The organism is Qipengyuania polymorpha, assembly GCF_019711435.1.
GTDB classification, from domain to species: domain Bacteria; phylum Pseudomonadota; class Alphaproteobacteria; order Sphingomonadales; family Sphingomonadaceae; genus Qipengyuania; species Qipengyuania polymorpha.
On sequence record NZ_JAIGNK010000001.1, the window covers coordinates 785,245 to 898,825 of the forward strand.

A 113,581-nucleotide genomic window follows, 5' to 3' on the forward strand; every position below is an offset into this window, starting at 1 on the left:
GGCCTCGAAGGGCTTTTCGATGAAGTCCATCGCCCCGCGGCTCACCGCGCTCACCGCCGTGTCGATATTGCCGTGGCCGGAAAAGATGATGACCGGCAATTCGGGCTCACGCAGCTTGATCGCGTCGAGCACTTCCAGCCCATCCATCTGGCTGCCGTGGAGCCACACGTCGAGCAGTACGAGGCTCGGCCGCTTCTCGTCGACCGCGTCGAGTGCAGAGGCGCTGTCGGCGGCGGTGCGGCATTCATAGCCCTCGTCGCTCAGCACGCCTGCAACCAGTTCGCGGATGTCGCGCTCGTCGTCGACGATGAGGATGTCCAGTGCCATAGTCAGCTTCCCGTTTTCTCTTCGGCAGGGGCGTCGGCGTCATCCTTGCGGACGCCATGGGGGTCGCGGGCAAAGCGCAGGGTGACCCGCGTTCCACCGCCATCGACGGAGGAGAAACTCATCTCCCCGCCGTGTTCTTCGACAATCTTGTTCACGATGGCGAGGCCGAGGCCGGTGCCCTTGGCGCGCGTCGTGACATAGGGCTCGAGGATGCGTTCGCGGTCCTGCGGCAGGCCGATACCGTTATCGGTGACGGCGACCGTGATGGCGTCCTCGTCCTCGGTGACTTCGACGGCGATGCGTCCACGATAATCCTCCGGCGCATGCGGCGTTCGGGCCTCGATGGCCTCGGCAGCATTCTTGAGGATATTGGTAACGGCCTGCCCAAGTTGGTGGCGATCGGCCTGGATCTTGAGCGGTCCCTCGACCTCGGTGGTCAATCCGTAATTGATCTCCGGATTGGCCACTTCCTGGAGGAATAGCGACTGGCGGATGAGGTCCAGCGCATCCTCCGGCCGGAAGACCGGCTTTGGCAGGCGAGCGAAGCTGGAGAATTCGTCGACCATTTTCCTGAGGTCACCGACCTGCCGTACGATGGTGTTGGTCAATTCGTCGAAGAGTTCGCCATCCTGCTCGATTTGTTTGCGATAGCGGCGCTTGAGACGCTCGGTCGCGAGCTGGATGGGCGTGAGCGGGTTCTTGATCTCATGCGCGATGCGACGCGCAACATCAGACCATGCGGCCTGCCGCTGGTCGAGCAGCTGCCGGGTGATGTCCTCGAAGGTAATCACATGCCCGTCGCCTTCGCGCACGAGCTTGACGGCGAGCGTCATCAACTCGCCTTGCCGCGTGTGGCTGACAACGCCGCGATCGAGCCCGGCAATCACCATGGCGGCAATCTGCGGAGCCATTTCGTCGAGAGTTTCGGGCTGCTTCCCACCCTGCCCGCCCTCGAGCAAAGTGTTCTGCGCAGGTGCATTCATCAGCAGGACGCGGCGGTTCCCGTCGATGGTGATGACACCCGCGCTGACCGATTCCAGCACCGCCTCGATGAAGCTGCGGCGGTCCTCCAGCTCTTCATTGGCGGACATCAGTGCATCGGTCTGGCGTTCGAGCTGCGCGGTCATGCGGTTGAAAGCGCGGTTGAGCAGGCCGATCTCGTCGGCACCGGTCCGCCCCTCGACACGCATACCGAAATTGCCCGCCCCCACCTTGCGCGCGGCAGCGACGAGATCGGTGAGTGGTTCGACCTGTCGGTCGGCAAAGCGCAGCGCGAACCAGACCGCTAGGCCAACCAGCGCAAGGCTGACGAAGAACAGCGCGAGGTTGAAGCGCAACTGCAATGCCCGCGCACGTGAGGTCAGTTCATCATAGGCTACCGAAATCGAGCGCGCGCGTTCCCAGCTGCGGAAGCTTACCCCTTCGGTATCGCGAGCCGTGTAGAGATAGATGCCCGCGACACGGTCGATGGGGGCAATGGCCTCGATACGTTCGGGGCTGCCGCGAACCGCGACCTGCTCACCGCGGCGCAGACCGGGCAGGCTCTCCTCGGTGAAGGCGACCGGGTCGCTGTCCTCGGAAACATTGTAGAGCACCGCTGTACGTGCGCTACCGTCGGGCATGGCCTGCAGGATGGCGCTTTCGACGACGTCACGCGGGCCAGCCTGATATTCGTAAGCGAGGAGGAAATCGGGGTCGGTGACGGAAATGCGCTGGATATAGGCATTCATGTCCATCGCCATCGAAATGGTCTCTTCGGCGAGATCGAGCTGGTTGTCCTCGTAATAGCTTTCAGCCAACGCGTTGGCGTTCTCCATCAATCCGCGCGAATTGTCCGAGAACCAGAAGTCGACGCCCGACTGGAACAGGACCGCGGCAAAGGCGGCGACGAGCAGCGTCGGGACAGCCGCGACCATCGAGAAGAAGAACACGAGGCGGACGTGGAGGCGCGCCGTGCTGCCGGCGGCGCGTCTCAGTGCAAGCCTGCGACCTGCCAGAACGAGCAGCGCCATGGCCGGTATGAGTGTGCCGATGAGCAGGACCGCGACCTGGCTGCTGGGAAGCAGCTGGCCATTGGGCGGTGCCGAACTGAAGGTTGCCCAAGTCGTCGCAACCATTGCGAAAAATGCGGCAACCGCTGCGATTTCGATGAGCGAGAAAAGGTTGGCCCTGCGCGACGTCACGACGAACCTGCGCCACAAGCGCGGGGTGCGTCGGGTCTGGGGGGTGGCTTGGGATGCCATCGTTGCGCACTTACATCGCTACTGTTGCAAATATGCAAGTACAAAAACGACGAAATGCGTGTCAGCGTCGCTGGACGTAATGCTCCGGCCGGATATCGAGCTCGCCCAACTTCTTCCGCAGGGTGTTGCGATTGATGCCGAGGAGTTCGGCAGCGCGTAGCTGATTGCCGTTTGTCTCGCGTAGGGCATGCTCGATCAGCGGCTTTTCGAACTCGGCGAGTGCTTCGTGGTAGAGCGAACCATCGGCAGGTCGCTTTAGGTCCAGCCAGGTAGCCAGGGATGCCTCGAAAGCGTTGTCGCTCTCCCCTGCCCCATTGGTGACTGGCTTCGGCAGCAAGTCGTTGACGAGTTCTGCATCGATGACCTCATCGCGCGCCATCAGGGCAAGACGGAAGACGTGGTTGCGCAGTTCGCGCACGTTGCCGCGCCAATCGTGGGCCGAGAGCGCGGCGACGGCTTCTTCGCTCACCGAATGTTGGGGCAGCCCCTCTTCCCTTGCCTGGCCGAGGAAATGGCGGGTCAGCGCTCCGATATCCTCGCGCCGTTCGCGCAAGGGGGGCAAATGGATGGGGACGACGTTCAGGCGATAGAACAGGTCTTCGCGGAAACGCCCATCGGCAATCATCGGAGTAAGATCGCGATTCGTCGCCGCGACGATGCGTACGTCCACTCCGATTTCCTGCCGCCCACCAACGCGCCGGATGCGCCCCGACTGTAGGGCACGGAGCAGGCGAGTCTGCGCCTCGGCGGGCATGTCACCGATTTCGTCGAGAAAGAGCGTGCCGCCATTGGCCTGTTCGAACTTGCCGATTTGCTGCGAATGTGCGCCGGTGAAGGCACCGCGTTCGTGACCGAACAGCTCGCTTTCGAGCAAATCGTGCGGGATGGCGGCCATGTTGACCGCGACGAAAGGGCCGGTGCGGCGCGAGCCGAGCTGGTGGATGGCCTCGGCCACCAGTTCCTTACCCGTCCCGCTTTCGCCGGTAACGAGCACGGTCAAATCGTTGCGCAGGACCCGCGTGATCATGCGATAGACGTCCTGCATCGCCCGGCTTCGCCCGATGAGCGGCAGGTCGCCCCCCTCGCCCTCGCCTTCAGAAGCGCTGCTGCGCGGGGACTGCGCGACCGCCTGCTTCACTGCCTGCGTCAGTTCGTCGAGATCGAAGGGCTTGGGGAAATATTCGAAGGCTTCACTGTCGCTGGCGCGCACGGCGGTATCGAGCGTGTTCTGCGCCGAAAGCACGATGACCGGCATCGACGGCGCTTTCTCCCGTACTGAAGCGATGCCATCCAGGCCGTCGCCATCTTCCAGCATGATGTCGGTCAGCATGACGTCGAAACTTGCATCGGACAGCAAGGCGTCGCGCTTGGCGATGCTGGCGCAGGCGGTGATGTCGAAGCCTTCGTCGCGCAGGGCCTCGGTGATAACGGTGGCGATGGCACGGTCGTCCTCGACCAGCAGGACCTTGTGGCTCATGACGGCTTCCTGTCTGCGACAGCGAGATTGATGCGGAAATGGGTGAGGCCGGCGCGCTCGTCACGTTCATGCGCGATGCGGCCGCCCATGTCGCGCAGGAGCTTGCGGACGAGGGCGAGTCCGAGGCCCTGCCCGTGCGGCTTGCCCGATACGAAGGGCTCGAATGCATGGTCACGCAGATGCGACGGGAGACCCGGCCCGGGGTCGGTGACAGTAATCTCGATAGGCAGACGGGTCGCTTTGCCGAGGCGGATGGCGGAAAACACCAGGCCACTGACGAAGCGTGTGCGGACGGAAACCCGCGCATCTTCGACATTCGAGCAAGCATCGCAGGCATTGGCGAGAAGGTTGATGAGGACCTGTTCGAGCGCCCCCTGGTCGGCTTCGACAGGCGGCAATGAGGGGTCGAACTCCTCGACCAATTCGCAGCCATCGTCGCGCCCTGCCCTCACTGTCGCCATGGCATTGCGGATGGCCTCGTGGAGATTGCAAGGGCCAGTCTGTACCGAACTGCGACTGCCAAGTTGCTGCATCCGGTCGATAAGTTGGGCGATACGGTCGACTTCGCCCTCGATCATCGTCGCCAGCGGGCGGTCACGTTCGGAGGCACGCCGAGCAATCAGCTGGCTTGCGCCGCGAATGGCCGAGAGCGGGTTCTTGATTTCATGCGCGAGGACCGCCGGGGCACGCAGTTCGACGCGTTCCTCGTCGTCGCCGTCATTGCCTTCCTGGCCCAGCTCGGAAAGCGTCACCACGCGCCAGCCGGGGTGCGAATGCATCGGTGAGCTGGTGATGTTAACCCGCCGTCCGCCCTGCCCCGTCGAAATGGCGATGCCGCGAACGATCATCTGCGCATCGCGCTTGGTCAGGCTTTCGCGCAGCCGCTCGTCGTCGATAACGATGGCCTCGCCAAGTTCCATGGTGGTGAGCTTGCCCGCACTGCGACCGAGCAATTCCTCGGCAGCAGGATTGGCTTCGATGATGCAGTCAGCCTCGTTGACGAGCAGCACGGCGAAAATCAGTCCGGAAATCTGCGCGGCGGCATCGGGCGCGCCCGGACTGGCGCTCATGCGGCGCGCCGGTGCAGGAACGGCTCGTAGAAACGTTCCAATTCATCAAGGACTTCAGTGGTATCGTCGAGGAAGTTCACGCGGTTGCGGAACTCTGCCGAGCCGTGCATTCCCTTGGTGTACCAGCCGAGATGCTTGCGCGCTATCTTGACGCCAACCTGCTCGCCATAAAGCTCGAGCATGTCGCGATAATGCTCGACCACGACCTCGTATTGCTCGTCGAAACTAGGGCTCTCGAGCTTCTCGCCCGTCTTCCACCAGTGCATGACCTGCGCCAGCAGCCACGGTTTGCCATAGGCACCGCGGCCAATCATCAGCCCGTCCGCACCCGATTGCTCGAGCGCCTTGTCCGCGTCGTCGATGGTGCAGATGTCGCCATTGACGATGACGGGGATGTTCACCGCGTCCTTCACCTTGCGGATGAAGGCCCAGTCGGCGCTCCCCTTGTACATCTGGTTGCGCGTGCGGCCGTGGACGGTGACCATCTTCACACCGAGGTCTTCGGCAATACGCGCCAGTTCGGGCGCATTGAGGTCGGCGTGGTCCCAGCCCATGCGCATCTTGACCGTCACCGGAACATCGACCGCCTTGACCGTCGCTTCCATCAGCTTGGTGGCGAGCCCGACTTCCTTCATCAGCGCCGACCCGGCAAGCTGGCCGACGACTTTGCGCACCGGGCAGCCGAAATTGATGTCGATGATGTCGGCGCCATTTCCCTGCTGGAGCTTGGCGGCTTCGGCCATGCTGTGCGGGTCGCAGCCGACCAGCTGCATCGAAACCGGTTCTTCGATAGGGTCCCACGCGGCCTTCTGCACCGATTGGCGCGTCTCGCGGATAGCCGCCTCGCTGGCAATCATCTCGGTGACATTGAGGCCCGAGCCGTATTTGCGCACCAGCTTGCGGAACGGCAGGTCGGTGACGCCCGTCATCGGCGCCAGGATGACCGGCGTGTCGATGGCCACATTACCGATGTGGATGGGCTTCGGCGGGGCCGGAGGAGAAGTGGTCGCGTTCATGACTGGGTGGTGTGCCTAAATATTGGGCAGGCACATAGTGCGTTGCAGCGAAAACCTCAACCCGCTAGCGGGCGGGACATAGCTATGCAGGACGAACGCCCTCTCCCCTCCTTCGCCGCCATCGTGGTTGCCGCGGGCAAGGGCCTGCGCGCGGGACAGCCGGTACCGAAGCAATTCGCGCAATGGCGCGGCAAGCCGGTGGTGCGGCATTCGGTGGAGGCACTGCTCGAAGCCGGCGCGGCGCCCCTAGTGGTGATGATACCAGAGGGTGGTGACGAACTTTTGTCCCGTGCTCTCAGCGGACTTGATGGCTGGCAAGCCGTCACCGGCGGAGCAACGCGACAGCAATCGGTGGCGTTCGGTCTTGAAGCGGTAAAGAGCGCCGAGCGTGTTCTCATCCATGACGCGGCGCGTCCGCATCTACCCAAGCCCGTCATCGAAAAGCTGCTTCAGGCGCTGGACGAGCACCCCGGAGCCATCCCCACCCTCCCCGTCGTCGACAGCCTCGCCATCGATGACGCCGGTGCCATGGCAGGGAGCGGAGAGCGCGAGAAACTGCGCCGCGTGCAGACGCCGCAGGCCTTTCGCTTCGCCGACATCCACGCCGCTCATCGCGCATGGCAAGGCGAGCCCACTGCCGGAGACGATGCGCAGGTCTTGCGCGCTGCAGGAGGCTCGGTGGCACTGGTCGAGGGCGACGAGCGCCTCAGGAAACTCACATTCGCGGAGGATTTCGTGTCCAACCTTCCCCCAGTGCGCATCGGCACCGGTTTCGATGTCCACAAGCTGGCCGCAGGCGAGGAACTATGGCTGGGCGGTATCAAGATCGAGCACGACAAGGGCCTTGCCGGTCACAGCGATGCCGACGTGGCGCTCCATGCCATCGTCGATGCTTTGCTTGGGGCAATCGGTAATGGCGACATCGGCGACCACTTTCCGCCATCCGACCCGCAATGGAAGGGCGCGAGCAGCGACCGGTTCGTGGCGCATGCGGCGAAACTCGTGGACGAAGCAGGCTATCGGACGGGCAATATCGACCTTACCATCATCTGCGAGGCGCCCAAGATTGGTCCCCACCGCGAAGCCATGCGGCAACGGATTGCCGAACTGCTCGGCGTTGACACGGGCGCGATATCGGTGAAGGCGACGACCACGGAAAGGCTCGGCTTCACCGGACGGGGCGAAGGCATAGCCGCACAGGCCGCAGCGACGGTCATTCGGAACGATTGAAGGGGAATCGCAATGAAGAAATTCGGGATCTTGCTGGGTGCTTTGGCCATGGGCAGCAGCGCGATGGCGAGCGCGCAGGAAACGGCGCCTTCGCCCAAGCCTGACCAGGAAGTCATCGTCGGCGGTGTCCGCTACTTCATGCCTATTTTCGTCGAAACGATTACGAAAAAGTGCGCCGGATCGCTTGCTCCCGACGGCTATCTCGTGACCAACATGGAGGCACTGACAGCCAAGTTTGCCGAAGGGGCGGAAGCAAATTGGCCGCATGCGCGGGCCTTGGTTGTCGCAATCGTGAACGATGGCAAGAACGGTCCGCGAGGCAGTAACGAGCTCGACGAGCTGCCCGATGAGTTCATCAAGCCGATGATCGAGATCATGCTTCCCGAAAAGCTCTCCGAGGATATCGAGGAAAAGCACTGCGCCCCTATCGAAGAGGTCATGGAATCGCTCGACCCCTTGCCGGCAGACAATTTTGCGACCTTCGTCGGAACGGTCATCAAGCTGGTGTGGGAAGACAAGGGCCGTGAACGTCGGAATACCGAGGGATGACCACTCCAGGCGAGCTTCTTCCGCATGAAATCGATGACCTTGCGGCCAAGGTCATCGAGGCCAATCGTGCTGCCGGACGCAAGGTGGTGCTCGCCGAAAGCTGCACGGGCGGGCTGGTCTCGGCCGCGCTTACCGAAATTCCCGGATCCTCGGCCGTGTTCGACCGCGGTTTCGTGACCTATTCGAATGAATCGAAGATGGAAGCGCTCGGTGTGCCGCTCGACATCATCGAGACATTTGGCGCGGTTTCGATTGCCTGTGCATGGGCCATGGCGAAGGGAGCGCTGGCCAAGAGCGATGCCGATGTGGCGGTGGCCATCAGCGGCGTGGCAGGCCCTACCGGCGGAACAACGCTGAAGCCCGTCGGCACGGTGGTCTTCGCCCGCGTCGTGCGCGGCCAGGAAGGCGAACCCGAAGGCGAACTCAAGAAATTCGAGCCGACCTCGCGCGCAGACATCCGGCGCGAAGCGACCGTTTGCGCTCTCGAATTGCTGATGCCCTAGAGGTTGGCGGCGGCGTTCTCGCGGCCGTAGAGTTCGTCCGCGCGTTTCTCGAACGCCTCGACCATCTTGCGAAAAGCGCGGTCGAAATACTGGCCTGCAAGCGCCTCGAACACGGCGTTGCGGAAGCTGAATTCGACGCAGAAGTCGATCTCGCACCCGCCGTCGGGAAGGCATTTGAAATACCAATTGTTGTCGAGGTCTTTCAGCGGCCCATCGACATAAAAGACCTCGATATGCTCGGGCCGCTTCTTGATGACGCGCGAGGTGAATTTCTCGCGGATCGCCTTGAAGCCGACCAGCATGTCGGCCTCCATCTCGGTTTCGGTATTGCTGCGGATGCGCGTAGCGACGACCCAGGGCAGGAACTTGGGATAGCTCGCCACATCGGCGACGAGGTCGAACATCTGTTCGCAGCTGTAGGGAAGGCGCCGCGTCTCGCGTATGCCCGGCATCAGCCCTGTGCCCTCGCCCTCGCCTTGGCCAGCTTCTCTTCGCGTGCCGCCTTCATCACTGCGAAATCGTCACCCGCGTGGTAGCTCGAGCGCGTGAGCGGGCTCGATGCGACCTGAAGGAAGCCCTTGGCGCGTGCAATCGAGCCATAGGCAGCGAAGGCCTTTGGCGTAACGAAATCCTCGACCTTGGCGTGCTTCGGTGTGGGCTGGAGGTACTGGCCCATGGTGATGAAATCGACATCGGCGCTGCGCATGTCGTCCATGACCTGGTGCACTTCGAGCCGCTGTTCGCCGAGACCGAGCATGATGCCAGACTTGGTGAAAATCAGCGGGTCGTGTGCCTTCACCTCTTCGAGCAGGCGCAGCGAGGCGTAATAGCGCGCGCCGGGCCGGATTGTCGGATACAGGCGCGGTACGGTCTCGAGATTGTGGTTGTAGACATCGGGGCCCGCCTCGCAGATCTTCTCCACCGCTGCGCGCATCTTGCCGCGGAAGTCGGGAGTGAGGATCTCGATGGTCGTTTCGGGAGTCTCGCGGCGCAGGGCCTTGATGACCTTCACGAACTGGTCCGCGCCGCCATCGGGCAGGTCGTCGCGGTCGACGCTGGTAATGACGATGTGGTTGAGGCCCATCTGGCCAGCCGCGATGGCGACGTTTTCCGGCTCCATCGGATCGACCATGCGCGGCATGCCGGTCTTCACATTGCAGAAGGCGCAGGCACGCGTGCAGACATCGCCGAGAATCATGACCGTGGCGTGCTTCTTGTCCCAGCATTCGCCGATATTCGGGCAGGCCGCCTCCTCGCACACCGTGTTGAGCGAGAGGTCGCGCATCAGCTTGCGCGTCTCGTGATAGCCCTTGCTGACAGGCGCTTTCACGCGAATCCAGTCGGGCTTGCGCTGCTTCTTCGGCGGTTCGCCGTCGGTTTTGGGCGGGGAAGAGAGGTCGTTCATTGCGGGGCCCATCTAGGGAAAGGCGAGTATGTCTGCAATGGTGCAACTTGCTCTTTCGCGAAGCTGCGATTACGCGGCGCGCTATGGAAACGATGGGCATCCAAGCGCTGACCTCTCCGGTCATCTTGTTTTTCGTTCTTGGACTCTTGGCGGCATTCGCAAGGTCCGATCTTGCAATCCCTGAAGCCATTGCGAAGGGCATGTCCCTTTACCTGATGGCGGCAATCGGCCTCAAAGGCGGCATCGAGGTCGCCGAATCCGGCCTCGACGGCACAGTGCTGGCCGCACTTGCGGCCGGCATTGGCGCCGGTTTCGTAATGCCGATCTATGCCTACTGGGTTCTCAAGGGTTTTGGACGCCTCAGCCGAATCAATGCCGGCGCGGTAGCTGCGCACTATGGTTCGGTCAGCGTTGTAACGTTCGTCACCGCTGTCGAGATCTACACTATCCAGGGCACTCCGCCTCAGGGGTACATGGTCGCCGTTATGGCTTCAATGGAAAGCCCCGCGATCCTTGCAGGCCTGCTGCTGGCACGCGGCCTGGGTTTGCAAGGGGGACAGAGCCGAAAGGAACTGGCGCATGAGGTCTTGCTCAACCCCTCGGTTGTCCTGCTGCTGGGTGCATTCGTCATCGGCATGATCGCGGGCCCTGAGGGCTTCGCCGACGTCAAACCGTTCTTTGACGGCCTCTTCAAGGGCATCCTCTGCTTGTTCCTTCTGGATATGGGTCTCATCGCGGCGCGACGTATTCTGGATGCGCGCTCGCTCACTTGGCGACTGGTCGCCATCGCTATTGTGCTGCCGCTGGTGAACGGCGCCATCGGCACCGTGCTCGGTGTTTCGATTGGCCTCGATACCGGCTCCGCAGCGGCGCTCGGTGTGCTGTGTGCGAGCGCAAGTTATATCGCAGTACCGGCGGCCATGCGCCTCGCCCTGCCCGAAGCTGATCCGGGCATTTACCTGACGATGTCGCTGAGCATCACCTTCCCCTTCAACGTGTTGCTGAACATTGGCCTGATCGGAGCCCTTGCTGCGACGCTGACCGGCGCAGGAGCCGTGACCCCATGATCGAAACAGTTATCCGCAAGCGTATCGAAATCCTTGCCGATCAGGCGCAGGTGAAGCGCGTGACGTCCATTATCGACGAAGTCGGCATCACGGGCTGGACTGTACTTCCCGTTTCTTCCGGCCGGGGTCGCGAGGGTCGCTGGCGCGAAGAACGCGTCATGGGAACCGACAAGAACCTCGTGGTGACAATCGCCTCGCAGGAAAATTCGCAAGCATTGGCCCAGGCGCTAGCTCCTATCCTGACATCACACGGACTATTGCTCACAATGTGGGACGTCGAAGTCATCCGTGGAGAGCGTTTCTAATGCCAGAATTTGCCGAATTGCTTCAGGGCTACCGCCGCTTTCGCAAGGAAGGATACCCACGCCAGAAGGCTCGGTATGACGACCTCGTCAGCAAGGGCCAAAGTCCGAAACTCATGATCATCGGCTGTTCCGACAGCAGGGTCGATCCCGCGCAGATTTTCGATGTTGATCCGGGAGAGATCTTCGTGGTCCGCAACGTGGCTGCACTGGTGCCGCCCTTCGAGACTTCGCCGGGACAGCATGGTGTGTCTGCGGCGCTCGAATTCGCTGTCCAGTTTCTCAAGGTGCGCCAGATCGTCGTCATGGGGCACGGGATGTGCGGGGGGTGCAAGGCCGCGCTGACCCAGGACCTGCATGGCAATCCGCTCGGCGAAGGCGGTTTCATCGCGAACTGGGTCCACCTCCTCGACGAGGCCCGCGAACCGATCGCAGAGAAGCACGGTACCGAAAGTCGCGAGGCCGAACGCGCCATGGAAATGGCTGCGGTCGGTGTGAGCATCGAGAATTTGCGGACCTTTCCGTGCGTTCGCGAAAAGGAAGCAAGCGGCGAACTCAAGCTGCGCGGTGCCTTTTTCGCGATCTCGGACGGCGTGCTCCACGTGCGGAACGAAGATACCGGGGAATTCGAACCGGCGGACTGACTTGCGCTCGAGGCCTGCCCGGCCCATGTGAGCGCGCATGGCTGAAAAAGAACTGAAAAACATCGCCCTGCTGATCGACGCGGACAACACGACGCCGCGCGGCATCGACCCCGTCCTGACCGTCATGGCCGAACTGGGCCAGGTCAACATCAAGCGCGCCTACGGCAACTTCACCAAGAAGAACCTGCAGGGCTGGGACAAGTACAGCCACAAGTTCGGCATCCTGCCCTACCAGCAGTTCGACATGACGACCGGCAAGAACGCCACCGACATGGCCATGACGATCGACGCGATCGACCTGCTCTACCAGGGCAAGGTCGATGGTTTCGGGATCATGAGTTCCGACAGCGATTTCACTCCCCTCGCCACCCGGCTGAGGCAGGACGGGCTGATCGTTTACGGTTTCGGCAGCAAGAACAAGACGCCCGATGCCTTCAAGAGCGCGTGCACCCGTTTTATCGACATCGATGCGCTGATTGCCGGCGCGTCGGATGAAGCGACTCCCTCGAAGGCCACCGGCAAGGCGGAGAAGTCGAGCATCGACGAGGAACTGGTCGATTTGCTCGGCACGGCGTGGAAAGCGGCCAACCGCGACGAGGATGGCTATGCGCAGATGGGCGAAGTCGGCAGCCTTGCGGGCAACCGTTCCAGCTTCGACGTGCGTAACTACGGCTTCAAGCGCCTGTCCGACCTGTTCCATTCGCTGGACCAGTTCGATGTCAAACGCCGAGAGAACACGCTTTACGTCAAGCGCCTGCGCTAAAACAAAAACGGCGCGGGTCCCGAAGGAACCGCGCCGTCTTTCTCAGTTACTGGCTAGGCTGGCTTACATGCCGCCCTGCTGCGCTGCGTAGATCGCCCACAGGTTGGCCAGTTCGCGGCGCGTGCCTTCGACCTTCTTGAAGGTTTCGATAGCCTCCGCATACTTGCCCTGGTCGTACTGGGCGATGCCGAGACGCGTCAGGACGACGGGCGTTTCCACACCGCTCATGGTGAGCGCCTTGGTGTAGAATTCCTCTGCTTCGGCCGGCTGGTCGTAGCTCAGGAAAGTGTCGCCCGCGACAACAATGGTCTTGAGTGTCGCGCCTGCTGCACGGGCATCGGCAGCCAGGCTGGCAAGCTCGGCGCGGTCGGCGTTGAGGCGACCAGCCGCGTCCTTGCGCGATTCGACGAGGAAGGGGTCAGTCTTGTCAATATTGCCGAGGGCAAAACCCTCGTCGATCGCCGAGACAACCTCGCCCGGGTAACGGCGGGGGTCGAGCAATTCGACATATTCCGAGAGTACGCGAGTGTCGTTGTAGACCTTCATACGGCGCGAAAGACGCAGGAGGTCAACAGCCTCGGGGTTGGCGTAATCCTTTGCCGTAAGCGTGATGATGACCGCATCGCCCCAGGTCGTGGGGGTCGGATACTGCTCGGCGAGCAGCGCCACGTATTTCGCGGATTCCGCATTCATGTTGTTTTCGTATGCGTGCTGCAGGCCGGTGCGGATAAGCGTCTCGGCAACCGGTTCACCGGCAGAGCGCAGTCCGTCGATCACGCCCGACAGATAGGCGAGGCCTTCGCTCGTCTGTCCGGCATCGAAATACATATCGGCAATCATGCGCTGCATGTCAGCTGCACCGATGGTGCTGACCGAGCCGTCGCTCATGTTTGCTTCGAACGAGTAGTTTGCCGCAATGGCTGCTTCGAGCGCAGCGCGTGCTTCGGCAATGTTATCCTGACCGCGATAGATCTGGAACAGGTTCCAGTTGAGCTGGCCGGCAAGGTCGGGCTCGAGGATGCCGCTGTCGAGCATCATCTTCATGCCCTGCAACTGCATGGCTTCGTCGTCAGCCTTGAGGCCGAGGTTGAGGATCAGGGCACCGGCAGCGCGCTTCTCGTCAGCGCTGCTCGTGGCCGCAACCACGGCCGGGACTAAGCCCCTGGCCGCCTCAATGTCGGGTGCCTCGGCCTTGAGGGCTTCGTTCAGCGGGGTGTAGACCTTTACCCAATCCTTCGAATATTCGGCCTTACGCTCCTCTTCCTTCTTCTTTTTCTGAGCATGTGCGGGCTCGGCGAAAGCGGTCATGCCAAGCGCGCCGGTGGCCGCGAGGACGAGTGCCATCGCGATAGCCGAAGACGGACGCGAAGCCTTGTTGGAACGGGTGAAAATCATGTCTTGTAACTCCCAAGAGTGGATAGGGGGTCGAGCGCTTTGTGGCGCCGTTAAACGGTCATGGACGCGGCCAATGCCGCTTCTGCGCTCTCATTGCAATCTGTGTAGCCAAAACGCGCTGAACGGTGTTTGAATGCGGGTGGCTCCCGCCGTTCATGGTTACCTTGGGCGCAAGGGTCATCCATATGTGGAAAAAGCGCATGAAACGGGGCTTCGGTTCCCGCAATCGGTGGCGCTTCAAGGGCATCTCGCCTAGGGTTTTACGCCTGAATACCTGTCTGACACAGCATATGGATACCATCAGTTTTGGCTGACGACATCGACACGATCGATTCCCCCATTCCGGGCGGCGAAGAACACACCCGCATCGACATCGTCGAGGAAATGAAGACGAGCTATCTCGATTACGCGATGAGCGTGATCGTGAGCCGCGCATTGCCCGATGTGCGCGACGGGCTGAAGCCGGTCCATCGCCGCATCCTCTACGCCAGCAATGAAGGCGGCTTCGTCGCCGGGCGCCCGTTCCGCAAAAGCGCCAAGATCGTCGGCGACGTGATGGGTAACTACCACCCGCATGGTGACGCGGCGATTTACGACGCGCTGGCGCGTATGACCCAGAACTGGTCGCTGCGCGTCCCGCTGATCGACGGCCAGGGTAACTTCGGTTCGATGGACCCCGACCCGCCGGCATCCATGCGTTACACCGAAGCGCGGCTTGCCCGCGTCGCCAATTCGCTGCTCGACGACCTCGACAAGGACACGGTCGATTTCGCCGACAACTACGACGGTTCGCGCCGCGAGCCTACGGTCCTGCCCGCCCGCTTCCCCAACCTCCTCGTCAATGGCGCGGGCGGTATCGCGGTCGGCATGGCGACGAACATCCCGCCGCATAATCTCGGCGAGGTGATCGACGGCTGTTTCGCCTATATGGACAACCCCGCCATCACGAGCGAGGAACTGTTCGAGATCATTCCGGGACCGGACTTCCCGACCGCGCCGCTCATCCTCGGCAAGTCGGGCGCCCGTGCCGCCTACACGACGGGTCGCGGCTCCATCCTCCAGCGCGCGCGCCACACGATCGAAGAGAAGCGCGGCGACCGCAAGTCGATCGTTCTCACTTCCATCCCCTTCCAGGTCGGCAAGAGCGGTCTGGTCGAGAAAATTGCCGAGGCGGCCAAGGACAAGCGCATCGAGGGTATCTCCGATATCCGCGACGAATCCAGCCGCCAGGGCGTGCGCGTGGTCGTTGACCTCAAGCGCGATGCCTCGCCCGAGGTCGTGCTCAACCAGATCTGGCGTTACACGCCTGCGCAGGCGAGCTTCCCGGCGAACATGCTCGCCATCAGCGGCGGCCGCCCCGAAGTCCTGACGCTGCGCGAGTTCATCCAGGCCTTCATCACCTTCCGCGAGGAAGTGATCACCCGCCGCACCAAGTTCGAACTGAACAAGGCGCGCGACCGGGCGCATATCTTGCTCGGCCTCGTGGTCGCCGTCTCCAACCTCGACGAGGTGGTGGCAATGATCCGCGGCGCACCGACGCCTGCCGAAGCGCGCGCACGCCTGCTCGCCAAGGAATGGCCCATCGGCGACATCGCGCAATATATCGCGCTGGTCGAAGCCATCGAGCCGAGCGACGAGCAGGCCGGCGGTACCTACCGCCTGTCCGAGCGTCAGGTGAAAGCCATTCTCGACCTGCGGCTCCACCGCCTGACCGCGCTGGGCCGCGATGAAATCGGTGACGAGCTCAAGGAACTCTCGCTCTCCATCGAGGAATATCTCTCCATCCTCGCCGACCGCGTGAAGCTCTACGGCGTGATGCGCGGCGAGCTTGAGGAAATCAAAGCTGCCTACGCCACGCCGCGCGTCTCAGAAATCGCGCCTGCATGGGACGGTATCGACGACGAAGACCTTATCGAGCGTGAAGAGATGGTCGTGACCGTTACCCACGGCGGCTACATCAAGCGTACCCCGCTCGACGCTTTCCGTGCACAGGCTCGCGGCGGCAAGGGCCGCAGCGGCATGGCGACGAAGGACGAGGATGCCGTCGTCGAAATGTTCGTAACTTCGACGCACAACCCGGTGTTGTTCTTCACGAATACGGGCCGCGTCTACCGTATGAAAGTGTGGAAGCTGCCCGAAGGCGGGCCGCAGACCAAGGGCCGCCCGATGGTCAACCTCCTGCCCTTGGGTGATGACGAGCGGGTTACCAATGTGCTTTCCCTGCCCGAGGACGAGAACGAGTGGGAAAACCTCAACATCGTCTTCGCGACCGAGCAGGGAATGGTCCGCCGCAACTCGATGGATGCCTTCACCAACGTACCCAGCAACGGCAAATACGCCATGGGCTTCGTCGAAGGCAGCGGTGACCGCCTTATCGGTGTCGAACTGCTGACCGAGGACCAGGAAATCTTCCTCGCTTCGGATTCGGGCAAGGCGATCCGCTTCTCCGCTACCGACGCGCGCGAGACCAAGAGCCGTACCGGTATCGGTGTGCGCGGCATGAAGCTGAAGGAAGGCCAGAAGGTCGTCTCGATGGCCGTGCTCGATGCCGGTGAATCCGAAACCGAGGTGCGTGAAGCCTATCTTCGTGCTGCGGAGTGGAAGAACAACGATAATGAGCCAACGCTTCCCGCCGAAAAGGTCGAGGAACTGTCGGAGACCGAAGAGTTCATCCTGACGCTGACCACCAAAGGCTACGGCAAGATTTCGTCCTCCTACGAGTACCGCACCATCGGCCGCGGCGGGATGGGCCTCACCAATATCGGTGAACCTTCCAGCAATCCCGAGCGCAACGGTCCGGTTGTGGCGAGTTTCCCGGTCAAGCACGGTTCGCAGCTCATGCTGGTGACCGATCAGGCCAAGCTCATCCGCCTACCCATCACCTTCCGCCATATGGTGGAAGGCGGCTTCGAGAACCATGAAGGCTTCTCGATTTCGGGCCGCGGTTCGTCGGGCGTGCGCATCTTCAACGTGGCCAAGGGCGAGAACATCGTCGGCGCGGCGCTGATCGACGAAACCGAGGAACCGGAAAACGAAGCCGAAGAGCGGGTTCAGGACGAGATTGCCGCGCGCGGCGGACTCAACAAGACCGAGCCGCACACGACGGCGCATTCGGACAAGAATATCGAAGGCGAACCGGGGGGCTGATAGCCTCCCGGGCGCGGGTTAGACCTTGCCCTTGCGGATTGTCTGGATGACCCCGGTCGCAATCAGGAACTGACCGCCATAATAGAGTGGCCACACCAGCCACTCGGCGATGTCGCGCGGCATCTGCCCGGACTCGCGCGCAAAGATTATGAGGTCGCTGACGACGAAGAGCACCGCGCCGATACCCACACGGTATCGCGGGAAACGGCTCGTCCAGGCAGCCCCCGCCATCGCGCCGACCACGAGTGCGTAAAGCGCGGCGAGGTACCAGTTCTCGAGCGGATAGGTCAGCATTCCGGCAAGCATCGGGGTAGCGAGCAAAAGCGCGAGACCGGCGGCTTTCTGGCTGGCGGTGGCCTGCTCGCGCCGCTGGGTCATGAAGAGCCCAATGGCGATGAGGTGGCCGACGGCAAACAGCGCTCCGCCGAAGAGGAAATTGAACTCCAGCACAACGTCGGCCAGCGCACCGAACGCCATGACCAGCGTGATGAGCACCCCCTCCCTGCCCCGTCCCCGCTGGGCGGCGTAGATGGCGAGGAAAGCAACACCGGCGCCCTTCCATAGCGAGAGGAAGCTGCCACCCACCTTTCCGTCCATCACGAAGAAATAGCTGATGCCGAAAAGCAGGCTGAGCAGCAGGTATGGCCGGTGGTCTATGAGTGCGCGTTTTGGCATCGCGCACCTATTCCCTTGATAGAGGGCGGGTGCAAGCACTAGGTGGCGCGCAACATGACACACGACATCCAGATTATCGGCGGCGGCCTCGCCGGAAGCGAAGCGGCGTGGCAGCTTGCACGGCGCGGCTACAAGGTCCGCCTCTCCGAAATGCGCGGCAGCGGCGAGATGACGCCTGCCCACCAGACCGACGGCCTGGCCGAGCTCGTCTGCTCGAACAGCTTCCGCAGCGATGACAGCGACAAGAACGCAGTCGGCCTGCTGCACCACGAAATGCGCCGCCTCGACAGCATCATCATGCGCGCCGGCGAAGTTGCGCGGGTGCCGGCCGGCAGCGCCATGGCCGTCGACCGCGATGTGTTTTCCGCCGAAGTGCAGCGCACTCTCGAAGAACATCCGAACATCACCGTGGTTCGCGAGCGGGTCGATGCCCTCCCCTCCTCCGGCCCGACCATCGTCGCTACCGGACCGCTGACCGCGCAATCGCTTGCCGAGAGCATCGTGAAATCGACCGGGCAGGACCGCCTCGCCTTTTTCGACGCGATTGCACCCATTGTGCACCGCGACAGCATCGACATGTCGAAGTGCTGGATCCAGAGCCGCTGGAACAAGCGCACCGAGGCCTCGAACGAAGATGGCGATTATATCAATTGCCCGATGACCAAGGAGCAGTACCTCGCCTTCCACCAGGGCCTGATGGACGGCGAGAAGACCGAATTCCGTGAATGGGAAGCTGACACGCCCTATTTCGATGGCTGCATGCCGATCGAGGTGATGGCATCGCGCGGGGTGGAAACCCTGCGCTACGGCCCGATGAAGGGCGTCGGCCTCGACAATCCTTACGACACGAGCGAAGAGCACCCGCAGGGCAAGTGGCCCTATGCGGTGGTGCAGCTGCGGCAGGACAACAAGCTCGGCACATTGTGGAACATGGTCGGGTTCCAGACCAAGCTGAAATATGGCGCGCAAATAGAACTGTTCCGCACCATTCCGGGCCTTGAGAATGCAGAGTTCGCGCGTCTCGGCGGATTGCACCGCAACACCTTTATCAACTCACCTCTCGTCCTCGACCGGCAGCTACGCCTGCGTGGCGGCGAGCATATCCGTTTCGCAGGGCAAATCACTGGATGTGAGGGCTATGTCGAAAGCTCAGCTGTGGGCCTGATGGCAGGCATGATGGCGGCGAGCGAATTGGCGGGACGCGACTGGACGCCACCGCCCCGCACTACCGCCTTTGGAGCGTTGCTATCGCACATTACCGGCGATGCGGAAGCCGACACCTTCCAGCCGATGAATGTGAACTTCGGCCTTTTCCCGCCGCTCCACGATGTGAAGAAAAAGCAGCGCAAGGAGGCCTATACCTCGCGCGCCAAGGCGGAATTCGGCGAGTGGCTGGACACCCTCGAGGCAGTCCCCGCCTGATCAGCAGGCGCAGCGACGTTTCTTGGCAGGTTTGGGCTTGGTAGTGGCGAACTCGCTGGGCGAAAGCTCGCGGTCGCCATTGGCATCGGCGCCTTCGAACTTTTCGACCGTGGTGACCGCCCACTCCTCGAAGGTGAGGAGGTTGTTGCCATCCTTGTCGAGCTTGCGGAAAGCATCCGAGCGGGTCGACAGCATCTCGCTGCGCGTTATTCGCCAGTCGCGGTTGCGGTCGTAGCGGAAGAAGCGCTGTTGTTCCTTGGTCAATTCGCTGGCCTCTGGAGGCGCGGGGCCTTCCATGTCGCCGGGATCGCTGACGGGCAGCGCTTCGGGATCATAGGCGGGAGGCGCGAAGGCCATGGGATCGGGCGGCGGTGCGGCCTCTTCCACCGCGGCGCGCCCTTCCCACCAGAATAGGCCGACGCCCGCCATCATCAGCGTTACAAGCGAACCGGTTATGAAGGCTTTCACTTCGCGAGCTCTCCCCTTGCTCGCCTGCAAACCTAGCCTAAGACCCGAAAATTCCAAGCCTCATTGCTGCGAGCGGGCTTAGGCGGTCGCCAAACAAGGGCGCGCCGCCACGCTTGATGGAGCGGCGGGCCAGACCTCCGATGATCGCAAGCGATCGCAGGTCGCGGGGAAGCTGCGGCAATGGCTCCGTATGCTCGCGCGTTTCGTGTCCCATCATGCCAAGCTCTGCTGCAGCCCAGGCTTCGCCATGGCTGGCCGCGTTCTCGGCGCTGCCCTGATGACCGGCCAATTTCGCGAGGGCAGCAAATGCGCGGGCGCGGCCGTGCCGGAAACCAGTTCGGGCTTCGTCATCGAGAGGGAATTCGAATAGCAGATGTTCCCAGCCATCGATCAGGGCCACACATTCGCTGCGCTCCGAGTGCCAATAGTCGAGGATCGACCTGAGCAGCGGGTCGGGTGGCGGAGCGGATCCGGCGGCGCGCTCGCGAAGGATTTCATCTCGCCACCAGGCCAAGCGTAGCTGTCCGAGCGCCGGTTCCGACACGCTGCGCACGATGCGGGCAAGGTTTTCGTCGAGCCGCAAGAGGGCGTCGAGCGCGCCACGTTGGTCTTCTTTTGCGTAGGAAAGGACGAGCGGGCCCCACTCCGGCAGGTTGTATGGTGCAGTGTCATCCATGGCGTTGGCCTAGGCCCACCCGCTGCCCGCGTGTCAAGGAAACCTGCCGACTTCGGACATGGGAAACGGGAAATTAACCACTCCCGGTACATGAAAAATAAGGAACTGCCCTTCTATCAGGCACGGTCGAAGAGGTTCCTTTCTACGAGGTTCAACGGGGTATATGGGCATCAAGACTTTCCTGCATCGCCTGCGCGACGATACCAGCGGCAACGCCATGCTATTGGTCGCCATGGGCGCACCGGTCCTGTTCGGTTCCGCCGGACTGGGCGTGGACATGGCCCAGTATTACCTCTGGAAACGAGAATTGCAGTACGCCGTGGACCAGTCCGCGCTGGCCGCCGCGTGGGCGCGAGGCAATGGCGATACTTCGACCAACGCAGACGGTGCAGATGCGGCCTTCAAGAAACGTTCGCGTCAGGAGTTTTACTCGAACCTGTCCCGCACCAAGAATTATCTTCTAAGTCATCGGATCAAGCTGATCGAATATGAAGATATCGACGATAATGCGGTAGAGGCCGAAGCATCGGCCACGGCTGAATTGCCGTTTACAAAACTGGTGCTTGGCGATGGCATGACCGTCGCCGTGAAAGCTCAGGCGATTTGGGAAACCACCAAGCAGTTCACGGCGTGCCTTTATTCACTCGATACGGAATCGCCGAAAACCATGTGGTTCAGCGGTACCTACACGGTCGATGCAGCATGCGGCGTCGGCGCGCGTTCGACCGCCGGCAACGCCATCGCGACGGACGGCAACTCGGGGGCGCAAGACATCAACTGGGTTATTGCCGGCGGCGGCATCGAAGATAGCGCCGGTGCATTCGTGAATGCCGAAGTCGTCGAAAACTACGACAACATGGTCGACCCGTGGGAAGACCTGACCCCTCCCGACGACACGACGAGCCGGGACAACCCTGGCACGGTCGATGGTTGCAGCGGGAATGAGCGTTTGGCCAATTGGCAAGCAGACGAGACGATCACGGAAGAGATCACCTATCTGTATTACAAGGGCGCCAACAAAAGCTCCGCGAAAGCCGCTGATCCTATCGAGTATTCGGGCGCGGGGGCCCTGGAAGGTACCACCACCACATACCCGACCATTGTAGACTCCGATTTCAACGAAGAGCCGACTGACAAGACGTCGACCACGGTCGGTAGTCTCAGCCAGGTCGCCGGTTCAGGTCCGGACAAGATCTATGCAGAGCCGACCACGACTACGACCTATGTCTACACTAACAAGGAGTACCTCGATAACGATTTTACGCTCCAGCCAGGCACCTACGAAAATGGCATGAACATCAAGTGCAATGCTGTGATGGAGAGTGGTGTCTATGTCATTTCCGGGGGCACACTCTCGCTGACAGGCGGCAAGACCCTGATTGGTGAAGGCGTGATGTTCGTTCTCGAGAATGGCGTGAGCATCAACTTTGAGGGTGGCGCAAAAGTCTATCTTACGCCGATGACGGCAAACGAGATCCTCGCCTATACGAATATCACCGATGCCGAGCATGCGGCCAAGCTCGAGAACATGTTGATATTCGAGCATCCCGACTCCCCTGGCAGTGCCAACAACAAGATTACCGGTGGTTCGCATTTCGACCTCAACGGCACGATCTATATGCCCAATAGCGATCTCGCACTGGCCGGTAGCATGAACGCTTCGGCAGAGTGCCTGATGGTTGCCACGGGCAAGCTCTCGATCAGCGGTGGCGCAGATCTCGAGACGCTTTGTCCGGCAGGCAAGACCCACGATATCGTCGTCGGTGAAGGCCGCACCCGGGTGAGGTTGGTCCTGTGATCAAGCGCCTTTCCCACCTCGCGAATTTCGCCCGCAACGAGGATGGCTCGTTCATGGTCGAGACCGCCATCGTCCTTCCCGTGCTCGTCATGATGGCGCTCGGGGGATATGAGGCGAGCCAGATCATCTCGCGCGAGAACGAGCTTCAGATTGCGGTTGCCGAAGCGGCCGCAGTCGTGCTGGCATCGATCCCGGAAGATCAGGATGACCTCGATGAAATCGAACTCATCATCGAGGCTTCGACGGGTTTGCCCGAGGGCAAGGTTCGGTTGCTGAAGAAATATCGCTGCGATGCGACTGCGGCGCTGGTCGACAGCACCTCGAGCTGCGCGACGGGAGCGGTGATTTCGGAATTCATCCACCTCAACGTGTGGGATGAGTACACGCCGGTCTGGACCTCTTTCGGTATCGGTGAAAAGGTCACCTACGACATTCGCCGGAGGATCCAGATCTCATGAGCGTGCCCTTCTGCAAGCGTCTGGCAGGGAACGAGCAGGGTTCGACCATTGTCGAATTCGCCATTCTCGCACCCGTCTTCTTCGGGATTTTCTTCGGCCTGATCCAGATCGGGATCAGCATGCAGGCCTACAACTCGATTCGCGGTGTAGCCTCGGATACTGCCCGTTGGGCAGTGGTCGAATACATGAACCAGAGAGAGCCGACCGACTCGGATATTCAGGACAAAGGCATCGCCATCGCCCAGGCTGCGCCTTACATGCTGAACGACAGCATCGATGTCGTCGTCACTCCTGTCGCGACTACCCGTATCCACGGGACTCACGAACGGACGATGACCATTACCTACACGCCGCCCGACGTGCTGCCTTTCTTCGACTTCGTCAGCAAGGAACAGAAGTTCGAGCGCCCGATCTTCATGATCGACGAGTGATTTCGGGCTAGGCGCTGAAAATTACGGGGCTCGCGGGGTGACCGCGGGCCCCGTTTCGTTTCAGTCGCGGTAGCAGACCTTCTTGGCTGCCTTCACGATACGCGGCGTGTCGATGAGCGCCAGCTTTTCGAGGTTCGCCGCATAGGGCAGCGGGACGTCCTCGTCGCATACGCGGGTGACCGGCGCGTCGAGGTGGTCGAAGCCCTCTTCCATGCAGATCGCGACGATTTCCGAAGCGATCGAGCAGGTCGGCCACCCTTCCTCGGCGATGACGAGGCGGTTGGTCTTCTTGAGGCTTTCGAGCACGGTTTCCTTGTCGAGCGGACGCAGCGTGCGCAGGTCGATGACTTCGGCATCGATGCCCTCGCCCGCCAGTTCCTCGGCAGCTTCCAGCGCAAGGCCGACCGCAATCGAGTAGGCGACGATGGTGACATCCGAACCTTCGCGCATGATGCGTGCCTTGCCGATAGGGAGCACGTGGTCGTCGAGTTCGGGCAGTTCGAAGCTGCGGCCGTAGACCAGCTCGTTCTCGAGGAAGACAACCGGGTCTTCGCAGCGGATCGCGGCCTTCATCAGGCCCTTGGCATCGTAAGCGTCATAGGGGGCAATCACGATGAGGCCGGGGACGCTGGCGTACCACGGGCCGTAGTTCTGGCTGTGCTGCGCGCCGACGCGGCTTGCAGCAGCATTCGGACCGCGGAACACGACCGGGCAGCGCATCTGGCCGCCGGACATATAGTTGGTCTTGGCTGCCGAATTGATGATGTGGTCGATTGCCTGCATGGCGAAGTTGAAGGTCATGAACTCGACGATGGGGCGCAGGCCGCCCATTGCCGCGCCCGTACCGATACCGGCGAAACCGTACTCGGTAATCGGCGTATCGATGACGCGCTTGGGACCGAACTCGTCGAGCAGGCCCTGCGTGACCTTGTAGGCGCCCTGGTACTGAGCGACTTCCTCGCCCATCACGAAGACACGCTCGTCGCGGCGCATTTCCTCGGCCATGCCGTCGCGAAGGGCCTCGCGGACGGTGATGGTCTGCATGTTCGTGCCGTGCGGGATTTCGGGATCCTTTACGCCGGACTTCTTGGCGGGCTTGGCGATTTCCGCTTCGCTCCCCTCGCCCGAAGCGTCCGGACGGCCGACGTCCTTGCCCTCGCCCGGAACCGGGTCGGCAGGAGCGGCATCGGCCATGTCGGACGCGTCCTCGCCCTCGCCTGCCAGCATGGCGATGACCGTGCCGACTGCGACGTTCTCGGTGCCTTCCGCGACAAGGATCTTGCCGAGCGTGCCTTCATCGACCGCTTCGAATTCCATCGTCGCCTTGTCGGTCTCGATCTCGGCGATGATGTCGCCGATTTCGATCGTGTCACCTTCCTGCTTGAGCCACTTGGCGAGTGTGCCCTCTTCCATGGTGGGCGACAGGGCGGGCATCTTGAGTTCGATAGCCATTGCTCAATACTCCTCCACCAGAACATCGGTGTAGAGTTCGGATGCCTCAGGCTCGGGCGAGTTTTCGGCGAAGTCCGCCGCTTCGCTCACGACCTTGCGGATGTCCTTGTCGATGGCTTTCAAGTCTTCCTCGCTGTTGCCCTGTTCGATCAGGATCTTCTTCAGGCCCTCGATGGGGTCCTTGTGTTCCTTGACGTCCTGCACTTCCTCGCGGGTGCGGTACTTGGCAGGGTCGGACATGGAGTGGCCGCGGTAGCGATAGGTTTCGCATTCCATCAGCACAGGCCCCCTGCCCTCGCGGACATGCGTGAAGGCGATTTCAGCGGCCTGGCGCACTTCGAGCACGTCCATGCCGTTGACCTTCATGCCCGGGATGCGGAACGCGGTGCCGCGGCGGTAGAATTCGGTCTCCGCGCTGGAGCGGCCGACTGCGGTGCCCATGGCGTACTGGTTGTTCTCGACCACGAAGACGATGGGAAGCTTCCACAGCGAGGCCATATTGAAGGTCTCGTAAACCTGTCCCTGGTTGGCCGCGCCGTCACCGAAATAGGCAAGGCACAGGCCGCCGTCGTCGTTGTACTGGTGGGCTAGCGCCAGTCCGCCGCCAAGCGCGACCTGCGCCCCGACGATGCCGTGACCGCCGTAGAACTTATGCTCGGTCGAGAACATGTGCATCGACCCGCCCTTGCCCTTCGAGATGCCGGCCTCGCGGCCCGTCAGCTCGGCCATGATGACCTTGGGATCGATGCCGTAGGCAAGCATATGCCCATGGTCGCGGTAGCCGGTGATGACGCTGTCGAGCTTCTCGGTAAGCGCGGACTGCAGGCCGACGGCAACTGCTTCCTGTCCGATGTAAAGGTGGCAGAAGCCGCCGATGAGGCCGAGGCCGTACAGCTGGCCGGCGCGCTCTTCGAAGCGGCGGATGAGCAGCATCTGCTCGTAGAAGTGCTTCAGCTGTTCTTCCGAAGCATCATAGCGCTTGGTCTTCTCGAGCTCTTCCTGGAGCGAGTGAAGCGCGAAATCGAGGTTTTCCGCGGGGCTGCGCGGGGTCTTGTTCTTGGGGGCCTTGGCCAAAACGTATCGTCCCTTTTCCGTAACGGGAAGTCTCTCTGACCGCGCCTATAGGCACAGGGTCACGGGCAGCGCAACGGGGCGCGTGCCTTGCATACGAAAACCTTACGGAATTGCGGGAGTTCCGACCGTAGTGTTGGACCTTGGGAAGGTCAGTCGTCGAGTTTGATGACGACTTCGTCAGGGTGTACGACGTTCAACTGGCTGCGCAGCAGTTCGCCCACCATGTCTGGGTCGGCGTGGTCGGGGTGGAGCAAAGCCACCTTGTTTTCGAGTGCGGCCTTTTCCTTCTGCAGCGCTTCGAGCTGGGCCTCGCGCTGGTCGAGCAGGCGCAGGTTCTCGCTCCATGCGAGCAGGCCCGACGGCCCGGCAATGCCCAGCCCGCCGAGGACGAGCAGCACCACGAGCGCCGCATTCTGCGTCGTCCGTTTTTTGCCAAGAGTATCGAGTCTGCCTCGCCGCCTCATGAAACGCACAGAATCACAGTTAACCTTCTGGTGCAAGGGATATTCGCGAGTTGCCGGGGCAATGGAACGTCCCATCGCGCCCAGCCGTTCGATTCTTGACACGCCTAAGGCTCTTGCCTATTTGGTTTCCATTGAAACTATCTACCGGACAGAGGACCACAATGCCCGACCTTTTCGAAAACCCCATCGGCCTCGACGGCTTCGAGTTCGTCGAATTCTGTGCACCCACCAAGGGCGTTATCGAACCGGTTTTCGAAGCCATGGGCTTCACCCAGGTCGCCACGCATCGTTCGAAGGACGTGGACCTGTGGCGCCAGGGCGGGATCAACCTCATCCTCAATTACGAACCGCGCAGCGCCGCATGGTACTTTGCCCGCGAGCATGGCCCCTCGGCCTGCGGCATGGGCTTCCGCGTGCGTGACGCCAAGCACGCTTACGAAGAGCTGCTGAAGCGCGGTGCGGAGCCGGTCACCGTCGACACCGGCCCGATGGAACTGCGCATCCCCGCCATCCGCGGAATCGGCGGCGCAATCGTCTACCTGATCGACCGCTATGCAGAGCAGGGCGAAGACGGACTTTCGATCTACGACATCGATTTCGAATATCTCGAGGGTGTCGAGAAATGGCCTGTCGGCGCGGGCTTCAATGTGATCGACCACCTGACGCACAACGTCTACAACGGTCGTATGAAGTACTGGGCGGATTATTACGAAACGCTCTTCAATTTCCGCGAAATCCGCTTCTTCGACATCAAGGGCGAATATACCGGCTTGACCTCGAAGGCGCTCACGGCACCCGACGGCAAGATCCGCATCCCGCTCAACGAAGAAGGCGAAGGCGGCAAGGGCCAGATCGAAGAGTTCCTCAAGGAGTTCAACGGCGAGGGCATCCAGCACATCGCGCTCATCTGTGACGACCTCGTGCAGTGCTGGGACAATCTCAAGGAGCTGGGCGTCCCCTTCATGACCGCCCCGCCCGAAACCTATTACGAAATGCTCTCCGAGCGCCTGCCCGACCACGGCGAGGACGTCGAACAGCTCAAGATGCGCGGAATCCTGCTCGACGGCACAACCGAAGGCGGCCAGCCCCGCCTGCTGCTGCAGATTTTTGCCGAAGCACAGGTTGGCCCGGTGTTCTTCGAATTCATCCAGCGCAAGGGCGATGAAGGCTTCGGCGAAGGCAACTTCAAGGCCCTCTTCGAAAGCATGGAGCGCGACCAGGTGCGCCGCGGTGTTCTCAAGGTCGAAGATGCCGAGACGATCGAGGCGGAGCCTGCCGAATGAACGAGACCGCAACACATCCCGTGAAGCTGGGCGGCGTCCATCACGCCGCCTATCGCTGCAAGGACGCCAAAGAGACCGTCGAATGGTACGGCAAGGTCCTTGGCATGGAATACACCACTGCCTTCGCTGAAGACCACGTACCCTCGACCGGGGAATACGACCCCTACATGCACGTTTTCCTCGACGCGGGTAACGGCAACATCCTCGCCTTCTTCGAGCTGCCCAACCAGAAGGACATGGGCCGCGACGAGAACACGCCCGCCTGGGTCCAGCATCTTGCCTTCAAGGTCGGCAGCGAGGAAGAACTCGAGGCGGCCAAGGAGCACGTGGAAAGCCTCGGCATCGACGTTCTCGGCCCGACGCACCACGGCATCTTCAAGTCCATCTATTTCTTCGACCCGAACGGCCATCGGGTAGAGCTGGCGACCGATATAGGTACGGACGAGCAATATGCCGAATTGAAGCGCGTTGCTCCGCTGATGCTCGACGAATGGAGCGAGACCAAGAAGGCGCCGCGCCACGCCGACTGGCTCCACGAGATCGCGCGGAAGGAACACGGTCAGGGTTAACCCTCGCTAACCGCGTATTTCCGCCATTTCGGAACCTGCTGCGGTGCACAACGTTGTGCCGCAAAGGGAGTCCGGTTTGAATTACATCGATACCTTGCGCGACCAGCTCAATGAGATGGGCGAAGGCTTTATTGAAAGCCTTCCCAGCCTGGCCATCGCGCTGTTCATTGTCCTTCTGACATGGATAGTCGCGCGCTTTGCCGTGCGCATTTCGGACATGATCGTCGGGCGAACCGACATCCGCTCGAGCCTCAAGAACCTCGTCGACACGATCGTGCGGCTCGCCATCTGGGTGGTGGGCCTGTTCATCGCGGCCGTCGTGGTCATGCCCGACCTCACGCCAGCCAGCCTGCTTGCAGGGCTCGGCATCGGTGCGGTCGCCATCGGGTTTGCCTTCCAGGACATTTTCGAGAACTTCTTCGCCGGCATCCTCATCATGCTGCGCGAGAAGATGCAGATCGGTGATGTGATCGAATGCGAGGGTATCACTGGCAAGGTCGAGCACATCACCCTGCGCGAAACCCATGTCCGCAAGCTGTCGGGTGAATTGACGGTCGTCCCCAACTCCATCCTGTTCAAGAACCCGGTCGAAATCCTCACCGATGTCGAGCAGCGCCGACACGAGGTGGTTGTCGGTGTTTCCTATGATACCAATCTCGACCATGCTGCCACCGTCATCCACCGCGCGGTGGAGAGCGTAGGCGATGTGCTCGCCAGCAAGGGCATCGACGTCTTCGCCAAGGAGTTCAACTCCAGTTCGGTGGATTTCCTCGTGCGCTGGTGGGCGGGTGCCTCCCCTAGGGATGGTTGGGAAAGCAAGGACAAGGTCGTGCGCGCGATCAAGGCAGCGCTCGACGACGCGGGCATCGAAATCCCCTTCCCCTATGTCACGCACACCTTCAAGGAAACCGTGCCCGTCAGCCGGCTCGGAGACAGCAGCAAGCGCACTCCCTAAAACAGTTGCAATCGGAAACGGGAATGCGAAAGGTGCTCCCGCTTGCAACGAGGGAGAGATGGCATGCAAATCCTGCGCACCCCGGCGGACCGCTTCGCGGATATTCCGGACTACCCCTTCGCCGAAAACTGGTTCTTGGTTGACCTCGGCGATGGCCAGATCGCCCGCCAGCATTATGTCGACGAAGGTGACAAGGCTGCCCCGCCCGTCCTCCTGTTCCATGGCGAGCCAAGCTGGTCCTTCCTCTATCGTAAGATGATCCCAATCCTTGTGGACGCGGGCTTTCGCGTCCTTGCACCGGACCTCATCGGTTTCGGCAAGAGCGACAAGCCCGACGACATCTCCTTCTTCACTTACCAGCGCCATGTCGACTGGCTGAAACAATGGCGTAGCGCCATCGAGCCCCGACCAGCGGCCCTGTTCTGCCAGGACTGGGGCGGTTTGCTCGGCCTGCGCATGGTGGCGGACGACCCTGACCTCTTCACCTGCGTCGTCGCCAGCAACACATTCCTGCCCGCAGGTGGCACACCGTCGCAGGCTTTTCTTGCGTGGAGGGAGTTCGCAAAGTCCTCGCCCGACTTCAAGATCGGACCGCTTCTCGACCGCGCGACGCAGACACCGCTGAGCGAGGCAGAGATTTCGGCCTATGATGCGCCCTTCCCTGATGAGCCCTCGAAGGCTGCCGCACGGGCATTTCCTTCATTGGTCCCGGTCGAGGACGGCATGCCCGGCGTAGCCGAGAACAAGGCGGCCTGGCCCTCGCTCGCGGCTTTCGACAAGCCATTCCTGACGCTGTTCGGCGAAGAAGATCCGATCACCACGGGGAGCGAGAAATTTTTGATCGAGCGTATCGAAGGCGCCAAAGGCCTCGACCATCGCACGCTCAGCCCTTGCGGCCACTTCTGCCAGGAGGACCAGCCTGAGGCCCTTGCGCACGGCGTCATCGACATGGCGCGCAAGGCATGCCACCTCGCGTGAACGAAGCCTCGCGGCTCAGCCGTACGCAGGAATATTCGCTCGCCGTCGCTGCCGCGGTGGTGACGGCCAACGCCTATTACATCCACCCGATTATCGGGGATGTCGCGACCCATTTCGGCGTCAGCGAGGCGCGCATCGGTATCGTGCCCGCGCTGAACCAGCTGGCCCTGGCAATCGGCATCCTGCTGCTCCTCCCGCTCGGCGACCGCTATTCGAACAAGCGCCTGACAATCATATTCGTCGCGGGACAAACGGCTTCGCTGGCTGTGATGACATTGGCGGCGAGCTTCGTCGGATTCACTGTCGGCTCCACGCTACTCGGCTTCTTCACCATCGCGCCCTACCTCCTGCCCGCCTACGCATCGAAGCGTGTCGCGCCTGAGAAGTTAGGACAGGTCACGGCCTTGCTCGCGGCGGGCGTCATTCTCGGCATTCTCGTCGCACGGGCCGGCGCAGGCTGGATTGCCGAGCACTATGGCTGGCGGCTCGTCTATTGGATAGCGACCGGCCTGATGCTGGCCGTGACGCTCGCCCTTCCCCGCCTGATGGAGGGGGGTGAGCGCGAGCGCAACGGGACGCGCTACTGGCCACTCGTCTTTTCGGTCTTCGCCCTTGCGCGAGAGCATCGCGAGGTCCTGCTGTCAGGCACGATACAGGCGCTAAACTTCGCGCAGTTCATTGCGCTGTGGCTCGCGCTGGCCCTGTACCTGACGGCGCCGCCGATGAATTACGGCACCGATGTCGTGGGCTATCTCGCCGCCATTGCTGCGGTGAGCATTCTTTCGACCCCGCGCCTTGGGCGCTGGGCGGATGCGGTTGGTGCTCGCAAGGCACGTTTCCTCCTGGCGATCATCCAGCTTGCGGGGCTCGCCCTCTTCTGGCCTCTGGGCGGGACATTGTGGGGTCTGGTAATCCCGCTCGTCATCGTGAACCTCGTGGGTCCGGGTGTCGACGTGACTGGACGCATGACTTTCCTTTCGCTCCAGCCGGACCTCAGGACACGGCTCACAACCGTCTACATAGTGCTGATGTTCATTGGCGGCGGCATCGGTAGCATCGGTTCCACCGCTGTTTACGACCTGTTTGGCTGGGGCGGCATTTGCGCGCTGCTTACGGCGTCTTCTGCCCTGCTGACGGGTTTGGCGTGGTGGGCGACGCGATTTGGCAGGTAAGTTGGTGCGCCCGACAGGATTGCTGCGCTGCTTCGCAGCTACGCCGCCTCCGCTTCGCTCCGGCTCCAAACCGAGGTTGAACCTGAAGCGCCATACCAAACGAGGCGGCCCTTTTCAGGACCGCCTCGTTTGGCGCGCCCGACAGGATTCGAACCTGTGGCCCCCAGATTAGGAATCTGGTGCTCTATCCGACTGAGCTACGGGCGCCCCCGGTGCGACCTATAACGTCGCCGCGCGAAGAAACAATCAGTTGAGTTTGTCGGGCTCGGCGATGGGGAAGAGGATGGGGGCGACGGATATGCCTTCCGACGCGAGGTCCTCGGCTTCCTTCTTGGTCGCCTTGCCGTGAATGGGGGCCTCGTCCTTCTCGCCATAATGCTGCGAGCGGGCCTCGTCGGCGAATTTGTCGCCCACCCATGTGCTGCTCTCGAGCGCCTTTGCCTGCGCCTTGGCGAGCTGCTTCAGGGCTTTTTCGACCTCGGGCGGCATCGGGGCATTAGATAGCTGCGCATCCTTGCTGGCAGCGCGCGGCTCTTTCTTGTTGCCTTTTGCGCCCACTGCCGGGGCCATCGGCGCCTTGCCGACGGTCTTGCTGCCGCATTCGGGGCAATCGACCAGCCCACGCTCTCGCTGGCTATCGTAGTCGGCGGACGAGCCGAACCAGCCCTCGAAACGGTGGCCATTGTCGCAGTGGAGGTCGTAGACAATCATCGCGGCGCTAATTGTCGATTTCGCGGCGGTTGGCAAGGCTCGGAACCTGGGCACGCACCTCTTCGATGCGCGAAAGGTCGATATCGGCGAAACCAAGGCCTGCCTCCTCCCCGCCCATGTCGAGCAGCACTTCGCCCCAGGGGTCGATGACGAGACTGTAGCCGTAGGTAGTCCGCCCGTCCGCATGCTTGCCCACCTGCGCCGCTGCGACAACGAACGCGCTGGCTTCGATGGCCCGCGCGCGCTGCAGGACATGCCAGTGCGCCTTGCCGGTCGGTACAGTGAATGCGGCCGGGATGCTGATGCAATCGCATTGCTGTCTACCGAGCGCGTCGAACAGCGCGGGGAATCGTAGATCGTAGCAAATGGCTAGGCCCAGCCGCCCGACGGGCGTGTGCTCGACTACTACAGGATTGTCGCCAGCGGCATAGGCGTTCGATTCCCGCCAGCTTTCGCCCGTGGCAAGATCCACATCGAACATGTGCATTTTGTCGTAAGTGACCGGCTCAGCCCCGCAAGCCGGGAAATAGTAAGCGCGGTTGGCCAGCTTTTCACCGGCTGGGAAGGGCATCGAGCCGAGCGCAATATCGACACCGGTATTGGCAGCGACCTCGCTCAGACGCTCCGGAAAGTGCGCGTAGCCGCTATGGGCAATCGTCGCCGCCCCACGCTGCCTGTCGCGGTCGAGCAGGAGCGACATTTCCGGCGTGAAGAGGATGCCTGCCCCGCCCTCTCCTGCATCAACCGCAGCGCGTTCGATGGTGCGAAAATTTTCCTCCGGGTCGATGCCCGAGGTCATTTGCAGGACCGCAATGCGCGTCATTCAGCCCTCGAGCAGCGCATCCAGCTTGCCCGCCCGTTCGAGCGCAGCGAGCTCGTCCGAGCCGCCGACGTAGGTTTCGCCGATGAAAATCTGCGGCACTGTGCGGGCCTGCGGGGCGCGCTGGAGCATTTCCTCGCGCTTGGGGCCGCCCATGGTGATGTCGTGTTCGTGATAGTCGGCGCCCTTCTCGTCGAGCAGGCGCTTGGCGCGAAAGCAGTAGCCGCAACCGAATTTGGTGTAGATGTCGATATGCGGTTGGCTCATGGAAAATCCTCTGCTGTTCGGGCTGCATGTGCGGTGCTTGAAAGCGTTTCGCAAGCGCCTATCTTGATCGTGTCGCCGCATGGTGCGGCGGCTTGGGAGCGCCGCTTACGGGCTCCCTCTACATACTCAAATTGCTCACTGGAGGATTTGTTTCGATGAACCGTTTCGACACCACCCCCTATCGCCGTTCCACCGTCGGTTTCGACCGCCTGTTCGACCTGATGGAACGCCAGGCGCGCAATGCCGGCGGCGATAACTACCCCCCCTTCAATATCGAGCGCCGTGACGAGGACGAGTATCGCATTACTCTCGCCGTCGCAGGGTTCCGCTCGGAAGACCTCGACATTACCGCGCAGCAGAACCTGCTGACCATCCAAGGCCGCAAGCGCGACGACCAGCCCGAGGGCGAGATGCTGCATGTCGGCATCGCCAACCGCGGGTTCGAGCGCCGCTTCGACCTGGCTGACTATGTCCGGGTCGAGAATGCCGACCTCAAGGACGGCATGCTCTACATCGACCTCGTGCGCGAAGTGCCCGAGGCGATGAAGCCGAAGAAGATTTCGATCGGCGGGCAGAAGACGCTCGAAATCGTCAAGGATGACGAAGACAGCGCCGCAGCCTGAGGCTGACACAAGGCAACTAAAGGCGGTGCCTCGCGAGGGGCGCCGCCTTTTTCGTGAGCGTTCACAAAATGAAAGGGGGCGACACCTTGGTGCCACCCCCGCGACGACTAGCGCCGCCAAGCCTCGGATTCGGCCGTCCGGGTCGCAGAAGACGACCGGGTTCGAGGCAAGCCCCACCGCTTGCACGAAGCGTTAATCCGTTGGTACTCGGTAGCTTTTGACAACCGAATAAGCCTGTCCTGCAACAATTATGTCAAAAGATAAAGGCAGGCTGAGCGTGGTGAAAGCCACCCGGTGTCGCACATATACAAATCACCTCGCACGACCTGAATGATTACAGGTGTTTACGCGAGATCGGCGGATGGAAAAAAATTTCTAAACGAGACGCGCCTGTTCGAGCGCCGCTCCAATGAAGCCGGCAAACAGGGGGTGCGGGTCGAAAGGCTTGGACTTGAGTTCGGGGTGGAATTGCACGCCGACGAACCAGGGATGGTCGGGCCGTTCGACGATTTCGGGCAGCAGGCCGTCGGGCGACATGCCCGAGAAGATCAGGCCCTGCTTCTCCAGCGGCTCGATGTATTTGCCGTTGACCTCGTAACGGTGCCGATGGCGCTCCGAAATTTCGGTGGCGCCACCGTAGATCGAAGAGACATGGCTGTTGGCCGCCAGCTTTGCGTCATAGGCACCAAGGCGCATCGTGCCACCGAGGTCGCCGCCGGCTTCGCGCTTCTGCAAGCCTTCTTCGGTCATCCATTCGGTGATGATGCCCACCACGGGTTCTTCGGTGCTGCCGAACTCGGTCGAGCTCGCCTGTGCGAACCCGGCATTACGGGCACCTTCCACGCAGGCCATCTGCATGCCGAGGCAAATGCCGAGGAACGGCACCTTGCGTTCGCGGGCGAAGCGGACACTGGCAATCTTGCCCTCGCTTCCGCGTTCGCCGAAGCCGCCTGGGACGAGGATGCCGTGCATCGGTTCGAGCTGTGCGGCAATGTCGCTGTCGCTCTGCTCGAAGACTTCGGCATCGATCCACTTGATGTTGACCTTGACGCGGTGCGCCATGCCGCCGTGGATGAGCGCCTCATTCAACGACTTGTAGGCATCCTGCAGGCCGACATATTTGCCGACCACGCCGATGGTGACTTCGCCTTCCGGGTTCGATTTGCGGTCCACCACATCGTACCAGCGAGAGAGGTCGGGTTCGGGTGCATCGGTGATGCCGAAACCACGGAGAACTTCCGTGTCGAGGCCTTCTGCGTGATACTGCAGCGGGACTGAGTAAATCGACGGCGCGTCGAGTGCGGGAATGACCGCTTCCTTGCGCACGTTGCAGAAGTTCGCGATTTTCTGGCGCTCGCCATCGGGAATGGGATGTTCGGCGCGGCACAGCAGCACGTCGGGCTTGATGCCGAGGCTGGCGAGTTCGCGAACCGAGTGCTGGGTCGGCTTGGTTTTGAGTTCACCTGCGGCCGCGATGTAGGGCACCAGCGTTACGTGGACGCTGAGCGACTGCATCGGCTCGAGCTCGTTACGCAGCTGGCGAATGGCTTCCATGAAGGGAAGGCTCTCGATGTCGCCCACCGTGCCGCCGATTTCGCACAGGATGAAATCGTGATCGTCCTGCCCGGCGAGCGCGAATTCCTTGATCGCATCGGTGACGTGCGGAACCACCTGCACGGTCGCGCCGAGATAGTCGCCGCGGCGTTCCTTGGCGATGATCTGCTGGTAGACGCGGCCGCTCGTGATGTTGTCGCCCTGATGCGCCGAGACGCCGGTGAAGCGCTCGTAATGGCCGAGGTCGAGGTCGGTTTCCGCCCCGTCGTCGGTCACATAGACCTCGCCATGCTGATACGGGCTCATCGTGCCCGGATCGACATTGAGGTAGGGGTCGAACTTACGAATGCGGACCTTGTAGCCACGCGCCTGGAGGAGGGCAGCAAGCGATGCTGCCATGAGACCTTTGCCAAGCGAGGAGACCACGCCGCCGGTGATGAATATATACCGCGCCATGGGAGTCGGGCCTTAAGCGTGCGTGTTGAGTCGGCGCAAGGGAAAAGGCGCGTGGAAACGCGCGCTATCCACCATAGCGCATGCGAATTGCGATGAAGCGAGCCTTATTCCGCGAGCGGAACGTCGGTGGCCGGGGTTTCTGCAGGTGCCGGTGCCGTGCTGCCGAGGGGGCCATCGTTCACCGGTTCGACCGTCCGGTCGAGTGTCGATTCGATTTCGCCGGAACCCACGCCTTCCACCGCCAGTGCGGCCAGCGCAATCGACAGTGCGACAAACGTCACGGCCAGCCACTTCGTCGAGCGGGTGAGGAAATCGGCTGCGCCGCGAGCGCTGAGCATGCCGCTGGGGCTGCCGCCGATTCCCAGGCCACCGCCTTCGCTGCGCTGCATCAGGATGACCGCGATGAGTGCTGCTGCGACAATCGCCTGCACGACGGTGAGGAAGACGAACATGGGTAAACTCTACTCTCAAATCAGGACTTGAGCGCCGCATCTAGTCGCAGCGCCGCAAAACGGCAAGGTGCGCCGGATTTGCTTCAGGCGTCTTCGGTTTCGGAAGCTGCCACCACGATGCCGAGGAAGCTCTCCGCCGACAGGCTGGCACCTCCCACTAGGGCCCCGCCCACTTCCGGGATGGACAGGATTTCCCGCGCGTTGTCGGGCTTTACAGACCCGCCATAGAGGATGCGCACTTCAGCCGAGGTTTCTTCGCCATAGGTTTCGTCGAGCAGCTGGCGAATCGCCTTGTGCATCGCCTCGATGTCCTTGGGTGTGGCGGTCTTGCCCGTGCCGATTGCCCAGACAGGTTCGTAGGCAACGGTCAGCCGCTCGGCGGCATCATCGATCTGCGGCAGGCTTGCTTTCAATTGCTTGAGCACGAACTCTTCCGCTTCGCCGGCTTCGCGCACTTTCAGCGTTTCACCGCAGCACAGGATGATCCGCAGGCCCGCGTCGAGGGCGCTGTCGATCTTGGCATTGATGAGCTTGTTCGTTTCCTTGTGGTCCGCGCGCCGTTCGCTGTGGCCGAGGATCACGAATTTCGCTCCGGCATCGGCGATCATCGACGCCGAGATATCGCCGGTGTGCGCGCCGTCTTCGCCCGGAAATACGTCCTGAGCGCCCACGCCGATTTGCTCCGCCTCGCGGTGAACAGCATGGATAAGGGTGTAAGGCGGCGCCACGGCCACTTCGGCCTTCATATAGCGCTGCGCGGCACGGTCGATGGCGCGCGCTTCGGAGAGCATGGCGCGCGTGCCGTTCATCTTCCAGTTGCCGACAATGTAGGGCCGTTCGGCCATAGAATTACTTCCCGTCATGAATCGTAAATGCAGCGAGGCGCTATATAGGGGCTGATAGCCGCTCCGCTAGCCGTGGTTTGTTTATCCGTCAAAACCGGATGGGACCTGTTGCGGCGAGGTCGCAGGGCGGATAAAGCGCGCTGCTCAAACCGGCGATACGCCGCTTCCCGTCCGGAAGCAGGTCGCGCCCAATGCAGATGAAAAGGCCCTTTCGCAAGCCATGCTCACCTTTTTCCGGAATTTCTTCAAATCCAAAATCGGCCTTGCCATTACCCTGGCGTTCCTTGGCGTCATCGGCTTTGCCTTTGCCAGCATGGACGTGTCGAGCAGCGGCACCTTCGGCGGTGTTGCCGGCGGCGACAGCGTGGCCGTCGTGGGCGACCGGAAGATCGGCACGGCAGAACTGAACCGAGCGGCCAATGTTGCGCTGCGCGAGGCGCGGCAGGAAAATCCGAATGCGACAATGCAGACACTGCTGGCTAACGGCGGTCTCGAGCGCATCCTCGACGACCTCGTCAATCGCTATGCCATCATCGCATGGGCCGAGGAAAACGGCTTTCGCGCCGGCGACAACCTCGTGAACAGCGAAATCCGCCAGATACCCGCAGCACGCGGGGCCAGCGGGGATTTCGACACGGCGACCTACCAGCAGTTCCTGCGCAACAACAGCCTGACAGACGCGCAGGTCCGCCAGCAAATCCGCACTTCGCTGTTCTTCCAGCAGACGGTCCTGCCGCAGGTTTACGGCGCGAAACTGCCCAACTCGCTGGCCGAAACCTATGCCCGCACCTTCAAGGAGCGCCGCACCGGCTCCATTGCTGCCCTGCCCTTCGCAGCCTTTGCGCCGGAAGGTACTCCGACCGACAAGGTGCTGCAGAAATTCTACACCGACAATCGCACCCGCTTCATCCGTCCCGAGCGTCGGACCCTGCGCTATGCGACCTTCGACAGCAGCGCGCTGGGTGACAGCATCGAGCCGACCGCGGAAGAAATCGCGGCAAGCTATGAAGACAATGCCGCCCAGTATGCGGCGAGCGAAACCCGCAGCTTCACGCAGCTGATTGTCCCCACCCGTGAGGGCGCCGAGGCAATTGCGGCACGTGTGCGTGGTGGCGAGAGCTTTGCTCAGGCTGCTTCGAGTGCAGGACTTCGCCCTGCCGAACTCGCCGACCAGTCGCGCTCGGCCGTTCGCAGCTCGGCTTCGGCGGCGGTAGCGGATGCCTATTTCTCGGCCGATGAGGGGGCAGTTACTGCTCCGGCACAGGGCCAGCTTGGCTGGTATGTCGCCCGCGTGACTTCGGTCGAGCGTCGTGCGGCCCGCGACCTCGCTTCCGTGCGTGATGAAATCGCCGACACCCTGCGCGAACAGAAGCGCCAACGCGGCATCGCCGAGCTGGCGGTAAGCATCGAGGACCGCCTCGCCGACGGCGCTTCGCTCTCTTCGGTTGCGCAGGAACTCGACCTCGAACTGCAAGCGTCGCGCCCCATTACGGCCTCGGGCCAGGTTTACGGCACGCCGGAGCCTGCTCCCGAAGCGCTTCGCGGTGTGCTCGAATATGCTTTCCAGATTGATGAAGGCGAAGCGGAAATCGGCGCCCTGCCCGACCAGCGGACCTTCGTGGTGTACGAGGTGACGGATATCACCCCGTCGGCAGCGGCTCCGCTTTCGGAAATCAAGGACCAAGTGACCTCCGCATGGCGCGCCGACCGAGCCAGCAAGGCTGCGGAAGCCGCGGCAGACCGCATCCTCAAGCGCGTCGAGGGTGGCGCGACCCTCGCCAACGCCCTGTCCGCCGAGGCAACGCGCCTTCCCCCCGCGCAGCAGGTTTCGCTCAGCCGCGAAGAGCTGGCGCGCATGCAGAACCAGCGCGTTCCTGCTGCAATCGGCCTGATGTTCGCCATGGCGGAAGGCACGGTCAAAAAGCTTGAAGGCCCGTCGCAGCAGAGCTGGTTCGTGGTCGACCTGGAAGACGTCCAGCTCGAAGAGCTTGCCGAGAATGATCCGCTCATCGCCCAGGCGCAGAATGCCATCGGTCAGGCATGGGGCTCGGAATATGCCGAGCAACTGCTCGCCGCCATGCGCGCCGCTGTGGGTGTCGAACGCAATGCCGATGCCATCGCTGCCGTGCGTCGCCAGCTCCTCGGCGAAACGAACTGAGGCGCGCTTGACTGGCCAGTTCGAAGGCCGCGCACGGGCGCTGGAGGCGCTGGGGCAGGGCCGTCCGGCACTCGTCTGGCGCAAGCTGGTCGCAGACACGGTCACACCGGTCGGCGCGGCGCTGCGACTCATCGAGGAAGGCCGCGGCGATTTCCTGCTGGAGTCGGTCGAGGGCGGAGAGGTCCGCGGACGCTACAGCCTGCTCGGGCTGGACCCCGACCTCGTCTTCCGTGCCGAAGGTGACGAGGCAACGATAAACCGCGACTGGCAGCGCGACCGCGAATCCTTCAAGGCGTGCGAAGCCGGCACACTCGCCGCCATGCGCAACCTGCTTGAGGAGTGCCGTATCGATGTGCCGGAGGGCCTGCCCCCTGCCCTCGCCTGCCTCGTCGGATATTTCGGCTACGAAACCATCGGGCTTGTCGAAAAGCTGCCCCGCCCGGACAAGCAGGCGCTCGACCTGCCGGACATGCTGTTCTCGCGGCCCACGCTGCTGCTCGTGTTCGACAGTCTCAAGGACACGCTTTTCTGCATCGCGCCGCTCTGGCCCGGAGACGCGTTAGCGGAAGACGCGATTGCGCAAGCTGACGAGCGCATTGAAGCGGCGCTCGCGAAGCTCGACAGTGCGCTCCCCCGGACCAGCGCGTCGGCGGGAGATCACGAACTTCCGCAATTGCAGCCGACCATGCCGAGCGAAGATTACGCCGCGATGGTGGCCCGCGCGAAGGAGTACATCACCGCGGGCGACATTTTCCAGGTGGTGCTCTCGCAGCGCTTCACCGCGCCTTTCGAGCTGCCGCCGATCGCGCTCTATCGCGCGCTCCGCCGAGTGAACCCCTCGCCCTTCCTCTATTTTCTCGACCTGCCAGGCTTCGCAGTGGTCGGCTCCAGCCCTGAAATCCTCGTGCGGGTTCGCGACGACCAAGTGACCGTTCGCCCGATTGCCGGCACACGCCCGCGCGGAGCATCTCCGGAAGAGGACCGCGCCGCCGAAGCTTCGCTCCTCGCCGATCCCAAGGAAAAGGCGGAACATCTCATGCTGCTCGACCTCGGGCGCAACGATGTGGGACGGGTCGCCAAAAGCGGCACGGTGGAGGTCACCGACAGCTTCACGGTCGAGCGCTACAGTCACGTCATGCATATCGTCAGCAATGTTGTCGGCCAGCTCGACCCGTCGAAGGACGCCATCGACGCGCTGTTTGCAGGCTTTCCCGCCGGGACCGTCAGTGGCGCGCCCAAGGTTCGTGCCTGCGAAATCATCGCCGAACTCGAACCCGCCACCCGCGGTCCCTACGCCGGCGGTGTCGGCTATTTCGCGCCCGACGGCTCGCTCGACAGCTGTATCGTCCTGCGTACGGCAGTCGTGAAGGACGGAATCATGCATGTGCAGGCCGGTGCGGGCATCGTTGCCGACAGCAACCCCGAATACGAACAACGCGAATGCGAGGCCAAGGCCGGCGCGCTATTCGCAGCAGCACGCGAGGCAGTCAGCCTCGCCCAGACACCCGGTTACGGACAATGAAATACGCATATCTCGCCCTCCCCCTGTTGATGCTGACCGCCTGCGAACCCGCCAAGGAAGGTGAGCCGGTCACACGCACGCGCATCGATGGTCAGGGCATCCCCTCGGCAACACCCACGCCTGTCGAGACCGCCTCTGGCACCACGCAGGTCGAAAGCGCCTGCCGCTCGATAATCTTCGAGGACACGCCGCTCACCCATTGCCTAGCCACCCCGTCGCGCCACCGCGTGTCGATGGACCTCGGCCCCTCGGGTGATGCTCCCTACCGCAGCCTTACGGCCTATTCGAAAGCGCACAGCGCAGGCAGCATCGCCTTCGCCATGAACGCGGGCATGTATGACGACGAGGGAAAGCCCATCGGCTATTTCGTCGAGGACGGTAACCGCTTGCAGACGCTGAGCACTGCAGATGGCGAAGGCAATTTCCATATGAAACCGAACGGCGTCTTCTTCGGCAGCGGCGAGACATGGGAGGTCCGCACCACCGACGACTTCCTCGCCAATGTCCGCGAGCGGCCGCAATTCGGCACGCAGTCGGGCCCGATGCTGGTCGTCGACGGCAAGTTGCATCCCGAAATTTCGCATGACGGCGAATCGCGCCTCATCCGCAATGCCGTCGGTGTCGACGAAAGGGGCCGCGCGCATTTCGTCATTTCGAACGCCGCCATCAGCTTCGGCAAGCTCGCCCGATTCTATCGCGACGAACTCAATGTGAAGAATGCGCTCTATCTCGACGGCAATGTGTCGGCGCTATGGAATCCGGCGACCGACCGGCTCGATACCGGCGCGCCCATCGGCCCCATCGTGGTCGTCGAAAAGAAGGACTGGACCGATGATTGAATACGAGCGCACGCTCTATCCCGAAATCGAACCCTACGAGACCGGCATGCTGGATGTCGGCGAGGGCCATTCGCTCTATTACGAGCGTGTCGGCACGCCGGGCGCGAAGCCAGCGGTCTTCCTCCACGGCGGCCCCGGCGGCGGCATGTCGCCCGCGCATCGCCGCCAGTGGGACCCGGACCTCTACGACGTGCTGCTGTTCGACCAGCGCGGTTGCGGCAAGTCGCTGCCCTTCGCCGAAATCGAGAACAACGATACCTGGCGCATCGTCGAGGACATCGAGAAGCTGCGCGAGATGTGCGGTCACGAGAAGTGGCAGGCGTTCGGCGGAAGCTGGGGAGCTACCCTCGCCCTCGCCTATGCCCAGACGCATCCCGAGCGCGTGAGCGAAATCGTACTGCGCGGCGTGTTCCTCGCGCGCCAAAAGGAAAAGGACTGGCTCTATTCCTACGGCGCGAGCGAAATCATGGCCGAACAGTGGGACGACTTCGCAGGCCTCATTCCCGAGGCCGAGCGCGGCAATCTGGTGCAGGCCTATTACGACCGACTGACCAGCGACGACGAGGAGACCCGCGTTGCCGCTGCGCGCGAATGGTCGCTGTGGGAGGGCAATGTCGCCACCCTGCTGCCCGATGAGGCCTTGCTCGACAGCTTCGGGGATCCGGCCAAGGCCATCCCCTTCGCCCGCATTTGCGCCAAGTTCTTCCTGCAGGACTTCTTCCTCGAGGAAGCGCAGCTTTTGAAGAACGTCGAGCGCATAAAGCACATTCCCGGCATCATCGTGCAGGGCCGCCACGACATCTGCACCCCGCCCACCTCGGCGTGGGAGCTGAAGAAGGCATGGCCCGAGGCCGAGCTCTGGATTGTCCACGATGCCGGCCATTCGGCAGGCGAGCCGGGCATCATCGACGGCCTCGTCCGCGCGACCGACAAGCTTGCCGGCAAGCAAGGCTGAGACAGCGGGCAGCTTTCCTTCCTTGAAAGCGCGCCCCGCCCTCGCCAATCAGGCACTGCAATGACCGCCAACCGCTCCATCCTCGTCATCGACAATTACGACAGCTTCACCTTCAACCTCGTCCATTACCTGATGGAACTGGGGGCCGAGGTCGAGGTGGTGCGCAATGACGCCATCACGGCACAGGAAGCCCTCGCGAAGGACGTGGCGGGTTACCTCATCTCGCCCGGCCCCTGCACGCCCAATGAAGCAGGTGTGAGCCTCGACCTCGTCGCAGCCTGTGCCGACGCAAAGAAGCCGCTGCTCGGGGTCTGCCTCGGTCACCAGTCCATCGGCCAGCATTTTGGCGGCAAGGTGGTTCGCGGCGGGCTGATGCATGGCAAGACCAGCGATCTGACCCATGACGGCAGCGGCGTTTTCGCAGGACTGCCCTCGCCCTATACCGCCACGCGCTATCACTCGCTCGTGGTCGAGGACATTCCGGACTGCCTGCTCGTCAATGCGACGAGCGAGACGCCGGGCCTCGACGGCTCCAGCGTCATGGGCTTCCGCCATCGCGAACTGCCCATTCACGGCGTGCAGTTCCATCCGGAAAGCATCGCCACCGAGCACGGGCACGCCCTGCTCGCCAATTTCCTTGCCATTTGCGGCATCGACGCCAAGGTCCCCGCATGAAACAGCTACCCTCCGCCGACACGCATCTCGACGAAGCCCAGGCGCATGAGGTCTTTGGCTGGATCCTCGATGGCGAAACGAGCGACGAGGAAATCGGCCGCTTCCTCGTGGACATGTCCGCCCGCAGCGAAACCTCGGATGAAATCGCCGGTGCGGCGCGAGCCCTGCGCGAACGGCTTATCCCCATCGATGCGCCCGAAGGCACGGTGGACTGCTGCGGCACGGGCGGCGACGGGCATCACACGCTCAACGTCTCGACGGCAGTCAGCCTGCTCGTGGCCGCTTGCGGCGTACCCGTGGCGAAGCATGGTAACCGTGCCGCCAGTTCGAAATCGGGTGCTGCCGACACGCTGGAGGCGCTCGGTCTCGACATGGAAGCGGCAGGAAGAACTGCCGAGAAAACCTTGAACGAGTTGGGAATTTGCTTCCTCTTCGCCAAAAACCATCACCCCGCGATGGGCCGTATCCAGCCCATTCGCCAGAAGCTGGGTGTGCGGACCATCTTCAACCTGATGGGCCCGCTTTCGAACCCCGCTGGCGTCACCCGCCAGCTCATCGGCATTGCCCGCCCTGCCTACGTCCCGATTTACGCGGCGGCCAAGGCGAAGCTTGGGACCGAGCGCACCTTCATTGCCTCAGGCGACGAGGGGTTGGACGAGCTGAGCCTCGCCGGCGGCAACGAGCTGGCCGACGTCAAGGGCAACAACTTCGAGATGCGGCGCGTTGTCGCCGTGCAGGCGAATCTCCCTCACGCACCGGTCGAGGCCATTCGCGGGGGTGACCCGGAGCATAATGCCAAGGCGCTCGAAGCGCTGTTGATGGGCGCTCCAGGTCCCTATCGCGATGCGGTGCTGTTCAACGCTGCCGCGACCCTCATCGTTGCCGGCAAGACCAGCGACTGGACCGAAGGCGCCGAGATGGCGGCAGAGTCCATCGACTCCGGCCGCGCCAAACAGCTTATGTCCGACTGGATTGCGCTCGCTCAATGAATAAGCTCGAGCAGATTTGCGCTACCAAGCGTGAGGAAGTCGCTGCGCGCAAGGCTGAACACAGCCTCGCCGATCTTGCCGGGCTCGCAAGTGAACAGTCCGCACCGCGCGGCTTCCTTCGTGCATTGGAAGAAAAGCAGCAGAGCGGCTTCGGCCTCATCGCCGAAATCAAGAAGGCCTCGCCGTCGAAAGGCCTCATCCGCGAGGACTTCCATCCTGCCGACCACGCCCGCGCCTATGCGGCAGGTGGCGCCGCCTGCCTTTCGGTGCTGACCGACGCTCCCTACTTCCAGGGCCATGAGGATTACCTCGTCGCTGCCCGTGCGGCCTGCGATCTGCCGGTTCTGCGCAAGGACTTCATTGTCGACCCCTGGCAGGTCGTCGAAGCGCGCGCGATTGGCGCTGATGCCATCCTCATCATTGTCGCAGCGCTGGATGATAGCCAGATGGTGGAAATCGAAGACGCCGCGATCGAGCATGGAATGGACGTGCTGGTCGAAGTGCATGACGCCGAGGAACTCGACCGAGCAGGCGTGTTGAAGTCACGCCTTCTCGGGGTAAACAACCGCAATCTCAAAACCTTCGAGACCAACCTTGCCACGACGGAGCAACTTGCTGCGCGTGCGCCGAAGGATGCCTTGCTGGTCGGTGAGAGCGGCATTTTCACGTATGATGATTGCCAGCGCCTTGCCCGCGTCGGGGTGCGCAGCTTCCTCGTCGGGGAAAGCTTGATGCGTCAGGACGACGTCGAGCAGGCAACGCGGACCTTGCTGCATGGCTAGGCTCACGCATCTCGATGATCAGGGCGCGGCGCGCATGGTCGATGTTGGCGCCAAGGCCGAAACGGCCCGCAGCGCGGTTGCAGAAGGGCGCATCCGGATGAGCGCGGAAGCCCTCGAAGCGTTGATGTCCGGAAGTGGCCCCAAGGGCGACGCGCTCGCGGCGGCGCGCATTGCCGGCATCATGGCCGCCAAACGAACCGGGGAACTGATACCGCTCTGCCACCCCCTCGGACTTGAAAGCGTGACCGTCGAATTCTCCCGCGAATCGCACGCTATCAGCGTCACCGCTAAGGCCTCGCTGACCGGTAAGACAGGTGTCGAAATGGAGGCAATGACGGCCGCAAGCGTCGCGCTTCTGACGCTCTACGATATGGGCAAGGCCATCGACCGCGGCATGGTCATCGAAGGTGTCCGCCTCATTGAAAAGACCGGCGGCAAGTCCGGGATATGGACTGCGCCGGACTGAAACGAGAACGCCTGTTCTCGCGTAACTGCCTCCAGAATGGCGGGAATGCTTGACTTTGCGAATATGGTTGCCTAATTGTTCCACATTCGTTCACGGCTTTGTGAACAGCCATGTGGGAGCATTTGGATGCTGACTGCCAAGCAGCACGAACTTATCCGCTTCATCCAGCAGAAGCTGGAGGAAACCGGCATCTCGCCCTCTTTCGAGGAAATGAAGGAAGCGCTCGATTTGAAGAGCAAGTCGGGCGTGCACCGCCTGATTTCCGCGCTCGAGGAACGCGGCTTCATCCGCCGCCTGCCCAACCGCGCCCGTGCGCTCGAAATCGTCAAGCTGCCCGAAGATACCGTAACCAGCCCATCGCGCGCTGCGCCGGCAAACGATACGGTCGTGTCGATTTCTTCGGCCAGGCCTGCCGCGCCGGAACCTGCCAACGACATCATCGAGGTACCGCTCCACGGCCGCATCGCTGCCGGTGCACCTATCGAGGCAATCGAGGGTCAATCCTCGATGCCGGTGCCTGCTGCCCTGCTCGGCCCCGGCGATCACTACGCGTTGGAAGTGAGCGGCGATTCGATGATTGAAGCTGGTATTTTCGACGGCGACTTTGCGCTGGTGAAGCGTTGCGAAAGCGCCCGCGACGGCGAGATCGTGGTTGCGCTGGTCGATAATGAGGAAGCCACTTTGAAATACTTGCGAAAGGAAGGGCCGATGGTTCGGCTCGACCCGGCCAATGGCTCGTATGAACCGCAGGTCTACGAAGCCCGCCGCGTGCAGGTTCAAGGCAAACTTGCCGGGCTCTTGCGCCGCTATCATTGATAGCGCGCCCAGGTCCTTCAGATAGACTGATGGCTTATTAAAAAGGCGTCCGGCGAGAGTCGGGCGCCTTTCCTTCTTTTTACCTAGCGTTTCTCCGGTGGCTTCCACCACCCGTGCTGCCCCTGTCGTGAGGCGACGGTGTCCGTCCGCTCTTGCGCTAGGTACAACGCTGTCCCGCCCTTCTCGGCAATGAAGCGCCCGTCGGCCTTGAGCCATCTCGGCTTGCAACTGCGCGGAAGCCAGCGGTCGGCGATGACGATATCCGCCTTCTCACATGCCGAGGCCAGCGCGCGTTCGTCGATACGCTGGCGGGTTCGCGCTATGAGCAAGTGCCAGGTCCGTCCTTCACGGTTAATGGGAAGGCTGCAGAAGTCGTCGCTGCATCGTGCGCCCGGCCAGCGGGTCATCGAAAGCGGAGCGGCCTTCGTCCCCGCCAGTTCTCCGATGTTCGCCTGGGCATAGGAACCGTGGCTATCTCGCAGCACGAAGAGCTGGCCATGTTCTCCGACCAATCCGACGTCCCGGCCGTCGCGTGTAACAAGGATGTCAGGTGCGCTCGCCGACACGAGCATGAAGGCGCCGGCCAATGCGGGCAAGAAGCCAAGCAATCTCGCCTTGCCCCTCCACAGTGCAAGCCAAAGCCCGCCAGCAACGAACACCAGGACCGTCGCCAGGCCGATGTGCGGGACAAGCTTCACCGCACCCGGCTGCGCAGCTGTCGTGTGGGCGATCGCCAACAGAAGGTCCAGCGACTGACCTGCCAGCCACCAGAACGGTGCCCCCAGCCCCACGATGTCGAACAACAGCGCGACGGCGATGAGCGGCATGGAAATGAAGGTCACCAGCGGGATGGCGATGACGTTGGCGAAGGCGCCGTAAAGCCCGGCGCGGTGGAAGTGGAACAGCACGATGGGTGTCAGGGCTATCTCGATGACGAGCCCGGTCACGAAGAGCATCAGCACCCGCCGCGCAAACCAGCGGACCTTGCTCTCTTCGCGCGGCGCGAGGAAGTCGCGAACCCGTTTGGCGTTATGCAGCGCCACGATAGCCATGACGGCGGCAAAGCTCATCTGGAAGCTCGGGCCGACCAACGATTCCGGCCACAGGAAAAGGACGACTGCCGCTGCCACCGCCACCATCCGCATGGAGAGCGGTTCTCGCCCCAGCGCCAGCGCAATGAGCACAAGCACCGCTCCCACGCAGCTTCGCACCGTCGGCACCTGCGCGCCCGTCAGGAGTGTATAGCCGATGCCTGCTCCTGCCGCGATGGCCGCGGCAAGGAGCGGCAGACGCACCCGCAAGGTCAGCCACGGCCACAGCGCGAGTATCTTCACGGCGAGAAAATAAGCCGCTGCAATCACGGCACTCACATGCAACCCGCTGATGGAGAGGAGGTGGGTGAGCCCCGCATCGCGCATCGCGACCTCGTCTGCCTCGCTGATAGCGCCGCGGTCACCGCTCGCAAAGGCCGCTGCGATGCTCCCCGCCCCTCCGCCAAGGTTTTCCTGCACATGGCCCGACAGCCAGCGCTGGACGTGGGCAATTCGCCCTTCCCCGCCGGTTGCCTGCTCCAGCACCTCGACCTCGCCGACCAGCGAGCCGGTGGCTGCATAACCGTCGAACCACGCCCGCCGTGCGAAATCATACGCTCCCGGCAGGAGGGGCGGCGATGGCGGCATGAGCCGCGCACGCAGTCGGACCCGCGCACCTTCGCGCAATTCGGCAAAATCCTTCTCGAGCGGAACGTTGACGCGCACTTTCATTGCACGTCCAGCCTCGGCATCCCGGCTCGCGAGGACCAGGCGCACCCTGCCCTCGGCCGGTTGCTCTTCCCGCTCGAGTATCCGCGCGTCGAGTTGCATGAGCGCTGGTCGGTCCAGAGGCTCGGCTCCGACCATCTCCGACCGCGCCCACACTATTGCCATTCCGGCCGCAAACGCCAAACCTAGTGCCGTCACCGCCAGCCTCAGATGCGCCCGCTCGTCCTCGCCCTTCCATAAGGCCTGGACAGCCAAAGTGAGCAATACGGCCAGTCCCGCCGCGCCCAGCCACTGCCATGGCTCGCCGAGTACGAACCAGCTGCCTATTCCGCTCGCGAAGGCGACGACCAGCCACGGCCCCTGGTCGAAACCCGAGGCGGCGAGAAATCCCTCGATTGCGCCAGCGAATCTGGACATTGCGCCGCGCATGCGCCAAGGGCGCTGCACTGCAGCATCGGCGGTATCATCCGCATCGCCGAACGGAACCAGCGGCGTCCCCTGCGTCGCCATGCAAATACCTGAAAGGAAAGAGCAAGGAATGGCAAGCGAAACCGGCAATCAGGTCGTCACGCGGTTCGCCCCCTCGCCCACCGGCTTCCTTCACATCGGCGGCGCGCGCACTGCGCTGTTCAACTGGCTCTACGCCCGGCACCATGGTGGCCGCGCGCTCCTGCGGATCGAGGATACCGACCGCAAGCGCAGCACGCAGGACGCCATCGACAAGATTATCGAAGGCTTGGACTGGCTCGGCCTCGATTTCGACGAGCCGCCCGTGTTCCAGTCCGACCGGGCCGAGCGCCACGCCGAAGTCGCGCACGCCCTGCTCGAGGCGGGCCATGCCTACAAGTGCTACGCCACGCCAGAGGAATTGGAAGAAATGCGCGCCCAGCAGCGCGCCAACAAGCAGCCCATGCGCTACGACCGGCGCTGGCGCGACCGTGACGCAAGCGAAGCCCCCGCAGGCGCGCCCTATGTCATCCGCCTCAAGGTCCCTACCGAAGGCGAGACCGTGATCAATGACGAGGTCCAGGGCAAGGTCACGGTGAAGAACGCCGAGATCGACGATTACGTCCTGCTGCGCGCCGACGGCACACCGACCTACATGCTCGCCGTGGTGGTCGACGACCACGACATGGGCGTCACCCACATCATCCGCGGCGACGACCATCTCAACAACGCCTTCCGCCAGCTCCCCATCATCCGTGCGATGAATGCCATTGAGGGTGGCTGGCCCGACCCGGTTTATGCGCACGTCCCGCTCATCCACGGCGCGGACGGCGCAAAGCTGTCCAAGCGTCACGGCGCAGTCGGCGTCGAAGCCTATCGCGACGAGGAAGGTGTGCTCCCAGAAGCGCTGTTCAATTACCTCCTTCGCTTGGGATGGGGGCATGGCGACCGCGAGGAAATTACCAAGGCCGAGGCCATTGAACTGTTCGACCTCGATGGTGTGGGCAAGAGCCCTTCGCGTTTCGACATCAAGAAGCTGCAGAACCTCAACGGCCACTACATCCGCGAAGCCGATGATGCGCGGCTTGCAACACTGGTGGCGGAGAAACTCGGCGAAAAGGCAGAGCTCAAACTGCTCACCGAAGCCATGCCGGTACTGAAACCTCGCGCCAAGAGTGTCGACGAACTGGCTGAAGGCGCTGCCTTTTTGTTCAAGCAGCGTCCGCTCGAACTGACCGAGAAGGCTGCCGGCCTGCTCGACGATGAAGCACGGGCGCGCCTGGGCGAACTGTCGGCCCGTCTGGCCAAGGAAAATCACTGGACATTGGAGGCTCTCGAAGCCACTACGAAATCGTATGCTGAGGAGCTCGAACTGGGTCTCGGCAAGCTGGCGCAACCCTTGCGGGCGGCGCTGACGGGCACCACCACTTCGCCCGGAATTTTCGATGTACTGGTCCTGCTGGGCAAGGAAGAGTCGCTCGCGCGTATCGACGCGCAGGCATCTGGCGCAGAGTAATCTGGCCCGCAGACCGAATGGAATGAACTGAGGAGATACGCGTGGCCGACAAGCAGGCAACTCTCAATATCGGCGGACAGACGCAGGACTTCCCCGTCCTCGAAGGCAGCGTCGGACCCGACGTGGTCGATATCCGCAAACTTTACGGCACCACCGGCAAGTTCACCTACGACCCCGGCTACAAGTCGACCGCCAGTTGCGAAAGCGCGCTCACCTATATCGACGGTGAAGAAGGCGTCCTGCTGCACCGCGGTTATCCCATCGGCCAGCTGGCAGAGCACTCCAGCTTCATGGAAGTCGCCTACCTGCTGCTGAACGGCGAACTGCCGAACCAGGCCGAACTCGATGATTTCGACAACACCATCACGCGCCACACCATGGTGCATGACCAGCTGCGCCAGTTCTACCAAGGCTTCCGCCGCGACGCGCACCCGATGGCCATCATGTGCGGCGTGGTCGGCGCACTGTCGGCGTTCTACCACGACAGCACCGACATCTCGGACCCCGAGCAGCGCAAGATCGCCAGCCATCGTCTCATCGCCAAGATGCCGACGATTGCCGCAATGGCGTACAAATATGCTGTCGGCCAGCCCTTCATGCAGCCGAAGAACGACCTCAGCTACACGGGCAACTTCCTGCGCATGACCTTCGGGGTTCCGGCAGAGGAATATGAAGTGCACCCGGCCATCGAAAAGGCGATGGACCGCATCTTCATCCTCCATGCCGACCACGAGCAGAATGCTTCGACCTCGACCGTGCGTCTTGCCGGTTCCTCGGGCGCGAACCCGTTTGCCTGCATCGCGGCCGGCATCGCCTGCCTCTGGGGCCCGGCGCATGGCGGTGCCAACGAGGCGGCGCTCAACATGCTGCAGGAAATCGGTTCGCCCGATCGCATCCCGCACTATATCGAGCGCGCCAAGGACAAGAACGACCCGTTCCGCCTGATGGGCTTCGGTCACCGCGTCTACAAGAACTACGACCCGCGCGCGACCGTGATGCAGCAGACGCTGCGCGAAGTCTTCGAAGCATTGAATGTCAGCGATCCGGTCTTCGAGACCGCGCTCCAGCTGGAAGAAATCGCGCTCAACGACGATTACTTCAAGGAAAAGAAGCTCTTCCCGAACGTGGACTTCTATTCGGGCATCATCCTGAACTCGATCGGCTTCCCGACCACCATGTTCACCGCGCTCTTCGCGCTGGCCCGCACCGTGGGCTGGGTGGCTCAGTGGAACGAGATGATTTCGGACCCCGCACAGGTCATCGGCCGTCCGCGCCAGCTCTACACCGGCCCGACCGAGCGCGATTACGTGCCCATCGGCCAGCGCTGATAGTCACTGGAATTTACGGAAGAGGGGCGCTTCGGCGTCCCTTTTTCTTTGCTCTCAACCCTCGTCGTCGGCGGCGGGCACGGAGAGCGTGAAGCGAGCACCCTGTCCGGGCGCGCTTTCTACCGTGAGATCGCCATCCATCGCGCGGGCAATCCGGCGCGAGATGTAGAGGCCGAGGCCCGAGCCGCCGTCCTCGCCGCGCCCAAGCCGCTCGAATTTCTCGAACACTTTCTTTTGCTGTTCTTCGTCGAGTCCGTGCCCCTGGTCGGCCACCGTCACCATGGCGCGCTGCCCGATGGCGTCGAGCCGCACCCATACGCGGCTGTTCTCGGGCGAATAGCGGATGGCGTTGCCAATGAGATTGAGCAGGACCTGCAGGACGCGGCGGAATTCGGCGATGGCCATCTGGACCTCGCCTTCTGCAGGCGCGTCGAGCGTGATCCCGCGTTCCTTCGCCTTCACGCCGAGGATGCCGCAAGCGCGCCTCGCGACGTCCGCGAGGTCGATGCGGTCCGGCGCGGTCGAGAAACCCTCTGCCTCGACCACTTCGAGGTCTGACAAATCATCGATGAGTGCCAGCAGGTGCTGTCCCGCACTCGCGATATCGGCCGCGTAATCGCTGTATTCGTCGCGCAAGGGACCGGCCAGCTTGGTCCGGATGGTCTCGGCATTGGCGATGATGCGATTTACCGGTTGGCGCAGGATCGGCGTCAGGTCGCGGCCCAGTGAAGGCGTGTCGCCCTTCCCGCCCGCCGGAGTTGCACCCAAGGGTCGTTTCGCACCGAGGTGGAGGACGAAGCCGGCGCTCCCCGGTTCGGGTTGACCCAGCGGCTCGAGGAAGGCGGTCCATTCGCGGTCGGACCCGGGGATGCGGCAGGCGGTACCGTCGAGCAATTGCCAATGGACAGGCTGCTCGTGCGCATTGCCCGGCAGCACGACGAAATCGGTCCATGGCCGACCGACGCCTGCACCGGCGGTCTTGGCGAACTCGACGAGGTCCGGCGCGTCGGTTTCGATTGAGAGGATGCGCTGCGAGGGGTCGAGGCGCGCAGTGCACTCGGCGAGATGGCGGTTGATTTCGGAGCGCCGCTGGCTGGCCTGAGACTCGCTCTCGCGCGGGATAGAATCGACCTGCCAACTCGAAATCGCGATATCGCAGCCGCCATCCTTGCCATCATCGGGCGCGATTTCGACCCAGGCGGTGATGCGCTCGGCCCCATCGACAGCTTCGAAGCGGCGGGACAGGCGAAACCCGTATTCACGCGCTTTCGTCACCAACAGGAGCAGCTCCGGGATGGCCAGCGTATTGCCTACCTCTCCGCCACACGCCCGGTTGAGTTCGGCCAGGCGACCATCGGCCGCTACCAGGCGGTCCTCGGCATCGGTCTTTCCGCTGGCGATATATTGCGTGCCCACATTGGCCATGATCAGCGCCCGATCCTGTGCGCGGCATCGAGCAACATGCCGCGCGCCTTGTGCTCGTCGATTTCTTCGAGTCCGGCGACAGGGGCGGCGCCAGGGTGGATACGAAGCAGGATCTCGTCGATGCGGCGCGCCTCCAGCCCGGCGGCACGCAGGCCCAGCGCCAGCCTTACCGTCTGGCGTGCATGGCTCGAGAGGACGGCCATCTCGCGGTCCTGGCCGGAGCGCGCCGCAAGAGCCGTGAAGAACAGGCCAGCGCCTGCTTCCTCAAGCACGAGCGCCGAAGCCCCTTCCGGTCCTCCGACGAGGCGTGCGAAGAGCGAAAGCCTACCATTGCTCTCGTCATAGGACTGGCGAAGTTTCGTTTCAGCCCGCTGGACGGCATCGCTGCGGGTCTCGCCGCAATAGCGCCGCCAGGCCAGGAGCATCTGGTGGAGCAGGTCTCCGGGAAGCTCGCCCAAGGGCAGTTCCATTCTCCGCTGTGCCTGCGCAAAGCGTGCCTGTGCTGCCAGAGCGGCCATGGCGGTCCCCGAGGTCGACGAGTCCGAAGATGCCACCAATCTCTGCATCAGCGGCGAGAGGACCGGATCGAGCCCTATTTGCGATTCGAGCCGCTCGGTCAGTTGCCATTCGATGGCCAGCGCGTGGCAATGCGACAGCAGCGCGCGCGAGGCCTGGAAGTGCTCGGCCAGGGGTTCGCCGTGCCGTTCGGCAAAGGCGTCGCGCCCCTTCTGTCCGGTTGCTTCGGCCTGCGTGCGCAAGACCTGCCGTGCAAGGTCGGCGAGCATACCGCGCACCCGCGCGACGATCTCGTCGCTGAACAGCGAGTGGTCAGGCGCGGACAACAAATGCGCAAGGATAGGCTCGATGCCTGCGAGCATGGCATCGCCCTGCAACAAGGCATGACGCAAATCGCCCCCTGCAGGCTTGTCGAGTTCATCCATGGCAAATGGCCGGTCCATCATGCCCGCATAGGGCCCATGTGGTTAATTCGTCGTTAGCCGTCACGAAACCGCTCGAAAAAGCGCGTTGCGAGTACGAGAAGCGCGATCGCGGCGGCCATCTCGAGCGAATAGCCGAAGAAGGCTGCCGGCGTAAGCAGGAAGCCCAGCAGGATGCGGTCCATGTAGGTTGCGCGCCAAGGCTTGCTTGCATGGCGCGCTCCGAGATGCAGCAGGCCGAACAGGACCAGCGGAACGAAGGGACCGAGGAAGCCCAATTCTGCCGGTGCGGCAATGAGGAGCAGGACCACGAAAATCGGATCGATGGCATAGTCCAGGACCCGCAAAAGCGGGTTTTCCTTCGCATTCGGCCTCCCTAGGCGTGATACGCGCTCCACCACACCTGCCATGTGCGCAAAAAGCGCGGTCAGTGTCGTGAGCCCCAGCCCAAAGGTCGTGTAACCGAAAACACCCGCACCGAGCGCGCCAATCGCCGACAATCCTGCAAGGATGGCAGGCAGGGATTCACCTGCCTTGCCAAGCAGGTCGCGCGCAAGCCTCGCACCTGCCCGCTCGGCCACGGCGAGGCCGGGCGCACGGAAGGCTATCTGGCGGCGCTGCGCGGCGATCCATTCCTTCTCCCGCAAATCCAGCGTCTCGCGGTCGGGGTCGAGATGCCATTTCCCCTCCGTCAAAAAGTCCCGCTCGACACGCGTCACGCCAGTCCCCGACTGGAGCGCAATCCGCATGAGCGCGGAGGGGACATCGACATCCTGCGGCAGGTCCGACAGACGTTCTACGGTTACACCCGGCAGGAGCATCACGCCCGCCCACGCCAGTTCGAGGTCAAGCCGCTCGTAACCCAGCGGAACGGCAAGGTCGGCGGGAAGCGCCAGCACGGTCTTGCGCTCGAGGATGGACTTCACCGCATCGTCATCGGGCAGAACGCCCGGAGCGAAGACGAGCAATTCGTCGTCCGCGGTCACCATCCCCGAAAGCCTGTCAGGGCGGCGGATAGCGCGGAACTTTAGCCCAGCGCGTTCGGCCCTGTGCTGGAGCTGTACGACTTCGCTTTCGACGGCATCGACGAGACAGGCTACGCGCTCCACCCCTAACTTGATCGCGAGATCCAGCTGCCGTTCGACAATCATCGCACCGGCGAAATTCGCGAACGCCGGACGCACGCGTCCCGGGGTCGGATTCCTGTCGAGAGTGGACAGCAAGGCGATGCGCATGCTGGCTCCTGTGGTTGCGATGCGGAGATGGTTTAGGAGCCGGCCCGCTACCCTGCCAAGCGCGCCGGTGCAAATGCCCACGGGAAATCTTTGCGAAGCTTATCCTTAACTGGCGAGGTCCAATCCAACTCCACTCCCATGCAACCTGCAGGTTTCAAAGGTTAACAAGGGTTTCTGGCACTCGCGAATGTGGTATGAGAGACCATGGCAAAGCGCTCCCACATCAAGGTCGTCGATGGCGAAAACACCGCTGTCGACACTCCCGAAACCGACCTCGTCCTCGAACAGGAGGTGGTGGATGAACCCGCTGCCGACGAATATGTCGAGCATGAGGAGTGGTTCGAAGAGGAGCCTAATCAGCCGCGCCGTAACTGGCTTGTACCCTCGCTGGCGCTGCTTGCAATCGCAGGCTGGACCGCATTCTATGGCTGGGCGAACCAGTCTGCCATGCTCGGTGGAGGCACCCCGCAGGAATGGGCGGGATGGATTGTCGAGTGGTCGGTGCCGACGCTTCTCGTGGTCGCGCTCTGGATCCTCGCCACCCGCAATTCGACCCGCGAAGCCCGTCGCTATGGCGAGGTTGCACGCAGCCTGTCCGAGGAATCCGCGCTGCTCGAACGTCGCTTGGTCACCGTGAACCGTGAACTCAGCCTCGCGCGCGAATTCCTCGGCAACCAGTCGCGGGACCTCGAGTATCTTGGACGCAGCGCTTCGGAAAAGATTTCCGAGCATGCCGACCGCCTGCAGGGCTTGATCCGCGACAATGGCGAGCAGGTCGATGCCATCCACGGTACCAGCGGCGCTGCTCTCGAAAACATGGAGAAGCTGCGCGACAACCTCCCCGTCATCGCCAATTCGGCGCGCGATGTGTCGAACCAGATCGGCGGCGTCGGCCGGACCGCGCAGGAACAGCTCGGCGCGCTCGTCGGCGGCTTTGAACGTCTCAACCAGTTCGGCGAGGCCAGCGAACGTCAGGTCGCTTCGCTCCGCAAGCGCGTGGACGAAGCGCTTGCCGCCTTTGCCGAGCAGGCAAACGAGCTCGAGACGGTGACCGCCGAGCGCTTCGCCGCGCTTAGCGAAGGCAGCGATGCCATCCGCAGCGATTTGCAGGCACAGGAGATCGAAGCACTTTCGGCCCTGCGCGCACGCAGCATGGCGCTGCGCAGCGAACTGGCCGAGGCCCATGCCGCTGCAAACGAGGAAGAGGCGCAGGTACTCGCCGCCATGCGCGAACGCTTGCTGGCGCTGCGTGAAGAGGCGACGGAACTGGCCAGCGGCATTCGCGAGGGCGAAGAGGCGGCTATCGGCGCGTGGGGCGGCCAGGTCGATGCGATGAAGGCCCGGCTCGAAGAGGCTGTCGCCGAAATCAAGGAAATCGATGCAGCCGCGCTCGAAGCTGCGAACACCAAGCTGCGTGCCCTGTTCGATGAAGCGCAGAGCGTCGATGCGCGCATCACCGAGCGCAATCGCCTGTTCGAGGAAGAGACACTGCGGCGCAACGAGAGCCTGTCCGCCGCGCAAGACGAGATGGCCGAAGCGCTCACAACCCGAATGGCCGAACTCGACGCTACGATTGCGGAACGGCGCGAAGCACAGCGCGCCCAATTGACCGCAATGGTCGAAGAGGGCGAAGCGCTTGGCGAGCGTGTCGCTGCGCTCGGCGAGACGTTTGGATCCGTGGCAGCGCAGGGATACGAGGCTCGCGAAACGCTTGCCGGCGGTATCGATGCCCTATCCGCCCAGCTCCGTAGCAGCCGCGAGGCGCTGGATGGGACCGATCAGGACATTGCCCGCCTCACCGACGCCAGTGTGCGCTTGCTCGAACTCATCCAGGCCAGCGCCAAGCAGAGCGCGGATACCCTGCCCAAGGCGATGGAAGCTTCGGAAGAGCGCCTTGCCGCAATCGAGCACCGCGCCAGCGAAATCCACACGCTGCTCGACAACGCCCGCCTGACAGGTGAGACCCTGACCGAAGGCATGACGGTCATCGAAGACCGCACCCGTAATGCCATGGAAGGCTTCGATGCCTTCCAGCAGGACTTCGATGGCACCAGCACGCGTCAAATCGAGAGCGTCGAACGCCTTCGTGCGAGCCTCGCCAATCTTGCAGAAGACAGCAACACCTTCGCCGACCAGGTCCAGGGCGAACTGCGCACGGCCATCGCAGCGCTGGAAGAAAAGGCGCGCGGCGCGCTTGCGGCCATCGAGGACGAGCAGGCCGGCCGCATCTCCAGCATCGCCGACAGCATCGGTGCTCGCACCTCGGAGCAAATCGAGCAGGTCCTTGCCGAGCGTACCGAAACCGCGCTGGCGGAACTAGACGAGGCGCGTAATCGCTCCAACCAAGCGACTCGCGACATGACCCAGCATCTGCGCGACCAGCTTGGAAGGTTGAACGAACTGACGGTCAATCTGGAGTCGCGCATTGCCCATGCCCGCGACAAGGCGACCGACAGCGTCGATGGCGATTTCGCCCGCCGCGTGGCGCTCATCACCGAAAGCCTCAACTCGAACGCCATCGACATTGCCAAGGCCCTGTCGAGCGAGGTTACCGATACCGCGTGGGCAAGCTATCTGCGCGGCGACCGCGGTATCTTCACCCGTCGAGCGGTTCGTCTGCTGGACAACTCAGAGGCACGCGAAATCGCCGAATTGTACGATGGCGATGCGGACTTCCGCGAGCACGTCAATCGCTACATCCACGACTTCGAGGCGATGCTGCGCACCATGCTCTCGACCCGCGATGGCAATGCGGTCAGCGTGACGCTGCTGTCGAGCGACATGGGTAAGCTTTACGTGGTGCTCGCACAGGCGCTCGAACGCTTGCGCCAGTAGGTCAGCGAACCGTCGGACCCCAGAAGATGAGGTCGCGGGCCTCGACCCAGCCATAGGCGTAATTCAGCACGTAAACCGTGGTGAAAACGGCTGCGAGGATGGTCGCACGCTTGGCGATAAGCCCGGGCCGGAAATTGGCTGGTGCGCTGTCGGCCTGACCGGGGATTTTTTCGATCCCTGCCTCGTCATGCGTCTGCACCCCGAAAGGGAGCATGATGAAGGCGCTGACCACCCAGAACAGCGCATAGATCGCGACAATCGAAGTCCATTCCATCGGCAGGGTCATGGCGCTCAGTCCAGCCCTCGCGTGGGCAGCAGCACGCGGACCTGCGGGCGCTTGCCCGACCAGCGCTGCGCTGCACGGCGTGCGGCCAGACGCGCGGCTTCATGGACCGTGCTGGAAGACTTGCGCTCGTTGCCCTTGAGCTTCCCGATGGCCTTGCGAATATCCTCGCGCGCCTCTGCGAGGAAATCCTCGTAATCCTCGTCGAGTGGCAGCCCGATGCTGTCGATGAGCGGGTTGAGACGGTCGTCCAGCGCCACGATGACCACGCCTTCGTGCATGATGCGGCGGCGCATGACGATGCTGTCCCCATCCGCGGGCGCGATGATGTCGCCGTCGAGAACGAGCCGCCCTGCCCTCACCTCGGCAATCTTGCCGGGTGCGCCGGGCGCGAGACGGACGATGTCGCCATTTTGCTGAACCACCGCGTCGGGAATGCCATTCGCAAGGCCGAGCCGCGCCTGTTCCTGCATGTGCCGCATCTCCCCATGAACTGGCAGCAGGATGTCGGGCCGCAGCCAGCCATAGAGCGCTTCGAGTTCTGGGCGACCGGGGTGGCCCGATACGTGGATGAGGCTCTGCCGGTCGGTGACCATGGTAACGCCCTTGGCCGCTAGGCGGTTTTGCACCGCTCCGATGGCGAGTTCGTTGCCAGGTATCTGGCGGCTCGAGAACAGCACGACATCGCCCGACACAAGTTCGAGAGGATGGCTGTCTTCCGAAATGCGCGACAAGGCGGCACGCGGTTCGCCCTGCCCGCCGGTGGCGAGGATAAGTACCTCACCGCGCGGCAGGCCCATGGCGGTGTCGAAATCGACCGTTTCGGGGAAGTCTTCGAGATAGCCGTTTTGCTGCGAGACATCGATGATGCGGTCGAGCGAGCGGCCTGCGACGCAGACCTGCCGCCCGGTCTCGCGGGCAACCTCGCCCAGCGTGTGGAGACGCGCGACATTGCTGGCGAAGGTGGTCACCAGAACACGCTTGCCCGGATGGCACTGGACCTCTTCGAGCAGGCCCTTGAACACTGCGCCTTCCGAGCCGCTGGGGGCGGGATTGAAGACATTGGTGCTGTCGCACACCAGCGCCAGCACGCCCTCGTCGCCGATCTCGGTGAGTTCTTCCTCGGTGGTCGGCTCGCCGATGATCGGGTCTTCGTCGAGCTTCCAGTCTCCGGTGTGGAAAATCTTGCCGTGCGGCGTGTCGATGAGCAGGGCGTTGCCCTCCGCAATCGAGTGAGCGAGCGGAAGATAGGTGACCTCGAACGGGCCGACCCGGAAGCTGCCGTGATCTTCCTCGATGATGTTGAGTTCGACCTCGCCCTCGAGGTCCGCCTCTTCCAGCTTGCGTCGGACGAGCTCTGCCGTGAAGGGGGTGGCATAGATGGGCACGCCGAGGTCGGCAGCGAAGTATGGGACCGCGCCGATATGGTCCTCATGCGCGTGGGTAAGGACGATGGCTTCTAGGTCCTTCGCACGCTCCTCGATGAATTCGAGGTCGGCGAAAACGAGGTCAACGCCCGGATACTGCCCGCCCGAAAAGGTCATGCCGAGGTCGACCATTAGCCAGCGCCCCTGACATCCGTAGAGATTAACGTTCATGCCAATCTCGCCCGAGCCGCCAAGCGCCAAGAACAGGAGTTCGTCTTCGGGGGTGTAATTCTTCTTCAAGAGGATGCGCGCTCCGCAAGGATGGCGAGGCCGAGCAGCGTCAAATCGCTGTCGACCTCGTCGAACAGGTCGGTGATTTCATCGAACAGCAGGGCGAGCCCGCCAGTGGCGACGACCTTGGCAGGCCGCCCGATTTCCTTCTTCATCCGCGCCACGAGCCCTTCGATGAGCGAGACGTAGCCCCAGAATACCCCGATGAGCATCTGGTCTTCGGTGTTGCGGCCGATGACGCTGTCACTGTCCGGTTTCTCGATGGCGATGCGCGGCAGTTTGGCAGTGTTGCCCACCAGCGCATCGAGCGAGAGATTGATGCCCGGGGCGATGATGCCGCCCTTGTAAGCACCGTTGAAATCGATCGCATCGATGGTGGTCGCCGTGCCGAAGTCGATGACGATGAGGTCACCTTCGTATTTCGCATGGGCCGCGATCGCGTCAAGCGCCCGGTCGGCCCCCAGCGAGCGGGGTTCGTCGACATCGATGGCTATGCCCCAGTCGGTGTTTCCTGCCCCGGCAATCATCGGCTCGACGTCGAAGTATTTGCGGGCGAGGACGGTCAAATTGTGGATGCTGCGCGGGACGACCGAGCCGATGATAATCTGGTCGATATCCTCGCGCTTGAAGCCTTCGAGCTGGAGCAGCTGGAGGAGCCAGACGGCATATTCGTCACCCGTCCGGCGCGCCTCGGTGGCAATCCGCCAGCGGGCCTTGATTTCGCGTCCTTCGAAGAGCGCGAAGACGACATTGGTATTCCCGACATCGGCTGCCAGCAGCATGGCTCAGCCCTCCTCGTTTGCGAGCATCACGTCGCCTGCATGGATGACACGGCTTTCGCCCGAGGCCAAGCGCAGGCGCAGTGCGCCGTCGTCGGTCAATCCAGCGAATGCAGCCGTGATAGGTTCCTCGCCCGGTGGATGGACGGTCAGCGCCGTGCCCTTGGGATGCGCAACGCTTTCCCAGCGGCGCACAATTGGTTCAACTCCGAAATTGCGCCAGCGTTCGAGTTCGGTGTCGAAACTCGCCGCGAGTGAACGGGCGAAAGTGTCGCGGTCCGGTGCCGGGCCCAGCTGCGAAAGCGCCATGGTCTTGCGGTCGGGCAAGTCGGGAGAGGCGGCAAGGTTTACGCCGATACCGACAATTATGGCCTCGCCTTCTCGTTCAAGCAGAATACCCGCGAGTTTTGCCCCGCCAAGCATAAGGTCGTTAGGCCATTTGAGCGAAAGGTCCGCCGGGTTCGAAATTAGCGGGACGACAGTTTCGTAAAGCGCCAGCGCGGTCAGCAGGGCAAGGCTGGCGGGAGCGGGGTCACGCTCGTGCGGACGAACCACCGTCGAGCCCATGTAATTGCCGTGGCCGTCGAACCAGGTGCGGCCTTGCCGCCCTCGCCCCGAGGTCTGGCGGTCGGCGACGAGCCAGTTCCCCTCGCCCACTGCCTCGCCAGCGCGGATTGCGGCGGCGAGGTCGGCGTTGGTGCTCCCGGTTTCTGGGACCGTTTTTATCAAGCGGCGTAGAACAGCGCCTGCGCTGCAGCATCCGCAAGATTGCCGAGCCACGGCGTCAGCAAATAGCCGAGCGGCGAGATTACGGCGACGCTGAGGGCGAGGACCCCCCAGTGCGATACCGGGGCCTTGGCAGGAGCCGCGCCCTTCGGCTCATCGAAGAACATCACCTTGATGAACTTGATGTAGTAGAAGGCACCGATGACGCTGGCGGCGATACCGATGGCGGCGAGCGCAATCATATCGGCCTGCACTGCTGCCTGGAAGACCACGAACTTGCCCCAGAAGCCGAACAGCGGCGGGATGCCGGCAAGGCTGAACATCAGCGCGAGCAGGCACCATGCCAGCGCCGGGCTGGTGGTTGAAAGGCCGGAGATATCGTCGAATGTCGACAGCGCATTGCCCTCTGCGTCGCGCAGCATCAGCAGGGCGACGAAGCTGCCGATGGTCATGAATACATAAATCGACAGGTACACCATCACGCCCGAGATGCCCTCCGGCGTCGCGGCGGCGAGGCCGATAAGGATGAAGCCGACGTTGTTGATCGAGGAATAGGCGAGCAGCCGCTTAAGGTTCTGTTGGCCGATGGCTCCGAGCGCGCCGACTACGATCGATGCGAGCGCTGCGAAGATGACAATCTGCTGCCACGCCTCGACCTGGCCGCCGAAGGGACCGGTCGCCAGGCGCACTAGCATCGCCACGGCGGCAACCTTGGGGGCGCTGGCGAAGAAAGCGGTGACCGGCGTCGGCGCGCCTTCGTAAACGTCGGGCGTCCACATGTGAAACGGCACGGCGGCGATCTTGAAAGCCACACCGGCAAGCACGAAGACGACGCCGAACATCGCACCGGTCGAGAAATCGGCGGTGAAGGCAGCACGGATGCCGTCATAGCTGGTGGTGCCCGAAAAGCCGTAGACGAGGCTCACACCGTAGAGAATGATGCCCGAGGCCAGCCCGCCGAGGACGAAGTACTTGAGGCCCGCCTCGCTCGATTTCTCGTTCCGCCGCGCGAAGCTTGCGAGGACGTAGGACGACAGGCTCGACATCTCGAGACCGATGTAGAGCGTCATCAAATCGGTGGCCGAAACCATCATGCCCATGCCGACCGCATTGAACAGCATCAGCACCGGATATTCGCCGCGATATTCCGCGTGTCCGTTGAAATAGCGGGGCGCGACAATCAGGCAGGCGATGGTAGCGATGTAGACGAGGCTCTTGGCGAAAACCGCGAAGCCATCGGCAAGGAAGAGCCCGCCGAATGCGACACCGGCCGCGCCGCCGTCGAACAGCGAGACGTTGAAGAAGAGCGCGCCGAAGAGCGCGGCAACCGCGGCAATGGTGATACCTCGCCCGGCCTTTTCGCCCATCCATGCGGTGACGAGCAGGAGCACGAGGCCACTGACCGACAGGCCAATTTCAGCGCCGGTGAGGTAGAGGGAAGTCGCGTAGGACATCAGTGCTCTCCCTCCTCGTGGCCTTCGTACTCGACATAGTTTGCCGCATTCTCGCGCGGCGTCCCTTCGTCGAGCGCGCTGTCATAACGCGGCGCCACGCTGGCGAGGCGGGTTTCAAGGGCGGCAATGTCCTGACGCATGGGGGCTAGGAAGCTTTCCGGATAGACGCCCATCCACAGCACGGCGGCTGCAATCGGGGCAAGCATGGCCCATTCGCGGGCGTTGAGGTCGGTCATGGCAGCGGCATCGGCGTTCTTCTGTTCACCGAATGCCACGCGGCGGAAGAGGTAGAGCATGTAGGCTGCGCCGAGAATGATGCCCGTGGTGCATACCAAGGTCACGAAGGTCGAGACCTCGTAGATGCCCGCCAGCGCAAGGAATTCGCCGACGAAGTTGCTCGTGCCCGGCAGGCCGACGCTCGCCATGGTGAAGAGCAGGAAGAACAGCGCGTATTTCGGCATGTTGATGCTGAGGCCACCGTAGCGCGCGATCTCGCGGGTGTGCAGGCGGTCGTAGATGACGCCGACACACAGGAACAGCGCGCCCGAGACGAGACCGTGGCCGAGCATGACCATCATCGCGCCTTCGAGGCCCTGCACATTGAAAGCGAACAGGCCCACCGTCACGATCGCCATGTGGGCGACCGAGGAATAGGCGATGAGCTTCTTCATGTCCTGCTGCACCAGCGCGACGAGCGAGGTGTAGATGACCGCAACCATCGACAGCGCGAAGACCAGCCATGCAAGGTCAGCACTGGCATCGGGGAACATCGGCAGGCTGAAGCGGATGAAGCCGTAGCCACCGAGCTTCAAGAGGACACCGGCAAGGATGACCGAACCGGCCGTCGGTGCCTGGACGTGGGCATCGGGCAGCCAGGTGTGGACCGGCCACATCGGCATCTTCACCGCGAAGCTGGCGAAGAAGGCAAGCCACAGCCACAGCTGCGCGCCGACCGGGAAGTCGTACTGCATCAGCGTGGGGATGTCGGACGTGCCGGCCTCGTTCACCATCCACAGCATTGCAATCAGCATCAGCACCGAGCCGAGCAGCGTGTAGAGGAAGAACTTATAGCTCGCGTAGATGCGGTTATCGCCGCCCCAAACACCGATGATGAGATACATCGGGATGAGGCCGGCCTCGAAGAAGATGTAGAACAGGAACAGGTCCTGTGCGGCGAACACGCCGATCATCAGCACTTCCATGAGCAGGAAGGCGGCCATGTATTCGCCGACACGCTTGGTGATGGAATCCCAGCTGGCGAGGATGCAGATGGGCATCAGGAAGACGCTGAGCATGATGAGCATCAGCGCGATGCCGTCGATGCCGAGCGCGTACTGAAACCCAGCAAAGAGCTGTGCGCGTTCGGTGAACTGCCACTGGGCGCCGCCGATATCGTAATTGAGCCACAGCAGGATGCCGAGCGCGAGGTCGATGAGCGTCGCGAACAGCGCGACCATGCGCGCGCTCGAGGCGTTCAGGAACAGGCAGGCGATGGCCGCGACGAGCGGCACGGCGAGCATGAGCGAGAGGATGGGGAACTCCATCAGAACAGTACCCAGGTGACAGCGGCGACAAGTCCGAGGAGCATCACCAGCGCATAGCTATACAGATATCCGGTCTGGAACTTCTTGGCGCCGACCGAGCCCTTCTCGATCACCCAGGCCACGCCATTGGGGCCGAAGCGGTCGATGGTGCCAACGTCGCCCAGTTTCCAGAACTGGCGGCCCAGCCAGAAGGCGGGGACCACGAAGAGGTAGTGGTAGAGTTCGTCGAAATACCACTTGTTGTAGAAGAAGCGGTAAACCGGGCCGAGCTGCTCGGCCGCCTTGCCGGGGATGCTCGTGTCCTTGATGTAGGCGAGCCACGCCACGAACAGGCCAATCAGCATGACAATGAAGGCCGCATATTTCACCAGATAGGGAACAGCGTGCATCCGGTGGATCAGGTCTTCATTGTAGAAGATCGACTGACCCCAGAACGCTGCATCGTCGAGGAAGGTCGGCGCAAAGACCTGCCCGGCCAGAACCGCACCCACCGACAACACGCCGAGCGGGATAAGCATCGAAAGCGGGCTTTCATGCGGGTGGTAGCCGCCCGTGGTGTCTTCGCCAGCTTCCTCGGGCGTCTTGTGGACGCTGTGTTGGATGTGCTCGCTCTCGATCCAGCGCGGCTTGCCCCAGAACGTGAGGAACATCAGGCGCCAGCTGTAGAAGCTGGTGAGCAGCGCGGCGAGCGTACCCATCCAGAAGGCGAAATTGCCGAGCTCGGTACCGCGGCCATAGGCCACTTCGAGAATGGCATCCTTCGACCAGAAGCCTGCGAAACCGGCGCCGAGGTGGTAGATACCCACGCCGGTAATCGCCAGCGTGCCGGCCATCATCGCCCAGAAGGTGAACGGGATGTGCTTACGCAAATTGCCGTAATAGCGCATGTCCTGCTCATGGTGCATCGCGTGGATGACCGAGCCTGCACCGAGGAACAGCAGCGCCTTGAAGAAAGCGTGCGTGAACAGGTGGAACATGGCCGCGCCGTACGCACCCACGCCTGCGGCAAAGAACATGTAGCCCAGCTGCGAACAGGTCGAATAGGCGATGACGCGCTTGATATCCCACTGCGTTGTGCCGACGGTGGCGGCGAAGATACAGGTGGCAGCGCCGATGAACGTCACGATGCCGAGCGCGACCGGCGCGGTCTCGAACATGGGCGACAGGCGGCAGACCATGAACACGCCCGCGGTCACCATGGTGGCGGCGTGGATGAGGGCCGAGACCGGGGTCGGGCCTTCCATCGCGTCGGGTAGCCAGGTGTGCAGGCCGAGCTGAGCCGACTTGCCCATGGCGCCGATGAACAGGAGGATACAGAGCACGTCCATCGTGTAGACGCGAAGCCCAAGGAAACCGATAGTCGCCCCGCTCATGCCGGGTGCTGCTTCGAGGATCTCGGGGATCGAAACGGTGCCGAAGACCCAGAAGGTGCCGAAGATGCCAAGCATGAAGCCAAGGTCGCCCACGCGGTTGACCACGAAGGCCTTGATGGCGGCGGCATTGGCGCTCGGCTTCTTGAACCAGAAACCGATGAGGAGGTAGCTGGCGAGGCCCACGCCTTCCCAGCCGAAGAACATCTGCACGAGGTTGTCGGCGGTCACCAGCATCAGCATGGCGAAGGTGAAGAGCGAGAGGTAGGCGAAGAAGCGCGGCTGATCCGGGTCTTCCTCCATATAGCCCCAGCTATAGAGGTGAACGAGCGCGGAGACGGTGGTGATGACCACCAGCATGACCGCGGTCAGCGTGTCGACGCGTAGCGCCCAGTCGAAGGACAAGGCGCCCGACTGGACCCAGGTGAGGACCGGAACGACGCTTGCCTCTGCCGAGCCGTTCACGAAGCTCAGGAATATCGGCCAGCTCAGCGCGCAGCTGATGAACAGCGCGCCGGTCGTGATCGACTTGGCAAAAACGCTGGGCGCGCTCTTGTTGACGAGGCCCGCTACCACTGCCGCAAGCAGCGGCAGGAAGACGATGAAGAGGATCGAGTTCACGTCGCCTTATCCCTTCATCTGGTTGGCGTCGTCGACCGCGATGGTGCCGCGGCCTCGGAAGTAGATCATGAGGATGGCAAGCCCGATGGCCGCCTCTGCCGCCGCAACGGTCAGGATGAACATGGCGAAGACCTGCCCGACGAGGTCGCCGAGGAAGGCGCTGAAGGCGACCATGTTGATGTTCACCGACAGCAGGATGAGCTCGATCGACATCAGGATGACGATGATGTTCTTCCGGTTGAGGAAGATGCCCAGCACGCCCAGCACGAACAGGATCGCGCTGACTATGATATAGTGTTCGACGCCGATCACAGTTCGACCCCCTGCCCTACTGTGGGCTGTTTCATGACAGTTGCCTCGTCCGGGTTGCGGCGGTTCTGCTTGCCGATGTCCTGCTGGCCGCGCTTCGACTTGGGCGGGCGGTGGGTCAGGACGATCGCGCCGATCATGGCCACCAGCAGGATGATGCCGGCCGCCTCGAACAGGAAGAGGTATTTGGAATAGAGCAGCGCGCCGATCGCGCCGGTGTTGCTGCCCACCATGGCGGGCGCATCGCTCGCCATGGGCGTCCCCAGTTCGATGGCGCCCGTGCGGTAGGCACCGATGCCGAGCACCAGCTCTGCCAGCAGGACCAGCGCGATGACGATGCCGAGCGGGAAATTACGGATGAAGCCCGCGCGCAAGGCAGCCACATCGATGTCGAGCATCATGACCACGAACAGGAACAGCACCGCAACCGCGCCGACATAGACGATGACCAGCAGCATCGCGATGAATTCAGCGCCGACGAGGACCATCAGGCCCGCGGCGTTGAAGAAGGCGAGAATGAGCCACAGCACGGAATGCACCGGATTGCGCGCCGTGATCACCATCACGGCCGATGCAATCACGAGCACCGCAAACAGGTAAAAGGCGATAGTCTGGATCATGGTATCCCGATTTCGGTTGCGGCGCGGTTAGCGATAGGGTGCGTCGGCTTCAAGGTTCGCGGCGATCGCCCGCTCCCACTTGTCACCATTGGCGAGCAGCTTGGCCTTGTCGTAAAGCAGCTCCTCACGGGTTTCGGTTGCGTATTCGAAGTTCGGACCCTCGACCACGGCATCCACCGGACAGGCTTCCTGGCAGAAACCGCAGAAGATGCACTTGGTCATATCGATGTCGTAACGCGTGGTGCGGCGGCTGCCGTCCTCGCGCGGTTCGCTCTCGATGGTGATCGCCTGCGCCGGGCAGACGGCCTCGCACAGCTTGCACGCGATGCAGCGCTCCTCGCCATTGGGATAACGGCGAAGCGCATGCTCGCCGCGGAAGCGCGGTGAGAGCGGGTTCTTCTCGAACGGATAGTTGATCGTCACCTTGGGTTTGAAGAAGTATTTCAGCGTGAGGGCATGCGCCTTCACGAACTCCCACAGGGTGAACGACTTGATGAGGTGGGCGACGCTCATGCGGCGGCTCCATAGTGGCCGGTCGCCATCAGGTAACCGGAAATCAGGACAACGAACACCAGGCTCAGCGGCAGGAAGACCTTCCAGCCCAAGCGCATCAACTGGTCGTAGCGATAGCGCGGGACGGTCGCCATGACCCAGCTGAAGAAGAAGAAGAAGATGAAGGTCTTCAGTAGGATCCAGACGATGCCCGGGACGGCATAAAGCGGCTCCCAGTCCACCGGCGGCAGCCAGCCACCCCAGAAGAGGATCGCGTTGAGCATGCACATCAGCAGGATGTTGGCATATTCGCCCAGCCAGAACAGCGCGAAGGCCATCGAGCTGTATTCGGTCTGGTAACCGGCGACGAGCTCGCTTTCCGCTTCGGTCAGGTCGAACGGCACGCGCTGCGTTTCGGCGAGGCTGGAGATAAAGAACATCACCCACATCGGGAAAAGCAGCAGGTTGAAGCCATAGGCGTTCACGATGCCGAAGCCGTGGCCCTTCTGCGACAGCACGATCTCGTTGAGGTTGAACGTGCCCGCATAAAGCACGACGCAGACGAGGATGAAGCCGATCGAGACTTCATAGCTGATCATCTGGGCCGAAGCGCGCATCGCCGAGAAGAAGGGATACTTCGAGTTCGAAGCCCAGCCCGCCATGATGACGCCGTAGACCGAAAGCGAGCTGATCGCGAGGATGTAGAGCAGGCCGACGTTGATGTTCGCCAGAACCGCTTCCGCGCTGAAGGGGATGACTGCCCATGCCGCCAGCGCCACGGTAAAGGTGACGATCGGCGCGAGCAGGAAGATGCCCTTGTTCGAAGCGCTCGGGATGATGGTTTCCTGCAGGAACACCTTCAGGCCGTCGGCAAAGCTCTGCAGCAAGCCGAAGGGGCCGACCACATTGGGTCCGCGGCGCAGGTTGATGGCTGCCCAGACCTTGCGGTCGACATAGATGATCATGGCGACGGCCAGCATCAGCGGCAGCGCGATAAGCAGGATGCCCGCGATGGTCGCAAGGGCCCATGCCCATTCGTAGGACATGCCCAGGGATTGGAAGAATTCGGTCATTCCGCTGCCTCCGCCAGTTCGCCGCCGTGCAGCAGTTCGTCCGAGCAGCGCTGCATCACCGCGCTGGCGCGGGCGATGGGATTGGTGAGGTAGAAGTCCAGAATCGGATAAGCGCTCATCGTGCCTTCCGCCTTGGCCTTTGCGTCTGCCTTGGGCAGCGCGCCATAGTCGGCGAGGCCTTCTTCGCCCAGCGCCGGGACTTCGCTGATCATCGCAGCCTGCAGCTGCGCGAAGCTGTCGAAGCCGACATCGACCTTCAGGGCGTCGGCAAGTGCGCGCAGGATGGTCCAGTCTTCGCGGGCATCACCCGGTGCGAAGACGGCCTTCTCGGCGAACTGCACGCGGCCCTCGGTGTTGACGTAGGTCCCGTCCTTCTCGGCATAGCTGGCCGCGGGCAGGATAATGTCTGCCGCATGCGCACCCTTGTCGCCGTGATGGCCGATGTAGACCTTAAGCGCGTCGGCGAAGGGTTCGAAATCCATTTCGTCCGCGCCGAGGCTGATAACGACCTTGGGGCTCGCCTTGACGATATCCGCCATGCCGCCCTTCTGCGCGAAGCCGAGCATCAGCCCGCCCATGCGCGCAGCCGAGAAATGCAGCACGTTGAAATCCGCACCCCACTCGCTGGCGAGCGCAAGAGCCTTGCCGTGCGCGCCCTTCAGAGCGCCGCCGCCGACGATGACCGCGCTGCGGTCCGCATCCTTGAATGCGCTGGCCACTTCGTCCGGCAAACTGTTTAGAACGCCGAGGTCTTCACCGAGGAATTCTGCCGGATAGGTTGTGTCCCAATGCGGGCCGACGACGAAGACCTTGGCGCCGCGCTTCACCGCCTTGCGGATGCGCACGTTCACCAGCGGGGCTTCCCAGCGGATGTGGCTGCCGACGATAAGAATCGCCTTGGCCTGCTCGATCCCTTCGAAGGTCGAGTTGAAATTGACTGCCGCGAGGTTCGACACGTCATAGTCCATGCCGGTCTGGCGGCCTTCGATCAGGCTCGAACCGCATGCCTTCAGCAGTGTCTTGGCAGCGAACATTGTCTCGCAATCGACCATGTCGCCTGCGATGGCGGCAATGCTCTTGCCGGGCTTCGCCTTGGCGATGGCCTTGAAGGCCTCGTCCCAGGTCGACGGCTTGAGACCGCCCTTCTTACGCATGAAGACCTTGTCGAGGCGGCGCTTCGAAAGTCCGTCGACCATGTAGCGGCCCTTGTCGGACAGCCATTCCTCATTGACCGCATCGTTGACACGCGGAAGCGCGCGCATGACTTCGCGGCCACGGCTGTCGAGCCGGATATTCGCCCCGACCGCGTCCGATACGTCGATGCTGAGCGTCTTCTTGAGCTCCCACGGACGCGCTTCGAAAGCATAGGGGCGCGAGGTCAGCGCACCGACGGGGCAGAGGTCGATCACGTTTGCCGACAGCTCGTGCTCGGCGGCCTGCTCGAGATAAGTCGTGATCTGCATGTCCTCGCCGCGGCCGACCGCGCCGATTTCATCGACGCCCGCGATTTCCTCGCTGAAGCGCACACAGCGGGTGCAGTGGATGCAGCGGGTCATGACCGTCTTGATCAGCGGGCCCATGTATTTCTCGGTCACCGCGCGCTTGTTTTCCTCATAGCGCGTCGCGCCGCGGCCATAGGCGACCGACTGGTCCTGCAAATCGCATTCGCCGCCTTGGTCGCAGATCGGGCAGTCAAGCGGATGGTTGATGAGGAGGAACTCCATCACCCCTTCGCGCGCGGTTTTGACCATCTGGCTGTCGGTGCGGATTTCCTGACCCTCGGTGGCCGGAAGCGCACAGCTGGCCTGCGGCTTGGGCGGCCCGGGCTTCACTTCGACGAGGCACATGCGGCAGTTGCCGGCAATGCTCAGCCGCTCGTGATAGCAGAAGCGCGGGATTTCCTTACCTGCAAGTTCGCAGGCCTGGAGGACGGTCGCGCCCTCCGGAACCTCGATTTCCTGTCCGTCTACTGTGACCTTGGGCATTAGTCAGCTTCCGCTTCGTTGGTTTCGGCCGGTGCGAAGCCATTGTAATAGCTGCGCGACCACATGCCGTCGGCAACCATCTGGCGCACGAGCGAGGTGCTCAGGTTCGGCGCTTCATCGGTTTCGAGGCACGTCAAAAGGGTGGGATAAAGGGCTTCGAGCGCTTCGGATTCCTTGTCCGTGGCGGGCGTGGAATCGAGCAGTTCATGCGACGCGCGGGCGTTGCGATAGGTCAGGCAGTCGGCAAGTTCCGACACGCTCTGCGCACGCATGCCGCCACGCTGCGTGGCGAAACGCTGGTCGATGAGCAGCGGTGCACCCGGCGCGCGAACGGGAACGTCCTTGTTCTCGTAGAGATAGGCTTCCTCGGCAATCAGGTTGCGGAGGGTCGAATAGGACACGCTGACCGCAAGCTTGTATTGCGAACGCTTCATCACGCGGCCGATGCACCGGCCAAAGCCGATGTCGTCGAAGAACTCGCCGCTCTTGAATTGGGTATCTGCGAAAGCAATCTGCTCGAAATCGCTGTTGTCGAGAAGCTCGTTCAGCTCTTCCTTGTTGCCGAAGTAAACGCACTTCGCGAGGCGCTTCTGCATCTGCCGGGTTTCGGCTTCGCCCGCGGTTTCCGGCTCCTGCTTGAAGCGGGTGCCGATCTGGCTTTCGGGGCGCAAGAAGCGCTCCATCCGGCGGTCATGGTCGCTGTCCTGCGCCGCGATGGGCGTAGCGACCATGGATGCCAGCGCGAGGATGACGGGTTTCTTCATTCCGCAGCCTCGGCAAACTTGGCGTTGTGTTCTTCGATCCGGCGCTCGAGCTCGGGGCGGAAGTGACGGATGAGGCCCTGGATCGGCCATGCGGCGGCATCGCCCAGTGCGCAGATTGTGTGGCCTTCGACCTGCTTTGTAACCTGCTGCAGCATGTCGATTTCCTCGATTGCCGCATCGCCGGTGCGCAGGCGCTCCATCATGCGCCACATCCAGCCCGTGCCTTCGCGGCAGGGCGTGCACTGGCCGCAGCTCTCGTGCTTGTAGAAATAGCTGAGACGCGAAATCGCGCGGACGATGTCGGTGGACTTGTCCATCACGATGACACCTGCCGTGCCGAGGCCCGAGCCGAGGTCCTTGAGCCCGTCGAAATCCATCGGCGCGTCCCAGATCTGTTCAGCCGGAACCAGTGGGACCGACGAACCGCCCGGAATAACGGCGAGGAGGTTGTCCTTGCCGCCGATGATGCCGCCGCAATGCTTCTCGATCAATTCGCTGAACGGGATGCTGAGTGCTTCCTCGACCACGCAGGGCTTGTTCACATGGCCGCTGATCTGGAAGAGCTTCGTGCCCTTGTTGTTCTCGCGCCCGAAGCTCGCAAACCACGATGCGCCGCGGCGCAGGATGGTCGGCACGACGGCGATCGATTCCACATTGTTGACCGTGGTCGGGCAGCCATAAAGGCCCGCACCTGCCGGGAACGGCGGCTTGAGGCGGGGCTGTCCCTTTTTGCCTTCAAGGCTCTCGATCATCGCGGTCTCTTCGCCGCAGATGTAGGCGCCTGCACCGCGGTGCAGGAAGACGTCGAAATCATAGCCCGACTTCGAGGCGTTCTTGCCGATCAGGCCCGCGTCATAGGCCTCGTCGATGGCGGCCTGCAGAGTTTCGGCCTCGCGGATATATTCGCCGCGAATGTAGATATAGGCCGCCCTCGCCCGCATGGCGTAACCGGCGACCAGCGCGCCTTCGATCAACTTGTGCGGATCGTGGCGGATGATCTCGCGGTCCTTGCAGGAACCGGGTTCGGACTCGTCGGCGTTGATGACGAGGAAGCTGGGACGGCCGTCCTTCGATTCCTTCGGCATGAACGACCATTTGAGACCGGTCGGGAAGCCCGCGCCGCCGCGGCCGCGAAGGCCCGAAGCCTTGATCTCTTCGATGATATTGTCGTGGCCGCGCGCGATCAGCGACTTGGTGTCGTCCCAGTCGCCGCGCGCTTCGGCTGCCTTCAGGCCCCAGTCCTGGAAGCCATAGAGGTTGGTAAAGATGCGATCCTTGTCGGCGAGCATCAGAAGCCTCCCCCGAACACTACGATGGCGGCGACAATCAGGATTGCCACGAGCGCCACGGTCTTGACGATGCCCTTGAGCACCTTCCACGCGATGACCACGCCGATAATGGCGAGGATGATGGTGAGCCAGTCAGCGCTCATTTCCATTCTCCCCGGTAATCGTGGTTCGCATCGACCATTTCCTTCAGCGTGGTCGGGCCACCTTCGGGCTCGCTGGTCTTCTTGCCTGCGATCTGCGTGCCGGTCTTGGGCTGCTTGCCCGCGGCCAGTTCGTCGAGGATCTCGTCGAGACGTTCGGGCGTGAGGTCTTCGTAATTGTCGTCGTTAATCTGGACCATCGGCGCGGTGGCGCAATTGCCCATGCATTCGACTTCTGTGAGGGTCCAAAGGCCGTCTTCGGAGACATGGCCCTTCTTCATCCCGCGCTTCTTGCAGGTTTCGAACAGCCCGTCCGAGCCGCGCAGCATGCAGGGCGTCGTACCGCAGACCTGCACGTGGTACTTACCCACAGGCACCATGTTGTACATGAAGTAGAAGCTGGCGACTTCGAGCACGCGGATGACCGGCATGTCGAGATAGTCCGCGACGTATTCGATCACCGGCAGCGGCAGCCAGCCCTGCGTATCGGTTTCCTCGCCGACCTGGCGCTGGGCAAGGTCGAGCAGCGGCATCACGGCGGAGCGCTGGCGCCCCTCGGGATAGCGCGCAATCGCCTTGTCCGCGCGTGCACGGTAGCTCTCGTTGAACTCGAAAGCGCCCCAGCGCTCGCGCAGCTCGGGAGTATCGGGTGCGGGGTTACGGTCAGCCATTTTTGCTACCCCCGTTCATTGTGCCTTCTTCGACATGATGACCAGCGCTTGTAGCCTCAACTAGCATGCCATTCTCATACTTGAATGCGATGACAGTTCCGTACCGCCGGTCGGCCGACAGAAATTCAATCTCAACGTTTTGGCTTAAGCAATATGCCGATGCTGGCACCGTGATGCGATACGGATTGTAACGCCAGCCATAAGTCTCGGCCTCAAACCACGAAGCAAACTCAATCGCTCCTTCCGGTCCAGCATGAGTGGAGTAGATATGCGCTTGTCGGACAAGCTTCGCGTCCGGCGCGACAGCCGACTTTAAGAACTCGATATCTTCAGCTTTTGCCGCCTTGATTATCGACACGCTCTGATTTGCGAAATAAGCTTGTACTTGCTCATTTTGAACGTGCCCTTCTGCACCGATTACGCATGGATTGGATATGGCAGTGAGCAAAAAGACAGCAATCACCGGTCACACTCCCCGAACACGACGTCGATGGCGCCGAGGATGGCGGTGGCATCGGGCAGCATATGACCTTTGCACATGAAATCCATTGCTTGAAGGTGGCTGAAGGCCGTCGGGCGGATCTTGCAGCGATAGGGTTTGTTCGAGCCGTCGCTGACGAGATAGACGCCGAATTCGCCCTTGGGGCTTTCGGTGGCGACATAGACTTCACCCGCGGGCACGTGGAAGCCCTCTGTATAGAGCTTGAAGTGGTGGATTAGCGCTTCCATCGACTGCTTCATCTCGGCGCGCTTGGGGGGCGAGACCTTGCGGTCGGTGCTGGCGATGGGGCCGGTCGGCATGTCGCGCAGGCATTGCTTGATGATCTTCGCGCTCTCGTAAACTTCCTTCACGCGCACCACGAAGCGGTCGTAGCAGTCCGAATTGGTGCCGACGGGAATGTCGAACTCCATCCGGTCGTAGACGTCGTAGGGCTGCGACTTGCGCAGGTCCCACGGGATGCCGGCGGCGCGGATCATCGGGCCGGAGAAGCCCCAGGCCACGGCATCGTCCTTGCTGACGACGGCGATATCGACATTGCGCTGCTTGAAGATGCGGTTGTCGAGCACGAGGCTCATCGCATCTCCGAAGAGTTCGGGCAGGCGCGTGTCGAGCCACTCGCCGATATCGACGAGCAGCTTCTCGGGCACGTCCTGATGGACACCCCCCGGGCGCAGGTATGCGTGATGCATGCGCGCGCCGCTCATGCGCTCGAAGAAGTTCATGCAGTCTTCGCGCAGCTCGAACACCCACAGGTTCGGCGTCATCGCGCCGACGTCCATGACGTGCGCGCCGATATTGAGCATGTGGTTGCAGATGCGGGTCAGTTCGGCGAACAGCACGCGGATATACTGCGCGCGTTCGGGCACCTCGACATTGAGCAGCTTCTCGATGGCGAGGATGTAGCTGTATTCCTGCGCCAGCGGGCTGCAGTAGTCGAGCCGGTCGAAATAGGGCAGCGCCTGCAGATAGGTCTTGTGCTCGATCAGCTTTTCGGTGCCGCGGTGCAGCAGGCCGACATGCGGGTCGATCCGTTCGATGATCTCGCCGTCGAGCTCCATCACCATGCGCAGCACGCCGTGTGCAGCCGGGTGCTGGGGCCCGAAGTTGATCGTGTAATTGGTGATCGTCTCGTCGCCGGTGGTCGGCGACTCTTCGATTTGCATTGCACTACTCATGCGCAGATCCAGTTGCCGGAGTAATTTTGCGAATTGCCCGCGCCGTCGGTGACGATGACGTTGGCCGGACGGCTCTGCCCTTCCCCTGCGGCCGGAGCCACCTGGACGGTAAAGCCTTCGCCGGTGAAGGTGGTGCCGGACTTGACCTTGGCGAGCCCGCCCGGTGCGGCATCGGCCATCACCAGCGTATCGCCGAGGCGGACGACCGCCTTGCCGGGCAGCGTCGGCTCTTTCATCGCCGCCGCGATGATCATTTCCTGGTTGCCGACCATGAAGGTGCAGCCACCCTCACGCGGGCCGAGGTTCACGCCGCCGATATCGCCGAGCTGCTGGAGCTGGACGAGATTGGCATCCTGCGGCGGTGCATCCACAGCCTTGTTGGGCGCGTTGGGGTCGGGCTGCGACGGGTCGAGCGCAGTCGCGCCTTCCTGCTGGCCGATGCGGCTAGCGAAATCGTCGGCGCTTTCCTGCTCGCCCGCAGGTTCCTGCGAACATGCAGCCAGTGCCAGAGCGGCAAAAGAGACGAGAGCGATACGCATCACTTGTCGTCCTTCTTCTTGGCAGGCGCCTTGCGCTTGGCCGGAGCCTTCTTGGCGGCAGGCTTCTTCTTGGCGGGAGCCTTTTTCTTCGGCTCGGTGGCCTTGGCCGTGTCGCTCGTCTTGCCCTTGCGCTTTGCACGCGCGGGCTGGTCTTCGGTCGGCTCGGGAGCCGGAGCATCCTCGCCGCCGTCTTCCTCTGCCGGAGCGCCTGCGCTGACCTTTTCGGCAGCCTTCTTGTCGGTCGCCTTGCCGGCGCCCGTGTCGGAGGGCTTCTCGGTGGTCTTGGGTTCGTCGACCGGCGGGGTCGCGGCCTTCTCGTCACCGGGCAGCACGTAATCGGCGCCTTCCCACGGGCTCATGAAATCGAACTGGCGCAAATCCTGCGCGAGTTCGACCGGCTCGTAAACGACGCGCTTCTCGTCCTCCGAGTAACGCAGCTCGACATAGCCGGTGAGCGGGAAGTCCTTGCGGAAAGGATGCCCTTCGAAACCGTAATCGGTGAGGATGCGGCGCAGGTCGGTGTTGCCGTCGAACAGCACGCCGTACATGTCGAACACTTCGCGCTCGAGCCATCCGGCGTTGGGCCACAGCGTGGTGACGGTCGGCACGGGCGTATCCTCGCTCGCCGAGCACTTCACCATAATGCGGCTGTTCTTCGTGAGGCTCAGCAGCATGTAGACGACTTCGAACCGCTCCGCGCGGCTCGGATAGTCGACACCGGCGATCTCCATCAGCTGCTGGTAATCGTGATTGTCGCGCAGCAGCTTCAGTGCATCGGCGATGCTGGCACGGTGGACCGTCAGCAGCAGTTCGCCATGCTCTTCATGCGCTTCGACCAAATGGTCGCCCAGCGCAGCCGAAAGCGTGTCCTTGAGCCCGTCGATGCGCGTGAAGCGGGGCGCGGAATGAAGTGTAGCCATCTCCTAAGCCCTCAACGCTCGATCGTACCGACGCGGCGGATTTTCCGCTGCAGCTGCATCACGCCGTAAAGCAGGGCCTCGGCAGTCGGCGGGCACCCGGGGACATAGATGTCGACCGGCACGATGCGGTCGCATCCGCGCACCACAGAATAGCTGTAGTGGTAATAGCCGCCGCCATTGGCGCAGCTGCCCATCGAGATGACGTATTTCGGCTCCGACATCTGGTCGTAAACCTTGCGCAGGGCAGGCGCCATCTTGTTGCACAGCGTGCCGGCGACGATCATCACGTCGCTCTGGCGCGGGGAGGCGCGCGGGGCAACGCCGAAACGCTCCATGTCGTAGCGCGGCATGTTGACGTGGATCATCTCGACCGCGCAGCAGGCGAGGCCGAAGGTCATCCACCACAGCGAACCGGTACGCGCCCACTGGAACAGGTCCTCGGTCGAAGTGACGAGGAAGCCCTTGTCGTTCACTTCGGTCTGGAGCGCGTTGAAATAATCCGCATCGGGCTGGCGTACCTCGCCCGGCTGAGCAGCAGGCACGGCGTTCGGCGGAGTGATGATGGTCGAGTTGGTCATGTCAGTCCCACTCCAGTGCGCCGACTTTCCAGGCGTAGGCGAAGCCGATGACGAGTTCGACGAGGAAGACCATCATGGTGATCCAGCCGGCCCAGCCGGTGAAATCGAGGCTGACCGCCCAGGGAAACAGGAAGGCTGCTTCGAGGTCGAAGATGAGAAACAGGATCGCGACGAGGTAGAACCGCACGTCGAACTGGCTGCGGGAGTCGTCGAAGGCGGGGAAGCCGCATTCATACTCGCTGTACTTCTCTGTCGTCGGCTGATGCGTCCCGGTCAGGCGCGACACGCCCATGGGCAGGAACACGAAGAGGGCCGACAGGCCCACCGCGATGAACAGGAAGATCAGGATCGGAAGATATTGTTCGAGGTCGACCACGTAGGATTCCGTCTGGCGATTCCGGTTGGAATAAGGGTTTCGCGCCCGCCTCTAGGCCCCTCGCCCGATTGGTGCAAGGGCAAGACGGGCAGAGTTTCCCGTGATTTTCGCAAGTACCATTGAGCGCGTGTTAACACCTTGGCATCATGGCAGGCACGGGTTCAACCAACAGGGACAATACTGACATGCTTAAGCACGCGATTGCGGGCGCCATTCTTTCCGCCTCGATGATGGCGGCGACGCCTCTGGCAGCCAAGAACATCACAGCCGATGTCGAGCAAATTGCGCAATTGCTGCAATCCGAAGGCTACCAGGCCAAGCTGCAGGGCGAAGGCGAGGACCGTCACATAAAAACCGGCATGGCAGGGTACAATTTCCTCATCCTGCCCTTCGATTGCGATGGCAAGGGCGAGAACTGCAAATCGGTCCAGTTTTATGCTGCGTTCACTGCGGAGAACAAACCGACGCTGGAAGAGATGAATACTTATGCCGCCGAAAACCGTTTCGGCCGCATCTATCTCGACAGCGACCGCGACCCGGTGATCGAAATGGACATCGACCTCGAAGCGGGCGGCATGTCCCCGGCCCTTTTCATGGACAACCTAGCCTATTGGGAAGCCGTTATGGTGAGCTTTGCGGACTTCTCGTTCAGCAAGGACGAGGACTGAATTTGCAGCGATGACGGCAGCTGGGCGCGCGACCCAGCTGCCGCACATCGATTTATTTCATCATCGTCTTCACGGCCTTCTCGGTCGCCGCGCCGTAAGGCGGCTTGAACCCGCCGAGCTTGGCAACGTCGATCTTGGGCTGCGTATAGACGCTGCGCGCGTGGCTGAATTCGCGGAAGCCTTCCACGCCGTGATAGCTGCCCATGCCCGAAGGGCCGACCCCGCCGAAGGGCAAGTCTTCCATCGAGACGTGGAAAATCACGTCGTTCACCGTCACGCCGCCGCTGATGGTGCGGTTGAGGACCTTCTCGCGCTCGCCGCTATCCTCGCCGAAGTAATAGAGGCCGAGCGGGCGGTCGTTCTCGTTCACGTAGTCGATGGCATCGTCGATGGCCTTGTAGGTCTTCACCGGCAGGACCGGACCGAAGATTTCCTCCTGCATCGCCTTCATGTCGTCGGTCACGCCCTTGAGGATGGTGAGCGGCATCTTGCGTGCATTGCTGCTGCCGAAGTCCTCATTGCCCGGATTGACCTCGATCACCTCCGCACCCTTGTTCCGTGCATCGGCGACCATTTCCTGTAGCCGGTCGAAATGACGGTCCGAGACGAGGCTCGCATAGTCCTCGTTCTCGAGCATGGTCGGATACATGTTGGCCGTGCCCTGCCACACGCCGTGGATAGCCTCGTCTTGCTTGCTCTCGGGCACATACATGTAATCGGGCGCGAGGCAGATTTGCCCTGCGTTCATCATCTTGCCCATCGCGATCCGCTCGCCTGCCTTGGCGAAGTCAGCACTCTCGCCGAGGAAGACCGGGCTCTTGCCGCCCAGTTCGAGCGTGACGGGGACGAGGTTCTTCGAGGCAGCTTCCATCACCTTCTTGCCGGTCGCGGTCGAGCCGGTGAAGACAAGGTGGTCGAAGGGCAGTTCAGAAAAGGCAGCTGCCACTTCTGGACCGCCGGTGAAGACAGCGCATTCGTCGGGTGAGAAATATTCCTCGACAAGTTCCTTCATCATCAGGCTGGTCTTGCCGGTAAATTCGCTTGGCTTGATCATCGCGCGATTGCCCGCAGCGAAGACCTGCATCAACGGGCCGAAGGTGAGGTTCACCGGAAAATTCCACGGGCTGAGGATGCCGATGACGCCCTTGGGCTCGTACCGAAGTTCCGCTTTCGCGCCGAGCAGGCCCAATGGGAATTGCACGCTGCGCTTCTCGCTCTTCGACCATTTGTCGACATGCTTGAGGCAGTACTTGCCGAAGTTCACCGTGCCGGCGATGTCGGTAATCATCGACTGCATGGGCGAGCGGTTGCCGAAATCGGCGCTCATCACCTTGCACAAATCGTCGCCATGCTCCTTCAGGAGCTTCATCGCACGCTTGATGCGGTCCTTGCGGGCAGAGAGCGGTTCGGGCCGTGCCGCAGTGAACACCGCGCGCTGCTTGCGCAGCGCATCTTCCATCGCGACCTTCTGATTATCCGCCATCTTATTCTCCCAATGGTTCATGTTGCGCTGCAGCAGCACAATGCCTATCTCGACGCGCAGATATTCCAGACAAGAAGGACCAGCACAAGCATGTCTCAGTTCAGCGCAGCCGACCCCGTCGTCATCCTGTCCTACGCCCGTACCCCGATGGGCAGTATGCAGGGAGCGCTGGCGGACGTGTCGGCAACCGACCTCGGCGCAACTGCAGTGAAGGCGGCGGTCGAGCGCTCGGGTGTGGCAGCGGACAAGTTCGACCGCACCTACATGGGGTGCGTTCTTCCGGCAGGGCTCGGCCAGGCCCCTGCCCGCCAGGCCTCCATCAAGGCCGGCCTGCCCAAATCTGTGCAGGCAACCACGGTCAACAAGGTCTGCGGCAGCGGCATGCAGACGGTCATCATGGGCGCAGAAGCCCTCGCCAGTGGCACTATCGACTATGTCGTCGCAGGCGGCATGGAGAGCATGACCAACGCGCCCTATCTTCTCAAGAAGCACCGCAGCGGCGCGCGCATCGGCCACGACACGACCTATGACCACATGTTCCTCGACGGGCTGGAAGATGCCTATGAGGAAGGCCGCGCCATGGGCACCTTCGCGCAGGACACGGCAAACGAATACCAGCTAACCCGCGAGCAGATGGATGATTACTCCATCGAATCGCTGCGTCGCGCCAATGCCGCCATCGAAAGCGGTGCCTTCGCCGACGAAGTTGCGCCGGTCACTTTCTCGACCCGCAAGGGCGAAGTGACGGTCGACACGGACGAAGCGCCCGGCCGCGGCAATCCGGACAAGATCCCGCAGCTGCGCCCTGCCTTCGCCAAGGACGGCACTATTACGGCGGCGACCTCCTCGTCGATTTCGGACGGTGCGGCAGCAGTCGTGCTCACCCGCGAAAGCGTCGCCAAGGAGAACGGCCAAGAGCCGGTTGCGAAAATCGTCGCCATGGCAGCCCACGCGCAAGAACCGAGCGAGTTCACCGTCGCTCCGGTCGGTGCCATCAACAAGGTCCTCGAAAAGGCAGGCTGGTCGGCCGACGATGTCGACCTGTGGGAAGTCAACGAGGCCTTCGCCTGCGTCGCCATGTTCGCCATGCGCGACATCGGCATTCCGCACGAGAAGATCAACGTCAACGGCGGCGGTACTGCGCTTGGCCATCCCATCGGTGCCAGCGGCACGCGCATCATCGTGACGCTGCTCAACGCACTCAAGAGCCAGGGCAAGAAGCGCGGCATCGCCTCGCTCTGCATCGGCGGCGGCGAAGCGACCGCAGTGGCCGTCGAGCTCGTCTGACATTTATCCCGGACCCTTCCCCGCACCTCTCGCGTTGGTGCGGGGAAAGGGGAAACGAGATGAAAAAATTCCTGATTATCGCCGCTTGCGGCGCGCTTGCCGCTTGTGGTTCGAACGAGGCCGAAGAGCCGGTCGAACCGATTGAGACCACCGCGCCCGCGGGCACGACCGACACCGCGACCACCAGCCAGATGACCGGCACTTACGAGATGACGATGGATGACGGCACCGTCGTCCGCCAGAGCGTCAACGCCGACGGCACCTATGTCGATACCGATCTCGAAGGCAACGTACTGGAACGCGGAACCTGGCGCCAGCAGGGTGACCAGCTCTGCCTCGACGATGCAGGTCCGGGTGCGGAAGAATGCTGGACCGGCGGCGCGGAAGGAGCCGATGGAACCTTCGAAGCCACCGGCGCAGACGGCACTACCGTAACGGTACGCCGTGTGAATGACACTGCTGCCATGTGAGGCAGCAGTCGTAAGCAAATCATGATAAGGGCGGTCCGATTGGGCCGTCCTTTTGCTTTGGGAGATACGTCTTGCGCACAATTTTGCCACTTGCTGCCACCCTAGCCCTCGTTGCTTGCGGTCAGGCAAGCGAGCCAGAGGTCGAACCCGCTCGCGGGGAAGAGGCATCTCCCGAATTTTATACAATGGCGCCCGGCACTTTCGACATCGTCGGCGAGGATGTGGTCTACGCCACCAGCGAGTTGCGCGAGGACGGGACCTATATCGACAGTGCCGAGGGACAGGAGGTCGGACGCGGCACCTGGACCGCCGACGGGCCAAACGTCTGTTTCGATCCCGAGGGTGATGGCGATGACCAGCAGGAACGCTGCTGGACCAATTCACCGATGGCGGAAGACGGCAGCTTCGTCACCACGCGCGACGATGGAAGCGAAAGCTACACGGTCAGGCCGCGGACGCCCGAATAATCAGGGTTCGCCCACGCCCCACAGCTGTTCCTGTCGGACATAACCGGTGCGATTGCCGACGCTGAATTCGCACCAGCCACGGCCGCAGTCGCCCAGCACGCCCACGACACCAGGCTCGAGCCGCCACTTGATGGTGGAACCTCCATCGGCGTCTTCGCGCATGGGCACGGATTCGTCGCCTACCACCAGCGCACCGCGCTCGGGGTTGAGCTGGCGCTGCGCCACCCAGCCCCGCGTGCCGTCTGGCTCCTGGATCAACCGCCAGCCCTCCAGCACGCGGACGACCTTCACCGGCAGCCCCTTGCGGCGATAGACCCAGTCGATCTTGTATTCCTTGCTCGGACCGACGCGCATGTTGGTTTCGTCATAGCGCAGGGTCGCCCAATAAGGCACCTCGCGATCCTGCGCGTATGCAGGCACGACAAGCAGCACAAGCGCTGCAAAACCAAGGATAATCCGGTGGAACATGCCCCTCTCTCACTACAAGCTCTGGCGCTTCCCCACAAGCGCTGCTTGACCGCTCCATTGCCAAAAGCGTAGCGGTCTGAATTGCATGGTTACGACAAATTCCGAAGCCGCTCCCGAAAAGCGCCTTACCCGCAAACCGCGCGTGGTCGTTACCCGTCGGCTCGGTCCTGCTGTCGAGGACCGGATGGCCGAACTCTTCGACGTGCGCACCAACGCCACCGACATGCCGCTCACACGCGAGCAATTGATCGAGGCCATGCAGGACTGCGATGTTCTGGTCCCGACGGTTACCGACCGCATCGATGCAGAGATGATTGACCAGGCAGGCGACAACCTGCGCCTGATCGCCAATTTCGGAGCCGGAACCGAACACATCGACCTCGACGCCGCCGCTGCGCGGAAAATCATGGTCACCAATACGCCCGGCGTCTTCACCGACGATACCGCAGACCTCACCATGGCCGGCATCATCGGCGTGCCTCGCCGGGTGCGCGAAGGCGTGCAACTCATCCGCAGCGGGGAGTGGACCGGATGGGCTCCAACCTCGATGCTCGGGAGCAAGCTGGGGGGGAAGACCCTCGGTATCATCGGCATGGGGCGTATCGGGCAGGCCGTCGCGCACCGCGCCCGCGCTTTCGGCCTCGAAATCGCCTACCACAACCGCAAGCGACTGCCCGTCGCCATCGAGCGGATGGTGGGAGCCACTTACGTCGAAAGCATCGACGAACTGGTGGCGCAGGCCGACATCCTGACGCTGCATTGCCCCTATAGTGCAGAAAACCACCATATGATCGACGCGCGCCGCCTTGCGCTGATGAAAGAGGGCGCAAGCCTCATCAACACTGCCCGGGGCGACCTCGTCGACCAGGAGGCGCTGATTGCGGCGCTGGAGAGCGGACATCTCGCAGGTGCGGGCCTGGATGTTTATCCGGAGGAGCCGGAGGTTGACGAGCGCCTTATCCGGCATCGCAACGTCATGACCCTTCCCCATATCGGCAGCGCAACCCGCGAGGGCCGTGAGGAATCGGGCATGAAGGTCATCGCCAACATCCGCATGTGGGCTGACGGACACCGCCCGCCGGACCAGGTCTTGAGCGGGCTCGGTTAACGCCTCTTGCCCTGCCGCGCCGAAACTGTAAGCGGTTGCGGCCATGGACGAATTCTCAGCCAAGATCGAAGCTCTCGAACATCTCTGGATGCGCAGCTGGGCGCAGCGCGACCGCAACCAGATGAAGGCGCTCGCGTCGAAGGATTTCATCTTCCTGCTGGGTTCGCAGACCCCTGCCATCCTCGACCGTGCAAGCTGGCTGGAAGCCGCCACCACGCGCTTTCGCTGCAACGGCTATCGCTTCGACGAGGTCTACGTCCGCCGCCACGGCAACATCGCCGTCTTCGCCACCCGCATGACGCTCGACGCGACGATGGGCGACCACGAATGGTCGGGCGAAACCTGGCTCATGGACCTGTGGCAAAAAGGCAAGGTGCGCCGCAAATGGCGCATCGTCGAGCGTACACTCTCGCGCCCCGATACGGATGCCAAGATGCCTGATGCAATCAGGTCGATGCAGCTTTGGCGTTAAGAGCTTATGGTACGTGAACCGACCATATCTCGACCCTGATCTCCGGATCCAGGCGTAGCTTGGCGTGTATAGCAAGGTCGCTGACCACTTCGGCTTTCGTAGTCAAATCCACGATCGCGCTCCAGCAGCCGTTGGAGTGCCATGAATAGCAAGAGCGTTCCCACACGCGTGCATGGAGCGGCGAGAGTTCCTCTCCGTAAGCCGCAACACTCGATTCTATGAACTTGGCGAGCTCCAATTCAAGCGGCAAGACTTCCGGAATTTCAGCGCACTGCAGCCGATAGTCGCCCTCTGCAAAAGCGGCGGCTACTTTGTCGAAAACCGGTCTCAACTCGTTCGGTATTGGGTGCTCGCCATCATCGTCGTTGAGAACGATTTCCAAGGCCTCAGTCTCCCGTCAAAATCCGCTCGACCAGCTGCGCCACGGTGGGCGTGAAGTTGTTCGAGTAGAACGGGTCCTGCTTGAAGCGGTAGGCCGCGTGGCCGGCGAAGGCGAGGTTCTCGTCCGGGTCGCCGCCGTGGGCGATGTCCTGCAGGGTTTTCTGGATGCAGAAGCTGCGCGGATCGGCGAGGCGACCGGTGGTGTGGTTGTCGTGGTCCTTCCAGCTCGAGAACTGGCAGTGCGACAGGCAGCCCATGCAACCCTGCTGGTCGGCCCGGATCTGCTCGGCGCTTTCGGGGGTCACGAAGACCACCGTGTCGTCGGGCGTCTTGAGGGCTTCGGTAAAGCCTTCGTGCATCCAGGCCTGTGCCTTGCGCTGGTCGCCGGGGTGGACGAAGAAATACTTCGCCTTGCCGTGATCCATCAGCGGGATCGTGCCCTCTTCCTGCTCGCGCTTGAAGATGGGGATCTGGCGCTCCGAACGGTGCATGAGGTCATAGAGGAACGGCGTTTTTACCGCGCTGGAATAGAAGCCGGTGGGGCTGAACTTGTGCAGCAACACATCCCCCGGTTCGACCGTGCGGAGCATGTCCTTCCACACCTGCGGAATGGGGCTTTCATGCGTCAGCAGCGGGCGGGTGCCGAACTGGAAGGCAATCTTGCCGAGCTCGGGGTTGTCGATCCAGTCGTTCCATTCGCGCAGGAACCACACGCCGCCCGCCATGACGATGGCGACGTCTTCGGAGACGCCTTCCTTGCGCATGGTCTCGCGCAGCGCCTTCACGCGCGGATAGGGGTCTTCGGGCTTGGTCGGGTCCTCGGCGTTGGAGAGGCCGTTGTGTCCGCCCGCAAGCCAGGGGTCTTCATAGACCACGGCGGCGAGCCACTGCGGGACCTTGGAATAGCTGCGCTTCCACAATGCGCGGAAAGCGCGGGCCGAGCTGACGATGGGGAGGTAGTAGACCTCGTAATGCGCCGCAATTTCGGCGAGCTTGTAGGGCATGCCTGCGCCGCAGGTGACGCCGGTGACCATGCCCTTGCAGTTTTCGAGCACGCCTTCCATCACGCGCTGCGCGCCGCCCATTTCCCACAGGATATTGATGTTGATGGCGCCCTTGCCATCGGCGATTTCATAGGCGCGCTTCACCTGCTCGGTGGCGCCGTCGATGCCGTATTGGACGAGTTGTTCGAAGCGTTCGACGCGGGTCGCCTGCGGGTAGACCTGCGGGATGGGGTTGCCGTCTTCGTCGTAGCTGTCGGCATTAACCGCGCTGACCGTGCCGATGCCGCCGGCAGCCGCCCAGGCACCCGAGCTCATGTGATTCGTGGCGGAAACACCCTTGCCGCCTTCGATTAGCGGCCAGACTTCACGCCCGCCGTAAACAATCGGGCTCAGACCCTTGAAACTCATGAATTTATCTCTCTTTATCGTTTTGACGCCAGTATGGCGTTCACCCTTGCGTCACGCTGTCGCTGCGGCAGGGTTTGATCTCTCCGGGCTCGGGCCTGTTAGCCGCTGCCTTGAACTGTGCATAGTACCCCGAGAGTTCGGGCGCATCCTTGAAGGCGACGAGTTCGTAGCCGACGCGATTGAACTCGCAAGATAGCAGGAGCGGGTCGATGCCATGCTGGTCGGTTGGCCGGTCGATATCGACAACCACGACCTGTCCATCCTCTTTCAACGCAGGCCACATTCGCCACAGGAACTCGTAGGGCTGTTCTATCTCGTGGTACATATGGACCATGAAGATGCGGTCGAAACTGTTCGCTGGCAGACGCGGGTCGGCCAATTCGCCGCGCTGGATGGAGACATTGTCGAGCCGATAGCGCTCCACACGGCGCGCCAGCCTGTCGAGCGCCTCGGTATCGATATCCTGCGCCAGCACACGGCCGCCCTCGCCCACACGTTCGGCGAGGCGCACGGTGTAATAGCCATTGCCCGCGCCAATATCCGCCACGGTCATGCCCTCGGTCATTTCTGCAAGGTCCATGACAGTCTGCGCTTCGCCCCGGCTGTCGCGCTGGTCCTCGGTCGAGAACTGCGCCGAGACGACATCCGAAACAGGCCGGTCGGGCTTTGGGAAACCGCTCTCGGTCGTCCCCTGTCCGTCGCAGGCTGCCAGTGCCAGCACGGCCAGCAAGGGTAAACCTGCCCGGAACATCAGTCGGCGTCCTCGACCTCGACCGTCTCGCCGGTGACGCGCTGTGCGAGCGCGGCGGAAATGAACGGGTCGAGCGCGCCGTCGAGCACGTCGTCGGGCGTCGGTGAGGTCACGCCGGTGCGCAGGTCCTTGACCATCTGGTAGGGCTGCAGGACGTAAGAGCGGATCTGGTGGCCCCAGCCAATGTCGCTCTTTTCCTGGTACTCGCCCGAAGCTGCTGCCTCACGCTCGGCCATCTCGCGTTCGAACAGGCGCGCTTTCAGCATGTTCATGGCCGTAGCCTTGTTCTTATGCTGGCTGCGGTCGTTCTGGCTCGCCACGACGATGCCCGTGGGCTGGTGGGTGATGCGCACGGCGGAGTCGGTCGTGTTGACGTGCTGGCCACCTGCACCGCTAGCGCGATAGGTGTCGATCTTAAGGTCCGAGGGATTGATCTCGATATCGATATCGTCGTCGATGACCGGATAGACCCATACCGAGCTGAAGCTGGTGTGGCGACGCGCCGAGCTGTCGTAGGGGCTGATGCGGACGAGGCGGTGAACGCCGCTCTCGGTCTTGGCATAGCCATAGGCGTTCTCGCCCTTCACCAGCAGCGTCGCGCCCTTGATGCCCGCCTGTTCACCCGCCTGGTATTCGACCGTCTCGACCTTGAATCCGCGGCGCTCGGCCCAGCGGCCATACATGCGGAAGAGCATCTCGGCCCAGTCCTGGCTTTCCGTGCCGCCTGCGCCGGCGTGGATTTCGATGTAGGTATCGTTCGCGTCAGCCTCGCCCGAGAGCAGCGCCTGCACCTTGTCGCGGTCGGCACGGTCGGCGAGTGCGGAGAGGCTGGAAAGGCCTTCGCCGATGACGTCATCGTCGCCTTCGGCCTCGCCCATTTCGACGAACTCGATGGCGTCGCCCATCTCGCTCTCGATTTCGCGCACCGTGTTGATAGCGGTTTCGAGGCGCTTCTGCTCCTGCGTGATGGCTTGAGCCTGCTTGGGATCATCCCACAGGGTCGGGTCCTGCACGCGCGCGTCCAGCTCGTCGAGACGGCGCAGCGCGCGTTCCCAGTCGAGCGACTGGCGGACCAGTGCCAGCGCGGCTTCGATACGGTCGATATGGGCCTGCCCTTCGGCACGCATAGTCAATTCCTCAAGTGCTTTGCCCGCCCAACTAACAAGCGGGCGGCGATTGTAAAGTTGCGCGGGGTTCGCAGCCTAGTAGATGCCGTCCTGCTCTTCGACGAAATCACCCGGTGCCTCCTCGGTCTCGCGTGGCTGGCGGGCGCGCACGCCCTCGCGTGCACGGCGGATGAGGTCGAGTATCTCGCTGCGCTTGGCGGCGAGCTCGTCCGAGCGGGTCGAGCGGGCAGGTTCGGTGTCGGGCTTGAAGGCTTCCCAGATAACTCCGGCGAGAGGCTCGTCCGAAGGCGTACCCTCGAACACACGCTTGCCGGTCCGGCGGTCGATCTTGACCATGCGGATGCCGGGAGGCGCGATGAAATCGTCGGTCGTCCAGCGCTCGCGCGTTTCCTCGATGAACTGCTTCATGATGGGCGCTGCGGTATTGCCGCCCTGCACCCACCCGCCGAGATTGCGGGGCTGGTCGAAGCCGACGTACATGCCGGCAATGATGTCGGGCGTGCCGCCGACGAACCACGCATTGGTCGGGCCATTGGTGGTCCCGGTCTTTCCGAAGAGCGGCAGTTCGAGGCTGCGCAGGCGCACTGCCGTGCCGCGGGTCACCACGCCTTGCAGCATGTGTACGACCTGAAAAGCGGTGCGCGGGTCAAGGACCTGCCTGCCACCCGGCTCGAAGCGGGGCATGGGCTGACCGTCCCATTCATCCATGTTGCACTTGGTACAATCGCGCTTGTCGCTGCGGAAAATCACCTTGCCGCGGCGGTCCTGCACATAGTCGATTACCGAGCCATCATGCTGGCGGCCCCAGTTGGCGAGCGCGGCATAACCATTGACCATCTTGGCAACCGTCGTGTCGCCTGCGCCAAGAGCGAAGGAGTAGTAGGGTTCGTAGTCGCCGATGCCGAGGCGGCTGATGGTCTCGGTGACGTTCTGCATACCGGTGTCGTCGGCGATGTGGACCGTCATCAGGTTACGGCTCTGCTCGAGACCCCAGCGCATGGTGTGCTCGCCGCCGCCACCGCCGCCGAAATTGCGGAAGCATTTCTCGCCGAGGTTCGCGCCCTGCCATACGCAGAAGGTCTGGTCGGGCACCATGGTGGCGGGAGTCATGCCGTGGTCGAGCGCGCTGGCGTAGACGAAAGGCTTGATGGTCGAGCCGGGCTGGCGCAGCGCCTGCGTGGCGCGGTTGAAATCGCCCAGACGGCTGTCGAACCCGCCCTGCATGGCAAGGATGCGGCCCGTCTTGGGAGACGCGGCGAGGAACGCGCCCGATACCTCCGGCACGCCGCGGATACGATAGCCCTCACCCTGCTTCTGTACAGCGACGACATCGCCCGGCTTCACCGAGGAAGGTGCGCCCGACAGGTCGTAATCCTGTCCATCGGTCAGCCCGACCTTGGGGTTCGAACCGCCTTCGGTGATGACGCCGATACGCCAGTCTTCGTAGTTGATGGAGATATAGGACGAGGCAAGCTGGCTATGCAGCGAGCCGTTCTCGGGATTCAGCGTGGCGATGGGCCCGGTGTAACCGCGATTGCCGTGATAGCGCAGCAGCTGCGCGCGCAGGGCATTGCGGGCCGCGTCCTGCAATTCGGTATCGAGCGAGGTGCGGACCCAGAGGCCACCGGCATATACGCTGTTGCCGCCATCCTCGGCCGTTTCGCCAAACTTTTCGATAAGCTGGCGGCGCACTTCCTCGAGGAAGTAGCCAGCATCGGCAGAGCGCTCGGTCCGCTGCTGGACGAGGCCCAGAGGCTCGGCCTTGGCAGCTCTCGCCGCAGCTTCGCTGACGAACCCGTTGGCGACCATCTGGTCGAGCACGAAATTGCGGCGCGCGATTGCCATGTCTTCGTAGCGCGCGCGGCCATAGCGTTCGGGCGCCTTGGGCAGGATGGCAAGAAACGCAGTCTCGTGCAGGTCGAGGTCCGCCACGTCCTTGTCGAAATAGGCGCGCGAGGCTGCCTGGACGCCGAAGCTGCGGCGTCCGAGCGGGATCTCGTTGAGGTAGAGCTCGAGAATTTCCTGCTTCGTCAGCACCTGTTCGATGCGCTGGGCGAGGATCATTTCCTTCAGCTTGCGGGTGACCGAATATTCGTCACCCAGCAGCAGGTTCTTGGCGACCTGCTGGGTGATGGTCGAGCCACCCACTGCACGTTCGCCCGAGCCATATTTCGTCGCATAGTCCCACACGGCGTTCATCGTGCCGGTGAAGTCGACACCGCCATGGCTGAAAAAGGTCTTGTCCTCTGCCGACAGGAAGGCCTGGATCATTTGCTGCGGGAAATCGACATATTGCAGCTGGACGCGGCGTTCGCGGGCATAGCTATGGACGATTTCGCCATCCACTCCGCGCACGACGGTCGGCAGCGGAGTCTCGTATTCGAGCAGCGAATCGGCTTCTGGCAGGTTGCGCGCCAGCGAAGCCCAGGCCAGCACGAGCAGGATGAGGCCGATGCCGAGGAGGTATGTCAGCACTCGCAGGCGGCGGCTGTGATGCCAATTGTCCTTCATCCACGCGATGAAGCGCTGAGGGTCGCCCGTCAGGCGGTGGCGAACATAGTCCAGACTGGGAAACGCAACCATAAGTAGCCGGGGCCTCTAGCACGCGCATTCTGGACAACGCCAGAACAAGAATCGCGTCTTGCGCTCAAGCGCCTTGCTGGCGGGTAAAGTAGGCCCTGATGGCGCGGCCCATGACATCCGCAAAGGCCTCGCGCCCCTCGTCCGAAGCGAGCCGTCTCGCATCGGCCTCGTTCGAGATGAAGCCGCTCTCAAACAGCACGCTCGGCACATCGGGCGCGCGGAGCACGGCCAGCCAGGCAGAGCGCCGCGCCTGCGGGTGGAATTCGATGGTCCCCTGCCCTTCCCGTTCGATGAGCGCGGCGAACTGGGCGGAACGCTCCTGTGTGCGGCGCTGTGATAGCTCGACGAGGATATCGCTCACCGAGTCTTCTTGCTCAGACAGGTCGACACCATCCAGCACATCGGTTTCGTTTTCACGCTGGGCGTAGAGCGCGGCGGCTCGGCTCGATGCTTCCTGCGAAAGTGTGTAAATCGTCGCGCCTGCCACCTCGTCATACGTCCCGGCACTGTCGGCATGGAGCGAGAGGAACAGGTCGGCATCGAGTCGCTGCGCTATCCGGTAACGCTCGCCATGCAGCAGGTAGGTGTCGTCATCCCGGGTAAGAGCCACGCGGGCAATACCCTTTGTCTCCAGTTCGTCCCGCAAGGCGCGCGCGAGGCCGAGGACGAGATTCTTCTCGACATAGCCCCTCGCCGATGCACCCGGGTCATGGCCTCCGTGGCCAGCATCGATAACGACCAGCGGCAGCGAGGCATCGCCGGTTATCTCCGGCAATTCGATCGCCGATATGTCCCTGGGCAATTCGACCCGCGCTACATACCCGGCCCCATAGCCCACAAGTCCCGTCCCGCGGGCCAGCAATACCAGCCCGCCGATGATGGCGAGCGGCAGCAGCACTATGGCTAGAAGCTGGATGCGCCGTGTCATTACGGGGCGATGGTTAGAAGCTAACGCCTCGAAAGCGCAATATAGTTGCCGAGCGATACCCACGGTGCTAGCGAACATGAACCCGGGAAACCGGTGCCTCCGATCGGCGCGTTTCATTCGCGACGAAGAGGGTCATCATCCCGGTTTGCCGCCGCCATTCCGGCTGCGGCCCCGAATGAACAGGTTGATGCAGGACAAGCTCTCTTCCATAACCACCGATGGCTTGCAGGCGCATTTCCGCCTCGCAGCAGCGACGGCAGGACGGACGACCCCATTGATGGGTCAGGGCGACCGAGCAGACACGAATCCCCGGCCCTTTGCAGAGAAAGCGCGCCGGTTCACGAATGCCGCAAGCCAGTTGATGGCAAGCGGATTACCCACACTGACGCGCGAATGGAGCGACGGGCTTGCACCGCGCACTCGCGCATGGAGAATAATCAATGCCCACGCGCATGCTCATCGACGCGCGCCACCAGGAAGAGACCCGGGTGGCAGTCCTCAAGGGAAACCGGATTGAGGAATTCGATTTCGAATCTGCCGACAAGAGGCAGATCAAAGGCAATATCTACCTCGCCAAGGTAACGCGGGTAGAACCTTCGCTTCAGGCAGCCTTCGTCGATTTCGGCGGCAACCGTCACGGCTTCCTTGCCTTCAGCGAAATCCACCCCGATTATTACCAGATTCCCAAGGAAGACCGCGAAGCCCTGCTCGCTGCCGAAGCCGAAGTGGCCGAGGAAGAGCAGCGCCTGCGCGCCGAAGAGGAAGAGCGCGGCGAAATGCCCGGCGACGAGTACGACGCCGAGGACGAAAGCGCCGAAGCGCTCGCCGAAGACCTCGCCGAAGATGGCCTCGAGGAAGTCGACACGTCCGACAAGGACGATGTCGCCACCATCGAGGAAGGCCATCTCGATGGCGACGACGATGAAGACGAGGACGACAGCGAGGACGAAGACGAAAGCGACGACAAGCCCAGGGGCCGTGGTCGGCGTGGTCGTGGCGGACGTCGCCAGGGCAAGGGTGGCCGTAGCCGCGCCAAGGAAGTCGATGAAGCTCGCGCCAAGCGCATGGCGCTCCGTCGCAAGTACAAGATCCAGGACGTCATCCAGCGCCGCCAGGTTCTGCTGGTGCAGGTCGTCAAGGAAGAGCGCGGCAACAAGGGTGCGGCGCTCACCACCTATCTCAGCCTCGCCGGCCGCTACACGGTGCTCATGCCCAACAGCAGCCACGGCGGCGGCATCAGCCGGAAGATCAATTCGGCCAGCGACCGCAAGCGCCTGAAGCAGGTCGTGAGCGACCTCAACCTGCCCAAGAGCATGGGGCTGATTGTCCGCACTGCCGGCCTCAGCCGCACCAAGACCGAAATCAAGCGCGACTTCGACTATCTCGCACGCCTGTGGGACGAAATCCGCGAACGCACGCTCTCTTCTGCCGCGCCCGCGCTGATCCATTCGGACAGCGACCTCATCAAGCGCGCCATCCGCGATATCTACAACCGCGAGATCGAGGAAGTCGTTGTCGAGGGCGAGGAAGGCTACAAGTCGGCCAAGGCCTTCATGAAGATGCTCATGCCAAGCCATGCGCGCCGGGTGAAGCAATATGCCGACCCCGTGCCGCTCTTTCAGCGCTATGGCGCGGAAGACCAGCTGAAGGCGATGTACGACCCCGTGGTCCAGCTCAAATCGGGCGGCTACCTCGTCATCAACCCGACCGAGGCGCTGGTTTCGATCGACATCAACTCGGGTCGCTCCACCAAGGAGCACAACATCGAGCAGACCGCGCTCCACACCAACCTCGAAGCGGCGAAGGAAATCGCCCGCCAGCTGCGCCTGCGCGACATGGCCGGCCTCGTGGTCATCGACTTCATCGACCAGGAGCACCACTCGAACACCCGCAAGGTCGAGCGCGCGATGAAAGATGCGCTCAAGAACGACCGCGCGCGTATCCAGGTAGGCCGCATCTCCAGCTTCGGCCTGATGGAAATGAGCCGCCAGCGCCTGCGTACCGGTGTGCTCGAAGCGACCACGCGCGAATGCCCGCATTGCGACGGCACGGGCCTCGTTCGTACCGCCAGCTCGGCCGGCCTCTCGGCGTTGCGCCTCATCGAAGAGGAAGCGGCCAAGGGTAAGGGTACCAAGATCCGCCTTGCGGCCAGCACCGAGGCTGCGGTCTACCTGCTCAACGAAAAGCGCGGCGAACTCGTCGAAATCGAGGAGCTGTACGGTGTAACCGTCGAAGTCGTGCCCGAAGGCGAAGACGAAGGCGCTAAGATGACCGTCTCGAGCCACGGTCCCAAGCCCAAGGACACTCCGAAGTTCGAAACCCTCGCCATCGAGGACGAGGATGAGGACGACGACATCGAGGCCGATGAAGGCGATGACGAGGACGACGATCGTCCGCGCAAGAAGCGTCGCCGTCGCCGTGGTGGCCGTGGCCGCAACAAGAACAAGGGCCAGGACAACGACCAGGACGATTCGAACGATGACGGCGACAGCGATGACGCCGAAACCGACGAAGACGATGGTGACGAAAAGCCCAAGAAGCGCCGCCGTCGCGGTGGGCGCCGTCGTGGCGGTCGCGGACGCGGCAAGGGCAATGCCGAGGAAGTGACGGCAGAAGACGCGGAGAACCTAGAGAAGGTCTCCGAACAGGTCGCCGACGACATGGCCGTGGTTGCCGGTCCGGAAGGTACCCCTGAGACCGCAGAAGCTGCGGCCGAAGAAAAGCCGAAGCCCAAGCGCACGCGCAAGAAGAAGGCTGACGAGGCGGCGGCTGAAGAAAAGCCTGCCGAGGAAAAGCCCAAGCGCACCCGCCGCAAGAAGGCTGATGCCGAAACCGCCGAGGAGGCTACGGAAGAAAAACCCAAGCCCAAGCGGACGCGCAAGAAGAAGGCCGACACCGAGGCCGCTCCTGCCGAAGGTGAAGCAGAAGCCGCTCCGGAAAAACCCAAGCGCACGCGCAAGAAGAAGGTCGAAAAGCCGGCAGAAGAATTGGCCGAACAGGTCAAGCAGGATGCTGCGGTCGTGGCAGGTCCCGAAGACGCGCCCCAGACCGCCGCAGCAGAAGCAAAATCTGCCAGCAGGGATGCCGATGCGGAAGAGAACACCAGCACTTTAGAGGGCGCCAAGCCCAAGCGCGGCTGGTGGCAGCGTACTTTCGGCGAATAAGGTGATAAGCCCTCCCCGCCCTGCCTTCGGGCAGGCGGGGAGCGGCTAGTTCAGGCGCCTGCCCTGCGCGCCACGCCCCATTCCATCCAGCCCATGACCTTCGGCGCCTTGTCGAGATAGGCCTGCCCCATGGGAGCCACCTCGAACCCTGCTCCCCGCAAAGCCGAACCGATCGGCCGCGTCAGGTGGCAGCCTCCGGCAAGTGGTTTCCAGACTGGCTCGATCCGCTCCTGCCAGCGGGCGATATTGGCGTCAGGTGCCTTGCCGTGTTCCAGGAAGATCAGTTTCCCGCGCGGCTTCAATATCCGGCGCAATTCGCTCAGAACCTGGGCAGAATCCTCGACCGAACAGAGGGTGTAAGTGCAAACCGCAGTATCGAAACTGCTGTCCGGAAACGGAATGTCTTCCCCCACCCCCTGGCGGATGTCGGCATCCCAGCCACGGCTCTTCGCTTTCGCACGCGCGCCCTCGAGCAGCTTGGAATGCGGGTCTATCCCCGCGAAACTGGTCACTTTGTCCTGATCGTAAAGTGCGAGGTTGAGACCTCCGCCACATCCCAGTTCGAAGACACGCCCTTCTGCCAAAGGCACCACTTCACGGCGGCGTTCCTCGATACCCTTCTGACCGCACGCCAGCGTAATCATCCGCGGCATGATGTGCGCGTCGTAGAACCGTTTGATCCCCATGGCGTTCTCCGGCGCGACCCGGCAAGGCAGCTTAGCGTCAAAGCTTGGGGGAGGAAGCTTTTTCTTGCGCGGCACCGACAAGGGCGCGCACCGCCTCCAGGTCGGCGGCCTTGTCGACATCGACTGCTGCAAGGCCGTCGCTGGCCGGGACCAGCGCGGCATCGATTCCGATGCGCTTGCCCAGTCGTGATAGTCCCTGCGCCATCGTCAACCGGCCCAAGAGCATGGAGAAGAGCGTGCCCGGTCCGAGTCGCGCTGCGATCCGCCATGGGCGCTTGCGGTCAGCCTCCACCATGGACCAGGTATCGATTGCGGAACGGGCCGTGGGCGTCTGGAGATAGAAGAGGTTGCACCCCGACCAGTGCCCGTCGGCAAAGCGCAGGTATGTCCTGCGAGTTTCCGGCATCGCCTTTTCGACCACACCGCGTTCGGCCAGCATGACCGACAGATCCGCGTTCTCCGGGGTCTTGTCTATCAGTTCGCAGATCCACTCGGGCCTGAGCAAGGCATGGTCGCTCGTCGTGACGACCATCGGCGCGCCCAAATGCTCGAACGCGGCGGCGACACTGCCGCTCGGCCCGGCACGTGGAGCGATGGTTTCAGCGCCCAATTCGCGCGCCAGCACGGCGACCGGCCCCTCGCCTGTGCTGACGAGCACCCGTTCGATCCCGGCAGCGTAGAGCGCCTCGACAACGCGCTGGAGCAAGCTCTTGCCGGCAAGCTCGATGAGCGCCTTGTGCGCCACTCCCAATTCCCTCGCGAAGGGATCACCCCCGGGCCTCGTCCCCGCCAGCACCAGCGCGCTAATCACGGCTGCTCCACCCGCGCAGGTTCGTTGCGAATGACCCACCAGACCATCAGGCTGTTCACGACATATCCGGCGATCATGCCGAGGGCGACTGCCCAGCCTACCCAGACAGGCCCCCCGCTTACCAGCCACAGGATGAGCAGGGCCATCGCCGCCAGCGTGAAGAGTCGCGCGAAGAGCTGGTAGTGGGCTTTGCCATGCGCGTGAAGCACCGGTTCGTAGGATACGCTGGCAAGTTCCAGCGAAGCAGCCAGAACAAGCGGTATGAGCACCGGCCCGCCCCGCGCAAAATCCTCGCCCCCGATCAGTTCGAGGATGTGTCCGCCGATGGCGACGGTGAGCGCCACCAGCAAGGTGCCGGCTATCAGCACCGTAATGTTGATACGCTTCACCAGCTTGCGGAACTGGTCACGCGGCGAGGCATGCTTTTGCCGGTTCACCTCCGGATAGAGCGCCTGCGCCGACAAGGTGGCCAGCTTGCCGAGCCCCTTCGCGAGCTGGTCGGCGATGCGGTAGACCCCGGCAGCGCTGGTCCCCAGGAAGTAGCCTACCGCGAGCAATGGTCCCTGCTGCATCGCTCCCCACAGCGACGTGCTGGCATAGGTGACGCCGAGGAAACGGAATACGCCGGGGTTTTCCTCGCGCATCCGGCCAAGGTGGAACAGGTTCGAGAGCTTGACCGACTGCGGCGCGAGCCTGCGTGCTAGTATCCAGTAGAGCACTGCCGAAAACAGCTCGATTGCCGCCCATGCGAAGAGGAACTTGCCGACGGTTGCCCCGCTCCACCAGATGAATATCGCCGCGATCAGTCGGGTGATCGGCGTGATGGCGCCGGCAGTGACAGCGATATCGTAGCGGTCCAGCGTCCTCATCACGCCTTGCGGGGCGGACACACGCGCCAGGACCAGTGCGCAGACGAAGGCGAATGCCATGCTGGTGTAGGCCGGATTGAGCTCCAGAGCGGAACCGAAATAGATGATCGCGACCCAAGCCACCCCGCAGCCGAGCAAGGCACCGGCCAGGTCGATGAGACCGCCACCCATGGCGAGCCTGCCGAACGCGTCCCAGTCCCCGCGTGCGACATAGGGCGTGCCGTAGCGCACGACCATCTGCCACGTCTGGAAGCTTGCCAGCTCGACTATCGCCAGGCCGGTCCCGAAGATGAGCGAGAAGTGTCCGAAGTCCCTAACCCCGAGAGAGCGGGCAAGAATGGCAAGGTATACCAGCGAGCAGACCGCGCCGAAGCCCTTGCCGCCAAGCAGCCACCCCACATTCTTGAGGATGCGACGTCCGCCGTCACGCGCTGTTTCTGTAGCGGAGCCTTCGGCCATGGCCGCGCCCTGAACGATTACGCGCCGCGCTACAAGATGGACGTTGCGCTGCCATTGCGATTTACGGGGGAAAGGCTATTGCCCCGCGCGTGATCAGCAAGGGGCATCCGTGCGGCTAGCATTTGTCTATATTGCCGAGGCTTACCAGTTCTACCACGCTGCAGCGGTCATGTTCGACCTGATGCAGCGTGAGGGCGTGGAGGTCGACATCTTCCATGTCGACCCGGCTTTCCCCGAGCATCTGGAACGCCTGAGGCTGGCCCATGGAATGGAAGCGCTCTCTTCGGAGGAATTGTCCGCGGGATTGGTCGGAAAGGCGATCAAGTCGGTGAAGCTGCTTGGATTGGCTAAACCGCAAGTGCTGGCGGCCAATGAAAAGCGGCTCGCCCGGTATGATGCCGTGATTTCGACCGAGGACGGCATCGCCCGTTTATTCGCGGGTCACCCTGCAGCGAGCAGGCCTGCCCGCATCGTGATAACCCATGGCGCCGGGACGCGCTATTTTCCTTCCTTGCCGCAAATGGCCAAATGCGACCTCGTGGTGGCCAAAGGTCCGCGTGATGCGGAAACCTATGTCGAGAATACGAGCTTGAACCGCGAGCAAGTTGTCGCAGGTGGCTATCCCAAGCTCGTAACGACCGGACTACTGGCCACATCGCGCGACCCGCTGTTCGCGAATGCCAATCCGGTTGTGCTTTACAATCCTCACAAGGAACCGAAGCAGCGGAGTTGGGATGCTTTCTTCCAGCCCCTTCTCGATGGCTTCCGCCACGACCGCAGCCGCAACCTCATCGTCGCGCCGCATGTGAAAATGTTTCGCAGGCGGTCGGAGAAGGTCCGGGAGAAGCTGCGCGCCCTTTCCGATGAGAACATCCTGGTCGACCCTGCCTCGCCAAGCCTACTCGACAACACCTATACCGAAGCGGCGGATATCTACGTCGGCGATGTCAGCAGCCAGGTCGTGGAGTTCCTCGCCCGGCCCCGGCCCTGCGTCTTCCTGAATGCGCACGGTCTCGATTGGCAGGAGGATCCGCATTATGCGATGTGGCACATGGGTGAAGTAATCGACGATCCTGCCGAACTGATACCAGCTATCGAACGTGCACCCCGCTTGCATGAAAGGTTTGCGACACGTCAGGCCGCGTTTGCTGCCAGCGCCCTAGGTGATACTTCCGAGCGGTCGGTGCGTATGTCTGCCGATGCCATCGAAGAATTCGTGAGAGAATGGAAAGCAGCATGACCCAGCGCAAGCGCGTCCTCTTCCTGTTCAATCACGACGCCGCGCACCAGGCCGCGCACATCGCCGGTATCATGGCGCAGCTGGCGCTGAACCATCCGGCGATCGAAGCCATTGCTGCAACCGGAAATCCCGCGATCGAGGCGCAGATCAGGAAGCTCGTCTCTCGCGAAGCCGCTGACGCCATCACATTCGCCGACCTGTCGCTGCCCGCCGCTTACGAGGCCTTGCTGGCGATCCCGAATGCGATCCTGCCTGCCAAGCGGCTCGCAAGGCTGCGCACGAACGAGGCGCTCTTCGCCAGCGTCGACATGCTGGTTTCGACCGAGCGCACTTGCCTGAGGGTCAAGGACCGGCTCGGAGAAAGGGCGCCCCTCTTCGTCTATGTCCCGCATGGTTCTGGCGATCGCAACGTGGCCTATCACCCCGATCTTTCACGGTTCGACTATCACCTGCTCAGCGGACAGAAGTTGGTCGACGAAATGGTGGCGCACGGCATCGTGCGCGAAGACCAGTGCCGCGTCATCGGATACGCCAAGTTCGATACCGTGGCGGAGGATGCGGGCGCGAACCTCTTTCCGAACGACAAGCCGACCATCCTCTACAATCCGCATTTCGACCCACGCCTGTCGTCCTGGTACGATATGGGGCCGCAACTGCTGGAGGCGCTCGCGCGAATGGGCGACCGTTTCAACGTCGTCTTCGCCCCGCATGTGATGCTCTGGCGCAAAAAGCTGCACATCTCTCCCGAGTATCACATCGCGCGGCGACGGCCTGATATTCCCGCGGATATCGCAGAGCAGAGCAATGTCCTGATCGATACCGCATCACCCGCCCTGTTCGACATGACCTACACCACCGGTTCGGACATCTACATCGGCGACGTATCGAGCCAGGTCTACGAATTCCTCCGCAATCCCAAGACCTGCATCTTCATCGATGCGGCAGGCGACGGGAAGGACGCCTATCCGTTCTGGGCTAACGGCCCGGTCGTTCGAAGCGTTGGCGAAGTCGTGAGTGCTCTCGATGACTGGGAGAAGCTCGGCAGCGATTATCGCGCCAGGCAGCAAGAGCTGTTCCGCTACACGATTGACCACGACCCTGCCCGTTCCGCATCTGAACGCGGGGCGCAGGCGATTGCCGAAATCCTCGCTTAGGGCGCGATGACCCGCCAGCCCGCTGCCTCGGCCCGGGCGCGCTTGGCCGCGCTGGCGGTGACGAAGACGGGATCGCGCGCCTGCTCCAGAAGCGGCGCATCGGCAAAGCTGTCGCTCACGAAGCGCAAGTCGTGCTCCTGCGGATCGGAACCGAGCCATTCCGCGACCCTCGCGCGCTTGGTTTCGCCATAGCAATTGCCGCCGGGAATTCCTTCCCCATCCCACCGAGTGGCGATGACCTCCCCGATCGACAGCCGCCGGGCAAAGGCCTTGGCGTAGAATTCGAAAGCTGCGGTTGCGACGATGAGGCGCGCGCCCTCGCTGCGGTCGGCCTCCACCATGGCAATGACGGGCTCGATCCAGCCCGCTGCGGCGATATGCCGCTCGGCAAATTCCTCGCCGACCTCTTCGAGCCGGGCGACCGAATGGTGTCCAAGCATGAGTTTCATCCCGGCCGTCTTGAGGCTGGTGCGGTCATACAGCCCCGCCCGATAGCCTAGCATCATCAGCACCCAGACCGGCAGCAGAACGAGCCGCCACGGCGCCACCTCGCGCGCCGCAAAGGCCAAGAACGGCGTGAATGTCGCCCTGCGCACCAGCGTCTTGTCGAGGTCGTAAATCGCTACCTTCATCGCCCTGCCCCCGTGGCAGCTTCGGCTTCATGCATCAAGCGGTGCATAATTCGCGTGTCCCACCCCCTTGCACCATGCGTTGCAACGGCTAGAGAGGGCGCAAACGCAGTCAGGATTGATAGCTCACATGGCGACTTTCACGCTCCCCAAGAACTCGAAAATCACCGGCAAGACCCGCGCCCACAAGGCCGACGGCGGCACCCGCGTGAAGAAGTTCAAGATTTACCGCTACGACCCCGACACCGGCGAAAACCCGCGTTACGACACGTTCGAGATCGATCTCGATGCCTGCGGCCCGATGGTTCTCGACGCCCTGTTCAAGATCAAGAACGAGATCGACCCGACGCTGACCTTCCGTCGTTCGTGCCGCGAAGGTATCTGCGGTTCCTGCTCGATGAACATGAACGGAAAGAACGGCCTCGCCTGCACCACCGCCATCGACGACCTGAAGGGCGAGGTCCGCATAACCCCGCTGCCGCACATGGAAGTCATCAAGGACCTCGTCCCCGACTTCACCCACTTCTACGCGCAATACGCCAGCATCCGCCCCTGGCTGCAGACCGTCTCCACTACGCCGAGCGGCAAGGAACGTCTCCAGTCGCCCGAACAGCGCGAGAAGCTGGACGGCCTCTACGAGTGCATCCTGTGCGCCTGCTGCTCGACCTCGTGCCCGAGCTATTGGTGGAACAGCGACAAGTTCCTCGGCCCCGCGATCCTGCTTCAGGCCTATCGCTGGCTCGCCGACAGCCGCGACGAAATGACTGGCGAGCGGCTCGACCAGCTGGAAGACCCCTTCCGCCTCTATCGCTGCCACACGATCATGAACTGCGCGAATGTCTGCCCCAAGGGTCTCAGCCCCGCCAAGGCCATCGCCGAAACCAAGAAGATGATGGCCGAACGCGCGATCTGATTGGGGTGCTAGCTCCTGAATCCTACGCCATGTCCGTTCGTATCGAGCGGAGCGCGCAGCGCGTAGTCGAGATACCTGCGAATATGTGTCTCGACTTCGCTCGACACGAACGGATGGACGGCATTTGATGGCTCTCTCCGACGACGTTTTCGAGCATGGCCCCGACCCGGAGAACCCGGGCTGGCGGCACTGGAACCTGAAGGACGAGACGCTGTTCAACGGCGCGGTGATGGGCAAGCTCATCACCCGCGTGGACCCTGACGGGCAGCACGCCCGCCTGCGCATGTTTCCCGAGCGCCGCCACGAAAACCTGCAGGGCATCATCCACGGCGCAGTGACGCTGTCGCTCATCGACATCTCGCTGTTCACGACGATGCATACGCTCGGCAGCGGCAATGCCGGGCCGTCGGTGACGCTCGAACTTTCGACGCAGTTTACCGGTGGAGGCCAGCCCGACCGTCCGCTCGATGCAGTGACCGAAATCGTCAAAGAAACCGGCGGCCTCGTCTTCGTGCGCGGGACGGTCGAGCAGGGAGATCACGTGGTCGCCTCCTTCTCCGGCATCGTGAAGAAAATGCGCCGCAAATGACCGGCATGCTCGCGCGGTACGAGAAGCTCGTCGCGGCAGGCGAGCTCAGGAGCGATGCCGACCAGCGCCGCGCGGCCGAACGGCTCGACCGGTTGCAGAAAGACCTCGAAAGCGAAAGTTCAGGCGGCCTGCTGAGCCAGCTTTTTAGGCCCAAGAAAACCCGTCCGCAGGGTGTTTATATGTGGGGCGGCGTCGGGCGCGGGAAGTCCATGCTGATGGACCTCTTCGTTGAAACGCTGGGCATTGCGGAAAAGCGCCGCGTTCACTTCCACGAATTCATGCTCGAGGTCGACCGCCTCATCCGCGACGAGCGCAAGAAAGAAGCCGGCGACCCGATTGCGCCCGTCGCCGCCCGGCTCGCCAAGGACATCCGCTGCCTCGCTTTCGACGAAATGGTCGTCAACAATACCGCCGATGCCGCCATCATGGCGCGCCTGTTCACCGCGCTGATATGCGAAGAGAATGTGGTGGCCGTCACCACCAGCAACCGCCCTCCGGTGGACCTCTACAAGGACGGGCTGAACCGCTCGCTCTTCCTGCCCTTCATCGACCTCGTGCAGGCCGAACTCGACGTTCTGCCGCTCAATGGTCCGACCGACTACCGGCTCGACCGCCTCGGCGATATAGACACCTGGCATACGCCGCTGGGTGACGAAGCTACCGCGCAGGTGCGCGAGGCCTTCTTCCGCCTGACGGACTACACGCCCGAAGATGCCGAACACGTCCCAAGCGGCGAACTGGACCTTGGTGGCGGACGCACCTTGCATGTCCCCAAAAGCCTCAAGGGCGTCGGCGTGTTCAGCTTCAAGCGGCTATGCGGAGAAAATCGCGGCGCAGCAGATTATCTTGCCATCGCGCATGCCTATCACTCGGTCATCGTGGTCGGCATCCCGCGCCTTTCGCCTGAAAACCGTAACGAGGCGATCCGCTTCACCAAGCTCATCGACGCGCTTTACGAAAACAGCGTGAAGCTGTTCGCCACTGCCGCTGCCGAGCCGGAAAGCCTCTACACTGCGGGCGACGGTGCCTTCGAGTTCGAGCGCACGGTCAGCCGCCTCAAGGAAATGCAGAGCGCCGACTACATGGCGCGCGGCCACGGCCTCGCCTGACCGGTCACGCTGCGTTGCGGGTGGCGCTGCTTTCGAAATAGTCGATCATCATCGTCAGCACGTGGCGGAGCGAGCGCTCCTGCTCTTCGAGCCGCATTTCGATGGCCGCGAGACGCTCCTCGACATCGCCTGAAGGCTCGGAAGAAGCACTTTGCGCCAGGTTCGCCATCTCCTTACGCAGCGAAGAAATCGCCTTGTCACGTTGGGCGAAGGCCTTTTCGATAGCCTCGATTTGCGCATCCAGCAGTGCCGCTTCGTCCGCAGGCTCCGATGCCACCGGCTCCTCGACAGGAGGCGTGACCGGGAGCGGTTGCGGCGCATGCTTCTTCACCGGCGCTGCGGGCGCGGTTTCGACGGCCCGCCCGTTCATCTCGTCGATAACCGCGCGCACCAGGTCCTCGCCGATAATCTCGCGCTCTTCCATCGCGCCCTTCATGAGCACGCGCGACATGATGCGGTTGACGAGGCGGGGAATGCCGCGGCTCTCGCGGTGAATGAGGCTCCAGACGTCGCCCTCGAAACCCGGGCACAGCTTGTACCCCACATGCTCGAGCCGGTGCATGACATAGGGCTCGATCTCGTTCGGCTGCATCGCCTCGAGGTGATGCGAAGCAATCACACGCTGTCGCAACTGTTCGAGCTGGTCCCATTCGGAAAGTAATTGCCGGAACTCAGGCTGGCCGAGCAGCAGCATCTGCAGCAGCGGCTTCGCACCCAAGTGGAAATTCGATAACATGCGCAGTTCTTCGAGCGCGCCCACGGTGAGGTTCTGCGCCTCGTCGATGATGAGCAGCACCTTGCGCCCAGCCCGCGCTTCGTCCTGCAGGAACAGTTCGATGGCCGAAAGTGCGCCTGCCTTGTCGCCAGCATCGACCTCCAGCCCGAAGCTGTGCGCGGCCATGCCAATCATCTCGTCGCTGCCGAGCGCGCTGGTGACAACTTCGCCCACCGTCACGCTGTTCCAGTCGAGCCGGTTGCGCAGGTGCCCCACCAGCGTCGACTTGCCCGCACCCACCTCGCCGGTGATGACAATGAAGCCCTCGCCCTGGTTTAGGCCATATCCAAGGTAGCTCAGCGCCTTCTTGTGCGTGACGCTCTCGAAATAGAACGAGGGGTCGGGCGTGAGCTGGAAGGGCCGCTCGCTAAATCCGTAAAAGTCCTCGTACATCGAATGCCTTCAAATCTGCCTTATGTGCGCGCGACCTTTACCTGCTAAATATGGTTAAATGGTTGATAGGTGCCTCAAACCAGCATTTCTTCCGCCGGTCCCTGCCCGAGGAATGCGCTGGGCGAGGCGCTGGCGCCGTAGGCCCCGGCGCAGAAAACCGCGACGATATCGCCCACTTCTGCGCGCGGGAGGTTGGCCTTGTCGGCAAGCCGGTCGAGCGGCGTGCAGAGGCATCCGACGACACTGGCGACTTCGGCAGGCTCGGCACCGAAATGCGACGCGATGGCGAGCGGGTAATTGCGGCGCACGACCGTGCCGAAATTGCCCGAGGCGGCGAGTTGGTGGTGGAGTCCGCCATCGGTAACGAGATAAGTCTCGCCGTGGCTTTCCTTCCGGTCGATGATGCGGGTGAGGTAGACGCCCGCCTCGCCGACGATGTAGCGGCCGAGTTCGATGAAGAGTTCGGCATCTGCCAGAGTGTCAGGAAGCGTCTCGAGCTTGTCGCCCAGTGCCGCTCCCATCTTCTCGATGTCGAGCGGCGTATCGCCGCTGAAATAGGGAATGCCGAAGCCGCCGCCCATGTTGAGCTTGGGTAGGCTCATGCCCGCCTCGCTCACCATGCGATGCGCAAGGTCGAGCGTGTTGGCCTGCGTTTCGATGAGCGCATCGGCATCGAGCGCCTGACTGCCGGTGAAGATGTGCAGGCCGCGCCATTCGCAGCCCGCATCGACAATCTCGCGCATCAGCGCAGGCACGCGCTCTGCATCCACCCCGAACGGCTTGGCCCCGCCGCCCATCTTCATGCCTGAGCCCTTGAGTTCAAAATCGGGATTCACGCGTATGGCGAGCCTCGGCGCCTTGCCGAGCCGTTCCGCAATCGCCAGCGCCCGCTGCGCTTCGTTTTCGCTTTCGAGATTGAGCGTCACGCCAGCAGCAATGGCCGCTTCGAGTTCCTCGTCGCGCTTGCCCGGCCCGGCGAAGCTTACCCGGTCACCGCCGACGCTGGCAGCCTGCACCATTTCGAGTTCGCCACCCGACGCGATGTCCAGCCCGTCGACGAGGCCGGCGACATGCTCAAGCAAGGGCGCAAAGCTGTTCGCCTTGATGGCATAGTTGATTTTCAGCCGCGCGGGCATGGCGGCGCGCAGGGAGGCCACGCGCTCTGCAATCATTTGCTTCGAATAGACGAACAGCGGTGTGCGGCCTGCTTCCTCGACCAGCGAACTCGCTTTCCGGCCCGAGATGGCAAGTTCGCCATCCAGCGCTTCGAAACCGGCGGGAATGGGGCCAAGCGGCTTCATGCCCCAATCTCCTTCGCCAGCGCCGTGCGGTCGATTTTCCCGTTCGGGTTGAGCGGCATTGCGTCCTTCCAGTGTATGACATGGGGCTGCATGAAATTGGGCAGTTCGCGGGCGAGCGACTTCTTCAGTTCCTCGCTCTCCTCGCCGCGGACGACGAGATGGATGGCATGACCGAGCTTCTCGTCGGCCACACCCAAGGCGACCGCTTCCGCCACAAGCCCCGTCGCCAGCGCTGCGCTCTCGATTTCCTGCGGGCTGATGCGGTTGCCCGAACTCTTGATCATCGCATCGCGCCTTCCGACGAAATAGAGCAAACCGTCCGCATCGCGTTTTACACGGTCGCCCGACCAGACCGCCGTGCCGCCATATTTCGACGCTGCGGGTGCAGGCCGGAAGCGTTCGGCAGTGCGTCTAGCGTCCTGCCAATAGCCCTGCGCCACCAGCGGCCCGCAGTGGACCAGTTCGCCTTCCTCACCGGCACCACACGGCTCGCCATTCTCGTCCACCACGAGGATTTCGACGAAAGGAATGGCTTTCCCCATGGAAGTCGGATGGTCTGCAACCAGCGCAGGGTCGAGAAAAGTGGAGCGGAAAGCTTCGGTGAGGCCGTACATGGGAAAAATATGCGTTTCCGGAAAGATAGCGCGTAAATCGGAGATAATTTCTACGGTCAGCGCTCCGCCACTGTTGGTCACACGTCGCAGCGACGTCACCGCCTCTTCAGGCCATTCGATCTCGGTCAGTTGCACCCATAGCGGCGGGACCGCCGCAAGCGTCGTCACACCGTGTTTTGCGCAGGCCTTCGCGACATCGCGCGGGAATAAATAGTCCAGCGGGACGACGGAGCCGCCAGCATACCAGGTCGAGAGCAACTGATTCTGCCCGTAATCGAAACTCAACGGAAGAACCGCGAGCGTCACGTCATCCGCAGCGATGCCGAGATAATGCGCGACCGACACGGCTCCCAGCCACATGTTGGCATGGCTCAACATCACGCCCTTCGGCTTGCCGGTCGAACCGCTGGTATAAAGGATGGCCGCGAGTTCTTCAGGGTCACGCTCCGATGGCGCAAGCATGACGCCAGCGCGCTCTGCCTCCTGCCACGCAGCAGCTTCGTCCAATGCCGCGCATCCAGCGGGAATATCGATATCTTCCAGTGATTTGAGTCGCGATGCTGTCGCGATGAGTAAAGTTGCGTCGCTGTCCGACAGGATATGCGCCGCCTGCGCGCGCTTGAGCAGCGGATTGATGGGGACATGCACCATCCCCGCCCTCGCCGCCGCCAGTGGCAGGAGGCAGGTTAACTCGCCCTTGGCTGCCCAACTGGCGACCCTCGCTCCGGTTTCGAGCTGGCCCTCCAGCCATCCGGCGAGCAGTGAGACCCTCTCCGACAGCTCGCCATGCGTCAGCACGCGGTCCCTCAGTACGACCGCGGGCGCATCGCGTTCGCCTCGCTCGGCCAGATGGTCGAGCGGCAAGGGATTGTCGTCGAGCGCGGTTTGCTTGGCGAATGTCATTGCGAAACGGCTATTCCTTTATCGCAGCCACTGCGCAAGTGCTTCGCTTGTGGACGTTAACCCTCGCCTTGCGCGCCATCCCCCACACGGCTAAGGGCAAGCGCCTCGCAAGAGACAGGGATTTGAACGCAAAAGCATGACCGGCCAGACCGCCACTGCCGAACCAACCGGCCCGAGCCGCAGCGCAATCGACGAGCAGCTGCGCGCCATCCTCGTCGACGTCCTGTCGCTCGATGAAGAGCGCGTGGGTGAATTCGATGCCGATACCGGGCTTTTCGGTCACCTGCCCGAGCTCGATTCCATGGCCGTCGCGACGCTTTTCACCGAGATGGAAGACCGCCTCGGCATCGTTATCGAGGATGAGGACGTCGATGGCGAAATGCTGGAAACCTACGGAGGACTGCTCGCTTTCACCGAAGCCAAGTGCATCGAGGCCTGAGCTTTACCGCGTGAAATAGCTGGTCAGCTCGACATGGGTAGACCAGCGAAACTGGCCCACCGGGCGCAGTTTTTCCAGCTTGAACCCTGCATCCACCAGCACTTTCGCATCACGCGCCCAGCTCGAGGGGTTGCAGCTGATGTAAGCGACGCGGCTCGCCGTGCCTTGCGCGATTTGTGCCACCTGCTCGCGCGCACCGGCCCGCGGCGGGTCAAGGACAATTGCGCCGAACTTGCCGGTTTCCTCGGCCGTCAGCGGATTGCGGAATAGGTCGCGGTGCAGCGCGTGGACCGGCAGGCCGCGGCTGTTCGCGGCGCTCTTGCAAGCGAGGTGCGCTTCCCTTGCCGCTTCGACCGCCAGTGCCTTGGCCGAATCTGCCAGCGAAAAGGCGAAGGTTCCCAGGCCGGCGAACAGGTCGGCGATGGTTGTCGCGCCTTCGAGGAAATCTCGGGCGTCTCCGACCAGCACAGCCTCGCCGTCGCTGGTGGGCTGGAGGAAGGAATTCTGCGGCAATCCGACGGGGATATTCCCAAGGGTAGTGGTGGCGGGCTCCGGCTCCCATACCGTCTCCGCGCCGTAGCCCTGATCGGTGGACAGGCGCGCCAGCGCGTGGTCCCGTGCGAAATCCAGCAGGGCCTCGGTTGCGGCCAATCCTTCCGCAACGAAACCCTTGAGCGAACAATCCACGCCCTGGTCGGCAAGCGTGAGTGACACATCCACCGGCCCCTTGCCCGCATACGCTGCAATCAGTTTGCGGAGCGGTTTGACGAGGGAGAACAGTTCCGGCGCGAGGATATGGCATTCGTGCATGTCGACGATGCGGTTGCTCCGGCCTTCGCGGAAACCCAGCACCGCGCCCTTGCCCGCTTTCAATCCGTGGAGAGTTGCGCGCCTCCTGGTGCGCGGCGGCGAGAGATGCGTCGAAAGCAATTCGCCGACTTCGATCCCCTGGCTTTCGGCTGCGAAGGCCACACGCTCGGTGACAAACTGGCGCAGGGCATCCTCGTCCGCCTGCTGCAACTGGCAGCCACCGCAGGTGCCGAAATGGCGGCAGGGCGGTTCGATATGGTGTGGGCCGGGAGCGATCGTGCCATCCTCGCCCACAGTGTCGCCCGTCACCGCGCCTGTCACATGCCGTCCGCTTTCGGTGACGCCGTCACCCTTGGCGGCGATGCGGATAATGGTCTCGGCAGTCACAAGTAAGTCTCCATGGCAGGCTTTACCGCATGGGCCAGCTGTCCGGCGGTAAAGGCAGGGCCGGCAAGCCGCGCGGCCTCGTGATGGAGCCAGACGGCTTCTTCCAGAGCGCGCTGCGGCTCGCCATGCACCGCAAGACGCGATGCGGCGATACCCGCAAGCACATCTCCGGTGCCCGCAGCCGAGAGCCAGCTGGAACCGCGCGTGAAAAAGCGAAGGCCTTCAGCGCCGGCCAAAACGCTGTCCGGACCCTTTGCCAGGACGGTCATTCCCGTGGCGGCGTGCAATTCTTGGGCGCGGGCAATCTTGTCTGCCCCCCTCACCTCGAATGTCTCGCAAAGAGCGGCCAGTTCGCCCTCGTGCGACGTGACGGCGATCATGCTCCTATCCGCGTTCTCGAGCAGAGACGGGTCGAGGAGGTGCAAGGCATCGGCATCGAGCACTGCGGGCTTACGGGCGGAAAGTGCTGCGGCGAGTTTTTCGCGCGACTCTTCGCGGCGCCCCAGCCCCGGCCCCACCAGCACTGCACCGATGCGCGTGTCCTCCAAGGCAGCAGGGAGGGGAGCGCCGTCTATGACCAGCTCCGCCGGAGCGTCCGGATGCGAATGCTCGCTCAGAAGCTTCACATAACCCGCTCCGCTGCGCATCGCGGCCTCGGCCGAAAGCAAGGGCGCTCCGAGCATCTCGCCTGCAACAATTGCCAGCAGTCCGCGCCTGTATTTGTGCGCGTCCGCCGCGGGCGGCATGAGCCTGGGTGGCAGGCTCATTCGAGGCGCATGGTCGGGAAGCTCGATGCCGATATCGACCAGTCGCTTCACGCCCATCCGCGCTATCGCGGGCATCATGACATGCGCACGCTTCCACGCGCCGAGGGCGAGCGTGAGGTCATAACCTACTTCGGGACCGAGCAATTCGCCGGTGTCGCTGACGATGCTGCTGGGGACATCGATCGCGATCTTGAAACCCGATGCGTCACGCAGGCCTGCGAGGAGGCAGGCGAAGTCTCCCTCGACCTTGCGCGAAAGGCCATAACCGAAAAGGCAGTCGACGTAGACGCAGGCCTCGGGCAGCGCGCCGTCTGAAACTTCACCCTCGTAGTACTCCCGCGCGTTGCGGGATGTCTCGCTACCCGGTTCTTTTGGCGCAACTACCGAAACGGCCAATCCGCGCTTTCGCAAGCTCTCGGCAATCACATAGCCGTCGCCGCCATTGTTGCCGGGACCGCAGAGGACGCAGACCGAGCGCCCGCCCGCCATCCGGGCAACCCAGTCGGCAGCGCCCTCGCCTGCTCGCTGCATGAGTTCCCATTCGGAAATGCCGCCATCCATCGCCGCCTTTTCGGCAGCGCGCTTCTGGTCGACGGTAAGGACAGCGTGGCTAGGCATGCGCGGGCGGCTGCCACGCAAATGGCCATCGGGCAAGGGCTAGCGGCGCTTCAGCTGCGAAACATCGCGGATTGCCCCGCGCGCGGCGGAGGTGGTCATGGCGGCGTAGGCCTCCAGCGCCGGGCTTATCTTGCGCGGGCGCGGGTTTGCGGGTTCCCAGCCCTTCTCCTCCCTCGCCGCGCGGCGCTCGGCCAACACCTCGTCGCTGACGGCGAGATTGATGGTGCGCTCGGGAATCGAGATTTCGATGAGGTCGCCGTCCTCCACCAGACCGATTTCCCCGCCTTCGGCCGCTTCGGGCGAGACATGGCCGATGGACAGGCCCGATGTGCCGCCGGAAAAGCGCCCGTCGGTCAGCAGCGCGCAGGCCGCGCCCAAGCCCTTCGATTTGAGGTAGCTGGTGGGATAGAGCATTTCCTGCATCCCCGGCCCTCCGCGCGGTCCTTCATAACGAATGACAACCACATCGCCCTCCACCACCTGCCCCGTGAGGATAGCCGTCACAGCATCATCCTGGCTTTCGTAGACCTTGGCCGGGCCGGAGAAGGTGAGGATGCTCTCGTCCACGCCCGCAGTCTTTACGATACAGCCGTCGCGCGCGATATTGCCGTAGAGCACCGCCAGACCGCCGTCCTTGCTGAAGGCATGCTCGGCGCTCCTAATCACCCCGCCCTCCCGGTCGAGGTCGAGGCTTTCCCACCGCGCCGACTGGCTGAAGGCGGTTTGCGTCGGCACCCCGCCAGGCGCAGCGGAGTAAAATTCGCGCACCTTGTTGTTCTGCGTGCGGCCGATGTCCCAGTCGTCGAGCGCGTCGCCCATGGTCGGGCTGTGCACCGTCGGCAGTGCAGTGTGGAGCAGGCCTGCCCTTTCCAGTTCGCCGAGGATCGACATGATACCGCCGGCGCGGTGAACGTCTTCCATGTGGACGTCGCTCTTTGCGGGGGCGACCTTGGAGAGGCACGGCACCTTGCGCGAAAGCCGGTCGATGTCGGCCATGGTGAAGTCGATGCGCGCCTCGTGCGCGGCGGCGAGCAGGTGGAGCACGGTGTTGGTCGAACCGCCCATGGCAATGTCGAGGCTCATCGCGTTCTCGAAGGCCTCGAAGGTGGCGATGGAACGCGGCAGCACGCTCTCGTCGTCCTCTTCGTAGTAGCGTTTGGCGAGCGTGACCGAGAGGCGACCGGCGCGCTCGAACAGGCCCTTGCGGTCTGCATGGGTGGCAAGTGTCGAGCCATTGCCGGGGAGCGACAGGCCCAGCGCCTCGGTCAGGCAGTTCATCGAATTGGCCGTGAACATGCCCGAGCAGCTGCCGCAGGTGGGGCAAGCCGAGCGCTCGATGGCGGTCACTTCCTCATCGGTGTAGCTTTCGTCTGCTGCAGCCACCATCGCATCCACGAGGTCGAGCGCGACTTCCTTGCCCTTCACCACGACCTTGCCCGCTTCCATCGGGCCGCCAGAGACGAACACCACAGGGATATTCAGCCGCATCGCCGCCATCAGCATGCCGGGCGTAATCTTGTCGCAATTGGAGATGCACACCATCGCATCAGCGCAGTGCGCGTTGACCATGTATTCGACACTGTCGGCGATGAGGTCTCGGCTGGGGAGCGAATAGAGCATCCCGTCGTGGCCCATGGCGATGCCGTCATCGACCGCGATGGTGTTGAATTCCTTGGCCACCCCGCCCGCAGCCTCGATCTCGCGCGCGACCAGCTGGCCGAGGTCTTTCAAGTGAACATGCCCCGGCACGAACTGGGTGAAGCTGTTGACCACGGCGATGATGGGCTTGCCGAAGTCCTCGTCCTTCATCCCCGTTGCGCGCCACAAACCGCGTGCGCCGGCCATGTTGCGGCCATGGGTGGTGGTGCGGGAACGGTAGTGCGGCATCGGATTCCTCTTGGTCAAAACCTTAGTATCCGTTCGCCCTGAACTTGTCGAAGGGCTGCACTTCACTTTCAGCGTGGGGCCAAAAGAAAGGACAGGGCTTCGACAGGCTCAGCCCGAACGGGGTTGAGGTTTAGAGTATGGCTGAAGCCGAGCGAAACAGCTTTTGCTTGGGACCGCTCAAACTTCGAGCGCGACGCGCCCCAGCACATCGGCCAGCATGACCGCCCAGCGCGCCTGCCCGGCCTTGGTATCAATCTGGTCCTGGCGGATTTCGACCGTGCAATAGGGGATGCCATTGGCCTCCGCATGGCGGTCCATCGTGGCGTTCAGTTCCTTGCCCGAATAGGGCTGGTTGTCGCCGACATTGAGTCCCTGCTCGCCGAACAGGCGGATGGCGTGGCGGGCGGCCGTATCGTCCTTGTTGTAAAGCAGCGAGACTTCCCAGGGTCGCTCCTCATCGCTCGTATCGAGGCTGGGCGTGAAGCTGTGCAGTGCAATCAGCATGCGCGGCTTGATGCGCTCGATCAGCTTGCCGAGTTCGTAGTGATATGGGCGATGGAACAGGTTCAGCCGTGCCTCGACATCGGCACCGATGTTGCCGGGGACGAGCTTGCCATCGCTTTCGGTCGGGACGACCGAGCGGTCGTCCTCGTTGCGGTGGAAGTCGCACACAAGGCGGCTGACGCAGGCGATATGCGCAGGGATGCCGTGACGGCGCGCGAGACGGTCGGCAATGCCTTCCACCCCGATGTCGAGCGCGATGTGTTCGTTCAGCAGCCTGGGGTCGATGCCCAGTTCGATACCGCGTGGCACGTGGTTGGAGGCGTGGTCCGCCACCACCAGCAGCCCGCCGGGACGCACATCGTCCGCGCCGACCTGTCGATAGGGCAGGTTGTCAATCATCATCGAAGATTACCCCTCATCTGCCACCAGCCCGGTCGGTCGGCGGCAAGGCGCGCGGCGGCTTCGTCGCGCGCTGAATTGCTGTCGTAGAGCGCGAAACACGTCGCACCCGAACCGGACATACGGGCGAGAAACGGCGAAGTTCCGCGCATTGCGGCGAGAACATCGGCGATTTCAGGGCAAAGCGAGATGGCCGGAGCTTCCAGGTCGTTGCGCCCTTCCATGGTCATGGCTCGCACATCGCCTTCGGGGAGCGGACCTCGGTCTGCGCCATCCCATGCGGCATAAACCGGACCGGTTGCAACCGGCAGGCGCGGATTGACGAGCAGGACTGGCGTTCCGGCAAGGCTGTCATCGGCAGGTTCGAGCTCTGTCCCTGTACCCAGCCCAATGCAGGTGCGGCTCTCGATACAGGCCGGGACATCGGCGCCCAGCTTTGCCGCGCGGGAGTGCCAATCATCGGGCAGGCCGTGCGCCAATTCGACCATGCGGAATATCGCGCCGGCATCCGCCGAGCCGCCGCCCAGCCCTGCTGCAACCGGCAGGTTCTTTTCTAACGTGACCTCCAGTCCGTCGGGCCGAGGCAGCGCGCCGAGCGCCTCCATCACGATATTGCCGAACGGGTCGGTCAGCGCCCCGCCGAACTCGCCCAGCGTCGTCAGCCGGTCACGCGGCGCAGCGGAAGCGCGCAGAACATCGCCCTTGTCGACGAAAGCGAAGACGGTCTCGAGCTCGTGATACCCATCCTCCCGCCGCCTGCGGACATGCAGCGCGAGGTTTATCTTGGCGTAGGCGGTTTCGAGCATGTCATCCTCCCCGCATCGGGGAGGTGGCAGTCGCGGTAGCGACTGACGGAGGGGATTCTCCGAAAGGGACGTGCCAAGTGGCCAGTCCCCTCCACCACTTCGTGGTCCCCCTCCCCGAATCGGGGAGGATATCGTTTCTACATATTCGGATAGTTCGGGCCGCCGCCGCCTTCGGGCGTGGTCCATTCGATGTTCTGGTTCGGGTCCTTGATGTCGCAGGTCTTGCAGTGGACGCAGTTCTGCGAGTTGATCTGGAACTTGGGCTCCGCGCCCTCCTCGATGATCCACTCGTAGACGCCGGCCGGGCAATAGCGGGTCGAGGGGCCGCCGTAGACTTCCAGCTCGCTTTCCCGCTGCAACTCGCGGTCGCAGACCTTGAGATGGACCGGCTGGTCCTCTGCATGGTTGGTGTAGCTGAAGCTGACGTTGGTCAGGCGGTCGAAGCTCAGCGTCCC

At 62.7% G+C, this 113,581-nt stretch carries 110 protein-coding genes and 1 tRNA gene (2 of these 111 running past the window's edge); 43 read left to right on the plus strand and 68 right to left on the minus strand.

All coding sequences use genetic code 11. The features are described 5' to 3' along the window. From ntrX to dusB, 5 genes are all read right to left on the minus strand, one after another. On the minus strand, positions 1–327 hold the 5' end (the start) of the coding sequence (gene ntrX / locus K3152_RS03910; RefSeq protein WP_221572693.1) for a nitrogen assimilation response regulator NtrX. It extends 1,056 nt beyond the left edge of the window; only the first 327 of its 1,383 coding nucleotides appear in the window; its start codon is at positions 325–327; its stop codon lies off the left edge, out of view. Positions 328–329: 2 nt separating this feature from the next. Continuing rightward, positions 330–2,570 (minus strand): sensor histidine kinase, encoded by a 2,241-nt coding sequence (locus tag K3152_RS03915; RefSeq protein WP_221572694.1) that lies wholly within the window; start codon positions 2,568–2,570, stop codon positions 330–332. Between the two features lie 61 nt (positions 2,571–2,631). After that, positions 2,632–4,047, minus strand: a complete 1,416-nt coding sequence (gene ntrC, locus K3152_RS03920; RefSeq protein WP_221572695.1) for a nitrogen regulation protein NR(I) — start codon at positions 4,045–4,047, stop codon at positions 2,632–2,634. Then, on the minus strand, positions 4,044–5,117 hold the full coding sequence (locus K3152_RS03925; protein WP_221572696.1) for a two-component system sensor histidine kinase NtrB: 1,074 nt from the start codon (positions 5,115–5,117) through the stop codon (positions 4,044–4,046). The genes ntrC and K3152_RS03925 overlap by 4 nt, the downstream gene beginning before the upstream one ends. Further along, positions 5,114–6,133, minus strand: coding sequence for a tRNA dihydrouridine synthase DusB (gene dusB / locus K3152_RS03930; RefSeq protein WP_221572697.1), 1,020 nt, complete (start codon positions 6,131–6,133; stop codon positions 5,114–5,116). The genes K3152_RS03925 and dusB overlap by 4 nt, the downstream gene beginning before the upstream one ends. 84 nt (positions 6,134–6,217) lie before the next feature. Between dusB and K3152_RS03935 the strand changes: the two genes are divergently transcribed. The 3 genes from K3152_RS03935 to K3152_RS03945 are packed head-to-tail and all read left to right on the plus strand — an operon-like array spanning position 6,218 to position 8,415. Then, positions 6,218–7,363, plus strand: coding sequence for a bifunctional 2-C-methyl-D-erythritol 4-phosphate cytidylyltransferase/2-C-methyl-D-erythritol 2,4-cyclodiphosphate synthase (locus tag K3152_RS03935; RefSeq protein WP_221572698.1), 1,146 nt, complete (start codon positions 6,218–6,220; stop codon positions 7,361–7,363). A 12-nt stretch (positions 7,364–7,375) separates the two neighbouring features. Continuing rightward, entirely contained in the window at positions 7,376–7,912 is a 537-nt protein-coding gene (locus tag K3152_RS03940) for a hypothetical protein (protein ID WP_221572699.1), read from the plus strand. Then, complete coding sequence (locus K3152_RS03945; RefSeq protein ID WP_221572700.1) at positions 7,909–8,415, plus strand: CinA family protein; 507 nt, start codon at positions 7,909–7,911, stop codon at positions 8,413–8,415. The genes K3152_RS03940 and K3152_RS03945 overlap by 4 nt, the downstream gene beginning before the upstream one ends. On the opposite strand, the gene K3152_RS03950 is transcribed toward K3152_RS03945, so the two are convergent. Further along, positions 8,412–8,867 (minus strand): type II toxin-antitoxin system RatA family toxin, encoded by a 456-nt coding sequence (locus tag K3152_RS03950; RefSeq protein WP_221572701.1) that lies wholly within the window; start codon positions 8,865–8,867, stop codon positions 8,412–8,414. The two genes, K3152_RS03945 and K3152_RS03950, sit on opposite strands and share 4 nt — an antisense overlap. Beyond that, positions 8,867–9,820 (minus strand): lipoyl synthase, encoded by a 954-nt coding sequence (gene lipA / locus K3152_RS03955; protein ID WP_221572702.1) that lies wholly within the window; start codon positions 9,818–9,820, stop codon positions 8,867–8,869. Before lipA ends, K3152_RS03950 begins: the two co-directional genes overlap by 1 nt. Positions 9,821–9,903: 83 nt before the next feature. Here lipA and K3152_RS03960 point away from each other — a divergent pair, with 83 nt between their 5' ends. The 4 genes from K3152_RS03960 to K3152_RS03975 are packed head-to-tail and all read left to right on the plus strand — an operon-like array spanning position 9,904 to position 12,596. Further along, on the plus strand, positions 9,904–10,887 hold the full coding sequence (locus K3152_RS03960) for a sodium-dependent bicarbonate transport family permease (RefSeq protein WP_247713136.1): 984 nt from the start codon (positions 9,904–9,906) through the stop codon (positions 10,885–10,887). Then, positions 10,884–11,192, plus strand: coding sequence for a P-II family nitrogen regulator (locus K3152_RS03965; protein ID WP_221428427.1), 309 nt, complete (start codon positions 10,884–10,886; stop codon positions 11,190–11,192). Before K3152_RS03960 ends, K3152_RS03965 begins: the two co-directional genes overlap by 4 nt. Then, the gene (locus K3152_RS03970; protein ID WP_221572703.1) at positions 11,192–11,833 is read left to right on the plus strand and encodes a carbonic anhydrase; all 642 of its coding nucleotides are present in this window, start codon (positions 11,192–11,194) and stop codon (positions 11,831–11,833) included. Before K3152_RS03965 ends, K3152_RS03970 begins: the two co-directional genes overlap by 1 nt. Before the next feature lie 37 nt (positions 11,834–11,870). Then, positions 11,871–12,596 carry an NYN domain-containing protein gene (locus K3152_RS03975; protein WP_221572704.1) on the plus strand — a complete coding sequence of 242 codons (726 nt, stop codon included), beginning with the start codon at positions 11,871–11,873 and terminating at the stop codon, positions 12,594–12,596. A gap of 63 nt (positions 12,597–12,659) precedes the next feature. On the opposite strand, the gene K3152_RS03980 is transcribed toward K3152_RS03975, so the two are convergent. Further along, on the minus strand, positions 12,660–13,991 hold the full coding sequence (locus tag K3152_RS03980) for a tetratricopeptide repeat protein (protein WP_221572705.1): 1,332 nt from the start codon (positions 13,989–13,991) through the stop codon (positions 12,660–12,662). A gap of 306 nt (positions 13,992–14,297) precedes the next feature. Between K3152_RS03980 and gyrA the strand changes: the two genes are divergently transcribed. Further along, a complete protein-coding gene (gyrA, locus tag K3152_RS03985) occupies positions 14,298–17,138 on the plus strand; it encodes a DNA gyrase subunit A (protein ID WP_221572706.1) in 2,841 nt (946 codons plus the stop codon). Positions 17,139–17,156: 18 nt separating this feature from the next. Here the strand turns inward: gyrA and K3152_RS03990 are convergent, their stop codons facing one another. After that, positions 17,157–17,813, minus strand: a complete 657-nt coding sequence (locus K3152_RS03990; protein ID WP_221572707.1) for a lysoplasmalogenase — start codon at positions 17,811–17,813, stop codon at positions 17,157–17,159. 54 nt (positions 17,814–17,867) lie between these two features. Between K3152_RS03990 and trmFO the strand changes: the two genes are divergently transcribed. Further along, positions 17,868–19,235 (plus strand): methylenetetrahydrofolate--tRNA-(uracil(54)-C(5))-methyltransferase (FADH(2)-oxidizing) TrmFO, encoded by a 1,368-nt coding sequence (trmFO, locus tag K3152_RS03995; RefSeq protein WP_221572708.1) that lies wholly within the window; start codon positions 17,868–17,870, stop codon positions 19,233–19,235. Here trmFO and K3152_RS04000 read toward each other — a convergent pair whose 3' ends face one another. After that, complete coding sequence (locus K3152_RS04000; RefSeq protein WP_221572709.1) at positions 19,236–19,703, minus strand: EF-hand domain-containing protein; 468 nt, start codon at positions 19,701–19,703, stop codon at positions 19,236–19,238. Between the two features lie 37 nt (positions 19,704–19,740). Then, on the minus strand, positions 19,741–20,379 hold the full coding sequence (locus K3152_RS04005) for a squalene/phytoene synthase family protein (protein WP_221572710.1): 639 nt from the start codon (positions 20,377–20,379) through the stop codon (positions 19,741–19,743). 163 nt (positions 20,380–20,542) lie between these two features. On the opposite strand from K3152_RS04005, the gene K3152_RS04010 reads away from it, so the two are divergent. The 3 genes from K3152_RS04010 to K3152_RS04020 are packed head-to-tail and all read left to right on the plus strand — an operon-like array spanning position 20,543 to position 23,066. Further along, a complete protein-coding gene (locus K3152_RS04010; RefSeq protein ID WP_221572711.1) occupies positions 20,543–22,177 on the plus strand; it encodes a TadE/TadG family type IV pilus assembly protein in 1,635 nt (544 codons plus the stop codon). Beyond that, complete coding sequence (locus K3152_RS04015) at positions 22,174–22,635, plus strand: TadE/TadG family type IV pilus assembly protein (protein ID WP_221572712.1); 462 nt, start codon at positions 22,174–22,176, stop codon at positions 22,633–22,635. Before K3152_RS04010 ends, K3152_RS04015 begins: the two co-directional genes overlap by 4 nt. Further along, positions 22,632–23,066 (plus strand): TadE/TadG family type IV pilus assembly protein, encoded by a 435-nt coding sequence (locus tag K3152_RS04020; RefSeq protein ID WP_221572713.1) that lies wholly within the window; start codon positions 22,632–22,634, stop codon positions 23,064–23,066. Before K3152_RS04015 ends, K3152_RS04020 begins: the two co-directional genes overlap by 4 nt. Positions 23,067–23,126: 60 nt before the next feature. On the opposite strand, the gene K3152_RS04025 is transcribed toward K3152_RS04020, so the two are convergent. The 3 genes from K3152_RS04025 to K3152_RS04035 all read right to left on the minus strand — a co-directional run bounded on the left by K3152_RS04025 (position 23,127) and on the right by K3152_RS04035 (position 25,993). After that, the gene (locus tag K3152_RS04025) at positions 23,127–24,518 is read right to left on the minus strand and encodes a pyruvate dehydrogenase complex E1 component subunit beta (RefSeq protein ID WP_221572714.1); all 1,392 of its coding nucleotides are present in this window, start codon (positions 24,516–24,518) and stop codon (positions 23,127–23,129) included. 3 nt (positions 24,519–24,521) lie between these two features. Further along, complete coding sequence (pdhA, locus tag K3152_RS04030; RefSeq protein WP_221572715.1) at positions 24,522–25,592, minus strand: pyruvate dehydrogenase (acetyl-transferring) E1 component subunit alpha; 1,071 nt, start codon at positions 25,590–25,592, stop codon at positions 24,522–24,524. 149 nt (positions 25,593–25,741) lie between these two features. Continuing rightward, positions 25,742–25,993: an FtsB family cell division protein gene (locus K3152_RS04035; RefSeq protein ID WP_345719757.1), complete on the minus strand. Its 252-nt coding sequence runs from the start codon at positions 25,991–25,993 to the stop codon at positions 25,742–25,744. A 224-nt stretch (positions 25,994–26,217) separates the two neighbouring features. Between K3152_RS04035 and hppD the strand changes: the two genes are divergently transcribed. The 5 genes from hppD (at position 26,218) to K3152_RS04060 (ending at position 31,013) form a co-directional block, all read left to right on the plus strand. After that, positions 26,218–27,339 carry a 4-hydroxyphenylpyruvate dioxygenase gene (gene hppD / locus K3152_RS04040; RefSeq protein ID WP_221572717.1) on the plus strand — a complete coding sequence of 374 codons (1,122 nt, stop codon included), beginning with the start codon at positions 26,218–26,220 and terminating at the stop codon, positions 27,337–27,339. Further along, the gene (locus K3152_RS04045; RefSeq protein ID WP_221572718.1) at positions 27,336–27,908 is read left to right on the plus strand and encodes a VOC family protein; all 573 of its coding nucleotides are present in this window, start codon (positions 27,336–27,338) and stop codon (positions 27,906–27,908) included. Before hppD ends, K3152_RS04045 begins: the two co-directional genes overlap by 4 nt. Before the next feature lie 76 nt (positions 27,909–27,984). Next, entirely contained in the window at positions 27,985–28,863 is an 879-nt protein-coding gene (locus tag K3152_RS04050; protein ID WP_221572719.1) for a mechanosensitive ion channel family protein, read from the plus strand. Positions 28,864–28,926: 63 nt separating this feature from the next. Then, positions 28,927–29,841, plus strand: coding sequence for a haloalkane dehalogenase (locus K3152_RS04055; RefSeq protein WP_221572720.1), 915 nt, complete (start codon positions 28,927–28,929; stop codon positions 29,839–29,841). Beyond that, a complete protein-coding gene (locus tag K3152_RS04060) occupies positions 29,838–31,013 on the plus strand; it encodes an MFS transporter (RefSeq protein WP_221572721.1) in 1,176 nt (391 codons plus the stop codon). Before K3152_RS04055 ends, K3152_RS04060 begins: the two co-directional genes overlap by 4 nt. Before the next feature lie 130 nt (positions 31,014–31,143). Here the strand turns inward: K3152_RS04060 and K3152_RS04065 are convergent. From K3152_RS04065 to grxC, 4 genes are all read right to left on the minus strand, one after another. After that, positions 31,144–31,220 (minus strand) — tRNA-Arg (locus K3152_RS04065). A gap of 39 nt (positions 31,221–31,259) precedes the next feature. Continuing rightward, on the minus strand, positions 31,260–31,724 hold the full coding sequence (locus K3152_RS04070; RefSeq protein ID WP_221572722.1) for a DUF1178 family protein: 465 nt from the start codon (positions 31,722–31,724) through the stop codon (positions 31,260–31,262). Positions 31,725–31,731: 7 nt separating this feature from the next. Further along, positions 31,732–32,547 carry a carbon-nitrogen hydrolase family protein gene (locus K3152_RS04075; protein WP_221572723.1) on the minus strand — a complete coding sequence of 272 codons (816 nt, stop codon included), beginning with the start codon at positions 32,545–32,547 and terminating at the stop codon, positions 31,732–31,734. Continuing rightward, positions 32,548–32,811: a glutaredoxin 3 gene (grxC, locus tag K3152_RS04080; RefSeq protein ID WP_040963849.1), complete on the minus strand. Its 264-nt coding sequence runs from the start codon at positions 32,809–32,811 to the stop codon at positions 32,548–32,550. It abuts the gene before it with no gap. Positions 32,812–32,966: 155 nt separating this feature from the next. On the opposite strand from grxC, the gene K3152_RS04085 reads away from it, so the two are divergent. Continuing rightward, positions 32,967–33,434 (plus strand): Hsp20 family protein, encoded by a 468-nt coding sequence (locus tag K3152_RS04085; RefSeq protein ID WP_221572724.1) that lies wholly within the window; start codon positions 32,967–32,969, stop codon positions 33,432–33,434. A 375-nt stretch (positions 33,435–33,809) separates the two neighbouring features. On the opposite strand, the gene pyrG is transcribed toward K3152_RS04085, so the two are convergent. The 3 genes from pyrG to tpiA form a co-directional block, all read right to left on the minus strand. Further along, complete coding sequence (pyrG, locus tag K3152_RS04090; protein WP_221572725.1) at positions 33,810–35,444, minus strand: CTP synthase; 1,635 nt, start codon at positions 35,442–35,444, stop codon at positions 33,810–33,812. A 104-nt stretch (positions 35,445–35,548) separates the two neighbouring features. Further along, entirely contained in the window at positions 35,549–35,896 is a 348-nt protein-coding gene (gene secG, locus K3152_RS04095) for a preprotein translocase subunit SecG (protein ID WP_221572726.1), read from the minus strand. Positions 35,897–35,979: 83 nt separating this feature from the next. Further along, on the minus strand, positions 35,980–36,741 hold the full coding sequence (gene tpiA / locus K3152_RS04100; protein ID WP_221572727.1) for a triose-phosphate isomerase: 762 nt from the start codon (positions 36,739–36,741) through the stop codon (positions 35,980–35,982). 220 nt (positions 36,742–36,961) lie between these two features. On the opposite strand from tpiA, the gene K3152_RS04105 reads away from it, so the two are divergent. The 9 genes from K3152_RS04105 to lexA all read left to right on the plus strand — a co-directional run bounded on the left by K3152_RS04105 (position 36,962) and on the right by lexA (position 45,943). Beyond that, positions 36,962–38,899 carry a peptidylprolyl isomerase gene (locus tag K3152_RS04105; protein ID WP_221572728.1) on the plus strand — a complete coding sequence of 646 codons (1,938 nt, stop codon included), beginning with the start codon at positions 36,962–36,964 and terminating at the stop codon, positions 38,897–38,899. A 7-nt stretch (positions 38,900–38,906) separates the two neighbouring features. Next, the gene (gene trpE, locus K3152_RS04110) at positions 38,907–40,421 is read left to right on the plus strand and encodes an anthranilate synthase component I (RefSeq protein ID WP_247713138.1); all 1,515 of its coding nucleotides are present in this window, start codon (positions 38,907–38,909) and stop codon (positions 40,419–40,421) included. After that, positions 40,418–41,260 carry a phosphodiester glycosidase family protein gene (locus K3152_RS04115; protein ID WP_221572730.1) on the plus strand — a complete coding sequence of 281 codons (843 nt, stop codon included), beginning with the start codon at positions 40,418–40,420 and terminating at the stop codon, positions 41,258–41,260. Before trpE ends, K3152_RS04115 begins: the two co-directional genes overlap by 4 nt. Beyond that, positions 41,253–42,215: a prolyl aminopeptidase gene (gene pip / locus K3152_RS04120; RefSeq protein WP_221572731.1), complete on the plus strand. Its 963-nt coding sequence runs from the start codon at positions 41,253–41,255 to the stop codon at positions 42,213–42,215. The genes K3152_RS04115 and pip overlap by 8 nt, the downstream gene beginning before the upstream one ends. A gap of 60 nt (positions 42,216–42,275) precedes the next feature. Continuing rightward, complete coding sequence (locus K3152_RS04125) at positions 42,276–42,890, plus strand: anthranilate synthase component II (protein ID WP_221572732.1); 615 nt, start codon at positions 42,276–42,278, stop codon at positions 42,888–42,890. Then, on the plus strand, positions 42,887–43,879 hold the full coding sequence (gene trpD / locus K3152_RS04130; protein WP_221572733.1) for an anthranilate phosphoribosyltransferase: 993 nt from the start codon (positions 42,887–42,889) through the stop codon (positions 43,877–43,879). Before K3152_RS04125 ends, trpD begins: the two co-directional genes overlap by 4 nt. Beyond that, positions 43,876–44,661, plus strand: coding sequence for an indole-3-glycerol phosphate synthase TrpC (trpC, locus tag K3152_RS04135; RefSeq protein ID WP_221572734.1), 786 nt, complete (start codon positions 43,876–43,878; stop codon positions 44,659–44,661). Before trpD ends, trpC begins: the two co-directional genes overlap by 4 nt. Further along, a complete protein-coding gene (gene moaC / locus K3152_RS04140) occupies positions 44,654–45,127 on the plus strand; it encodes a cyclic pyranopterin monophosphate synthase MoaC (RefSeq protein ID WP_221572735.1) in 474 nt (157 codons plus the stop codon). Before trpC ends, moaC begins: the two co-directional genes overlap by 8 nt. Before the next feature lie 126 nt (positions 45,128–45,253). Next, positions 45,254–45,943, plus strand: coding sequence for a transcriptional repressor LexA (gene lexA / locus K3152_RS04145; protein WP_221572736.1), 690 nt, complete (start codon positions 45,254–45,256; stop codon positions 45,941–45,943). An 83-nt stretch (positions 45,944–46,026) separates the two neighbouring features. On the opposite strand, the gene K3152_RS04150 is transcribed toward lexA, so the two are convergent. Further along, a complete protein-coding gene (locus K3152_RS04150) occupies positions 46,027–48,213 on the minus strand; it encodes a ComEC/Rec2 family competence protein (RefSeq protein ID WP_221572737.1) in 2,187 nt (728 codons plus the stop codon). Positions 48,214–48,241: 28 nt separating this feature from the next. Between K3152_RS04150 and gltX the strand changes: the two genes are divergently transcribed. Together gltX and K3152_RS04160 are read left to right on the plus strand one after the other, a co-directional pair. Continuing rightward, the gene (gene gltX, locus K3152_RS04155; protein ID WP_221572738.1) at positions 48,242–49,666 is read left to right on the plus strand and encodes a glutamate--tRNA ligase; all 1,425 of its coding nucleotides are present in this window, start codon (positions 48,242–48,244) and stop codon (positions 49,664–49,666) included. 41 nt (positions 49,667–49,707) lie between these two features. Continuing rightward, positions 49,708–50,994 (plus strand): citrate synthase, encoded by a 1,287-nt coding sequence (locus tag K3152_RS04160; RefSeq protein WP_221572739.1) that lies wholly within the window; start codon positions 49,708–49,710, stop codon positions 50,992–50,994. Between the two features lie 54 nt (positions 50,995–51,048). On the opposite strand, the gene K3152_RS04165 is transcribed toward K3152_RS04160, so the two are convergent. Genes K3152_RS04165 through K3152_RS04175 form a run of 3 tightly spaced genes read right to left on the minus strand, consistent with a single transcriptional unit; the run spans position 51,049 to position 54,592 of the window. Next, the gene (locus tag K3152_RS04165; RefSeq protein ID WP_221572740.1) at positions 51,049–52,419 is read right to left on the minus strand and encodes a sensor histidine kinase; all 1,371 of its coding nucleotides are present in this window, start codon (positions 52,417–52,419) and stop codon (positions 51,049–51,051) included. 2 nt (positions 52,420–52,421) lie between these two features. Beyond that, positions 52,422–53,381 (minus strand): hypothetical protein, encoded by a 960-nt coding sequence (locus K3152_RS04170; RefSeq protein ID WP_221572741.1) that lies wholly within the window; start codon positions 53,379–53,381, stop codon positions 52,422–52,424. Positions 53,382–53,413: 32 nt separating this feature from the next. Continuing rightward, the gene (locus tag K3152_RS04175; protein WP_221572742.1) at positions 53,414–54,592 is read right to left on the minus strand and encodes a hypothetical protein; all 1,179 of its coding nucleotides are present in this window, start codon (positions 54,590–54,592) and stop codon (positions 53,414–53,416) included. A 204-nt stretch (positions 54,593–54,796) separates the two neighbouring features. Between K3152_RS04175 and K3152_RS04180 the strand changes: the two genes are divergently transcribed. Next, complete coding sequence (locus K3152_RS04180) at positions 54,797–57,427, plus strand: coiled-coil domain-containing protein (RefSeq protein ID WP_221572743.1); 2,631 nt, start codon at positions 54,797–54,799, stop codon at positions 57,425–57,427. 1 nt (position 57,428) lies between these two features. Here K3152_RS04180 and K3152_RS04185 read toward each other — a convergent pair whose 3' ends face one another. From K3152_RS04185 to ndhC, 22 genes are read right to left on the minus strand one after another with little or no spacing between them, the layout of a single operon-like run. Beyond that, positions 57,429–57,701 carry a DUF1467 family protein gene (locus K3152_RS04185; RefSeq protein WP_221573085.1) on the minus strand — a complete coding sequence of 91 codons (273 nt, stop codon included), beginning with the start codon at positions 57,699–57,701 and terminating at the stop codon, positions 57,429–57,431. 17 nt (positions 57,702–57,718) lie between these two features. Beyond that, complete coding sequence (locus K3152_RS04190; protein WP_221572744.1) at positions 57,719–59,377, minus strand: ribonuclease J; 1,659 nt, start codon at positions 59,375–59,377, stop codon at positions 57,719–57,721. After that, complete coding sequence (locus K3152_RS04195; protein WP_221572745.1) at positions 59,374–60,150, minus strand: type III pantothenate kinase; 777 nt, start codon at positions 60,148–60,150, stop codon at positions 59,374–59,376. The genes K3152_RS04190 and K3152_RS04195 overlap by 4 nt, the downstream gene beginning before the upstream one ends. Before the next feature lie 3 nt (positions 60,151–60,153). Beyond that, the gene (locus tag K3152_RS04200; protein ID WP_221572746.1) at positions 60,154–60,876 is read right to left on the minus strand and encodes a biotin--[acetyl-CoA-carboxylase] ligase; all 723 of its coding nucleotides are present in this window, start codon (positions 60,874–60,876) and stop codon (positions 60,154–60,156) included. After that, positions 60,873–62,327 (minus strand): NADH-quinone oxidoreductase subunit NuoN, encoded by a 1,455-nt coding sequence (gene nuoN / locus K3152_RS04205; RefSeq protein ID WP_221572747.1) that lies wholly within the window; start codon positions 62,325–62,327, stop codon positions 60,873–60,875. Before nuoN ends, K3152_RS04200 begins: the two co-directional genes overlap by 4 nt. After that, entirely contained in the window at positions 62,327–63,871 is a 1,545-nt protein-coding gene (locus tag K3152_RS04210; RefSeq protein WP_221572748.1) for an NADH-quinone oxidoreductase subunit M, read from the minus strand. The genes nuoN and K3152_RS04210 overlap by 1 nt, the downstream gene beginning before the upstream one ends. After that, positions 63,871–65,862, minus strand: a complete 1,992-nt coding sequence (nuoL, locus tag K3152_RS04215; protein WP_221572749.1) for an NADH-quinone oxidoreductase subunit L — start codon at positions 65,860–65,862, stop codon at positions 63,871–63,873. Before nuoL ends, K3152_RS04210 begins: the two co-directional genes overlap by 1 nt. A gap of 6 nt (positions 65,863–65,868) precedes the next feature. After that, positions 65,869–66,174 (minus strand): NADH-quinone oxidoreductase subunit NuoK, encoded by a 306-nt coding sequence (nuoK, locus tag K3152_RS04220; protein WP_221572750.1) that lies wholly within the window; start codon positions 66,172–66,174, stop codon positions 65,869–65,871. Continuing rightward, positions 66,171–66,791 carry an NADH-quinone oxidoreductase subunit J gene (locus K3152_RS04225; RefSeq protein WP_221572751.1) on the minus strand — a complete coding sequence of 207 codons (621 nt, stop codon included), beginning with the start codon at positions 66,789–66,791 and terminating at the stop codon, positions 66,171–66,173. The genes nuoK and K3152_RS04225 overlap by 4 nt, the downstream gene beginning before the upstream one ends. 27 nt (positions 66,792–66,818) lie before the next feature. Then, entirely contained in the window at positions 66,819–67,304 is a 486-nt protein-coding gene (nuoI, locus tag K3152_RS04230; RefSeq protein ID WP_221425126.1) for an NADH-quinone oxidoreductase subunit NuoI, read from the minus strand. Next, positions 67,301–68,356 (minus strand): NADH-quinone oxidoreductase subunit NuoH, encoded by a 1,056-nt coding sequence (gene nuoH, locus K3152_RS04235; protein WP_221572752.1) that lies wholly within the window; start codon positions 68,354–68,356, stop codon positions 67,301–67,303. The genes nuoI and nuoH overlap by 4 nt, the downstream gene beginning before the upstream one ends. After that, positions 68,353–70,341: an NADH-quinone oxidoreductase subunit NuoG gene (gene nuoG, locus K3152_RS04240; RefSeq protein WP_221572753.1), complete on the minus strand. Its 1,989-nt coding sequence runs from the start codon at positions 70,339–70,341 to the stop codon at positions 68,353–68,355. The genes nuoH and nuoG overlap by 4 nt, the downstream gene beginning before the upstream one ends. Next, positions 70,341–71,105 (minus strand): hypothetical protein, encoded by a 765-nt coding sequence (locus K3152_RS04245; RefSeq protein ID WP_221572754.1) that lies wholly within the window; start codon positions 71,103–71,105, stop codon positions 70,341–70,343. Before K3152_RS04245 ends, nuoG begins: the two co-directional genes overlap by 1 nt. After that, on the minus strand, positions 71,102–72,394 hold the full coding sequence (gene nuoF, locus K3152_RS04250) for an NADH-quinone oxidoreductase subunit NuoF (protein WP_221572755.1): 1,293 nt from the start codon (positions 72,392–72,394) through the stop codon (positions 71,102–71,104). Before nuoF ends, K3152_RS04245 begins: the two co-directional genes overlap by 4 nt. Continuing rightward, entirely contained in the window at positions 72,394–72,537 is a 144-nt protein-coding gene (locus K3152_RS04255) for a hypothetical protein (RefSeq protein ID WP_221572756.1), read from the minus strand. The genes nuoF and K3152_RS04255 overlap by 1 nt, the downstream gene beginning before the upstream one ends. Continuing rightward, positions 72,534–73,205: an NADH-quinone oxidoreductase subunit NuoE gene (gene nuoE / locus K3152_RS04260; protein ID WP_221572757.1), complete on the minus strand. Its 672-nt coding sequence runs from the start codon at positions 73,203–73,205 to the stop codon at positions 72,534–72,536. The genes K3152_RS04255 and nuoE overlap by 4 nt, the downstream gene beginning before the upstream one ends. Further along, on the minus strand, positions 73,198–73,668 hold the full coding sequence (locus K3152_RS04265) for a hypothetical protein (protein WP_221572758.1): 471 nt from the start codon (positions 73,666–73,668) through the stop codon (positions 73,198–73,200). Before K3152_RS04265 ends, nuoE begins: the two co-directional genes overlap by 8 nt. After that, a complete protein-coding gene (locus K3152_RS04270) occupies positions 73,665–74,870 on the minus strand; it encodes an NADH-quinone oxidoreductase subunit D (protein WP_425594665.1) in 1,206 nt (401 codons plus the stop codon). The genes K3152_RS04265 and K3152_RS04270 overlap by 4 nt, the downstream gene beginning before the upstream one ends. A gap of 8 nt (positions 74,871–74,878) precedes the next feature. Further along, a complete protein-coding gene (locus K3152_RS04275; protein ID WP_221572760.1) occupies positions 74,879–75,421 on the minus strand; it encodes a hypothetical protein in 543 nt (180 codons plus the stop codon). Continuing rightward, a complete protein-coding gene (locus tag K3152_RS04280; protein WP_221572761.1) occupies positions 75,421–76,341 on the minus strand; it encodes an NADH-quinone oxidoreductase subunit C in 921 nt (306 codons plus the stop codon). Before K3152_RS04280 ends, K3152_RS04275 begins: the two co-directional genes overlap by 1 nt. An 11-nt stretch (positions 76,342–76,352) precedes the next feature. Then, complete coding sequence (locus tag K3152_RS04285) at positions 76,353–76,919, minus strand: NuoB/complex I 20 kDa subunit family protein (protein ID WP_221572762.1); 567 nt, start codon at positions 76,917–76,919, stop codon at positions 76,353–76,355. A 1-nt stretch (position 76,920) separates the two neighbouring features. After that, entirely contained in the window at positions 76,921–77,295 is a 375-nt protein-coding gene (ndhC, locus tag K3152_RS04290) for an NADH-quinone oxidoreductase subunit A (protein ID WP_221572763.1), read from the minus strand. A gap of 185 nt (positions 77,296–77,480) precedes the next feature. Between ndhC and K3152_RS04295 the strand changes: the two genes are divergently transcribed. After that, positions 77,481–77,963, plus strand: a complete 483-nt coding sequence (locus tag K3152_RS04295; RefSeq protein WP_221572764.1) for a YbjN domain-containing protein — start codon at positions 77,481–77,483, stop codon at positions 77,961–77,963. A gap of 52 nt (positions 77,964–78,015) precedes the next feature. On the opposite strand, the gene K3152_RS04300 is transcribed toward K3152_RS04295, so the two are convergent. Beyond that, complete coding sequence (locus K3152_RS04300; protein ID WP_221572765.1) at positions 78,016–79,446, minus strand: coniferyl aldehyde dehydrogenase; 1,431 nt, start codon at positions 79,444–79,446, stop codon at positions 78,016–78,018. A gap of 90 nt (positions 79,447–79,536) precedes the next feature. Between K3152_RS04300 and K3152_RS04305 the strand changes: the two genes are divergently transcribed. From K3152_RS04305 to K3152_RS04315, 3 genes are all read left to right on the plus strand, one after another. Continuing rightward, positions 79,537–80,733 (plus strand): thiolase family protein, encoded by a 1,197-nt coding sequence (locus tag K3152_RS04305; protein ID WP_221572766.1) that lies wholly within the window; start codon positions 79,537–79,539, stop codon positions 80,731–80,733. 59 nt (positions 80,734–80,792) lie between these two features. Continuing rightward, entirely contained in the window at positions 80,793–81,203 is a 411-nt protein-coding gene (locus tag K3152_RS04310) for a hypothetical protein (protein ID WP_221572767.1), read from the plus strand. 185 nt (positions 81,204–81,388) lie between these two features. After that, on the plus strand, positions 81,389–81,670 hold the full coding sequence (locus K3152_RS04315; RefSeq protein WP_221572768.1) for a hypothetical protein: 282 nt from the start codon (positions 81,389–81,391) through the stop codon (positions 81,668–81,670). Here K3152_RS04315 and K3152_RS04320 read toward each other — a convergent pair whose 3' ends face one another. Continuing rightward, positions 81,671–82,138: an SH3 domain-containing protein gene (locus tag K3152_RS04320; protein WP_221572769.1), complete on the minus strand. Its 468-nt coding sequence runs from the start codon at positions 82,136–82,138 to the stop codon at positions 81,671–81,673. Between the two features lie 85 nt (positions 82,139–82,223). Between K3152_RS04320 and K3152_RS04325 the strand changes: the two genes are divergently transcribed. Next, positions 82,224–83,246, plus strand: coding sequence for a 2-hydroxyacid dehydrogenase (locus K3152_RS04325; RefSeq protein WP_221572770.1), 1,023 nt, complete (start codon positions 82,224–82,226; stop codon positions 83,244–83,246). A 43-nt stretch (positions 83,247–83,289) separates the two neighbouring features. Further along, positions 83,290–83,718 carry a nuclear transport factor 2 family protein gene (locus K3152_RS04330; protein WP_040963894.1) on the plus strand — a complete coding sequence of 143 codons (429 nt, stop codon included), beginning with the start codon at positions 83,290–83,292 and terminating at the stop codon, positions 83,716–83,718. 4 nt (positions 83,719–83,722) lie between these two features. Here K3152_RS04330 and K3152_RS04335 read toward each other — a convergent pair whose 3' ends face one another. The 6 genes from K3152_RS04335 to K3152_RS04360 all read right to left on the minus strand — a co-directional run bounded on the left by K3152_RS04335 (position 83,723) and on the right by K3152_RS04360 (position 90,900). Next, the gene (locus K3152_RS04335) at positions 83,723–84,100 is read right to left on the minus strand and encodes a DUF7668 domain-containing protein (RefSeq protein WP_221572771.1); all 378 of its coding nucleotides are present in this window, start codon (positions 84,098–84,100) and stop codon (positions 83,723–83,725) included. A 4-nt stretch (positions 84,101–84,104) separates the two neighbouring features. Continuing rightward, on the minus strand, positions 84,105–85,511 hold the full coding sequence (locus tag K3152_RS04340) for an NAD(P)H-dependent flavin oxidoreductase (protein ID WP_221572772.1): 1,407 nt from the start codon (positions 85,509–85,511) through the stop codon (positions 84,105–84,107). 40 nt (positions 85,512–85,551) lie between these two features. After that, positions 85,552–86,262, minus strand: coding sequence for a class I SAM-dependent methyltransferase (locus K3152_RS04345; protein WP_221572773.1), 711 nt, complete (start codon positions 86,260–86,262; stop codon positions 85,552–85,554). Then, positions 86,262–87,389 carry a peptide chain release factor 2 gene (gene prfB, locus K3152_RS04350; protein ID WP_221572774.1) on the minus strand — a complete coding sequence of 376 codons (1,128 nt, stop codon included), beginning with the start codon at positions 87,387–87,389 and terminating at the stop codon, positions 86,262–86,264. The genes K3152_RS04345 and prfB overlap by 1 nt, the downstream gene beginning before the upstream one ends. Before the next feature lie 75 nt (positions 87,390–87,464). Next, positions 87,465–89,900: a penicillin-binding protein 1A gene (locus K3152_RS04355; RefSeq protein WP_221573086.1), complete on the minus strand. Its 2,436-nt coding sequence runs from the start codon at positions 89,898–89,900 to the stop codon at positions 87,465–87,467. A gap of 136 nt (positions 89,901–90,036) precedes the next feature. After that, positions 90,037–90,900, minus strand: coding sequence for an N-acetylmuramoyl-L-alanine amidase family protein (locus K3152_RS04360; protein WP_221572775.1), 864 nt, complete (start codon positions 90,898–90,900; stop codon positions 90,037–90,039). Between the two features lie 440 nt (positions 90,901–91,340). Here K3152_RS04360 and K3152_RS04365 point away from each other — a divergent pair, with 440 nt between their 5' ends. Beyond that, positions 91,341–94,064 (plus strand): Rne/Rng family ribonuclease, encoded by a 2,724-nt coding sequence (locus K3152_RS04365; protein WP_221572776.1) that lies wholly within the window; start codon positions 91,341–91,343, stop codon positions 94,062–94,064. A gap of 50 nt (positions 94,065–94,114) precedes the next feature. Here the strand turns inward: K3152_RS04365 and K3152_RS04370 are convergent, their stop codons facing one another. The 3 genes from K3152_RS04370 to K3152_RS04380 are packed head-to-tail and all read right to left on the minus strand — an operon-like array spanning position 94,115 to position 96,889. Then, the gene (locus K3152_RS04370; protein WP_221572777.1) at positions 94,115–94,750 is read right to left on the minus strand and encodes a class I SAM-dependent methyltransferase; all 636 of its coding nucleotides are present in this window, start codon (positions 94,748–94,750) and stop codon (positions 94,115–94,117) included. A 37-nt stretch (positions 94,751–94,787) separates the two neighbouring features. Further along, positions 94,788–95,561: a nucleotidyltransferase family protein gene (locus K3152_RS04375; RefSeq protein ID WP_345719758.1), complete on the minus strand. Its 774-nt coding sequence runs from the start codon at positions 95,559–95,561 to the stop codon at positions 94,788–94,790. Next, positions 95,558–96,889, minus strand: a complete 1,332-nt coding sequence (locus K3152_RS04380; RefSeq protein ID WP_221572778.1) for a lipopolysaccharide biosynthesis protein — start codon at positions 96,887–96,889, stop codon at positions 95,558–95,560. Before K3152_RS04380 ends, K3152_RS04375 begins: the two co-directional genes overlap by 4 nt. 109 nt (positions 96,890–96,998) lie before the next feature. On the opposite strand from K3152_RS04380, the gene K3152_RS04385 reads away from it, so the two are divergent. Together K3152_RS04385 and K3152_RS04390 are read left to right on the plus strand one after the other, a co-directional pair. Beyond that, entirely contained in the window at positions 96,999–98,129 is a 1,131-nt protein-coding gene (locus tag K3152_RS04385) for a hypothetical protein (RefSeq protein ID WP_221572779.1), read from the plus strand. Further along, positions 98,126–99,283, plus strand: a complete 1,158-nt coding sequence (locus K3152_RS04390) for a hypothetical protein (RefSeq protein WP_221572780.1) — start codon at positions 98,126–98,128, stop codon at positions 99,281–99,283. Before K3152_RS04385 ends, K3152_RS04390 begins: the two co-directional genes overlap by 4 nt. On the opposite strand, the gene K3152_RS04395 is transcribed toward K3152_RS04390, so the two are convergent. Then, positions 99,280–99,915: an HAD-IB family phosphatase gene (locus K3152_RS04395; protein ID WP_221572781.1), complete on the minus strand. Its 636-nt coding sequence runs from the start codon at positions 99,913–99,915 to the stop codon at positions 99,280–99,282. The genes K3152_RS04390 and K3152_RS04395 overlap by 4 nt on opposite strands. Before the next feature lie 127 nt (positions 99,916–100,042). Between K3152_RS04395 and K3152_RS04400 the strand changes: the two genes are divergently transcribed. The 3 genes from K3152_RS04400 (at position 100,043) to zapE (ending at position 102,523) form a co-directional block, all read left to right on the plus strand. Further along, a complete protein-coding gene (locus tag K3152_RS04400) occupies positions 100,043–100,825 on the plus strand; it encodes a succinate dehydrogenase iron-sulfur subunit (RefSeq protein ID WP_221572782.1) in 783 nt (260 codons plus the stop codon). Between the two features lie 127 nt (positions 100,826–100,952). Next, positions 100,953–101,414, plus strand: coding sequence for a PaaI family thioesterase (locus tag K3152_RS04405; RefSeq protein WP_221572783.1), 462 nt, complete (start codon positions 100,953–100,955; stop codon positions 101,412–101,414). Next, the gene (gene zapE / locus K3152_RS04410) at positions 101,411–102,523 is read left to right on the plus strand and encodes a cell division protein ZapE (RefSeq protein ID WP_221572784.1); all 1,113 of its coding nucleotides are present in this window, start codon (positions 101,411–101,413) and stop codon (positions 102,521–102,523) included. Before K3152_RS04405 ends, zapE begins: the two co-directional genes overlap by 4 nt. A gap of 4 nt (positions 102,524–102,527) precedes the next feature. Here zapE and K3152_RS04415 read toward each other — a convergent pair whose 3' ends face one another. The 3 genes from K3152_RS04415 to K3152_RS04425 form a co-directional block, all read right to left on the minus strand. Continuing rightward, entirely contained in the window at positions 102,528–103,691 is a 1,164-nt protein-coding gene (locus K3152_RS04415) for an ExeA family protein (RefSeq protein ID WP_221572785.1), read from the minus strand. A 74-nt stretch (positions 103,692–103,765) separates the two neighbouring features. Continuing rightward, positions 103,766–104,992 (minus strand): pyridoxal-dependent decarboxylase, exosortase A system-associated, encoded by a 1,227-nt coding sequence (locus K3152_RS04420; RefSeq protein WP_221572786.1) that lies wholly within the window; start codon positions 104,990–104,992, stop codon positions 103,766–103,768. Then, the gene (locus tag K3152_RS04425) at positions 104,989–106,509 is read right to left on the minus strand and encodes an acyl-CoA ligase (AMP-forming), exosortase A system-associated (RefSeq protein ID WP_221572787.1); all 1,521 of its coding nucleotides are present in this window, start codon (positions 106,507–106,509) and stop codon (positions 104,989–104,991) included. Before K3152_RS04425 ends, K3152_RS04420 begins: the two co-directional genes overlap by 4 nt. Positions 106,510–106,645: 136 nt before the next feature. On the opposite strand from K3152_RS04425, the gene K3152_RS04430 reads away from it, so the two are divergent. Continuing rightward, positions 106,646–106,948 carry an acyl carrier protein gene (locus tag K3152_RS04430; RefSeq protein WP_221572788.1) on the plus strand — a complete coding sequence of 101 codons (303 nt, stop codon included), beginning with the start codon at positions 106,646–106,648 and terminating at the stop codon, positions 106,946–106,948. A gap of 3 nt (positions 106,949–106,951) precedes the next feature. Here the strand turns inward: K3152_RS04430 and K3152_RS04435 are convergent, their stop codons facing one another. The 6 genes from K3152_RS04435 to K3152_RS04460 all read right to left on the minus strand — a co-directional run. Continuing rightward, positions 106,952–108,145, minus strand: a complete 1,194-nt coding sequence (locus tag K3152_RS04435) for a class I SAM-dependent RNA methyltransferase (protein ID WP_221572789.1) — start codon at positions 108,143–108,145, stop codon at positions 106,952–106,954. Beyond that, the gene (locus K3152_RS04440; RefSeq protein ID WP_221572790.1) at positions 108,142–109,530 is read right to left on the minus strand and encodes an NAD(P)H-hydrate epimerase; all 1,389 of its coding nucleotides are present in this window, start codon (positions 109,528–109,530) and stop codon (positions 108,142–108,144) included. Before K3152_RS04440 ends, K3152_RS04435 begins: the two co-directional genes overlap by 4 nt. A gap of 39 nt (positions 109,531–109,569) precedes the next feature. Continuing rightward, a complete protein-coding gene (gene ilvD / locus K3152_RS04445) occupies positions 109,570–111,417 on the minus strand; it encodes a dihydroxy-acid dehydratase (RefSeq protein ID WP_221572791.1) in 1,848 nt (615 codons plus the stop codon). Between the two features lie 177 nt (positions 111,418–111,594). Then, the gene (locus K3152_RS04450; RefSeq protein ID WP_221573088.1) at positions 111,595–112,320 is read right to left on the minus strand and encodes an N-formylglutamate amidohydrolase; all 726 of its coding nucleotides are present in this window, start codon (positions 112,318–112,320) and stop codon (positions 111,595–111,597) included. After that, a complete protein-coding gene (locus tag K3152_RS04455; RefSeq protein WP_221572792.1) occupies positions 112,320–113,126 on the minus strand; it encodes a 4-(cytidine 5'-diphospho)-2-C-methyl-D-erythritol kinase in 807 nt (268 codons plus the stop codon). The genes K3152_RS04450 and K3152_RS04455 overlap by 1 nt, the downstream gene beginning before the upstream one ends. A gap of 137 nt (positions 113,127–113,263) precedes the next feature. Further along, a protein-coding gene (locus K3152_RS04460) for an electron transfer flavoprotein-ubiquinone oxidoreductase (RefSeq protein WP_345719765.1) crosses the window boundary here: on the minus strand, positions 113,264–113,581 show its 3' portion. It continues 1,362 nt past the right edge of the window; 318 of the gene's 1,680 nt are visible here — the last part of the coding sequence; its start codon lies off the right edge, out of view; its stop codon occupies positions 113,264–113,266.

Coding starts and splice junctions, on each gene's coding strand:
- K3152_RS04340 (WP_221572772.1), bottom strand. CDS start 85,511: ATGAGTTTCAAGGGTCTGAGCCCGATTGTTTACGGCGGGCGTGAAGTC.
- tpiA (WP_221572727.1), bottom strand. CDS start 36,741: ATGGCCGAACGGCCCTACATTGTCGGCAACTGGAAGATGAACGGCACG.
- K3152_RS04175 (WP_221572742.1), bottom strand. CDS start 54,592: ATGCGCATCGCCTTGCTGTCCACTCTCGACAGGAATCCGACCCCGGGA.
- trpC (WP_221572734.1), top strand. CDS start 43,876: ATGAATAAGCTCGAGCAGATTTGCGCTACCAAGCGTGAGGAAGTCGCT.
- K3152_RS04455 (WP_221572792.1), bottom strand. CDS start 113,126: ATGCTCGAAACCGCCTACGCCAAGATAAACCTCGCGCTGCATGTCCGC.
- K3152_RS04210 (WP_221572748.1), bottom strand. CDS start 63,871: ATGGAGTTCCCCATCCTCTCGCTCATGCTCGCCGTGCCGCTCGTCGCG.
- pyrG (WP_221572725.1), bottom strand. CDS start 35,444: ATGGCGCGGTATATATTCATCACCGGCGGCGTGGTCTCCTCGCTTGGC.
- trpD (WP_221572733.1), top strand. CDS start 42,887: ATGAAACAGCTACCCTCCGCCGACACGCATCTCGACGAAGCCCAGGCG.
- K3152_RS04170 (WP_221572741.1), bottom strand. CDS start 53,381: ATGATGGACCGGCCATTTGCCATGGATGAACTCGACAAGCCTGCAGGG.
- K3152_RS04125 (WP_221572732.1), top strand. CDS start 42,276: ATGACCGCCAACCGCTCCATCCTCGTCATCGACAATTACGACAGCTTC.
- K3152_RS03965 (WP_221428427.1), top strand. CDS start 10,884: ATGATCGAAACAGTTATCCGCAAGCGTATCGAAATCCTTGCCGATCAG.
- K3152_RS04320 (WP_221572769.1), bottom strand. CDS start 82,138: ATGTTCCACCGGATTATCCTTGGTTTTGCAGCGCTTGTGCTGCTTGTC.
- K3152_RS03940 (WP_221572699.1), top strand. CDS start 7,376: ATGAAGAAATTCGGGATCTTGCTGGGTGCTTTGGCCATGGGCAGCAGC.
- K3152_RS03970 (WP_221572703.1), top strand. CDS start 11,192: ATGCCAGAATTTGCCGAATTGCTTCAGGGCTACCGCCGCTTTCGCAAG.
- hppD (WP_221572717.1), top strand. CDS start 26,218: ATGCCCGACCTTTTCGAAAACCCCATCGGCCTCGACGGCTTCGAGTTC.
- lipA (WP_221572702.1), bottom strand. CDS start 9,820: ATGAACGACCTCTCTTCCCCGCCCAAAACCGACGGCGAACCGCCGAAG.
- K3152_RS04020 (WP_221572713.1), top strand. CDS start 22,632: ATGAGCGTGCCCTTCTGCAAGCGTCTGGCAGGGAACGAGCAGGGTTCG.
- K3152_RS04070 (WP_221572722.1), bottom strand. CDS start 31,724: ATGATTGTCTACGACCTCCACTGCGACAATGGCCACCGTTTCGAGGGC.
- K3152_RS04300 (WP_221572765.1), bottom strand. CDS start 79,446: ATGGCGGATAATCAGAAGGTCGCGATGGAAGATGCGCTGCGCAAGCAG.
- secG (WP_221572726.1), bottom strand. CDS start 35,896: ATGTTCGTCTTCCTCACCGTCGTGCAGGCGATTGTCGCAGCAGCACTC.
- K3152_RS04415 (WP_221572785.1), bottom strand. CDS start 103,691: ATGTACGAGGACTTTTACGGATTTAGCGAGCGGCCCTTCCAGCTCACG.
- nuoE (WP_221572757.1), bottom strand. CDS start 73,205: ATGGCTGACCGTAACCCCGCACCCGATACTCCCGAGCTGCGCGAGCGC.
- K3152_RS04420 (WP_221572786.1), bottom strand. CDS start 104,992: ATGAAGCCGCTTGGCCCCATTCCCGCCGGTTTCGAAGCGCTGGATGGC.
- K3152_RS03990 (WP_221572707.1), bottom strand. CDS start 17,813: ATGCCAAAACGCGCACTCATAGACCACCGGCCATACCTGCTGCTCAGC.
- K3152_RS04245 (WP_221572754.1), bottom strand. CDS start 71,105: ATGAAGAAACCCGTCATCCTCGCGCTGGCATCCATGGTCGCTACGCCC.
- K3152_RS04400 (WP_221572782.1), top strand. CDS start 100,043: ATGGCGACTTTCACGCTCCCCAAGAACTCGAAAATCACCGGCAAGACC.
- K3152_RS04055 (WP_221572720.1), top strand. CDS start 28,927: ATGCAAATCCTGCGCACCCCGGCGGACCGCTTCGCGGATATTCCGGAC.
- K3152_RS04370 (WP_221572777.1), bottom strand. CDS start 94,750: ATGGGGATCAAACGGTTCTACGACGCGCACATCATGCCGCGGATGATT.
- K3152_RS03960 (WP_247713136.1), top strand. CDS start 9,904: ATGGAAACGATGGGCATCCAAGCGCTGACCTCTCCGGTCATCTTGTTT.
- K3152_RS04280 (WP_221572761.1), bottom strand. CDS start 76,341: ATGGCTACACTTCATTCCGCGCCCCGCTTCACGCGCATCGACGGGCTC.
- K3152_RS03945 (WP_221572700.1), top strand. CDS start 7,909: ATGACCACTCCAGGCGAGCTTCTTCCGCATGAAATCGATGACCTTGCG.
- K3152_RS04005 (WP_221572710.1), bottom strand. CDS start 20,379: ATGGATGACACTGCACCATACAACCTGCCGGAGTGGGGCCCGCTCGTC.
- trmFO (WP_221572708.1), top strand. CDS start 17,868: ATGACACACGACATCCAGATTATCGGCGGCGGCCTCGCCGGAAGCGAA.
- K3152_RS04440 (WP_221572790.1), bottom strand. CDS start 109,530: ATGCCTAGCCACGCTGTCCTTACCGTCGACCAGAAGCGCGCTGCCGAA.
- K3152_RS03925 (WP_221572696.1), bottom strand. CDS start 5,117: ATGAGCGCCAGTCCGGGCGCGCCCGATGCCGCCGCGCAGATTTCCGGA.
- gltX (WP_221572738.1), top strand. CDS start 48,242: ATGGCAAGCGAAACCGGCAATCAGGTCGTCACGCGGTTCGCCCCCTCG.
- moaC (WP_221572735.1), top strand. CDS start 44,654: ATGGCTAGGCTCACGCATCTCGATGATCAGGGCGCGGCGCGCATGGTC.
- K3152_RS04075 (WP_221572723.1), bottom strand. CDS start 32,547: ATGACGCGCATTGCGGTCCTGCAAATGACCTCGGGCATCGACCCGGAG.
- K3152_RS04450 (WP_221573088.1), bottom strand. CDS start 112,320: ATGATTGACAACCTGCCCTATCGACAGGTCGGCGCGGACGATGTGCGT.
- K3152_RS04270 (WP_425594665.1), bottom strand. CDS start 74,870: ATGCAAATCGAAGAGTCGCCGACCACCGGCGACGAGACGATCACCAAT.
- K3152_RS04045 (WP_221572718.1), top strand. CDS start 27,336: ATGAACGAGACCGCAACACATCCCGTGAAGCTGGGCGGCGTCCATCAC.
- K3152_RS04025 (WP_221572714.1), bottom strand. CDS start 24,518: ATGGCTATCGAACTCAAGATGCCCGCCCTGTCGCCCACCATGGAAGAG.
- K3152_RS04295 (WP_221572764.1), top strand. CDS start 77,481: ATGCTTAAGCACGCGATTGCGGGCGCCATTCTTTCCGCCTCGATGATG.
- K3152_RS03935 (WP_221572698.1), top strand. CDS start 6,218: ATGCAGGACGAACGCCCTCTCCCCTCCTTCGCCGCCATCGTGGTTGCC.
- K3152_RS04305 (WP_221572766.1), top strand. CDS start 79,537: ATGTCTCAGTTCAGCGCAGCCGACCCCGTCGTCATCCTGTCCTACGCC.
- K3152_RS03980 (WP_221572705.1), bottom strand. CDS start 13,991: ATGATTTTCACCCGTTCCAACAAGGCTTCGCGTCCGTCTTCGGCTATC.
- K3152_RS04275 (WP_221572760.1), bottom strand. CDS start 75,421: ATGCGTATCGCTCTCGTCTCTTTTGCCGCTCTGGCACTGGCTGCATGT.
- K3152_RS04355 (WP_221573086.1), bottom strand. CDS start 89,900: ATGAAGGACAATTGGCATCACAGCCGCCGCCTGCGAGTGCTGACATAC.
- K3152_RS04165 (WP_221572740.1), bottom strand. CDS start 52,419: ATGGCCAATGTGGGCACGCAATATATCGCCAGCGGAAAGACCGATGCC.
- nuoG (WP_221572753.1), bottom strand. CDS start 70,341: ATGCCCAAGGTCACAGTAGACGGACAGGAAATCGAGGTTCCGGAGGGC.
- K3152_RS04310 (WP_221572767.1), top strand. CDS start 80,793: ATGAAAAAATTCCTGATTATCGCCGCTTGCGGCGCGCTTGCCGCTTGT.
- K3152_RS04150 (WP_221572737.1), bottom strand. CDS start 48,213: ATGGCGACGCAGGGGACGCCGCTGGTTCCGTTCGGCGATGCGGATGAT.
- K3152_RS04405 (WP_221572783.1), top strand. CDS start 100,953: ATGGCTCTCTCCGACGACGTTTTCGAGCATGGCCCCGACCCGGAGAAC.
- K3152_RS04115 (WP_221572730.1), top strand. CDS start 40,418: ATGAAATACGCATATCTCGCCCTCCCCCTGTTGATGCTGACCGCCTGC.
- ntrC (WP_221572695.1), bottom strand. CDS start 4,047: ATGAGCCACAAGGTCCTGCTGGTCGAGGACGACCGTGCCATCGCCACC.
- nuoF (WP_221572755.1), bottom strand. CDS start 72,394: ATGCTCGCCGACAAGGATCGCATCTTTACCAACCTCTATGGCTTCCAG.
- K3152_RS03915 (WP_221572694.1), bottom strand. CDS start 2,570: ATGGCATCCCAAGCCACCCCCCAGACCCGACGCACCCCGCGCTTGTGG.
- zapE (WP_221572784.1), top strand. CDS start 101,411: ATGACCGGCATGCTCGCGCGGTACGAGAAGCTCGTCGCGGCAGGCGAG.
- nuoI (WP_221425126.1), bottom strand. CDS start 67,304: ATGAGCGTCGCCCACCTCATCAAGTCGTTCACCCTGTGGGAGTTCGTG.
- grxC (WP_040963849.1), bottom strand. CDS start 32,811: ATGAGCCAACCGCATATCGACATCTACACCAAATTCGGTTGCGGCTAC.
- K3152_RS04395 (WP_221572781.1), bottom strand. CDS start 99,915: ATGAAGGTAGCGATTTACGACCTCGACAAGACGCTGGTGCGCAGGGCG.
- K3152_RS04330 (WP_040963894.1), top strand. CDS start 83,290: ATGGACGAATTCTCAGCCAAGATCGAAGCTCTCGAACATCTCTGGATG.
- K3152_RS04430 (WP_221572788.1), top strand. CDS start 106,646: ATGACCGGCCAGACCGCCACTGCCGAACCAACCGGCCCGAGCCGCAGC.
- K3152_RS04345 (WP_221572773.1), bottom strand. CDS start 86,262: ATGTTCCGGGCAGGTTTACCCTTGCTGGCCGTGCTGGCACTGGCAGCC.
- pip (WP_221572731.1), top strand. CDS start 41,253: ATGATTGAATACGAGCGCACGCTCTATCCCGAAATCGAACCCTACGAG.
- K3152_RS04185 (WP_221573085.1), bottom strand. CDS start 57,701: ATGGAATGGACTTCGATTGTCGCGATCTATGCGCTGTTCTGGGTGGTC.
- K3152_RS04105 (WP_221572728.1), top strand. CDS start 36,962: ATGCTCACCTTTTTCCGGAATTTCTTCAAATCCAAAATCGGCCTTGCC.
- ilvD (WP_221572791.1), bottom strand. CDS start 111,417: ATGCCGCACTACCGTTCCCGCACCACCACCCATGGCCGCAACATGGCC.
- K3152_RS04360 (WP_221572775.1), bottom strand. CDS start 90,900: ATGACACGGCGCATCCAGCTTCTAGCCATAGTGCTGCTGCCGCTCGCC.
- K3152_RS04325 (WP_221572770.1), top strand. CDS start 82,224: ATGGTTACGACAAATTCCGAAGCCGCTCCCGAAAAGCGCCTTACCCGC.
- K3152_RS04380 (WP_221572778.1), bottom strand. CDS start 96,889: ATGGCCGAAGGCTCCGCTACAGAAACAGCGCGTGACGGCGGACGTCGC.
- K3152_RS04180 (WP_221572743.1), top strand. CDS start 54,797: ATGGCAAAGCGCTCCCACATCAAGGTCGTCGATGGCGAAAACACCGCT.
- nuoN (WP_221572747.1), bottom strand. CDS start 62,327: ATGTCCTACGCGACTTCCCTCTACCTCACCGGCGCTGAAATTGGCCTG.
- K3152_RS04010 (WP_221572711.1), top strand. CDS start 20,543: ATGGGCATCAAGACTTTCCTGCATCGCCTGCGCGACGATACCAGCGGC.
- prfB (WP_221572774.1), bottom strand. CDS start 87,389: ATGCGTGCCGAAGGGCAGGCCCATATCGACCGTATCGAAGCCGCGCTG.
- K3152_RS04365 (WP_221572776.1), top strand. CDS start 91,341: ATGCCCACGCGCATGCTCATCGACGCGCGCCACCAGGAAGAGACCCGG.
- nuoH (WP_221572752.1), bottom strand. CDS start 68,356: ATGACCGAATTCTTCCAATCCCTGGGCATGTCCTACGAATGGGCATGG.
- dusB (WP_221572697.1), bottom strand. CDS start 6,133: ATGAACGCGACCACTTCTCCTCCGGCCCCGCCGAAGCCCATCCACATC.
- K3152_RS04195 (WP_221572745.1), bottom strand. CDS start 60,150: ATGCTGCTGGCAGCCGATGTCGGGAATACCAATGTCGTCTTCGCGCTC.
- K3152_RS04425 (WP_221572787.1), bottom strand. CDS start 106,509: ATGACATTCGCCAAGCAAACCGCGCTCGACGACAATCCCTTGCCGCTC.
- K3152_RS04285 (WP_221572762.1), bottom strand. CDS start 76,919: ATGACCAACTCGACCATCATCACTCCGCCGAACGCCGTGCCTGCTGCT.
- lexA (WP_221572736.1), top strand. CDS start 45,254: ATGCTGACTGCCAAGCAGCACGAACTTATCCGCTTCATCCAGCAGAAG.
- K3152_RS03975 (WP_221572704.1), top strand. CDS start 11,871: ATGGCTGAAAAAGAACTGAAAAACATCGCCCTGCTGATCGACGCGGAC.
- K3152_RS04255 (WP_221572756.1), bottom strand. CDS start 72,537: ATGAGCGCTGACTGGCTCACCATCATCCTCGCCATTATCGGCGTGGTC.
- K3152_RS04315 (WP_221572768.1), top strand. CDS start 81,389: ATGGCGCCCGGCACTTTCGACATCGTCGGCGAGGATGTGGTCTACGCC.
- K3152_RS04390 (WP_221572780.1), top strand. CDS start 98,126: ATGACCCAGCGCAAGCGCGTCCTCTTCCTGTTCAATCACGACGCCGCG.
- K3152_RS04225 (WP_221572751.1), bottom strand. CDS start 66,791: ATGATCCAGACTATCGCCTTTTACCTGTTTGCGGTGCTCGTGATTGCA.
- K3152_RS03950 (WP_221572701.1), bottom strand. CDS start 8,867: ATGCCGGGCATACGCGAGACGCGGCGCCTTCCCTACAGCTGCGAACAG.
- K3152_RS04085 (WP_221572724.1), top strand. CDS start 32,967: ATGAACCGTTTCGACACCACCCCCTATCGCCGTTCCACCGTCGGTTTC.